The 114,338-nt window shown below is 74.0% G+C and carries 100 protein-coding genes and 1 tRNA gene (2 of these 101 only partly in view); 52 read left to right on the plus strand and 49 right to left on the minus strand.

Annotated features, from left to right (window positions below):
- The 10 genes from ACIBBF_RS00590 to ACIBBF_RS00635 form a co-directional block, all read right to left on the minus strand.
- Positions 1-463, minus strand: the 5' portion of a protein-coding gene (locus ACIBBF_RS00590; protein WP_397409407.1) for an FHA domain-containing protein. 482 nt of this gene lie to the left of the window's left edge; the window shows 463 of its 945 coding nt (coding positions 1-463); the start codon lies at positions 461-463; its stop codon lies off the left edge, out of view.
- Entirely contained in the window at positions 460-1,761 is a 1,302-nt protein-coding gene (locus tag ACIBBF_RS00595; protein WP_397409409.1) for a VWA domain-containing protein, read from the minus strand. The genes ACIBBF_RS00590 and ACIBBF_RS00595 overlap by 4 nt, the downstream gene beginning before the upstream one ends.
- Before the next feature lie 26 nt (positions 1,762-1,787).
- Complete coding sequence (locus tag ACIBBF_RS00600) at positions 1,788-2,906, minus strand: protein phosphatase 2C domain-containing protein (protein ID WP_397409411.1); 1,119 nt, start codon at positions 2,904-2,906, stop codon at positions 1,788-1,790.
- A gap of 79 nt (positions 2,907-2,985) precedes the next feature.
- Positions 2,986-5,268: a tetratricopeptide repeat protein gene (locus ACIBBF_RS00605; protein WP_397409413.1), complete on the minus strand. Its 2,283-nt coding sequence runs from the start codon at positions 5,266-5,268 to the stop codon at positions 2,986-2,988.
- A complete protein-coding gene (locus ACIBBF_RS00610) occupies positions 5,265-6,368 on the minus strand; it encodes a hypothetical protein (protein ID WP_397409415.1) in 1,104 nt (367 codons plus the stop codon). The genes ACIBBF_RS00605 and ACIBBF_RS00610 overlap by 4 nt, the downstream gene beginning before the upstream one ends.
- On the minus strand, positions 6,365-7,399 hold the full coding sequence (locus ACIBBF_RS00615; RefSeq protein WP_397409416.1) for a glutamate ABC transporter substrate-binding protein: 1,035 nt from the start codon (positions 7,397-7,399) through the stop codon (positions 6,365-6,367). The genes ACIBBF_RS00610 and ACIBBF_RS00615 overlap by 4 nt, the downstream gene beginning before the upstream one ends.
- Entirely contained in the window at positions 7,396-8,703 is a 1,308-nt protein-coding gene (locus tag ACIBBF_RS00620) for a hypothetical protein (RefSeq protein WP_397409418.1), read from the minus strand. The genes ACIBBF_RS00615 and ACIBBF_RS00620 overlap by 4 nt, the downstream gene beginning before the upstream one ends.
- Positions 8,700-10,148 (minus strand): AAA family ATPase, encoded by a 1,449-nt coding sequence (locus ACIBBF_RS00625; RefSeq protein WP_397409420.1) that lies wholly within the window; start codon positions 10,146-10,148, stop codon positions 8,700-8,702. Before ACIBBF_RS00625 ends, ACIBBF_RS00620 begins: the two co-directional genes overlap by 4 nt.
- On the minus strand, positions 10,145-10,717 hold the full coding sequence (locus ACIBBF_RS00630; RefSeq protein WP_397409422.1) for a hypothetical protein: 573 nt from the start codon (positions 10,715-10,717) through the stop codon (positions 10,145-10,147). The genes ACIBBF_RS00625 and ACIBBF_RS00630 overlap by 4 nt, the downstream gene beginning before the upstream one ends.
- A gap of 20 nt (positions 10,718-10,737) precedes the next feature.
- On the minus strand, positions 10,738-11,955 hold the full coding sequence (locus ACIBBF_RS00635; protein WP_397409424.1) for a toxic anion resistance protein: 1,218 nt from the start codon (positions 11,953-11,955) through the stop codon (positions 10,738-10,740).
- Positions 11,956-12,227: 272 nt separating this feature from the next.
- Here ACIBBF_RS00635 and ACIBBF_RS00640 point away from each other — a divergent pair, with 272 nt between their 5' ends.
- The 5 genes from ACIBBF_RS00640 (at position 12,228) to ACIBBF_RS00660 (ending at position 18,022) form a co-directional block, all read left to right on the plus strand.
- Complete coding sequence (locus ACIBBF_RS00640) at positions 12,228-13,892, plus strand: ABC transporter substrate-binding protein (RefSeq protein WP_397409426.1); 1,665 nt, start codon at positions 12,228-12,230, stop codon at positions 13,890-13,892.
- Positions 13,889-14,872 carry an ABC transporter permease gene (locus ACIBBF_RS00645; protein ID WP_397409428.1) on the plus strand — a complete coding sequence of 328 codons (984 nt, stop codon included), beginning with the start codon at positions 13,889-13,891 and terminating at the stop codon, positions 14,870-14,872. The genes ACIBBF_RS00640 and ACIBBF_RS00645 overlap by 4 nt, the downstream gene beginning before the upstream one ends.
- The gene (locus ACIBBF_RS00650; protein ID WP_397409430.1) at positions 14,869-15,696 is read left to right on the plus strand and encodes an ABC transporter permease; all 828 of its coding nucleotides are present in this window, start codon (positions 14,869-14,871) and stop codon (positions 15,694-15,696) included. The genes ACIBBF_RS00645 and ACIBBF_RS00650 overlap by 4 nt, the downstream gene beginning before the upstream one ends.
- Entirely contained in the window at positions 15,693-17,564 is a 1,872-nt protein-coding gene (locus ACIBBF_RS00655; RefSeq protein ID WP_397409432.1) for a dipeptide ABC transporter ATP-binding protein, read from the plus strand. Before ACIBBF_RS00650 ends, ACIBBF_RS00655 begins: the two co-directional genes overlap by 4 nt.
- 119 nt (positions 17,565-17,683) lie before the next feature.
- A complete protein-coding gene (locus ACIBBF_RS00660) occupies positions 17,684-18,022 on the plus strand; it encodes a YciI family protein (protein ID WP_397409434.1) in 339 nt (112 codons plus the stop codon).
- Positions 18,023-18,040: 18 nt separating this feature from the next.
- On the opposite strand, the gene ACIBBF_RS00665 is transcribed toward ACIBBF_RS00660, so the two are convergent.
- From ACIBBF_RS00665 to hisD, 7 genes are all read right to left on the minus strand, one after another.
- Positions 18,041-19,624, minus strand: coding sequence for an ATP-dependent DNA ligase (locus tag ACIBBF_RS00665; protein WP_397409436.1), 1,584 nt, complete (start codon positions 19,622-19,624; stop codon positions 18,041-18,043).
- A gap of 85 nt (positions 19,625-19,709) precedes the next feature.
- Positions 19,710-20,807, minus strand: a complete 1,098-nt coding sequence (locus ACIBBF_RS00670; RefSeq protein WP_397409438.1) for a winged helix DNA-binding domain-containing protein — start codon at positions 20,805-20,807, stop codon at positions 19,710-19,712.
- 41 nt (positions 20,808-20,848) lie between these two features.
- Positions 20,849-21,751 (minus strand): alpha/beta fold hydrolase, encoded by a 903-nt coding sequence (locus tag ACIBBF_RS00675; protein ID WP_397409440.1) that lies wholly within the window; start codon positions 21,749-21,751, stop codon positions 20,849-20,851.
- Positions 21,751-22,431 carry a TetR/AcrR family transcriptional regulator gene (locus ACIBBF_RS00680; protein ID WP_397409442.1) on the minus strand — a complete coding sequence of 227 codons (681 nt, stop codon included), beginning with the start codon at positions 22,429-22,431 and terminating at the stop codon, positions 21,751-21,753. The genes ACIBBF_RS00675 and ACIBBF_RS00680 overlap by 1 nt, the downstream gene beginning before the upstream one ends.
- Positions 22,432-22,496: 65 nt before the next feature.
- Complete coding sequence (locus ACIBBF_RS00685) at positions 22,497-23,351, minus strand: nitrilase-related carbon-nitrogen hydrolase (protein WP_397409444.1); 855 nt, start codon at positions 23,349-23,351, stop codon at positions 22,497-22,499.
- Positions 23,348-24,592, minus strand: coding sequence for an ester cyclase (locus tag ACIBBF_RS00690; protein ID WP_397409446.1), 1,245 nt, complete (start codon positions 24,590-24,592; stop codon positions 23,348-23,350). Before ACIBBF_RS00690 ends, ACIBBF_RS00685 begins: the two co-directional genes overlap by 4 nt.
- The gene (gene hisD / locus ACIBBF_RS00695) at positions 24,589-25,926 is read right to left on the minus strand and encodes a histidinol dehydrogenase (protein ID WP_397409448.1); all 1,338 of its coding nucleotides are present in this window, start codon (positions 25,924-25,926) and stop codon (positions 24,589-24,591) included. The genes ACIBBF_RS00690 and hisD overlap by 4 nt, the downstream gene beginning before the upstream one ends.
- 73 nt (positions 25,927-25,999) lie before the next feature.
- On the opposite strand from hisD, the gene ACIBBF_RS00700 reads away from it, so the two are divergent.
- The gene (locus ACIBBF_RS00700) at positions 26,000-26,911 is read left to right on the plus strand and encodes a LysR family transcriptional regulator (protein ID WP_397409450.1); all 912 of its coding nucleotides are present in this window, start codon (positions 26,000-26,002) and stop codon (positions 26,909-26,911) included.
- Between the two features lie 93 nt (positions 26,912-27,004).
- Here the strand turns inward: ACIBBF_RS00700 and ACIBBF_RS00705 are convergent, their stop codons facing one another.
- Positions 27,005-28,054: an ester cyclase gene (locus ACIBBF_RS00705; RefSeq protein WP_397409452.1), complete on the minus strand. Its 1,050-nt coding sequence runs from the start codon at positions 28,052-28,054 to the stop codon at positions 27,005-27,007.
- Positions 28,055-28,258: 204 nt separating this feature from the next.
- Here ACIBBF_RS00705 and ACIBBF_RS00710 point away from each other — a divergent pair, with 204 nt between their 5' ends.
- The 16 genes from ACIBBF_RS00710 (at position 28,259) to ACIBBF_RS00785 (ending at position 47,303) form a co-directional block, all read left to right on the plus strand.
- Positions 28,259-29,596: an ABC transporter substrate-binding protein gene (locus tag ACIBBF_RS00710; protein WP_397409454.1), complete on the plus strand. Its 1,338-nt coding sequence runs from the start codon at positions 28,259-28,261 to the stop codon at positions 29,594-29,596.
- A 97-nt stretch (positions 29,597-29,693) separates the two neighbouring features.
- On the plus strand, positions 29,694-30,557 hold the full coding sequence (locus tag ACIBBF_RS00715; protein WP_397409456.1) for a carbohydrate ABC transporter permease: 864 nt from the start codon (positions 29,694-29,696) through the stop codon (positions 30,555-30,557).
- Positions 30,554-31,516, plus strand: coding sequence for a carbohydrate ABC transporter permease (locus ACIBBF_RS00720; protein ID WP_397409458.1), 963 nt, complete (start codon positions 30,554-30,556; stop codon positions 31,514-31,516). Before ACIBBF_RS00715 ends, ACIBBF_RS00720 begins: the two co-directional genes overlap by 4 nt.
- Positions 31,513-32,514, plus strand: a complete 1,002-nt coding sequence (locus tag ACIBBF_RS00725; protein ID WP_397409460.1) for a LacI family DNA-binding transcriptional regulator — start codon at positions 31,513-31,515, stop codon at positions 32,512-32,514. The genes ACIBBF_RS00720 and ACIBBF_RS00725 overlap by 4 nt, the downstream gene beginning before the upstream one ends.
- The gene (locus ACIBBF_RS00730; RefSeq protein WP_397409462.1) at positions 32,501-33,934 is read left to right on the plus strand and encodes an MFS transporter; all 1,434 of its coding nucleotides are present in this window, start codon (positions 32,501-32,503) and stop codon (positions 33,932-33,934) included. Before ACIBBF_RS00725 ends, ACIBBF_RS00730 begins: the two co-directional genes overlap by 14 nt.
- A 146-nt stretch (positions 33,935-34,080) precedes the next feature.
- Positions 34,081-34,154, plus strand: a tRNA-Arg gene (locus ACIBBF_RS00735).
- A gap of 121 nt (positions 34,155-34,275) precedes the next feature.
- Positions 34,276-35,955 (plus strand): GTPase, encoded by a 1,680-nt coding sequence (locus tag ACIBBF_RS00740; RefSeq protein ID WP_397409464.1) that lies wholly within the window; start codon positions 34,276-34,278, stop codon positions 35,953-35,955.
- The gene (locus tag ACIBBF_RS00745; RefSeq protein WP_397409466.1) at positions 35,952-37,532 is read left to right on the plus strand and encodes a GTP-binding protein; all 1,581 of its coding nucleotides are present in this window, start codon (positions 35,952-35,954) and stop codon (positions 37,530-37,532) included. The genes ACIBBF_RS00740 and ACIBBF_RS00745 overlap by 4 nt, the downstream gene beginning before the upstream one ends.
- 53 nt (positions 37,533-37,585) lie before the next feature.
- Positions 37,586-38,122 (plus strand): single-stranded DNA-binding protein, encoded by a 537-nt coding sequence (locus ACIBBF_RS00750; RefSeq protein ID WP_397409468.1) that lies wholly within the window; start codon positions 37,586-37,588, stop codon positions 38,120-38,122.
- Between the two features lie 133 nt (positions 38,123-38,255).
- Positions 38,256-39,938 carry an energy-dependent translational throttle protein EttA gene (gene ettA / locus ACIBBF_RS00755; RefSeq protein ID WP_397409470.1) on the plus strand — a complete coding sequence of 561 codons (1,683 nt, stop codon included), beginning with the start codon at positions 38,256-38,258 and terminating at the stop codon, positions 39,936-39,938.
- A gap of 208 nt (positions 39,939-40,146) precedes the next feature.
- Positions 40,147-41,055, plus strand: a complete 909-nt coding sequence (locus ACIBBF_RS00760) for a phosphotransferase (protein ID WP_397409472.1) — start codon at positions 40,147-40,149, stop codon at positions 41,053-41,055.
- A 136-nt stretch (positions 41,056-41,191) separates the two neighbouring features.
- The gene (locus ACIBBF_RS00765) at positions 41,192-42,079 is read left to right on the plus strand and encodes a hypothetical protein (RefSeq protein ID WP_397409474.1); all 888 of its coding nucleotides are present in this window, start codon (positions 41,192-41,194) and stop codon (positions 42,077-42,079) included.
- Positions 42,080-42,131: 52 nt separating this feature from the next.
- A complete protein-coding gene (locus tag ACIBBF_RS00770; RefSeq protein WP_397409476.1) occupies positions 42,132-44,315 on the plus strand; it encodes an ABC transporter in 2,184 nt (727 codons plus the stop codon).
- The gene (locus tag ACIBBF_RS00775; RefSeq protein ID WP_397409478.1) at positions 44,312-46,000 is read left to right on the plus strand and encodes a GTPase; all 1,689 of its coding nucleotides are present in this window, start codon (positions 44,312-44,314) and stop codon (positions 45,998-46,000) included. Before ACIBBF_RS00770 ends, ACIBBF_RS00775 begins: the two co-directional genes overlap by 4 nt.
- 34 nt (positions 46,001-46,034) lie before the next feature.
- Complete coding sequence (locus ACIBBF_RS00780) at positions 46,035-46,535, plus strand: acyl-CoA thioesterase (RefSeq protein ID WP_397409480.1); 501 nt, start codon at positions 46,035-46,037, stop codon at positions 46,533-46,535.
- 117 nt (positions 46,536-46,652) lie between these two features.
- A complete protein-coding gene (locus ACIBBF_RS00785; protein ID WP_397409482.1) occupies positions 46,653-47,303 on the plus strand; it encodes a hypothetical protein in 651 nt (216 codons plus the stop codon).
- Positions 47,304-47,351: 48 nt separating this feature from the next.
- On the opposite strand, the gene ACIBBF_RS00790 is transcribed toward ACIBBF_RS00785, so the two are convergent.
- The gene (locus ACIBBF_RS00790) at positions 47,352-48,308 is read right to left on the minus strand and encodes an acyl-CoA thioesterase (protein ID WP_397409484.1); all 957 of its coding nucleotides are present in this window, start codon (positions 48,306-48,308) and stop codon (positions 47,352-47,354) included.
- Between the two features lie 35 nt (positions 48,309-48,343).
- Positions 48,344-48,727: a globin gene (locus ACIBBF_RS00795; protein ID WP_397409486.1), complete on the minus strand. Its 384-nt coding sequence runs from the start codon at positions 48,725-48,727 to the stop codon at positions 48,344-48,346.
- A 153-nt stretch (positions 48,728-48,880) separates the two neighbouring features.
- Between ACIBBF_RS00795 and ACIBBF_RS00800 the strand changes: the two genes are divergently transcribed.
- The 3 genes from ACIBBF_RS00800 (at position 48,881) to malQ (ending at position 52,567) form a co-directional block, all read left to right on the plus strand.
- Positions 48,881-49,114 (plus strand): PTS glucose/sucrose transporter subunit IIB, encoded by a 234-nt coding sequence (locus ACIBBF_RS00800; protein ID WP_119138544.1) that lies wholly within the window; start codon positions 48,881-48,883, stop codon positions 49,112-49,114.
- Between the two features lie 105 nt (positions 49,115-49,219).
- Positions 49,220-50,251, plus strand: coding sequence for a mechanosensitive ion channel family protein (locus ACIBBF_RS00805; RefSeq protein ID WP_397409489.1), 1,032 nt, complete (start codon positions 49,220-49,222; stop codon positions 50,249-50,251).
- Between the two features lie 90 nt (positions 50,252-50,341).
- A complete protein-coding gene (malQ, locus tag ACIBBF_RS00810; protein WP_397410655.1) occupies positions 50,342-52,567 on the plus strand; it encodes a 4-alpha-glucanotransferase in 2,226 nt (741 codons plus the stop codon).
- Between the two features lie 76 nt (positions 52,568-52,643).
- Here the strand turns inward: malQ and ACIBBF_RS00815 are convergent, their stop codons facing one another.
- Positions 52,644-53,690: a hypothetical protein gene (locus ACIBBF_RS00815; protein WP_397409491.1), complete on the minus strand. Its 1,047-nt coding sequence runs from the start codon at positions 53,688-53,690 to the stop codon at positions 52,644-52,646.
- 209 nt (positions 53,691-53,899) lie between these two features.
- Here ACIBBF_RS00815 and pepN point away from each other — a divergent pair, with 209 nt between their 5' ends.
- Positions 53,900-56,452 (plus strand): aminopeptidase N, encoded by a 2,553-nt coding sequence (gene pepN, locus ACIBBF_RS00820; RefSeq protein ID WP_397409493.1) that lies wholly within the window; start codon positions 53,900-53,902, stop codon positions 56,450-56,452.
- Between the two features lie 163 nt (positions 56,453-56,615).
- On the opposite strand, the gene ACIBBF_RS00825 is transcribed toward pepN, so the two are convergent.
- A complete protein-coding gene (locus ACIBBF_RS00825) occupies positions 56,616-58,637 on the minus strand; it encodes a M13 family metallopeptidase (protein WP_397409495.1) in 2,022 nt (673 codons plus the stop codon).
- A 49-nt stretch (positions 58,638-58,686) separates the two neighbouring features.
- Here ACIBBF_RS00825 and ACIBBF_RS00830 point away from each other — a divergent pair, with 49 nt between their 5' ends.
- Together ACIBBF_RS00830 and ACIBBF_RS00835 are read left to right on the plus strand one after the other, a co-directional pair.
- Positions 58,687-59,139 carry a ribose-5-phosphate isomerase gene (locus tag ACIBBF_RS00830; protein ID WP_397409497.1) on the plus strand — a complete coding sequence of 151 codons (453 nt, stop codon included), beginning with the start codon at positions 58,687-58,689 and terminating at the stop codon, positions 59,137-59,139.
- Positions 59,132-60,157: an Fpg/Nei family DNA glycosylase gene (locus ACIBBF_RS00835; RefSeq protein ID WP_397409499.1), complete on the plus strand. Its 1,026-nt coding sequence runs from the start codon at positions 59,132-59,134 to the stop codon at positions 60,155-60,157. The genes ACIBBF_RS00830 and ACIBBF_RS00835 overlap by 8 nt, the downstream gene beginning before the upstream one ends.
- Here ACIBBF_RS00835 and ACIBBF_RS00840 read toward each other — a convergent pair.
- Both ACIBBF_RS00840 and eis read right to left on the minus strand, forming a co-directional pair.
- Positions 60,148-61,128 carry a phosphotransferase gene (locus tag ACIBBF_RS00840; protein WP_397409501.1) on the minus strand — a complete coding sequence of 327 codons (981 nt, stop codon included), beginning with the start codon at positions 61,126-61,128 and terminating at the stop codon, positions 60,148-60,150. The genes ACIBBF_RS00835 and ACIBBF_RS00840 overlap by 10 nt on opposite strands.
- A complete protein-coding gene (eis, locus tag ACIBBF_RS00845; RefSeq protein WP_397409502.1) occupies positions 61,128-62,444 on the minus strand; it encodes an enhanced intracellular survival protein Eis in 1,317 nt (438 codons plus the stop codon). Before eis ends, ACIBBF_RS00840 begins: the two co-directional genes overlap by 1 nt.
- A gap of 75 nt (positions 62,445-62,519) precedes the next feature.
- Between eis and ACIBBF_RS00850 the strand changes: the two genes are divergently transcribed.
- On the plus strand, positions 62,520-62,927 hold the full coding sequence (locus ACIBBF_RS00850) for an MGMT family protein (protein ID WP_397409504.1): 408 nt from the start codon (positions 62,520-62,522) through the stop codon (positions 62,925-62,927).
- Between the two features lie 166 nt (positions 62,928-63,093).
- Positions 63,094-64,695, plus strand: coding sequence for a bifunctional metallophosphatase/5'-nucleotidase (locus ACIBBF_RS00855; protein WP_397409506.1), 1,602 nt, complete (start codon positions 63,094-63,096; stop codon positions 64,693-64,695).
- A 65-nt stretch (positions 64,696-64,760) separates the two neighbouring features.
- Here ACIBBF_RS00855 and ACIBBF_RS00860 read toward each other — a convergent pair whose 3' ends face one another.
- Complete coding sequence (locus tag ACIBBF_RS00860) at positions 64,761-65,873, minus strand: LLM class F420-dependent oxidoreductase (RefSeq protein ID WP_397409508.1); 1,113 nt, start codon at positions 65,871-65,873, stop codon at positions 64,761-64,763.
- 99 nt (positions 65,874-65,972) lie between these two features.
- Between ACIBBF_RS00860 and ACIBBF_RS00865 the strand changes: the two genes are divergently transcribed.
- Positions 65,973-66,365: an MmcQ/YjbR family DNA-binding protein gene (locus tag ACIBBF_RS00865; protein WP_397409510.1), complete on the plus strand. Its 393-nt coding sequence runs from the start codon at positions 65,973-65,975 to the stop codon at positions 66,363-66,365.
- Between the two features lie 50 nt (positions 66,366-66,415).
- On the opposite strand, the gene ACIBBF_RS00870 is transcribed toward ACIBBF_RS00865, so the two are convergent.
- From ACIBBF_RS00870 to cysK, 4 genes are all read right to left on the minus strand, one after another.
- Entirely contained in the window at positions 66,416-67,447 is a 1,032-nt protein-coding gene (locus ACIBBF_RS00870; protein ID WP_397409512.1) for a DUF1648 domain-containing protein, read from the minus strand.
- Positions 67,444-67,797, minus strand: a complete 354-nt coding sequence (locus tag ACIBBF_RS00875) for a GntR family transcriptional regulator (RefSeq protein WP_397409514.1) — start codon at positions 67,795-67,797, stop codon at positions 67,444-67,446. Before ACIBBF_RS00875 ends, ACIBBF_RS00870 begins: the two co-directional genes overlap by 4 nt.
- Positions 67,798-67,890: 93 nt before the next feature.
- A complete protein-coding gene (gene epsC, locus ACIBBF_RS00880) occupies positions 67,891-68,487 on the minus strand; it encodes a serine O-acetyltransferase EpsC (protein ID WP_397409516.1) in 597 nt (198 codons plus the stop codon).
- Positions 68,487-69,422 carry a cysteine synthase A gene (gene cysK, locus ACIBBF_RS00885; protein ID WP_397409518.1) on the minus strand — a complete coding sequence of 312 codons (936 nt, stop codon included), beginning with the start codon at positions 69,420-69,422 and terminating at the stop codon, positions 68,487-68,489. Before cysK ends, epsC begins: the two co-directional genes overlap by 1 nt.
- 495 nt (positions 69,423-69,917) lie before the next feature.
- Here cysK and ACIBBF_RS00890 point away from each other — a divergent pair, with 495 nt between their 5' ends.
- Together ACIBBF_RS00890 and ACIBBF_RS00895 are read left to right on the plus strand one after the other, a co-directional pair.
- Entirely contained in the window at positions 69,918-70,433 is a 516-nt protein-coding gene (locus ACIBBF_RS00890; protein WP_397409520.1) for a GNAT family N-acetyltransferase, read from the plus strand.
- Positions 70,434-70,562: 129 nt separating this feature from the next.
- A complete protein-coding gene (locus tag ACIBBF_RS00895; RefSeq protein WP_397409522.1) occupies positions 70,563-70,892 on the plus strand; it encodes a nuclear transport factor 2 family protein in 330 nt (109 codons plus the stop codon).
- A gap of 15 nt (positions 70,893-70,907) precedes the next feature.
- Here the strand turns inward: ACIBBF_RS00895 and ACIBBF_RS00900 are convergent, their stop codons facing one another.
- The 5 genes from ACIBBF_RS00900 to ACIBBF_RS00920 form a co-directional block, all read right to left on the minus strand.
- On the minus strand, positions 70,908-71,504 hold the full coding sequence (locus tag ACIBBF_RS00900; RefSeq protein ID WP_397409524.1) for a hypothetical protein: 597 nt from the start codon (positions 71,502-71,504) through the stop codon (positions 70,908-70,910).
- A 64-nt stretch (positions 71,505-71,568) separates the two neighbouring features.
- Positions 71,569-72,375 carry a 23S ribosomal RNA methyltransferase Erm gene (erm, locus tag ACIBBF_RS00905; RefSeq protein ID WP_397410657.1) on the minus strand — a complete coding sequence of 269 codons (807 nt, stop codon included), beginning with the start codon at positions 72,373-72,375 and terminating at the stop codon, positions 71,569-71,571.
- A gap of 382 nt (positions 72,376-72,757) precedes the next feature.
- Positions 72,758-73,435: a response regulator gene (locus ACIBBF_RS00910; RefSeq protein ID WP_397409526.1), complete on the minus strand. Its 678-nt coding sequence runs from the start codon at positions 73,433-73,435 to the stop codon at positions 72,758-72,760.
- Positions 73,432-74,655 carry a sensor histidine kinase gene (locus ACIBBF_RS00915; protein WP_397409528.1) on the minus strand — a complete coding sequence of 408 codons (1,224 nt, stop codon included), beginning with the start codon at positions 74,653-74,655 and terminating at the stop codon, positions 73,432-73,434. The genes ACIBBF_RS00910 and ACIBBF_RS00915 overlap by 4 nt, the downstream gene beginning before the upstream one ends.
- A gap of 5 nt (positions 74,656-74,660) precedes the next feature.
- Entirely contained in the window at positions 74,661-75,731 is a 1,071-nt protein-coding gene (locus ACIBBF_RS00920; RefSeq protein ID WP_397409530.1) for a DUF418 domain-containing protein, read from the minus strand.
- 171 nt (positions 75,732-75,902) lie between these two features.
- Here ACIBBF_RS00920 and ACIBBF_RS00925 point away from each other — a divergent pair, with 171 nt between their 5' ends.
- Together ACIBBF_RS00925 and ACIBBF_RS00930 are read left to right on the plus strand one after the other, a co-directional pair.
- The gene (locus tag ACIBBF_RS00925) at positions 75,903-77,495 is read left to right on the plus strand and encodes a peptide chain release factor 3 (RefSeq protein ID WP_397409532.1); all 1,593 of its coding nucleotides are present in this window, start codon (positions 75,903-75,905) and stop codon (positions 77,493-77,495) included.
- Positions 77,496-77,732: 237 nt separating this feature from the next.
- Positions 77,733-78,758, plus strand: a complete 1,026-nt coding sequence (locus ACIBBF_RS00930) for an AI-2E family transporter (protein ID WP_397409534.1) — start codon at positions 77,733-77,735, stop codon at positions 78,756-78,758.
- Positions 78,759-78,773: 15 nt separating this feature from the next.
- On the opposite strand, the gene ACIBBF_RS00935 is transcribed toward ACIBBF_RS00930, so the two are convergent.
- Positions 78,774-79,151: a MerR family DNA-binding transcriptional regulator gene (locus tag ACIBBF_RS00935; RefSeq protein WP_397409536.1), complete on the minus strand. Its 378-nt coding sequence runs from the start codon at positions 79,149-79,151 to the stop codon at positions 78,774-78,776.
- A 59-nt stretch (positions 79,152-79,210) separates the two neighbouring features.
- Between ACIBBF_RS00935 and ACIBBF_RS00940 the strand changes: the two genes are divergently transcribed.
- Both ACIBBF_RS00940 and ACIBBF_RS00945 read left to right on the plus strand, forming a co-directional pair.
- Positions 79,211-79,939: an SDR family oxidoreductase gene (locus tag ACIBBF_RS00940; RefSeq protein ID WP_397409538.1), complete on the plus strand. Its 729-nt coding sequence runs from the start codon at positions 79,211-79,213 to the stop codon at positions 79,937-79,939.
- A gap of 149 nt (positions 79,940-80,088) precedes the next feature.
- Positions 80,089-80,337: an SHOCT domain-containing protein gene (locus ACIBBF_RS00945; RefSeq protein ID WP_397409540.1), complete on the plus strand. Its 249-nt coding sequence runs from the start codon at positions 80,089-80,091 to the stop codon at positions 80,335-80,337.
- A gap of 53 nt (positions 80,338-80,390) precedes the next feature.
- Here ACIBBF_RS00945 and ACIBBF_RS00950 read toward each other — a convergent pair whose 3' ends face one another.
- The gene (locus ACIBBF_RS00950) at positions 80,391-81,020 is read right to left on the minus strand and encodes a class I SAM-dependent methyltransferase (protein WP_397409542.1); all 630 of its coding nucleotides are present in this window, start codon (positions 81,018-81,020) and stop codon (positions 80,391-80,393) included.
- Positions 81,021-81,194: 174 nt separating this feature from the next.
- Between ACIBBF_RS00950 and ACIBBF_RS00955 the strand changes: the two genes are divergently transcribed.
- Both ACIBBF_RS00955 and ACIBBF_RS00960 read left to right on the plus strand, forming a co-directional pair.
- On the plus strand, positions 81,195-82,082 hold the full coding sequence (locus ACIBBF_RS00955; protein ID WP_397409544.1) for an amidohydrolase family protein: 888 nt from the start codon (positions 81,195-81,197) through the stop codon (positions 82,080-82,082).
- Positions 82,079-83,089, plus strand: a complete 1,011-nt coding sequence (locus tag ACIBBF_RS00960; RefSeq protein WP_397409546.1) for an aldo/keto reductase — start codon at positions 82,079-82,081, stop codon at positions 83,087-83,089. The genes ACIBBF_RS00955 and ACIBBF_RS00960 overlap by 4 nt, the downstream gene beginning before the upstream one ends.
- A gap of 4 nt (positions 83,090-83,093) precedes the next feature.
- Here ACIBBF_RS00960 and ACIBBF_RS00965 read toward each other — a convergent pair whose 3' ends face one another.
- The 6 genes from ACIBBF_RS00965 to ACIBBF_RS00990 form a co-directional block, all read right to left on the minus strand.
- A complete protein-coding gene (locus tag ACIBBF_RS00965) occupies positions 83,094-83,798 on the minus strand; it encodes a FadR/GntR family transcriptional regulator (protein ID WP_397409547.1) in 705 nt (234 codons plus the stop codon).
- Positions 83,785-85,131, minus strand: coding sequence for an enolase C-terminal domain-like protein (locus ACIBBF_RS00970; protein WP_397409549.1), 1,347 nt, complete (start codon positions 85,129-85,131; stop codon positions 83,785-83,787). The genes ACIBBF_RS00965 and ACIBBF_RS00970 overlap by 14 nt, the downstream gene beginning before the upstream one ends.
- A 111-nt stretch (positions 85,132-85,242) precedes the next feature.
- Entirely contained in the window at positions 85,243-86,010 is a 768-nt protein-coding gene (locus tag ACIBBF_RS00975; protein WP_397409551.1) for an alpha/beta fold hydrolase, read from the minus strand.
- A 74-nt stretch (positions 86,011-86,084) separates the two neighbouring features.
- A complete protein-coding gene (locus ACIBBF_RS00980) occupies positions 86,085-87,299 on the minus strand; it encodes an amidohydrolase (RefSeq protein ID WP_397409553.1) in 1,215 nt (404 codons plus the stop codon).
- A complete protein-coding gene (locus tag ACIBBF_RS00985) occupies positions 87,296-88,024 on the minus strand; it encodes a hypothetical protein (RefSeq protein WP_397409554.1) in 729 nt (242 codons plus the stop codon). The genes ACIBBF_RS00980 and ACIBBF_RS00985 overlap by 4 nt, the downstream gene beginning before the upstream one ends.
- Positions 87,964-88,749 carry a hypothetical protein gene (locus tag ACIBBF_RS00990; RefSeq protein ID WP_397409555.1) on the minus strand — a complete coding sequence of 262 codons (786 nt, stop codon included), beginning with the start codon at positions 88,747-88,749 and terminating at the stop codon, positions 87,964-87,966. The genes ACIBBF_RS00985 and ACIBBF_RS00990 overlap by 61 nt, the downstream gene beginning before the upstream one ends.
- Positions 88,750-88,958: 209 nt before the next feature.
- Here ACIBBF_RS00990 and ACIBBF_RS00995 point away from each other — a divergent pair, with 209 nt between their 5' ends.
- Positions 88,959-89,615, plus strand: coding sequence for a GntR family transcriptional regulator (locus tag ACIBBF_RS00995; protein ID WP_397409557.1), 657 nt, complete (start codon positions 88,959-88,961; stop codon positions 89,613-89,615).
- A 483-nt stretch (positions 89,616-90,098) separates the two neighbouring features.
- On the opposite strand, the gene ACIBBF_RS01000 is transcribed toward ACIBBF_RS00995, so the two are convergent.
- Positions 90,099-91,094, minus strand: a complete 996-nt coding sequence (locus ACIBBF_RS01000) for a LacI family DNA-binding transcriptional regulator (RefSeq protein ID WP_397409559.1) — start codon at positions 91,092-91,094, stop codon at positions 90,099-90,101.
- A gap of 145 nt (positions 91,095-91,239) precedes the next feature.
- Between ACIBBF_RS01000 and ACIBBF_RS01005 the strand changes: the two genes are divergently transcribed.
- From ACIBBF_RS01005 to ACIBBF_RS01020, 4 genes are read left to right on the plus strand one after another with little or no spacing between them, the layout of a single operon-like run.
- A complete protein-coding gene (locus ACIBBF_RS01005; protein WP_397409561.1) occupies positions 91,240-92,664 on the plus strand; it encodes an ABC transporter substrate-binding protein in 1,425 nt (474 codons plus the stop codon).
- A complete protein-coding gene (locus ACIBBF_RS01010) occupies positions 92,661-93,572 on the plus strand; it encodes a carbohydrate ABC transporter permease (RefSeq protein WP_397409563.1) in 912 nt (303 codons plus the stop codon). Before ACIBBF_RS01005 ends, ACIBBF_RS01010 begins: the two co-directional genes overlap by 4 nt.
- A 1-nt stretch (position 93,573) precedes the next feature.
- Entirely contained in the window at positions 93,574-94,506 is a 933-nt protein-coding gene (locus ACIBBF_RS01015; protein ID WP_397409566.1) for a carbohydrate ABC transporter permease, read from the plus strand.
- 28 nt (positions 94,507-94,534) lie between these two features.
- Positions 94,535-96,721, plus strand: a complete 2,187-nt coding sequence (locus ACIBBF_RS01020) for a glycoside hydrolase family 2 protein (protein WP_397409568.1) — start codon at positions 94,535-94,537, stop codon at positions 96,719-96,721.
- A 64-nt stretch (positions 96,722-96,785) separates the two neighbouring features.
- Here ACIBBF_RS01020 and ACIBBF_RS01025 read toward each other — a convergent pair whose 3' ends face one another.
- Positions 96,786-97,442, minus strand: coding sequence for a TetR/AcrR family transcriptional regulator (locus tag ACIBBF_RS01025; protein ID WP_397409570.1), 657 nt, complete (start codon positions 97,440-97,442; stop codon positions 96,786-96,788).
- Positions 97,443-97,496: 54 nt separating this feature from the next.
- On the opposite strand from ACIBBF_RS01025, the gene ACIBBF_RS01030 reads away from it, so the two are divergent.
- Entirely contained in the window at positions 97,497-98,513 is a 1,017-nt protein-coding gene (locus ACIBBF_RS01030; protein WP_397409572.1) for an SDR family oxidoreductase, read from the plus strand.
- A 33-nt stretch (positions 98,514-98,546) separates the two neighbouring features.
- On the opposite strand, the gene ACIBBF_RS01035 is transcribed toward ACIBBF_RS01030, so the two are convergent.
- Together ACIBBF_RS01035 and ACIBBF_RS01040 are read right to left on the minus strand one after the other, a co-directional pair.
- Positions 98,547-100,103 (minus strand): MFS transporter, encoded by a 1,557-nt coding sequence (locus ACIBBF_RS01035; protein ID WP_397409574.1) that lies wholly within the window; start codon positions 100,101-100,103, stop codon positions 98,547-98,549.
- Complete coding sequence (locus ACIBBF_RS01040; RefSeq protein ID WP_397409576.1) at positions 100,100-101,077, minus strand: NAD(P)/FAD-dependent oxidoreductase; 978 nt, start codon at positions 101,075-101,077, stop codon at positions 100,100-100,102. Before ACIBBF_RS01040 ends, ACIBBF_RS01035 begins: the two co-directional genes overlap by 4 nt.
- An 88-nt stretch (positions 101,078-101,165) precedes the next feature.
- Between ACIBBF_RS01040 and ACIBBF_RS01045 the strand changes: the two genes are divergently transcribed.
- From ACIBBF_RS01045 to ACIBBF_RS01065, 5 genes are all read left to right on the plus strand, one after another.
- The gene (locus ACIBBF_RS01045; protein WP_397409578.1) at positions 101,166-101,768 is read left to right on the plus strand and encodes a helix-turn-helix domain-containing protein; all 603 of its coding nucleotides are present in this window, start codon (positions 101,166-101,168) and stop codon (positions 101,766-101,768) included.
- Between the two features lie 142 nt (positions 101,769-101,910).
- Positions 101,911-103,572: a PHP domain-containing protein gene (locus tag ACIBBF_RS01050; protein ID WP_397409580.1), complete on the plus strand. Its 1,662-nt coding sequence runs from the start codon at positions 101,911-101,913 to the stop codon at positions 103,570-103,572.
- A gap of 167 nt (positions 103,573-103,739) precedes the next feature.
- A complete protein-coding gene (locus tag ACIBBF_RS01055) occupies positions 103,740-104,558 on the plus strand; it encodes a hypothetical protein (protein WP_397409582.1) in 819 nt (272 codons plus the stop codon).
- Between the two features lie 90 nt (positions 104,559-104,648).
- On the plus strand, positions 104,649-105,188 hold the full coding sequence (locus tag ACIBBF_RS01060) for a hypothetical protein (RefSeq protein WP_397409584.1): 540 nt from the start codon (positions 104,649-104,651) through the stop codon (positions 105,186-105,188).
- Positions 105,189-105,259: 71 nt separating this feature from the next.
- Complete coding sequence (locus ACIBBF_RS01065) at positions 105,260-106,540, plus strand: MFS transporter (RefSeq protein WP_397409586.1); 1,281 nt, start codon at positions 105,260-105,262, stop codon at positions 106,538-106,540.
- 599 nt (positions 106,541-107,139) lie between these two features.
- On the opposite strand, the gene ACIBBF_RS01070 is transcribed toward ACIBBF_RS01065, so the two are convergent.
- Complete coding sequence (locus ACIBBF_RS01070; RefSeq protein WP_397409588.1) at positions 107,140-110,940, minus strand: S8 family serine peptidase; 3,801 nt, start codon at positions 110,938-110,940, stop codon at positions 107,140-107,142.
- Between the two features lie 115 nt (positions 110,941-111,055).
- Here ACIBBF_RS01070 and ACIBBF_RS01075 point away from each other — a divergent pair, with 115 nt between their 5' ends.
- Positions 111,056-112,246 (plus strand): helix-turn-helix domain-containing protein, encoded by a 1,191-nt coding sequence (locus ACIBBF_RS01075; protein ID WP_397409590.1) that lies wholly within the window; start codon positions 111,056-111,058, stop codon positions 112,244-112,246.
- Between the two features lie 13 nt (positions 112,247-112,259).
- On the opposite strand, the gene ACIBBF_RS01080 is transcribed toward ACIBBF_RS01075, so the two are convergent.
- Together ACIBBF_RS01080 and ACIBBF_RS01085 are read right to left on the minus strand one after the other, a co-directional pair.
- Entirely contained in the window at positions 112,260-113,105 is an 846-nt protein-coding gene (locus tag ACIBBF_RS01080; RefSeq protein ID WP_397409592.1) for an NAD-dependent epimerase/dehydratase family protein, read from the minus strand.
- Position 113,106: 1 nt separating this feature from the next.
- Positions 113,107-113,541: a nitroreductase/quinone reductase family protein gene (locus ACIBBF_RS01085; protein WP_397409594.1), complete on the minus strand. Its 435-nt coding sequence runs from the start codon at positions 113,539-113,541 to the stop codon at positions 113,107-113,109.
- Between the two features lie 150 nt (positions 113,542-113,691).
- On the opposite strand from ACIBBF_RS01085, the gene ACIBBF_RS01090 reads away from it, so the two are divergent.
- Positions 113,692-114,338: the beginning of a S8 family serine peptidase gene (locus ACIBBF_RS01090; protein WP_397409596.1), read on the plus strand. The gene runs 3,412 nt beyond the window's last position; the window shows 647 of its 4,059 coding nt (coding positions 1-647); the start codon lies at positions 113,692-113,694; the stop codon falls past the right edge of the window.

Consider the following 114,338-nt stretch of genomic DNA (forward strand, 5'->3'; position numbering starts at 1 on the left):
GTCGCCCGGCCTGCGTGTCCGGCGCACCCGCCGCGGTCCCGGCCGGCGTACCTCCCGACGGCGCGCCCGCGGCCCCAGCGCCCCGAGGACCGTCGTGGCCCGGTCCGGGCGCCCCGGCCGACCCAGCTTCCGCCGACCCGGCTCCCGCCGACCCGGCTCCCGCCGCCCCGCCAGGAGCCGACGCGCTCGACCCGCCAAGATCCAGCCCCGACACCGGCGGAGGCGGCGGTGCCGTGGTGCCGGTCGTGAAGTCGTACCCGCAGTTCTCGCAGAACAGGGAGCCCGCGGGGGAGACCTCGCCGCAGTTCGGGCAGGTCACGGGCTCGCCCTCCGGGGCGGCCGGGGCCGGGGACGCCGCGGGCGTGCCGGACGAGGCGGTGCCGGCGGCCGGGATCGGCGTGCCGCACACGTCGCAGTAGTCCGTGGCCTGGCTGACGTGGCCCTCCGGGCAGGTCACGGTCATGCGCGCCGGACCCGGGTCGTCTTGGTGGACGCGGTGTCGAGTGCCATCTCGTCGAGCTTCGCGGTGTTCTGCCTGAGCCGCACGGTGCCCTCCTCCTCGTTCTCCACGTCCACGATCTTGCGCAGGCGGGAGGTGGCCTCGTCGTTGCCGGTCTCGGCGGCGAGCTGCACGGCGCGGCCGAGCTTGACGGTCGCGGTGGCCTCGTCGCCCGCGGCCTTGGCCGCCAGGCCCTCCTGGATGGCCGAGGCGAGCTCCGCCTGGCCGGTGTAGTGCGCCACCTCAGGGCTGATCCGGGCGGTCAGCGTGGAGTCGTCCGACCACTTGGCCTTGACCAGGCCGGAGGCCACCACCTCGTCGTCGACCGCCACCTGGACGCGGGCCGCGAGCTGTTCCGAGCCCACGGGCTTGGCCGGCACCCGGACCGCCACGTGGTACTCCCGGGTCTCGTCGGCCCATGCACCCGTCGGGTACGCGCTGGTCAGCGGGTTCACCTCGGTGCGGCGGCCGCCGAGGTCGTCCACCTCGGGGGCCACCTGCCGGACGAACAGGACCTGCGACCCCTGCGGCGCCCACACGCGCAGGTCCACGGCGGCGACGCCGCGGGCCATCGACTTGCGGACGAGGGCCGCGAAGTCGTCCGCGATGTCCTCCGGCCGCGCGATGAGGTCCACGGTGCCGAGCAGCGCCGTCGAGATCTTGCGCAGCTCCTCGACCACCCACCGGTCCCCGACGCCGCGGGCGTCGCACTGGAAGTGCCCGGTGACGTTCGCGATCACCTGGTCCAGGTGCATGGACGGCTCGGACTCGTTCTTGCCGTCGGTCAGCAGGATCAGGTGCTTCTGGGCCACGGGCGCGGTGGCGAACAGCTCGTCGGCCAGCCGCAGCCAGGTCGAGATCGCGGTGCCGCCGCTGGCCGACATGGTCGCGATGGCGCGCTTGGCCTCGGCCCGCGCGCCCGGCTCCATGGCCACCATGGGCACCCGCGCGTTCGGGTACGGGAAGACGCGGGTGGCCACGTGCGAGCCGCCGATGATCGCGAACAGCGTGCCGTCCGGGATCTGGTCCACGGCCACGGCGGCCGCGTGCTTCGCGGCCTCCATGTTGCGGCCCTGCATCGACCCGGAGGTGTCGACGGCGACGATCTCGGCGACGCCGCCCGCTGCGGACGGCACGCCGATGCCCGCGGCACCGGCGGTGGCCCCCGCGCCGGTGCAGGTCACGGACACCACGGCGTGCACGTCGGTGGAGCCGTCGGACAGGAACTCGTTCTGGAAGACCTCGGCGGAGAACTGGGCCACGGTGGCTCCTCTCGGGTAACGGCAGGCTATCGCTGCCCGGTGACAGTGGGGGAGACGCGGGCGAGCGCCGCGGTGATGTTGTCGCGCCCGCCCTGCGCGTTGGCCCAGCGGACCAGGGCGGCGGCCGTGGACCGGGGGTCGTCGGAGGTGGCGTACCGTCGCACCAGCTCGCCCATCTCGTGCGCGCCGGAGCAGTAGTTCCACAGCCCGTCCGAGCACACCAGGAGCCAGCCGGGGCCGGCCGGCACGGTGGCCGCGCAGCGGGCGTCGGTGTCCGGCGCGTCGGGGCCGAGCCACCGGGTGATGGCGTGCGCCTGGGGCGACGTCTCGGCCTGGCCGCGTGGCACGCCGGCCGCGATCATCTCCTGCGCCCAGGAGTCGTCCACGCTGAGCTGCTCCGCCGGGCCGGCGTCGGGCAGCCAGTACACCCGGGAGTCGCCCAGCCACCCGGCCACGATCAGGTCGCCGTCCACGACGGCGGCCACGAAGGTGCACGACGGCGGGTCGTCCGCCACGTCCTTCCCCTTGGTCGCGGCGAGCTGCTCGGCGGCGCCGCGGACGGCCTGCCCGGCGGCGCGCGACGCGGCCACCATGGCGTCGGTCCAGCCCGTGATGCGCCGGCTCGTCGCCCCCTGCACCGTGCTCGGCCCCTGCGGCCCGTACGCCACGAGCACGTCCCGGGCGGCGCGGCTGGCGGCGAGCGAGGCGACGTCGGAGTCGGGCGCGCTGGAGACGCCGTCGCAGACCACGAGGGCCGCGAAGGAACCTCCGGCGGCCAGCGCCATCGCGTCCTCGTTGCGGGAGTGGCGCACCCCGCGGTCGCAGACGCCGGCCACCCAGCCGGCGGGACGCTCCTCGAAGTGGTCGCGCTCGGACTGCCCGGGGGCGCCGCAGTCCGCGCAGTACCCGTCCGGGGCGATGGTGCCGCCGCAGGCGGCGCACGAGCGGTGCGCGGACGCCTCCCCGGTGGCCGGGTCGAGGTCCAGCACCGTGGGCGCCAGCTCCAGGGTGACCTCCGAGGGCGCCGCGGGGTCCGGGCCGGGAGCACCCAGCGGGGTGCCGCAGTTCTCGCAGAACCGGGCGCCGTGCGCCGCGTTCTCCCCGCAGCGGGGGCATCGGACGATGCTGCTCTCGTCGGCACTCATGTGTGGGTAGTTCTCCTTGCGTTCGTCAGGGCGCACACCCCGCGACTGTCTCTCGGTGGCCACCGGCCCGGCGGACCGGTCAGCGCAACGTCCACCGCCGTACGGAGTTTGCCCGGTCGACGAGCGCCACGCGCTCCGAGCGGTCGTCCGTCAGGCGGGCCAGGTCGCGCAGGGCGAGCTCCAGCCGGTCCCGCAGTGCCGGCTCGGTGGCCTCGGCGCCGGCGACGTGCACGCCCGGGTCGGGTCCACCGCGGGTGACCAGGCCGAGCGCGCCGGCCAGCGCGTCGACGGTGACCTCCGCCTTCGGCCGGTCCGGCACGTGCGCTCCGTCCAGCCCCGCCACGGCGTCGGACAGGTCGGTCAGGGAGCGGCGGGCGGAGACCAGCAGGCGGGCTCGCTGCAGGCGGGCGTCGGGGAAGGAGCCGCGCGTGGGGCCGACCAGGTCGAGGGCGCCGAGTGCGCCGTCGAGCGCCCCGGCACCGGACCGGACACGGGCAAGGCCGAACGCCGCGGCGCCGGTGTAGTTGGAGTCCGCGCGGGCGATGGTCGTGTAGAGCTGCTCGGCGACGCCGGGCTCGCCGGAGACCTCGCAGGCGGTGGCGAGCGCGAGCTTCGGCGCGGGCTCGCCGGGCACCTGCCCGTACACGGCGTTGAACGACGCGCGGGCGGAGGCCGGGTCGCCCGCCGAGAGGTGGCCGAGCCCTTCCATCCAGGCGGCCCGCCACTCCCACGGGTCCTCCTGGAGGATCTGCGCCACGGTGGCCCGCAGGCGGGCACCGTCGCCGATCTCGATGGCGGCGCGCGCCAGGGCGAGACGCACCTCCACGGTGGCCTCGGGCGCGCCGCCCAGGGCCACGATGCGCTCGGCGGGATCGGCCACGTTCACGCCGGCCAGCCAGGACGCCATGGGGTCGCCGGAGTCGACCTTCAGCAGCGGGAGCTGGTGCCAGCCCAGGGCGGCGTCGGCGCCGTCGAGCGGCGGCACGCCGAACAGGAGGGACTCGGCCGACGTCGTGGCCGTGTACCCCGGGCCCTTGTCGGTCGCGACGACCTCGCGGAGCACCCCGAGGAGCTGCACCCGGGCCTCGTCGACCGTGGCGAAGCGGTCGGCCGGCGCGGGCGCGCAGGCCTTGGCGAGCCACCGGTAGAACGAGTCGTACCGCTGGAACACGGGCGTCTCGGCCACCGGCGGGAAGGACGCCTGGTACACCGTGGTGTTGCCGCGGAAGTCGAGCACGAGGGACGCGAGCGTGCGACCGAGCGTGAAGATGTCGGACGCGACGGACGGCCCGATCTCCGGCACCTCCGGCGCCTGGTAGCCGACGGTGCCGTAGATGGCGGACGTCATGTCGTCGGCCCGGCGGACGCCGCCCATGTCGATCAGCTTGACGCCGTCGCCCTGGGCGATGATGTTGTCCGGCTTGAAGTCGCAGTACAGCAGGTCGTGGTCGTGCAGGTAGCTGAAGGCGGGCAGCACCTCGAGGATGTAGGCGATGGCCTGGTCCACGGGCAGCGGCCGGGCCTGCCCGCCGCTCTGGTCGCGGCGCTCCTTGAGCACGTCCTTGAGCGACTTGCCGCCCACGAACTCCATGACGGTGTAGCCGAGGCCCTCGTGCAGCACGAAGTTGAAGATCTCGACGATCAGCGGGTGCTCCACCTCGGCGAGGAACTGGCGCTCCGCGACCGCGGCCTCGTAGGCCTCCTTGTCGCCCGAGTTGAGCAGGCCCTTGAGCACCACCCAGCGGCCGCTGACGTTCCGGTCGCGCGCCAGGTAGATCCAGCCGAGGCCGCCGTGGGCGAGGCAGCCGACCACCTCGTACTGGCCGCCCACCAGGTCGCCGGCCTTGAGCGCGGGCGCGAAGTCGTACCGCGCGCCGCAGTGCCCGCAGAACCCGGCGATGCGGCCGGGCACGCCCTCCCGCGAGCGGCCCACCGGCTGCCCGCACGTGGGGCAGTACCGCTTGCTCTCCGCGAGCTCCGGCGTGGCCATGACGGCCTGCAGCGGGTCGGCCACCGGGGTGTGCGGCACGGTGGTCAGGCCCGCGCCGAGGCGGTGGCCGCGCAGCCGGGTCGACCCCGTGCCGATCCGCCGGGTCTGGTAGGAGCCGGGCGCCACGCGCGCCGAACCGAGCGCGGTGGACGCGAGGCGGGACGAGCTGGTGCGGCCGGTGGCCGGCTGCGCCATCTCCCCGGGCGGGCCGCTCGTGGCCGGCGGCGCGGCGGCGGACGCGCCCCAGGACGCCGCGACCGCGGCGAGCGCGCCCCCGGTGGGGTTGCCGCCGGCGGGCGCCCCGCACACGTCGCAGTAGCCGTCCTGGATGGTGCCGGGGCAGCCCGGCTCCGCGCAGGCCTGTGTGGTCATCGGTGTCCCTCCGGGAGATCGCGCACGAGCGTCTCGAGCTGCTCGGTGAAGTGCCGGGCCAGGACCAGGTCGCAGGGCGTGGCGTCCAGCGCCTCGCGCACCTCGTCCTCGCCGGCCTTGACGGTGGACGACGCCGCCCGCCCGTTGCCCTGGGCCTTCGTCATCAGGTTCTTGACGCGGTAGCGCAGCTCGGCACGCTCCCGCAAGGGTGCCGTGTAGGCGTCCTCGGCACGCTCCATGGCCCGCTCGACGGCGCCGAGCCGCTGGACGTAGGTCGTCAGCCGGTCGGGCTCGTCCGGTACGTCCCCGAGCCGGGTGACGTCCGGGACCGCGAGCCGGGGCGGGTCGACGATCTCGCGGCGGCAGCGCTCCGCGACCTGGTGCAGCACGGGTGCCCGCTCGGCCAGGGCGGTGCGCAGCGCCACGGCGCGCTCCCGGTCCCGCGCCAGCGACCGGCTCCGGGCCGTCGCCACGATGAGGTCGCGCTCGGCGCGTGCGACGTCGTCCTCCAGCGCGCCGAGCGGGCCCGTGACGTCCCCGCCGCGCGCGGCGTCGGCCTTGAGGCGGGCCAGCCGGTCGCGGAGGCGGGCGACGGCGGCGTCGTCCTCCGTGTCGGCCGTCCCGCGTGCCGCGTCCTCCGCGCGGACGATGCCCGCGGCCAGCGCCCGGAACCGTGCCGTGACGTCGGCGGCGTGCGGGTCGAAGGACAGGCGGGTGGCGAGCTGGTCGGCCTGCGCGTCGCACAGGCGCGCGGCGTCGACCAGGGAGAGCAGCGACGTGGCGGGGTCGCCGCCCAGGCGCCCCCAGATGAGCTGCGACATGCGCTCGCGTGCCACGGCGTCGGCCCGGCCCGAGTCCCAGACGGCGACCAGCTCGTCGGTGCGCGTGCGGACGGCCTGCCAGAGCGTCAGCGCGAGGACGACGTCGGCCGTGACGCCGTCGGTCCCCGACTGCCGAGCCGTCGTGTCGAGCCGGTCCAGGTCGGCACGGCGCGTGTCGAGCCACGACCGGAGGTCCGTCAGGTAGGTCAGGAGCGCGGCGGGCTCCGCCGCCACGCCGAGGGCGCCGGGCGGCGCGGGAGCACGCTGGGTCCGGCTCACGGCGTCCGTCCGTAGACCGGCTGCGGCGCGGCCGGGGCGGGGCCCAGGGCGTCGCCGAGCCAGCGGTCGTAGGACTTCGCCCACTGCCCGCCGGAGACCATGTCCTCCAGCACGCCGTTGACGAACCGCACCATGTCCGGCTGGTCGGCGGGGATGCCCACGCCGTACGGCTCGTCGCTCACCGCGTCGCCGACCACCTTGGCGTACGGGTCCTGCGCGGCGAAGCCGGCCAGGACGGTGTCGTCGCCCGTGATGGCGTCCACGGCGCCCTGCTGGAACAGCACCAGGCAGGTCGTGTGGGTCGCGGCGGGCACCGCCTCGACGCCCTCCCAGGCCTGCAGCCGCTCCAGCGTGGTGGTGCCGTCGGGCGCGCAGACACGCTGCCCGTCGAGGTCGTCGACCCCGGTGACCTGCGAGGTGGACGGCACCAGCAGCTTCTGGCCCGCGTGGTAGTACTCGGCGGAGAACGCGATGTTCTCCCAGCGCTCGCAGTTGATGGTGAACGCGCGCACCACGATGTCGACCTCGTGCTCGGCCAGGACGGTCTCGCGGTCGCCCGACGTGATCACGCGGAACCGGACCTTGCCGGGGTCGCCCAGGATCGCCGCGGCCACCTGGCGGGCCACGTCGATGTCGAAGCCCTCGATCGTGCCCGAGAACGGGTTGCGCGACCCCATGAGCAGCGTGTCGGCCGAGACGCCGACGACGAGCGTGCCGCGTTCCCGGATGGCCGCCATGGTCGAGCCGGGCGTCACCTGCGGGCTGCCGCCCGGTGCCGCCGACGCCACGGCGGGCAGCCCGTCGGCGCACTCCGCCGGCGCGGCCGTGGTGTCCGACGCCGCCGGACCCTGCGCCTGCGGTGCTGATTCCTGGGCCGAGCCCTGCACCGACTCCTGCGTCGTCGCGCCGACCCCCGCGGCGCCCGTGAGCAGGTGCGTGGCCGGCTCGGGGGCGCAGGCCGCCGTCGTGCCGACGAGGGCCAGCGCGACCAGGGCGGTCAGGAGCAGTCGGCGGGCGGCGCGGGTTCTCATCGGTACTCCTTCAGACGGACGTTCATCCCGGCGGCCGCGGCGACGGCGCCCGCGACCCCGAGCACGAGGGCGACCCAGGCCGCGACCTGGGCGGTGGTCGCCGCGGAGCCGAGCCGGTCGACGGCGGCCGTGCTCGTCGCCTCGACGTCCGCGTGCGCCGCGTCGGTGAACGCCGTGAAGGCGGCACCCGCCGAGTCGTCGGCCGTGGAGGTCGCGGCAGCGACGGCGCCGTCCCAGTCGTTGCCGTCGTCCAGCGCGCGGATCTCGGCGTGCCGGGTGTCCCACTCCTCCAGGAGGGCCAGCGGGTCGGACCCGGTGTCCGTGGCCTCGGCCGCGCTGGTCAGCAGGTTCTTCGCCTCGGCCAGCGACTCCTGGTAGGACTCCTCGAAGTCCGCGCCGGAGCCCCGCTTGATCAGCGTGAACGACTCCATCGACTTGGCGTCGGTGGCCAGCGCGAGCGCCTGCGACGTCGCGACGGTCGCCGCGTACGGGCCGCCGGCGACGGAGCGGGCCACGCCGTTGCCGCCCAGCACGGCGGCCGCCGCCACGATCCCGCCCACCAGGAGGGCGACGCTCGCCGCGGCCAGTCCGGTGTTCAGCACGCGGTGCGTGCGCCGGGCCAGCCAGAGCTGCACGGCGGCCAGTGCCACGAGGGCGAGCAGCACGAACAGCAGCAGCGCTTGGGCCAGCGACACCGATCCCATGTCGTCGTCGACCCGTTCGGACGTCGAGACGGCCACGCCGTCCAGCGTGGGCAGCACCTCGTCGCGCAGCGCGGCCGAGGCCTGGTCCAGGTACGCCGCACCGACGGGGAAGCCCTGGCGGTTGTTGGCCCGGGCCGACTCGACGAGGCCCGCGTACCGCTGCACCGAGTCGGACACCGTGGCGAGGTCCGCGGCCTCGCCCTCGCCGCGGGCCGTGGCGGCCAGCGCCGGGACGGCCTCGGCGGCCTCGGACAGGCTGGCCTCGTACCGGGCACGCGCCTCGGCCGGCTCCAGCCCGCCCACCAGGAACGCGTTCGTCGCGGTCGCGTCCGCGGACACGAGGTCGTTGCGCAGCTCCTGGGTGCCGACGAGCTGGGCGGCGTCGCGCTGCGCGTCGTGCAGGGCGGCCGACTGGCCGGTGCCCGCGAGGAACCCGGTGACCGCGAGCAGCAGGCAGGCGGCGACGGCGATGGTCGTGGCCAGCGCGAGCCGGCCCGGCGTGGTCGCCAGGCCCGCCGAGAAGCGGCCGCCGGGGGTGGCTGCCGGGGCGTCCGCCGGCCGTGCCACCTGCGCGGGGCTCGTCGTCAGGGGCGCGGTCACGTGGTGGCCCCTGTGCCAGTTCCGGGGTCTGTCCCGATGTCCACGACATCCTCCAGGTCTTCCGGGACCAGCGTGCGCAGCTGGTCCAGCGTCGGTCGGTCAACGTCTCGCAGGCGCCAGGCGTGCCGGGCGATCGCGGAGTCCAGCACGTTGCGGGCCCACCGCCCGTTGCCGAACCCCTCGCCGCGCACCTGCTCGGCCGCGAGCCGGTCGAACCGCTCCAGCGTGGCCGGTCGCGGCGCGAAGTCGGATCCCCGGGCCATGCTCTCGAAGATCTGCCGGAGCTCGGCGCCGGAGTAGTCGTCGAACGTGATGGTCCGGGAGAACCGGCTCTCCAGGCCCGGGTTGGTGGCCACGAACCGGGCCATCGGGCCCGGGTAGCCCGCCACGATCACCACGAGGTCGTCGCGGTGGTCCTCCATGTCCTTGACCAGGGTGTCGACCGCCTCGCGGCCGTACTGGTCCTCGGCCAGGGCGTAGGCCTCGTCGATGAACAGCACGCCGCCCAGGGCGCGCTGCACCACCGCCGTCGTCTTCTCGGCCGTCTGGCCCAGGTAGCCCGCCACCAGCTCGGACCGGTCCACCTCCACCAGGTGGCCCTTGTCCAGCAGACCGAGCGCGCGGTAGATCCCGGCCACCAGCCGGCCCACCGTCGTCTTGCCCGTGCCTGGGTTGCCCACGAACACCAGGTGCCGGGTCAGCGTGGGGGAGGTGAGCCCGGCCTCGGCGCGCAGGCGCTCGATGCGCAGCAGCTCGGTCTGGCGGTGGATCTCGTCCTTGACGCGGTCCAGGCCGATGAGCTCGTCGAGCTCGGCGAGGAGCTCCTCCAGGGTCCTGGCGGGAGGTTCCGGGGATGCGTCCGGGGCCGGTCCGGGGGCGGTGGCCTCGGCCGGGGCGGCCGGGCCCGCGCCGGGCCGGCCGGAGCCTGCCGACGGGTCGGGCGCGGGCCGGCGGGAGCCGGTGGGCTGCGCGGAGCCGGTCGGCAGCCCGGTGGGCAGGGCTCCGGAGGGCAGGGTGCCGGGCGGAACGGCGCCCCGGTCGCGGCCCGACACGGCACCGCGGTGCACCGCCTTGGTGCCCTCCGCGGCGGCGATGGCGCTGATGCTGGGGTCGCCCAGGGCTGCCGCGGCGTCGACGACGGCGGCCAGCGCCTCCGCGTACGGCAGGGCGTGGGGCGAGCCACCGGCGACGAGGCCGGCGAGCAGGTCGGTGGGGGCGGAGCGCCAGCGGCGGGCGCTCACGGCGGCGTCGAAGAACGGTTGCAGGCCGCCTGCGGCCGGGCGTGCGGTCGCCGTCAGCCAGTCGGCCGGGGCGCCGGGGGACGACTCGGCGACGGCGGCGGCCAGGCGCTCGCCCTCGGCGCGCGCGGCGGAGCCGCCCAGACCGGCCGCCGAGCCCGCCGCGGCGAGGGCGTCGAGGGCTGCGCCGAGGGCGGTGGCGGTCACGGAGCCTCCAGGGGAGCGGGCCCCGTCGTCGGGCCGCCGGACGAAGCCGGTCCGGGCGGGGCGCCCGGACCGGCACCGGGCAGCGTGAGGCCCGACGAGGTGCCGAACTTCTCCTCCAGGAAGCGACCGTGCGCGACGAGGGCGACGGCGTCCGCGCGGGACACGGCGTCGGAGATCTTCTCGATCGTGGCGCCCAGCAGGTCGAGCTGGTCGCACAGGATCATGAGCGACGTCTTGCCACGGTCCACGACGCGGCGGTCGGCGAAGTCCCGCGGCAGGCGCAGGTAGGCGTCGACGGCCTCGGGCAGGTAGCTCGTCGCGGTCGCGACCACGGTGTGCGCCTGCTGCGAGCCCGCGCCGAGCCGGTCCAGGCGGGGCACCATCTCGTGCACCGTCTCGGCGACCCGCTGCACCCGGGCGGTCACGGCGGCCGGCGCGTTCCCGGAGGCGCGAGCGAGCACGGCGTCGACCGACGTCACGATCTGCTCGCTCGTGGGCGGGGCCGGGATCGCGAGGGGCTCTTCCTCGGCGGTGCGGCCCCCGCCGAAGATCCGCTGCCACCAGCCCATACCTGCCTCCGAGCGTGCCGTCACAGGGTGTTGAGGTCGAGAGAGCCGCTCGCCACGCCGTCGGTGTTGGTGCGGCGCGCCCGCTCGACGTACTCGGACGCCTTGGCCGTCTCGGTCTGCAGCACGCCGATCGTCTGGGACATCGAGTCGAGCGCCCGGGTCTTGAAGTCGCTGATGGAGTCCATCGTGGCGTAGATGTTCGCGAACGCGGCCTGGAGCTGCTCGATGCCGACGGTCGAGCTGGCGGCCTGCTCCTGGATGGTCGCCGACTGGTCGGCGAGCATCTTGGACGTCGAGGCGATCATGTTCGACGTCGTCGTGTTCAAGGCGCCGATCTGGTCCAGCACGAGCTTCTGGTTGGCCAGCGCCTGCGCCACGATGACGGCCGTGCGCAGCGCGGAGACCGTCGTGGTGGTGGCGCGGTCCACGCCCTTGGTGAGCTCGATGTTGTTCTTGATGATGATGTCGATCGCGAGATAGCCCTGGATCGACACCGCGAGCTGGGTGAGCAGGTCCTGGTGCTTCTGGCGCACGTAGAACAGCACGTCCTCGGACAGCGCCTTGGCGCGCTCGGGCTCGGCGACCTGCAGCTCGGCGATCTTCGCGGAGAGCTGCGCGTCAAGGCGCTCGGCCACGTAGATGTACTGGTTGAGCCGCGTCATGGTGTCCCAGAGGTTCTGCTTCTCCAGGTTGAGGGCGGCGTTGTCCTTGCGGAGCTCGTCCTGGCCGTTGTAGAGGGCCTGGATGATGGCGTTGAGCTGGCCCTGGGCGGACTCGTAGCGGCGGAAGTAGTCCTGCAGCCTGTCGCCGAACGGGATGATGCCGAGGATCTTGCGCCCGACGCTCGCCTCCGACGGGTCCAGGTCCTCGACGGTGCGGCGCAGCTCCAGCAGGGTCTGGCCCACCTTGGAGCCGTCGGCGAGGCCGCCCTCCTTGAGTGCCCGGACGGGCGTGGCCAGCAGGCGGTTGCTGGAGTCGGCGGCCTGGCGGATGTCCTGGTCGCCCATGGTGCGCACGTCGTCGGCCTTGGCGGCGAACTCGGGGCTGCGGGTGTCGGTGCCCAGCAGACCGTCCAGGTAGGTGGCCACCTTCGCGTCGAGCGCGGGGGCCACCGCGGGGTCCACCTTGGGCGCCATCGCGGGCGCCTGCGTCGCGGCGACGGGCTGGACCGGGTCGGGCGCGCTGAGCACGAGGGGCTCCGCGGGGGCGGGCGGTTGAAGCGGCGTCGGCTCGGTCATCGGTGCTCCTTGCGATAGGGCGTCCGAACCCGGCGAGTATATGCGTGGGGTGGCTCCCGCCGGGAGGAAAACGCCTGGGTGCGGGGTGAGAACGTGGGGGCGGCGGGCGGAGTTCCCGGCGGCCCCAGCTGGCCCGGTGCACGGTCCGGGTCAGGAGGCTGTGGTGCGTCCCACATCGCCCGCCTGCACGGAATAGGCCCGCCACGAGGGCCGGTTGGGGGACCATGAACGGAGTCGTTCGGACACCCTCCAGACAGGACGTACACGAAGCCATGCCCTCGCGCCGGTTCCTCCGCCCGCAGGCCGCCGCCGTCGTCGCGGCCGCCGCACTCTTCCTCGCCGCCTGCACCCCCGGGGGCGGGACGTCGCCCGGCCAGGAGTCGGCGGAACCGGTCAGCGGCGGCACCCTGACCTACGCCTCCGGCGACGCCGAGCCGTCGTGCCTCGACCCGCACGTGGGCGGCAACTACCCGCAGGCCCTGATCGCCACCCAGTACCTGGAGTCGCTCGTCTCGCTGGACGAGGACGGCGAGGTCATCCCCTGGCTCGCCACGGAGTGGAGCGAGAGCGACGACGGCATGGCGTGGGAGTTCCGGCTGCGTGACGACGTGACCTTCACGGACGGCACCCCGTTCGACGCCGAGGCCGTCGCCGCGAACATCGCGCACGTGCAGGACCCGGCCACGGCGTCGTCGACCGGCTACCTCGCGCTCGCGAAGATCGAGGAGGTCGTGCCCGTCGAGGAGCACCTGGTCCGCCTGGAGCTGAGCGCGCCCGACAGCGCGCTGCTGGAGTCGCTGTCGCAGGTGTGGGTGGCCATGGAGTCGCCCAAGGCCCTGGAGCGCAGCCAGGAGGAGAACTGCGCCGCGCCCGTGGGCACCGGCCCGTTCGTCGTCGACCAGTGGGAGCGGCAGGAGTCGGTGACGCTGGTGCGCAACGACGACTACGTGTCGCCGCCCGCCGACGTCGAGGTGCCCGAGGGCACCGGCCTGCCGTACCTGGACTCGATCGTGTGGCGGTTCATCCCCGACTCCGCGAGCCGGTACGCCGCGCTCCAGTCGGGCGAGGTGCAGGTCATCGACAACGCACAGCCCGACACCATCGTCTCGGCGGCCGACGACCCGGCGATCGAGGAGCTGGACGCCCCGCGCCCCGGTGCGTCCAACCGCATCGAGCTCAACTCCGGCAAGGCCCCGTTCGACGACGAGCGTGTGCGGGAGGCGTTCATCCGGTCGGTCGACGTCGAGGCGGGCGTCGAGAGCCTGTTCTTCGGCACCGCGCAGCGGTCGTACTCGCCGCTGTCCAGCGTGGAGCCGCTCGGCCTGAGCCTGCCCGACCTGTTCGCCGTCGACACCGACGCGGCGACCGACCTCCTGGACGACGCCGGCTGGAGCGAGCGCGACGCCGACGGCTACCGCGTCAAGGACGGCGAGCGCCTCACGCTCGACTTCCCGGTGAGCACCAACCAGTCGATCCCGGCCGAGCAGTCCCTGTTCGAGCAGATCCAGGCGGACGCGAAGACCGCGGGCTTCGAGGTGCGGCTGCACCCGCTGGACCTGTCCAGCTGGTACGGCGCCCTGGCCGAGAACGACTACGACCTGGTGAGCGCCCCGTACACCAAGGTGGGGCCGGACGTGCTACGCATCCTGTACCACTCCGACTCGATCACGCCGGCGCCGAGCGGCTACTTCGCCAACCTCGCGCAGGTGGACGACCCGGGGCTGGACGACCTGCTCACCCGTGCCGCGGCCACGAGCCGCGACGACGAGCGGGCCAGCCTCTACGAGCAGGCGCAGCGGACCATCCTCGAGGGCTACTACATCCTGCCGCTGTACGACCAGCAGAACCACTTCCTGTACTCGTCGTCCGTGCACGGTCTGCGTGCGATGCCCACCGTGTCGACGCCGACCTTCGCCGGGGCCTGGCTGACGTCTTGACGCTCCCCGTCCCCACCACCGGGGCTCGCAGGCGGCCGGTGCCGGGCACCCGGCGCTGGCTGCTGCTGCGCGCGGGCGGGGTCGTGTTCGTGCTCTGGGCGGCCGCGACCGTCACGTTCTTCGCGCTGCGCCTGGTGCCCGGGGACCCGGCCGAGGCGATCCTCGGCGGCCCCGGGTCCCAGGCCGGGCCGGAGGCCCTGGAGCAGGTGCGCCGGGAGTACGGCCTCGACCAGCCGCTCGTGGTGCAGTACCTCACCTACCTCGGGCGGCTGCTGGCCGGCGACCTCGGCCAGTCGTACTCGCTGCACAAGCCCGTGGCGACGGCGATCGGCGAGCAGCTCGGCGCCACCCTGACGCTCGCGCTGTGCTCGCTGGTGCTGGCCTGGGTGCTCGCGTGCGGGCTGGCGGCCTGGAGCGTGCGGGGCGGCCGGGTCGCGTGGGCGATCGGTTCGGGCCTGGAGCTCGTCGCGGCGGCCGTGCCGCACTTCTGGCTCGCGACGGTGCTGATCCTGTTCTTCAGCACCACGCTGGGCATCCTGCCGCCGGTCAGCGTGCCGGGGCCGCTCGGCGTCGTGCTGCCCGCGCTGACCATGGCGATCCCGCTCGCCGGGTTCCTGGGCCAGGTGATGCGTGAGTCGCTGCTGACCGCGATGGAGTCCCCGTTCGTGACCACGGCGCGGGCCCGTGGTGAGAGCGAGGCACGGATCTTCTGGCGGCACACGCTGCGGCACGCGGCGATCCCCGCCGTCGGGCTGTCCGGGTGGGCGTTCGGGTCCCTGATCAGCGGGGCGGTGGTGGTCGAGTCCGTGTTCGCGCGGCAGGGCCTGGGCCGCAGCCTGCTGTCGGCGGTCCAGCTCCGCGACGTGACGCTGGTGACCGGGATCGTGCTCGTGGTGGCGCTCGCGTACACGGTGATGACGCTGGTCACCGACCTTGCCGACCGGGTGATCGACCCGCGTACGCGGGTGGTGGCGCAGTGAGTGCGCCGGGGCGTGGCGTCTTCCGGCCGACCGTCGCCGAGGCGTCGGCCGCGCTGGTGCTGGTGCTGCTGCTCGTCGCCGCTCTCTGGCCCGGCCTGCTGGCGCCGGGCGACCCGCTCGCCGTCTCCCGCACCGAGGCGTTCCAGCCGCCGTCGCTCACGCACCTGTTCGGCACGGACGAGTCCGGCCGCGACATCTACACCCGCGTGGTCCACGGCGCGGCGGAGTCGCTGCGGATCGGGGTGCTGGCCACGGCGATCGGCATCGGCCTCGCGACCGTGCTCGGCCTCGTCGCGGGCCTCGGGCCGCGCTGGCTCGACTTCGGCACCACCCGGGTGGTCGAGGTGCTGTTCGCGTTCCCCGGACTGCTGCTCGCGCTGCTGTTCATCGTGGTCACGGGACCGGGCGTGCTGAGCTCGACCATCGCCGTCGGCCTGGCCACGGCGCCCGGCTACGCGCGGATCATCAGGTCCCAGGTGCGGCGGACGGCGTCCGCCGAGTTCGTCGAGGCCGCCCGGGTGCTGGGCCGGGGCCGGCTCTGGATCGTCGCCCGGCACATCCTGCCGAACGTGACCGCGGCACTGTTCGTGCTCGCGACGCTCGGGCTCGGGCAGGCCGTCATCTGGGTGTCCTCGCTGAGCTACCTCGGCCTGGGTGCGGTGCCGCCCGCCGCCGAGTGGGGCGCGATGCTGGCGGCCGGGCGCACGTACATCGCCAACTTCTGGTGGATGACGTTCTTCCCCGGGCTCGCGATCGTCGCCAGCGCGGCGGCTGCGACCGTGCTGGGCCGGGGCATCCAGAAGCGGAACAGGAGCGCGGGATGAGCGGGACGGTGCCGGGCGGGGCCGGGTCGAACGGGGCCGGGCCAGGCCAGATTGGGCCGGGCCAGGTCGGGCCGGGCCAGGTCGGGCCTGGCGACGCGGGGCCGGGCCACGCAGCCCCGGTGCTGCGCATCCGTGACCTGGTGGTCACCTTCCCCGCCGGGCGCGGCGGCGGCGCTCCGCGGCGTGTCGTCGACGGCGTCAGCTTCGACGTCGCGGCGGGCGAGTGCGTGGCCGTCGTCGGCGAGTCGGGTTCGGGCAAGAGCGTGACGGCGCGGAGCGTCGTCGGTCTCGCGGGTGACGGCGCGCGGGTGACCGCCGCGGAGCTGAGCGTCGCGGGCCAGGACGTGCGCTCGTCGTCCGTGCGGGCCCTGCGGCGCCTGCGCGGCGGCACCGTGGGGCTCATCGCGCAGGACGCGCTCGTCTCGCTCGACCCGCTGCGACCCGTCGGCCGCGAGATCGGTGACACGCTCGCCCTGCACACCCGGCTCGACGCGGCCGCACGGCGGGCACGCACCGTCGAGCTGCTGCGCCGCGTCGGGCTGGACGACCCCGAGCTGCGCGCCCGTCAGCGCCCCGGACAGCTCTCCGGTGGTCAGCGGCAGCGCGCCCTCATCGCCGCGGGCATCGCGGGCGAGCCCGCCCTGGTCATCGCGGACGAACCCACCACCGCGCTCGACCAGCCCGTCCAGGCCGGCGTGCTGCGCCTCCTGGGCCGGCTGCGCGACGAGGGCACCGCCGTGCTGCTCATCAGCCACGACCTGTCCGTCGTCCGGGGCATCGCCGACCGGGTGCTGGTGATGACCGACGGCACCGTGGTCGAGGAGGGCACGCCCGCGGAGGTGTTCGAGCGCCCCCGGCACCCGTACACCCGCGCGCTGGTCGCGGCGGTCCCGACCGACCGCCCCCGCGGCACGCGCCTCTCGGCGCCGGCTGCCGCTACCGCGCGGGACCGCCGACCCGCGGCTGGCGCCGGTGCCGATACCGCGGCAGTCGAACGCGGGGTTGGTGGCGGTACGGCTGCCCGGAACGCAACCAACCCCGCGCTCGACCGTGCGGCGGTCGGTGGGCTCGCGGGCGTTGCGGCGGCCGGGGAGGGTCAGCGCGCGGGGGCCGGGCTCATGGAGGCGCGGGGAGTGTCGCGGGTGTTCCACGTCGGCGGGCGGGAGATCGTGGCCGCCGACGACGTCTCGCTCACCCTGCGGTCCGGTCGCACCCTCGGGCTGGTGGGCGAGTCGGGCTCCGGCAAGTCGACCACCGCGCGCATCCTGCTCGGCCTGGAGCAGCCCGACGCCGGAGACGTCACCCTGCTCGGCGAACCCTGGAGCCCGCTCCCCGAGGCGCGACGGCGGCCCCGTCGTCCGCTCGTCGGCGCGGTCTTCCAGGATGCCCTGAGTTCCTTCGACCCGCGCTGGACCGTCGGCACCGTGCTCGCCGACGCCGTGACCCGCGGCCGGTCGCACCGGCCCGGCCGCGTGCAGGCCGAGATCGCGGACCTCCTGGACACCGTGGGCCTCGGCCCGGACATGGCCGCGCGCCGTCCCCTGCACCTGTCGGGCGGACAGCGCCAGCGCGTGTCCATCGCACGGGCGCTCGCGGCGGACCCGCGCGTGCTGATCCTCGACGAACCGGTTTCCGCGCTCGACGTCTCCGTGCAGGCCCAGGTGCTCGACCTGCTGGACCGGCTCCAGCGCGAGCGCGGACTGGCCTACCTGCTCATCACGCACGACCTCGGTGTGGCGCTGCACATGAGCGACGAGCTCGCCGTCATGCAGCAGGGGCGGATCGTCGAGTCGGGCCCGGCGGCGGCCGTGCTGGACGCGCCGCGCCACCCGTACGCGCGGCGCCTGCGGGACGCCGTCCGGCTGTAGGAGGCGGCAGGGGGCCGCCTGTGGTGCTGCCCGCGTGACCTGCCGATGACTTTCCGGTGGCGGGTCGGTCAACGTGACTGGAGTCGGCCCGCACGGGCCGCCGGACACGGAGGACTGGCATGCCGCGTTACCTGATCTCGTTCGACGACGGAGCGATGACGTTCCCCGAGGAGGACCTGCCGGCCGTGGCCGAGGCCTCGCACGCGGTGGTACGGGCGGCCAAGGACGCCGGCGTATGGATCTTCGGCGCGGGGCTGGAGCGGCAGCAGGCGAGCATCGTGGCCACCGACGGCACGGTGTCCGACGGCCCCTTCCCGGAGACGAAGGCAGTGATCGGCGGGTTCTCGGTCATCGAGGTGCCCACGCGTGCGGAGGCGCTGGAGTGGGCCGCCCGCATCGCCGAGGGCTGCCGGTGTGCCCAGGAGGTCCGGGAGCTCATGTACGACCCGGAGTCCTGACGGCCTGGCCCTGAGGTGTCAGCCGGCGAGCGAGCGCACCGTCTCGATCGTGTCCGCCTCCGCCGCGGACTTGTCGTCGCGGTAGCGCAGCACCCGTGCGAAGCGCAGGGCGAGGCCGCCGGGGTAGCGGGTCGAGCGCTGCAGGCCGTCGAACGCGATCTCGACGACCTGCTCCGGCCGGACCGTGACCACCCACCCGTCGTCGGAGACCTCCAGCTCCCGGAAGCGCTCCGTCTGCCACCTCAGGGTCTCGTCGGTCATGCCCTTGAACGTCTTGCCCAGCATCACGAACCCACCCTCCGGGTCCCGCGCCCCCAGGTGGATGTTGGACAGCCAGCCCTGCCGGCGCCCCGACCCGCGCTCGACAGCCAGCACCACGAGGTCGAGGGTCTGTCGGGGCTTGACCTTGACCCAGCCCGCGCCCCGGCGTCCGGCGGCGTAGGGGGCGTCGAGGGTCTTGACCACCACGCCCTCCTGCCCCTCGCGGAGTGCACCCGCGAAGAACTCGCCGGCCGCCTCCACGTCGGAGGTCACCAGGCGACGCACGGTGTGCGGGGCGGCGACCTCGTCGAGCACCGCAAGGCGCTCGCGCAGCGGGGCGTCCACCAGGTCGCGCCCGCCCGAGTGCAGCACGTCGAAGAAGAACGGCGTGAGCTCCAGCCGGGACGCCAGGTCGGCCTCCGCGGTCTCGTGGGTCGCGGAGCGGGCCGCCGTCTCCTGGAACGGGCGCGGCACGCCGTCCGCGCCGACGGCGAGCGCCTCGCCGTCGAGCACCAGGCGGTCGGCCGGCAGGGCGCGGACCACGCTGACGATCTCGGGGACGCGTTCGGTGATGTCGTCCAGCGAACGGGTCACCACGAGCACGTCGTCGCCGCGCTTGTGCGCCTGGATGCGGATGCCGTCGAGCTTGACGTCCACGCACAGCTCGGCGGCTCCCGGGGACGCCCCGAGCTTCTCGAAGGCCGCGGCGATGTCCGGTGCCGACTGGGCGAGCATGGGTCGCACCGGCCGCCCGACCTCCAGTGTGAAGGACGCCAGCGCGGCGCCAGGGTCGTCGGCGAGCAGGGCGGCGCTCGCCACCGGTCCGGTGGCGCCGCGCATCATGACGGCGCGGCGCACGGCGTCGGCCGGGACCCCGGCGGCCTCGGCAACGGCGTCGACCACCACCGAGTCGAGTGCGCCCTGTCGCAGCTCGCCCGCGACCAGGCCGCGCAGGAACGACTGCTCGCGCTCGGTCGCGGCGCCGAAGAGTGCCGTGGCCGCGGTCGCGCGTGCCTGGGCGGAGCCGGGTCCCTCCAGCTCGGCCATCTCGGCGAACGCCGCGTCGACGGCGCGCACCGTGAGGGTCGCCTCGGCCGACGGCGGCGGGAGGGCGCGCAGCGCGGCCCAGCCCAGGCCGGTGCGGCGCTGGCGCAGGGAGCCCGCGAGGTAGGCGACGACGATCTCGACGTCGGCGGCGACGTCAGTCGCGTCCGGTCCGGGTGCGCCCTCCGCGCCGGCCGCCGTGCGGCGCAGCAGGTCGGCGATGGCCGCACGCTTGGCCAGGCGGGAGCGGGTGGCGGCGACGGCGTCCGACGTGGCGGCGACCTCGGCGAGCAGCATGCTCCATCGTGACGCACCTCGAACCGGCCCGCCCTGGGGGCGGGTCACCGTGCCGCTCCCGGCCCGGGCCGGACGGCACCGGGCCTCAGCCGTGCGGCCATGCCGCCACCGCCTTCTCGATGGCCCGGCGGCTCCGCGCCGGGACGCCGGGTACGAGCTCGACCGGCTCCTCGCCCCGCTTCGGTGCGCGTCGCCAGGTGCCCACCAGACGCCCGTCCAGCAGGACCGCCGGGCGGAAGATCCCGTTGGTGAACGGGACGACGGTGCGCATGGCCTCGGCGTCGGCGACCAGCTCGCGGTCCTGGTAGCCCAGCACGATCTCGTCGAACCCGGGCACCAGCACGACACCGGGCCCCGCGGGGAGGTCGTCCGTCGCGCCGAGCACGCCCTGTCCGGCGAGCATGGGCCGGCCGTCCACCGTGACCTCGACGAGTGCGTCCGGCTGTTCCTTGCGAAGGGCCGCCACCGCGGCGCGCACCGGCACCTTGGGCAGGCCGAGCCACCACGCGAGGTCCTCGGGCGTGGCCGGTCCGCGGCTGGTGACGTAGGACAGCGCGATGCGTCGCAGGACGGCGTCGGGCTCCTCCGGGGTGGTGGGCGGGGGAGTTGCGACCATGAGCTGCTGCGCGCCGGCGAACGGGCCCCAGTGCAGCACGCCCTGCAGCGCCAGCGCGACGATCAGGTGGTAGCCGCGCTGGCCCTCGACGGGTACGCCGGCCGCTCGCCAGAGGTCGAGCAGGGCGGCGCGCGAGACTCCCGGCCCCGCGGCGGAGAGCGCCTCGCGGGCCACCGATCGCGCGCGCGACACGACGGCGTCGTCCAGGCCCTCGGCGGCCTGGGTGCGCGCGCCCGCCCGTGCCATGCGTTCGGCCGTCAGCGAGACGAGGGCGGCCAGGTCGCCCGGTGTCGTGGCGAAGAGGGTGCCGCGCTGGGTCCAGCCACGCACGAGCTCGCCCGCGTCGAACCTCGCGCGCACGTCCTCGACCGTGGTGCCGGGCGCCGACCGGACGGCGATCGCCCGCAGCACGGCCGGCAGGTCCTGGCCCTGGAGGGCGACCATCCGGCGCACGACGTCGACCGGTGAGCGGTCCGCGCCGTCGTCCCCGCCCGGGGTGAGACCCTGCGCGTGCAGGCGCAGCCGGCGCGCGGCCGGGGCGGGGATCATGAGCGGTCCGGAGGTCATGCGGGAAGGCTACGGGCAGCCTCTGACGCCGGCCGGGCGTACTACCGGCCCGGGACGGCGGACGGGTGGGAGCCCGGGGCCGCCGTCAGGAACTCGCGGACCAGCCGGGTGAGCTCCTCGGGCTGGTCGTAGGGCACGATGTGCCCGGCGTCCGCGACCGTGACCAGGCGTGAGCCGGGTGCTGCCGCGGCCGCCGCGGACAGTTCGGCGGCCCCGACGAGCGGGTCCTGGTCGCCCCGGACCCAGAGGGTCGGGACGGTCAGCCGGTGCAGGCCGGGCAGGAGGTCGAGCCGCATCGAGAACGGGCCGTAGGCGCGGACCTGCCAGTCGTCCAGGGCGGGTTCCCCGTGCCGGTCCTTCGCCCGGGCCTCCTCGACGGCCAGGTGGACGATGCTCTCGAGGTCACGGGTGTCCTCGCCGGCCGTGAGGCTCGTGACCATGGACCTGCGGACCACCTCGGGACGGCGGGCGAGGTACCGGGTGGTCAGTCGCAGTGCTCCTGGCGTGCGCAGGAACAGCCAGGTGAGGAGCTGGGCGCGGCGGCGGGCACCGATCCCGCCGGGGCCGACGGCGATCAGGGAGCTGACCCGCTCCGGCCGGTCCAGGGCGTATCCCGCGGCGACGCCGCCGCCCATCGACAGCCCCACGATCGCGACCCGGGGGAGGTCGAGCTCGTCGAGCAGGTCGTCGAGGAAGCGGCGGAAGAACGCGTCGTCGAGCACGCCGCGCCACGGGCGGCTGCCGCCGTGTCGGGGCAGGTCCACGAGATGCACGCGGTGGTCGGCCGCCAGCGCCGGGGCGACGTCCCGCCACACACCGCGTGCGGTGTCCAGCATGGCGCCGTGCAGCAGGAGCACGGGCGGCCCCACGTCGCCCGCCCGGTACAGCCGGACGGGGCCGCCGGAGACGGACAGGTCGGTGGGCGAGGCGAAGAGGTCGGTCATCAGGGCTCCTTCAGCAGGTCGAGCTGGGTGTCGAGGTGCGCGAGCAGGTCGAGCTGGGCCGCGCGGGCGGCCTCCGGATCGACCGGACCGTCGGTGGCCAGGCCCCGGCCGACCAGCCCGGCGAACAGCTCGACCGTGGCCGACAGGTCCTCGGCCCGGGTGGCTCCGAGCACGCCGGGCGCGTGGGCCAGGCCCAGGGTGAACACGCCGAGCACCCGGACGACCGTGCCGGCGGGGACCGCCGGGTCGAGCACGCCGGCGCGCTGGAGGGCGGTGACGTAGTCGGCGAGCCAGTCCATCCGCTGCGTGTAGCGGTCGTCGGCGACGTCGCGGACGTGCCGGCCCAGCACCGCCTCGTCGCCCAGGTAGAGGGCGCGCATCAACGGGTCGCCCAGCAGCGCGTCCACCGCGAACCGGTACACCGCGGGCAGGTCCACGAGGCCGGGCGCGGCGAGCACCCGCGCGTGCACCTCGGCCGTGAGGTCCCGGGTCGAACGGGTCAGGACCGCCGAGAGGATCGCCGCCTTGTCGGGGAACTCCAGGTAGACGGCGCCCTTGCCGATGCCCGCGCGAGCGGCGACGTCCGCGACGGTGACGTCGGCCCAGCCCGTGGCCAGGATCAGGTCGCGCGCCGCCGTGAGGATGCGTCCACGCCGGTCGGGAACACGGGGACGGGGCATGGGCACCTCGTAGTGACTGGATCTTAGGTTCTGGTCACTACGACGGTACCACTCGCTCGTGCCGGCTAGCGGGCCGCTGCTCCACGGGTCAGGGACCGGTACAGCTCGGGTCGGCGGTCGGCGAGCAGGTCGTTGCGCGCCCCGATGCGCTTGTCCCGGGACCGGTCCGGGTCGACGACGGCGGTCACCAGCTCCGCCGTCTGTCCGTGCGCGAGGATCCACCCGTCTGCTCCGATGACGGCGCTGCCGCCCGTCCACTCGACGCCGCGCTCGGTGCCGACCCGGTCGGCGATCACGACGGGCAGTCGCGAGGCCCGGGCGGCGGCCATCGCCAGCACGGTCTCCGGCGGGTGCTCGCCCGCGGGACGGGGCACCAGCGGCCAGTTCACGGGCAGCGCCAGGAGGTCGGCCCCGGCCAGCGCCAGTCCGCGGGGAACCTCGGGGAACTCGGCGTCGTAGCAGACGGCCACCCCGATCCGGCCGACGGGTGTGTCCACCACGGGCGGCGGCCGGTCCCCGGGCGCGAAGAAGTCCGCCTCGTCGCCCCACAGGTGCGTCTTGCGGTAGACGGCGAGCACCCCGCCGTGCCCGACGACGGCCGCGCTGGAGTACAGCCGGTCGGCCGCACGCTCGGCGAAGCCGACCACCAGCACGCCGTCGGGCGGGAGCGCCGCGGCCAGCGCGCGCAGGCGCGGGTCGTCGGCGGTGATCGCGCTGTCCCGGCACTCGTCGCGCGAGCCGAAGACGTAGCCGCTCGTGGCCAGCTCCGGCAGCACGACCACCCGGGCGCCGTCCGCCACCGCCGCGCGCGTGACGTCCGCGATCCGCGCGAGGTTCCCGCCGACGTCGCCCAGCCGGACGTCCACGGGGCCGGTGGCGACGGCCACCGGCCCCGCGGACCGCGGCAGACCGACCGTCACAGGCGGACGGGCGCCGCGGGTCCGGCCAGCACCTGCGCGAGCACGTCGAACTCGTTGAACAGGGACCAGTCCTCGACGATGCGGCCGCCCTGGACGTAGAGCTGCGAGATGCCCCAGAGGAACACCCGGCGGCCGGTCGGGGCGCCGTACAGCCCGAGACCGCGGTGCGTCCCGGCCGCCGACCAGCGCACCGACACGCTGTAGCCCTCCTGGTCGTTGCCCATCCAGTAGACCTCGTCGACCGTCAGCCCCAGGTCGGGGAAGGTCGCGAGCAGGTTGCGCGCCATGCCCTTGACCACGCTCCGGCCGCGGCCCTCCCGGTTGGAGGTCCCGTGCCAGCGCACGTTCTGCGCGTACGCACGGTCCACGGCGCTGAAGTCGCGCCGGTTGTGGAGGTCGTGGAACAGCGCCCGCACGGAGTGCTCGACGTCGAACGAGTCGCCCCCGGGCAGCTCGTAGCGGCGCGGGTGCCGGCCGGCCAGCAGCCGGTCGATCTCGCTCTGCTGGTGGTCGTCCAGCGTGAGCGGGTATGACGCCGCGTACTCTCGCGCGGCCTGCGGCACGTCGATGCCGAGCTGGAGCAGGCGGGCCGCCGTGTTGTAGAGCACCCACTCCTCGTAGAAGAGGTTCTCCCGCGAGACACAGTTCGCGATGACCCAGATCCGCACCGGCTTGTGCGTCGGCGTCGGCGCGTACCGCCACGGTCCCGTCTGGTGGCCCACGTTGATGGCGCGGTGCGAGGTCACGAAGCCCTGGTCCTCGTCGCCCGCCCAGATCACGTCGTCGGCGTAGTGGCGGGAGTCCGGGAACGCGTTCAGCGTGGCGATCGTGCCCTCGACCACGCCCTCGACCCCGAACTTCCAGCCCCGGTCGTCGTGCAGGCGCACTCCCGGTGCGTACGTGTCGTAGATGTAGCCGACGTCCTGGTCCTCCCAGATCCGGTCGGTCACGCGCACGCAGTAGTCGACGATGTCGGTGTACTGCTCCTCGTAGCCGCGCATCGGCTGGCGCCGTCCGTCCTGCGGCTTGGGCTGCCCCGTGCCCGGCGTGATGGCGATGCTGAAGTCGCGCGGCATCGTCCGCGGCGGCGGTACGGCGGAGCCGCCGGGCGCCGTCGGGCCGGGTGCCGCACTGCTCCACACCGGCGCCGACTCCTGGACGAAGGTCGGCACCGGATCGGGCAGGCGCTCCCCGGCGGGGCGGGCGTACTGGTCGTCCGGGGCGTCGTCGGTCAGGGTCATGCGCTCGCCTCCACGGTGGTCTCGAGCCGGTCGAGTCTCATTGTCGCCGTCGCGCTGTGCGCGGCCATGCCCTCCGAGTCGGAGATCACCTGGACCGCGTGCGCCAGGGCCGGCGTCGCCTCCTTCGCGATCCGCTGGTACGTGAGCGGCTTGACGAACCGCGACGCCGACAGCCCGGCGCTGTGCTTGGCCCCGCCGGCCGTCGGGAGCACGTGGTTGGTCCCCGCCATGCCCTTGTCGGAGTACGCCACCGTGCTCCACGGGCCGATGAACACCGAGCCGTAGTTGCGCAGCCGCGCGTGGTACCAGTCGTCGTCCGCGGTGATGAGCTCCAGGTGCTCCGGGGCGAGGTCGTCCATCAGCGCGACGGCCGTCTCCCGGCTGTCCGCGACCGTGATGCTGCCGTAGTCGCGCCACGCCGGACCGGCGATCGCGCTGGTCGCGAGTGTCCGCAGCTGGCGCTCCACGGCGCTCTCGACCGCCGCCGCGAGCTCCGGGGAGGTGGTGACGAGCGCGGCCGGGGAGTTCGGTCCGTGCTCGGCCTGGCCCAGCAGGTCGGCCGCCACGATCTCGGGGTCCGCGCTCTCGTCCGCGATGACCGCGACCTCGCTCGGCCCCGCGAGCAGGTCGATCGCCGTCCGCCCGAAGAGCTGACGCTTCGCCTCGGCGACGAACGCGTTCCCGGCGCCCACCAGCATGTCCACGGGCAGCTCACCCAGCAGGCCGAACGCCATCGCCGCCAGCGCCTGGACCCCGCCGACCACGAAGAACCGGTCCACGCCGCTGACGTACGCCGTGTACAGCACGGCCTGGTTGGCGCCGCCGTCCGGCTGCGGCGGGCTGCAGGCGACGACCGTGTCCACGCCCGCCGCCTTCGCCACGCCGACCGTCATGAACGCGCTCGCCGTGAGCGGGAACCGGCCCGCCGGCAGGTAGGCGCCAACCCGGGAGACCGGCACGTACTTCACGCCGGTGACCAGGCCCGGGACCGGCTCCGTCTCGAAGTCGACCAGCCGGTCACGCTGGGCGCGGGCGAAGGCCTGCGTGCGCTCGGCCCCCAGGTCGATCGCGTCGCGCAGGTCGGCCGGGATCCGGTCGGCGCTCGCGGCGATCGCCGCGGCGTCGAGCTCGAAGTCACCGCCCTCCCAGCGGTCCAGGGTCCGGGCGTACTCGCGCACGGCGTCCAGCCCGCGCTGCTCGATGTCGAGCAGCATGCGGGTGACCGTCTCCGCGATGGCCGGGTCCTGCTGGGCCGCCGGAGCCGCGACGCCGGGGGCCTTGGTGATCGTGTAGCGGTGCTCGAGCGAGGCGAGCACGGCGTCGGTGTAGAGCATGGGCGTGAATCTACGAACGGCGCCGCGTCAAGGACAACGGCCAGGTTTCTTGTGCGACCTATAGGTTGACCTTGTGGAATCCGCGTTCTCCCTCGCCCAGCTGCGTGCCTTCGCCGTCGCGGCCGACACGGGCTCGTTCACCGCCGCGGCCCAGGAGCTGAAGATCAGCCAGCCCGCGGCGTCGGAGCTGGTGCGCCGGGTGGAGGCCGCCTACCGCCTGCCGCTGTTCGTGCGGGCCGGACGGCGGCTGCGCCTGACGCCCGCCGGCGACGAGCTGCTCGTCTGGGCGCGCCACATCCTGGCCGCCGTCGACGGCGCCGACCAGGCCCTGCGCGAGCTCCGGGGCCTGGAGCGCGGGCGGGCGTCGTTCGGCGTGCTCAAGAACGCGTCGTACTACCTGCTCTCCGACCTCGCCGAGCGGTTCCACCGCGAGCACCCGGGAGTCCAGGTGCGGCTGGTGGGGCAGAACTCCGCCGAGGTGGCCGACGCCGTACGCAGCGGCGAGCTCGAGGCCGGCCTGGCCGTGCTGCCCGTGTCGCTGGAGGGCATCTCGGCGACCCGCCTCCTCGACGACGAGGTGGTGTGGGTCAGCGCCGACCCCGCCCGCACCGCCCGTCCGGTGACCATGCAGGACGTGGCGCGCATCCCGCTCGTGCTGTACGACGCGCACTACGCCTGGCGCGACCCGACGCGGAGCCAGCTCGCCGACCGCGCGGCCGACGCCGGCGTCGACCTCGACGTCGTCATCGAGGTCGAGACCGTCGAGGCCGCGCTGGAGCTGGTGGCCCGGGGCGTGGGCGACACGATGGTCTCGCGCGCGGTGGCGTCGTCGGACACGATGCCCCCGGGGCTGGGCACCGTGGGGTTCGCGCAGCCGATGTACGACACCATCGCGCTGCTGACCCGGGACGACACGGTGCTGTCCCCGGGGACGCGGCGGCTCGTGGACATGGCGACGGAGATGATGTTCCACCGCCGGGCCTGACGAGGGCGCGCGCCGCCGCCGGCACGAGGGCGCGCGCCGCCACCGGCACGACGGCACGCGGGCCGCCGGCACGACGGCGCGCGGCCGTGACGACTACGCGGGCTGTCCGGCGGCTGCCGGCTGCTCGGCGGGCGTCCGGGTCCGGCGCCGGCCTGCCTCGATCTGGGCGAGCACCGCGAGCTCGTCGAAGACGCGGTACTCCCGCCGCACCCGGCCGCCCTCCAGCTCGTACTGCGAGACGCCCATCACCTCGACCGCCTCGCCGCCCGCCGGCCCGTACAGCGGCATGCCGCCGTAGGTGCCGGCGAGCCGCCACAGCACCGAGGCGCGCGTGCCGCGGTCGGGGGAGGCGTGCACGGCGATGTCCCGCACCTCGACGCGCGCGTCGGGGAACGGCGCGAGGAACCCGAGCAGGTCGGCCCGTACGCCGTCCTGCCGTGTGACCGTGCGGTTGCGGGAGGTGTGCAGGATCGTGTCGCGCGCGTAGAAGTCGGCGACGAGGTCGAACCGGCGGCGCTCGATCATGTCCCGCCAGAGCGCCAGCACGTGCGTCGCCTCGGCGGCGTGGGCGGCCGGCCGCCGCCCGCTGTCGCCCTCGGACGTCGGGTCGTCCGGCGCCGGGCGGCCGAACAGCCCTGCCTCGCCGAGCCCGGTGAGATCGGCGGGCTGCCCCACGGCGATCGCGGCGGGATCGTGGCCGAGCCCCTCCGCGACGGCCCACTCGTCGCGCACCACCCACTCCTCGGTGACCATCGCGTCCTGCACCAGGCAGACGGGCAGGTTCCGGGAGACGGCGGGGACGCCGCGGGGCGGGCCGTAGCTCCACGGACCGTCCTGTCCGCCGGTGTGCAGCACGCGGTGGTGGCTCACGAACGACGACGGGCCGCGCTCCTCCCAGATCACGTCCTCGCCCACGCCGATGCGGTGCACGAACGCCGCCTTCTTGGCCAGCGAGCCACGCACCACGGGCTCCACGCCCACGCCGACGCCGGTGGCCGTGCGCACCACGATGTCGGGGGCGTACATGCCGGGGATGTCGCCGATCGCACCGTCGGCCCAGATGCGGTCGGTCCAGTCGAGGATGTACTCCTCGACCGTCGGGTAGGGGGCGTAGGCGCGCGGGTCAAGGCTCTCGGTGGGCACAACGGTCTCCTCGTCTCGGGGTGGTGTCCGAACCGATGTATACGGTTGCACGAGGGCGTGTCGCAACCAGCTGTTGATTTCACACGCCAGAAACAAGGCTGTTGCACACGGTTGTGCGGAACTGGGTATACGTATAACTTGCACCATCACCGCGAGACCTGTTCCACCAGCACCCCCGCATCTCGACCTCGAAGGAGCTTCTCCATGGCCCTCTCCCATGGCAGGACCCGCCGCCGCGCCCGCATCGCGAGCGTCGGCGCCCTGGCAGCCACGGCGCTCGCCCTCGCGGGCTGCGGCGCCGGCGCCGACATCGGCGGCGCGGGCATCGCCTGCGACATCGACCAGCCCGACAGTCCCACCACCGTGAACGTGCTCTCGTACACGAGCCCGTCGTCCGACCCGTTCGCCGACGCGATCGTGAACGGGTGCACCGGGGAGAACCTCACCGTGGAGGCTCCGGAGACCGACTTCGCCGGCCAGGACCAGCGCGCCGTGCAGTCCATGTCCAGCTCCCGGCCCAGCTACGACATCGTCGAGGTCTACGGGACGGTCTACCCGTTGTACTCGGACCGCGGCTGGATCACGCCGCTCGACGACTACGTGGCCGACCAGGGTGACGAGCTCGGGCTCGACGACATCGACCCGGCGCTCCTGGAGTCGCTGTCCTACGACGGGCAGCAGATGGCGCTGCCCACCTTCTGGGGCACCGTCGTCTTCGTCTACCGCGCGGACATCTTCGAGGACCTCGGGCTCGAGGTGCCCACCACCTTCGAGGAGATGTTCGACGCCGCCGAGACGATCACGCAGGAAACCGGGATGGAGCACCCGCTCGCGCTCCCGATCGCCTCGGCCGGCGACGTCTCCAGCGTCTACAACCAGATCCTGGGCTCGCTCGGCGGCCAGTGGTTCGACGGCGACCAGCCGGTGCCGACGCTCGACTCGCCCGAGTCGGTCGAGGCGCTCGACACGCTGCGCACCACCTACGAGAACATGAGCCCGCAGTCCACGTCGTGGGCGTCTCCGGAGGTGATCTCGCAGCTCCAGACCGGCCAGGCCGCGATGTCCTTCCTGTTCGCCGGCCGCGTCTCGGCGCTGCTCGACGAGGAGCAGACGGAGCACGCCGGCTCGTTCGGGTTCGACGTGCCCCCGGCCGTGCAGGAGGGCGGCACGCCGGCGACGAGCCTGTCGGTCGACGGCCTCGCGATCGCCGAGAACTCCGAGGTGGACAAGGACCTGCTGTTCGACCTGATCGGCGTCGCCACCGGCCCCGAGGCGGCCGCGGAGGCCGCGGGCGCGACCATCCCCGCCCGGACCACCGAGGCGCAGGCGGCGGACCTGCCGTTCGAGCCGGCCGCCCGTGCGGTGCTGGAGGGCGAGCGCCCCAACGCGCTGCCGCTGGTCCCGTGGATGTCCGACGTGTTCGCGGTCGCCGCGCCCGTGCTGAACGAGGTGGTCAGCGGCGACCTGAGCAGCGAGGAGGGCGCCGCCCAGCTGCAGCAGGCCGCCGAGAAGGCGATCGACGACGCGGGCTACGGCTCCTGACCAGCCCCACCAGCCCGGCCGGTGCGACCGGCCGGGCCGGCGGGGCGGGCCCGCGACGGCCCGCCCCGCCCCACCACCGACCTCGAAAGGAGCGGCTGTGCGACTGAGACAGTTCGCCCTCTTCTCCGGCCCCGCCATCGTGCTGATGGCCGGCCTGCTCATCGTCCCGCTGGTCATGACCGTCGTCTGGAGCTTCCAGAACGTGCCCATCGGCCAGCCCGGCACGTTCAACGGGCTCGACAACTACCGCGAGCTCTTCTCCAGCCCCCGGTTCGGCGACGCGGCGCTGTTCACCGTCGTCTTCACGCTGGTCCTCACCACGGTGAAGGTGATCGTCGGCTACGGCATCGCGCTGCTGCTGAACCGGGTCCGGCGCGGCCGCATGGTGATCCTCGCGCTGCTCATGGCCACGTACGTGGTGCCCACCGTCGTGGGCGCCATGAACTTCTCGTGGCTGTTCAACGACATCTTCGGCGGCGTCGTCAACCAGATCCTGGGCGTCTTCGGCGTGAGCGTGAACTGGCTGACCGAGACCGGTCCCGCCCGGCTCCTGGTGGGCCTGCACGCGCTGTGGCACGAGACGCCGTTCGTGATCCTCGTGCTGCTGGCCGGGCTGCAGACCCTGCCGCAGGAGCCGCTCGAGGCCGCGCAGATCGACGGCGCCAACTGGTGGCAGAAGCAGCGCTACATGATCATCCCGCTGCTGCGCCCGCTGTTCTCCTTCGTCATCCTCATCACGATCATGGACAGCCTCAAGATCTTCGACTCGATCCAGATCATCACGCCCGCGTCCACCAGCATCGGCACCGAGTCGCTGATGACGTTCGTGTACCAGGTCGCGCTCTCGGAGTCCTACCGGCTGGGCGTGGCCAGCGCCGTCAACGTGCTCACCATCCTCATCACGATCGTCCTGCTCGTCCCGTTCCTGCGCCAGACCTGGAAGGAGTCCCGAGCAGCATGACCAGCACCGAGATCAACGCAGAGACCAGCCCGGCGACCGGCCCGGCAACTCCCACGGCGTCCGGCCCGGCCGGGCGCGCCGTCAGCACCGCCCACCTCGTGGCGGCCCGGCGGGCCGCCCGCAAGAAGCACGACCAGCGCGAACGCCTGATCTCGGCCGGGGCGACCTCGGCGCTCGTCGTGATCGTCGTGGTGGCGCTCAGCCCGTTCCTCTGGGCGCTCCTGACCTCCGTCAAGCCGTTCCGTGCCGCCTTCACCAACCCGCCGACCTGGGTCTTCACCCCGGAGCTCAGCTCGTTCTCCGACCTGTGGCGCGGCACGATCTTCGCGTTCGTGCTCGGCAACACCCTGCTCATCGCCGTCGTGACGGTGCTCGTCGCCCTGGCGATCGGCGCCCCCGCCGCGTACGCCTTTGCGCGGTACTCGGGCATCGTCGGACCGATCCTGCTGCTCCTGGCGGTGGTGCTGCGCACCATCCCGCGGTTCGCCGTGGTGCTGCCGTTCTACGAGATCTCCCAGGCGCTGGGCATCTTCGACACCCGCTTCGCCCTCATCGCCGCGCTGGTGGCGCTGAACATGCCGTTCACGCTGCTGCTCCTCATCGGGTTCTTCCGGGACATCCCGGTCGAGCTCGACGAGGCAGCGATGATCGACGGGTGCAGCCGGTTCACGGCCTTCACGCGCGTTATCCTGCCCGTCATGGGTCCGGGCCTGGTCACCGCCGGTGTCTTCACCTTTCTCATCGCGTTCCAGGAGTACCTCGTGGCGCTGACGCTCACCCGTACGGACGCGATCACCATCCCGGTGTTCCTCGCGGCGCAGAAGGGCGCGGACGACGTGTCGACCTACCAGACGCTCGCCGCCGCGAGCGTGCTGCTGGTGATCCCCGTGATCCTCATCGCCGTCTTCGCCCGCAAGTACCTGGTCGCCGGCCTCGGTGGCGGTGCGGTCAAGGGATGAGCCAGCGGATCACGAGCCACGACGTCGCCCGGGCGGCGCAGGTCTCGCAGGCGACGGTGTCCCGCGCGCTGCGCGGCGACCCCAAGATCAGCGAGAGCACCGTGCGGCGGGTGCGGGAGGCGGCCGACCGGCTCGGCTACGTGCCGAGCAACCTCGGCCGCAGCCTCAGCCGCAAGGCGACGGGCAACATCGCCGTCGTCGCCGAGCTCGGCAACCTCACCTACCCCGACACGTTGCCGGCCATGCACGACGAGCTCGACCGGCACGGCTACCGCCTGCTGCTCGTCTCGGAGACGCCCGACAAGGAGCTGGACCACTCGCTCCTGTTCGACGGGTCGGTGGACGGCGTGATCCTCACGACCAGCCGCCTGGACTCCCCGCTCCCCGCGCGGCTGCAGGAACGGCGCGTCCCCTTCGTCTTCCTCAACCGCGTGACCCGCGGCGTCGAGGCGGACACGGTGGTGGCCGACAACGCGGGCGGCGGCCGGCTGGCGGCCCGCCTGCTGCTCGGCGACGGGCACACACGCGTGGCGATGCTCGCCGGCCCGAGCGACATGAGCAGCGCCTCCGCGCGCGAGCGCGCGTTCACGGCGGAGCTGCGCGAGGCCGGGATCGACGCGAAGGACCGCCCGGTCATCCGCAGCGGGCTCACCCACGACGCCGGTCACCGGGGCTGGGGCCAGCTCATGGGCCTCAGGCAGCGTCCGACGGCGGTCTTCTGCACCACCGACGCCGTGGCCGTGGGCCTGCTCAACGCCTGGCACGAGCAGGGCGACGGCCCCCGCCCGGCCGTCGTGGGCTTCGACAACAGCCCCGTCGCGAGCTGGCCGACGTTCGACCTGACCACCATCGACACGCACCTGTCGCAGATGGCCCGCACGGCGAGCTCCGTGCTCGTGGAGCGGCTGACGGCACTGCACGCCGGGCAGGACCCGGCGGCACGCCGCGTCGTCGTCCCGACGGAGCTCGTCGTGCGGCGTTCCCATGTCGTCGCCTGACCCAGGAGCCCACGACGACGGCAGGACCAGGAGCAGGCGGCGCGACCTGCTGCTGCTGTGCTCCGTCGTCGTGCTGCTCATGTCCGCCGTGTCGGTGGCCAACCTGTCCGTCCCGGTGCTGGCGGTCAGCGACCTCGCACCGGACACTTCCCAGCAGACGTGGTTCGTCGACGCCTTCGTCATCGCGTTCGCGTGCCTGCTGCTGCCCGCCGAGATGCTGGGGGCGCGGTTCGGCGAGGAGCGTGTGCTGCTGCTCGGCCTCGTCCTGTTCGCCCTGGCGAGCCTGCTCGCGCTCGTGGCGTCGGACATGACGCTGCTGATCGCGTCCCGGGCCGTGGCCGGCGTCGGCGCAGGCATGGCGCTGCCCCAGTCGCTCTCGGTGCTGCTGCACCGGTCGGCCAGGGCGGGACACCCGCGCATCGTGGCCACCTGGACGGCGTCGACGAGCGTGGCCGGCATGGTCGGCAACGGTCTGGGCGGCCTGCTGGTCTCCTTCGGCGGATGGCGCAGCGCGTTCGCCGTGACCCTGCCGCTGACCGTGCTCACCGTGGTGCTCGTCGCGGCGGTGGTGGGCGTGCGGCGTCGGCCCGACCGCTCCGCGGTGCTCGACCTGCCGGGAACCGCGTACTTCGTCGTCGGTGCCATGGCCGCCCTGGTGACCCTGATCGAGGCGCCCAACCTCCTGGACCAGCCGTGGCTGCTCGCGGTCCCGGCCGTCGTCGCCGTCGTCGCGGCCGTCGCGTTCTGGCGCACCGAGCGGCACCGCACGCAGCCCCTGCTGCACTTCGCCGTCTTCCGGTACCCCGCCGTGCGGGCCGCCGCACTGGGCATCGTGGTCACGTTCGCGAGCCTCTTCGTGCTCTTCTCCCTCAACGCGCACCTGGTGCAGACGGTGCGCGGGATGACGCCGGCCGTGGCCGGGCTCGCGCTCGTGCCGGTCTCCGTGGCGATGTTCCTCGTCACCTACCTCAGCGTCCCCCTCGTGCGCCGGCTCGGCCTGAACCGCGTCGTCCTGGGTGGCCTGACGCTGTCCGCGGTGGGTTTCGTGCTGCTCGCCACCGGGCTCGAGGGTTCCTTCGCCGGCTACGAGGCGGCGCTCGTCGTGGTCGGCGTCGGCGCCGGCCTGTGCTCCTCACCCCTGTCCACGCGGCTGACCATGGCCTACGCGCAGGGCGGGGCGTCCGGCCGTGCCGGTGCCGGCGTCAACAGCACCCTGCGGGAGCTCGCCTCGGCGGCCGGTGTCGGCGCCGCCGGCGTGGCGCTCGCCGTCGCGGCCCCCGTGTCGCCGACGGCGCCGGCATCCGCGCAGGCCGTCCTGGACGCGGCATCGGCGCTCTTCCTCGGCGTCGCCGCGCTGCTGCTGGTCTGCGGCGCCGTGCTGCTGGTGAGCTCCCGCCCGGGACGGCGGCCGGCCGGCTGAGCCGCGGGCACCGGTGACGTCGTTCCAGGGTGTGCCGTGCGTTTTGTCCCGTCAGACTGCTGGACGGGTCTTTCATTGCTTGGTGTGCCGCACGCCTCTTTGGCATGGTCAAGACCCGCTCGGCCTAGGCTAAACTCGGCTCGCTTGCCTCCGTAGCTCAGCTGGATAGAGCGGGTCACTTCTAATGACTAGGTCGCGGGTTCGAATCCTGCCGGGGGCACTGGTCCGCTGTCGTCGGGCGTCGGGTGCTCATGCCGACAGCCTGCACAAATACGCTGTTTGTGCGTATCTACCAGCCGCTACGGCTTGGCAGAACGATCTTGACCTATCAGGATGAAGCCGTGACTCCAGGAACACGCTCCGCAGTGCTCGGTCGTCGGGGTGGTGTGGACCCGAACGTTGCGGAGCAGCTCGGCTTCACGGTGCACGACGTCGTGCAGGACCTGCGCCGCGACGTCGCCTCGGCGACGCTGCCCCTGCCCATCGACGGTGCCGACGAGGCCGAGGCGTCCCGCGAGCGTCTGCTGGCGCAGCTCGACGAGCACCTGCTGCCGCGCCTGGCCGAGCTGTCCAGCCCCGCCGTCGTCGTGCTCGCGGGGTCGACAGGGGCCGGCAAGTCCACCCTCTTCAACAGCCTGCTGCGCGAGGAGGTGTCCGAGGCGGGTGTACTGCGGCCCACGACCCGCGAGCCCGTGGTGGGGGTGCACCCGCGCGACGTCGACACGCTCACGCCCGGGCCCGTGACGGAGCTCGCCCGGCTGGTCAAGCACGAGGGCGTACCGCGCGGGACCGCGCTCATGGACGCGCCCGACCTCGACTCCTTCCTCTCGGAGAACCGGTCCACGGCGCACCAGCTCCTGGAGGCGGCCGACCTCTGGCTGTTCGTCACGACGGCCGCCCGCTACGGGGACGCGCTGCCGTGGCAGGCGCTGGACCGCGCGCGGGAGCGCGGTGCGAGCGTCGCGATGGTGCTCAACCGGGTGCCGAAGGAGAACCTGGCGACCATCCGCGGTGACCTCAACACGCGGATGAAGGAGCGCGGCATGAAGGACGTGCCGCTGTTCATCGTGCCCGACGTCGGGCCGCACGAGGGACTGCTCGACCACAAGCTGGTGGAGCCGATCCAGCGCTGGCTCGGCCTGATGGCCGGTCCGGAGCGGTCGCGCACCATCATCCTGCGCACGCTCAAGGGTGCCCTGGGTGCCCTGCCGGAGTGGGTCACGGGCCTGGCCACCGCGGTGGAGCAGCAGGGCACCGCCGCCTTCGACCTGCGCAACGCCGTGGAGTCGGTGGTGCCCGACGCCCAGCTCTCCGCCCGGACCGCCGTCCTGTCGGGGGCCGCGGGCGAGGGCACCGTCGCGGCCCGCTTCGCGGAGCTGGCCAGCATGCACAACATCGCGCGGGTCACGGTGCGGGACGGCGTCGCCCGGACCACCAAGCGGGCCGGCAAGGCCCGCGAGGCCGCGCTGGAGCAGCTGCGCGAGGAGATCGAGGCCACCGCGGCCCGTGCGTTCGTGGCCGCCGGCGTCCGCACCGAGGAGAGCCTGCGGGCCACCCTCGCGGGACCTGGTGCCCCGCCGGCCGGCGAGCTGCTCCTCCCGTCCGGCTCCGGCCGCGCCGACGCGCGGCTCGCCCGGGGCGAGGAGGCCGCGGCCGGCTGGACGCGGCTCGCGGACGACCTCGTGGGCGGGCTGGACGCCGCGGCCGCCGAGAGCGCCGAACCCGACGCCGGGGCGCGGGTCACCGGTGCGCGCAAGGCGTTCGGCGACCGCGGTCTGGCCACGCTGCTGCTCGGGACGGCACTCGGCAACGAGGACTGTGCCCGGCTGGTCGACCGCGTGCTCGGCGAGGTCACCGTCGACCAGATCGAGCGGCTCCAGGACGAACTTGCCGACAAGGTGGCCCTAGCGGTTGCGGAAGAGGCCCGTTCTGTCCAGAGTGCCCTTGACGTCCCCGCCTTAGCCGATGACGCGGCCGCTCCGCTCCGCGTGCGGCTGGCCGAGCTCAGGAGGCTGACATGACGAGCCAGGATGCGACGCTCAGCGCGCGCACCGAAGACCTCGGCCGCGCGCTGCAGATCGCGGGATCGCGGCTCGACGACACGGTCTTCGGCAAGGTCGCGAGCTCCGTGGCCGGGGTGCGCGAACGGCTCGCCCTCGGCGTGGACCACACCGTCGTGGCGCTGGCGGGCGGCACCGGGTCGGGCAAGTCCAGCACGTTCAACAAGATCTCCCGGCTCACCTTCGCCGACGTCGGCGTCAAGCGGCCCACCACCGCCAAGGTCACCGCGTGCTCGTGGAGCGACGACGCCACGGCCCTGCTCGACTGGCTCGGGGTGGAGCGCGAACGCCGCATCACGCGGTCGGGCGAGCTGGACGCGGCCGACGAGGCGGGCCTGGCCGGGCTGGTGCTGCTGGACCTGCCCGACCACGACTCGGTGGCCCCGGGCCACCGCGACGTCGTGGACAAGGTGCTGCCGCTGGTGGACCTGCTCGTGTGGGTCGTGGACCCGCAGAAGTACGCGGACGATGCACTGCACACGGGGTACCTGCGCGACTCCTCGGGCATGCAGGCGTCCACGGTCGTGGTGCTCAACCAGATCGACACCGTGCCCATGGGACAGCGCGACAACCTGGTCAACGACGTCAAGCGCCTGCTGCGTGACGACGGGCTGGACGAGGTACCCGTGGTCGCGGCGTCGACCAAGACGGACATCGGCATCGCGGACCTGCGCGGGCTGCTGGAGCAGACCGTGGCGCGCCGGTCGGTCTCGGCCGGCCGCGCGGCCGGGGAGCTGGACGCCGCGGCGGCGCTGCTGCTCGGGCAGACCCCGGCCGAGGTGCCGTGGCACATCGACACGGTGCTCGAGCGCGAGGTGGACGCCCTGTCCCGGGCGGCTGGCCTGGAGTCGGTCGCGGCCCAGGTGGGCGCCGCCGTGCGCAACGGCTACGGCTCGCCGGAGTTCCGGGCGCCCGACGCGGACGCGACGGCCCTGTCGCGCTCCCGCTGGCTCATCGGCTCGGGGGAGGCCCTCAAGCCCGGCTGGCAGCGCTCGCTCGCCGCGAGCGTGGCGAGCGCCCAGGACCTCGCGAGCGCGGTGTCGACGGCGCTCCAGGGCATCACCCTGGACACCCGCGGCCCGACGACGCAGCGCCTGACCCGGCGCCTCGCGCTCGGGTCCGTGCTGGTCGCGGTGCTGCTCGGGATCGCGACGGTGCTGGCGTCGACGGGCTTCCTGCCGGTGGGGGAGACCACGACGACGGTGCTCGGGGTGCTGGCCGTGGCGGCGGCCGTGGCCGCGCTGGTGGTGTTCCTCGTGGCGATGCAGATCCGTCGCGCCCTGGCGGCACGGCGGGAGCAGGGGGTCATCGCGTCGGGCCGCGCCGCGCTGGAACGCGTGCTGCGGCAGACGCTCGGCGAGCCCACCCAGAAGCTGCTCGACGAGCACCGTGCGGTGCGCGAGCTCGCACAGAGTGCGCGCGACGAGGGTCCCTCCGCACCGCTGCGACTGGCTCAGAGCGCGACCACAGGCGGCCGTCCGGGGGCTTCGTCCCCAGGGACCGTCCGGCTGACCGACCTGGGTCCCGTGCGCGCCTGATGCTGGGTACGGACCGGCCGCTGGGGCCGGTCCGGGACACCCAGGAGGACCCCATGAAGGACGTCATGGTGACCGTGTCGGGCTTCGTCGGCAACAACCCGGCGCTGCACGTGAACCCGGTCAAGGAGCGGGAGTGGACCTCGTTCCGCGTGGCCAGCACCCGCCGCTACGTGAACGAGGACGGGGACTGGACCGACGGCAAGACCCTGTGGTTCACGGTCAAGGCGTGGCGGGCGGCCGCGGCGAGCGTGGCCCGCTCGGTGCACAAGGGCGACCCGGTGGTCGTCACCGGACGGCTCGAGGTCGACGAGTGGACCGGCCCGGAGGGTCAGGAGCGCATGTCGCTCGTGATCGTCGCGTCGGCGATCGGTCTGGACGCCACCCGCGGCAAGGTCGAGTTCACGCGCGAGGTGCACCACGTGCCCGCCGGTGAGGCGGACCCGTTCGCGGTCCAGGCACCGGCGCCGGCCGGCGGCGGCGTCCCCGACGACGCCCGGGAGCTGGAGGGAGAGGGCGGGGCGCCCGCGCCGGGCTCAGGTGCCACGGCGAGCGCCGACGGCGAGGGGCAGCGGGAGCTGGTGAACGCGTAGGCTTGGGGCAGCCGTGCTCCGCGGCCGGCGGGTGCTGGGATGTCCGAGCGCACGCCCCGGCACCCGCTCCGCGTGAGCGCACCCGTCCCGAGCACGTTTCTCATGTACCTACCCGAACGGTGGAACACAGGCAGTGGCTGAGTACATCTACTCCATGTATAAGGCGCGTAAGGCGCACGGTGACAAGGTCATCCTCGATGACGTGTCGCTGAACTTCCTGCCCGGCGCGAAGATCGGCGTCGTCGGCCCGAACGGTGCCGGTAAGTCGACGATCCTCAAGATCATGGCGGGTCTGGACACGCCGTCCAACGGTGAGGCGCGCCTGTCGCCCGGCTACACCGTGGGCATCCTGCAGCAGGAGCCGCCGCTGAACGAGGAGAAGACGGTCCTCGGGAACGTCCAGGAGGCGGTCGGCGACATCCTCGCCAAGAAGCAGCGGTTCGACGAGATCTCCGCGCTCATGGCCGAGCCCGATGCCGACTTCGACGCGCTGCTGGCCGAGATGGGCACGCTGCAGGAGGAGATCGACGCGGCCGACGCGTGGGACCTCGACTCCCAGCTCGAGCAGGCGATGGACGCCCTGCGCTGCCCGCCGCCGGACGCCGACGTGTCGGTGCTCTCCGGTGGTGAGCGCCGTCGCGTGGCGCTGTGCAAGCTGCTCCTGGAGAAGCCCGACCTGCTGCTCCTGGACGAGCCGACCAACCACCTGGACGCCGAGTCGGTGCTCTGGCTCGAGCAGCACCTCGCCTCCTACCCGGGCGCCGTGCTCGCCGTGACGCACGACCGGTACTTCCTCGACCACGTCGCGGAGTGGATCTGCGAGGTCGACCGCGGCCGGCTCTACCCGTACGAGGGCAACTACTCGACCTACCTCGAGAAGAAGCAGGCCCGCCTGGAGGTCCAGGGCAAGAAGGACGCCAAGCTCGCCAAGCGCCTCAAGGACGAGCTGGACTGGGTGCGGTCCAACGCCAAGGGCCGGCAGACCAAGTCGAAGGCCCGTCTGGCCCGGTACGAGGAGATGGCGGCCGAGGCGGAGCGCACCAGGAAGCTCGACTTCGAGGAGATCCAGATCCCCGCGGGCCCGCGCATGGGTTCGCTGGTGCTGGAGGCCACCGACCTCAAGAAGGGCTTCGACGACCGCGTGCTGATCGACGGCCTGTCGTTCACGCTGCCGCGCAACGGCATCGTCGGCGTCATCGGCCCGAACGGTGTCGGTAAGACCACCCTGTTCAAGACGATCGTCGGCCTGGAGCCGCTCGACGGCGGCGAGCTGAAGGTCGGCGAGACCGTCTCGATCTCGTACGTCGACCAGTCGCGTGGTGGCATCGACCCGAAGAAGACGCTGTGGGAGGTCGTCTCGGACGGCCTCGACTTCATCAAGGTCGGCAACGTCGAGATCCCGTCGCGGGCGTACGTGGCCTCCTTCGGGTTCAAGGGCCCGGACCAGCAGAAGCCCGCGGGCGTGCTGTCCGGTGGTGAGCGCAACCGCCTCAACCTGGCGCTGACGCTCAAGCAGGGCGGCAACCTGCTGCTCCTGGACGAGCCGACCAACGACCTCGACGTCGAGACCCTCGGCTCGCTGGAGAACGCCCTGCTGGAGTTCCCCGGCTGCGCCGTCGTGGTCTCCCACGACCGGTGGTTCCTCGACCGGGTGGCCACGCACATCCTGGCCTACGAGGGCACCGAGGAGAACCCGGCGAACTGGTACTGGTTCGAGGGCAACTTCGAGGCCTACGAGGCCAACAAGGTCGAGCGCCTCGGTGCCGACGCGGCGCGCCCGCACCGGGTCACGTACCGCAAGCTGACCCGCGACTGAGTCGTCCCGGACCGCCGCACCGGAGCGCCCGTCCTGGCGTCTCTCCTACAACGTCGGAGAGGTGTCGGGGCGGGCGCTCTAGCGTGCAGATTCATCCCGGCAAAATGGATGATTACGACATATTATCCTTGCCGGACCGTGACATCTCCGACAAGATGCCGCAGTGAACCCCATGCGACGGTCGGGTTGGAACGACCTTCCACCTGCGTTGAGATCGCGGATCAACCACCTGCTCGGTGCGCGCGTGATCGCGGCGAGCGTCCCCGGCGACTCGGGGATCCTGCCGGGTGCGCAGATCCAGGTGCAGACCAGTCAGGGGAACGCGTTCATCAAGGCGCTCGGCACCGAGAACGCCGGGCACCTGGACCTGCTGCGGCAGGAGATCACCCTCAGTCCGCTGCTGCCCGCGGGCGCGCACCGGCCCGAGCTGCTCTGGTCGATCGACGAGGAGCTGCCCGGCCTGGGCGTCTGGGTGGCCGTCGGGTACCGGATGCGCTCCACGGTGCGGCCGATCGACCTGTCCTGGCCCGAGGGGGACGTCGAGGCGCTCGTCCGGGCGGTGCGCTCGATCGGCGAGATCGACGCGCCCGACGACCCGATGTTCGTGCCGGAGGAGAAGACGTTCCCGGTGGGTGCGTGGGAGGCACTGGCGGACCGGCGACCGGCCGGGCTGGCCAGGCACTCGCCCTGGCTGGCCGGCCGGCTCGAGGGTCTCGCGGAGATCGCCTCGCACGCCCCGGAGGCGATCGCCGGCACGAGCCTGCAGCACGGCAACCTGCGGGTGCAGAACGTGCTGCTGCCGATGGCGCGGGACGAGGCTCCCCTGATCACCGACTGGGTCCGCGGCGGCGCGGGGGCCCCGTTCCTCGACCTGGTCTCGATGCTCCTGCACGTGCGGGTGGGCGGTGGGCCGCCGCCCGAGGCCACCCTGCGCCGGTACGGGCTGCCGCCCGGTATCGACCCGGACGCCGTGACCTGCTGGATCGCCGTGCTGGCCGGGCACTACGTGCGGTCGTCGATGGAACCGCCGCCCCCGGACCGGCCGCAGCTGCGCTCCGCCGAGCACCTGCTCGCCCTGGCCGCCGTGGCCTGGCTGCAGACCCGTCTCGGGTTCTGAGCCGCCGCCCGGGCCACGACGGCGTCTCGCATGCGGTTTGTGGTTTGCGGGTGAAAGCCGAGTTGGGCACACTCCGGCCATGAGCGCAGTCCGGCGACCGGCCTGGTCCGATCTTCCCCCATCTGTCCGTTCCCGCGTGAGCGAGACCATGGGCGGACGGGTGATCGGTTCAGCCCCGCTGACCGGCACGGAGGCGTCCGGCGAGCTCGAGGTGCTGCAGACGGCCACCGGCCGGTCGATCGTCCGGGCCGTCGGCCCGGAGGCCCCGCTGACGCAGGACCGCCTGGCCGCCGAGGCCGCGTCGCTGGCCATGCTGCCGGACGACCTGCCGACCCTGGCGCGCGAGTGGTTCGTCGACGAGGTGCTTCCCGGGGCGGGCCGCTGGGTCGTGGTCGGCTACCGGAACGAGCCCGTCCGCCCGCCGCACGACCCCTGGGACGAGGCCGACCTCGCCGCCGCCGTCGAGCTCGCGATCCAGATCGGCACGACGGAGGCGCCGCCGGGACTGCCCGACGCGCTCGACGTGATCGACGTCGACGCGTGGGCCACCCTCGCCGACACGCGGCCCGCCGGGCTGGCGGCCTTCACCCCCTGGCTGGCCGACAAGGTCGAGCACCTCGCCGACATCGCCCGCTACGCCGGCGAGGCGATGTCGGGCAAGAACCTGGTGCACGGCGCGCTGCGCCGCGAGTCGATCATGATCACCGACCACGGCTGGGACGCCACCAGCGCCCACGCGGTCGACTGGTTCACGCCGTCCCACGGTGCGCCGTTCCTCGACGTCGTGCTCCTGCTGCCGTACCTGCGGGTCGACGGCGCCCCGCCGCCGGAGGTGGTCCTGGACCGGCACCCGCTGGCCGACGTCGATCCCGAGGCCCTGACCTGCGCCGTGACCGCGACGGCGGGGGCGCTCGTGCTGGAGTCGATGCGGCCGCCGGAGCCGGGCATGCCGCACGGCCGGGCCGTGCAGCGCGAGGTGGCGCACGCCGCGCTGGAGTGGCTGCGCACCCGCCTCGGCAACTGAGCCACGCCGTACGCCCGCGCCTGACCTGGGTCTCTGCGGCAGACTGTGCGCCATGACCGATCAGCCCGACGCCGCTGCGCCCGGCGCCCCGGACCAGGAGTCCGGGGCGGACCACGGACCTGGCCCGGACCCGGCGCCGACGTCGGTCCCGGGGGCCGGCTCCGGGGCGTCCGGCTGGACCCGGGCGGCCGACCGGTACCGTGCCCCGGGCCCGGAAGCGCCCGGCCTGGCCGCGCCCGTCCCGGACGCATCTGGTCCGGACGCATCTGGTCCGGACGCATCTGGTCCGGACGCATCTGGTCCGGACGCATCTGGTCCGGACGCATCTCGCCCCGACGCACCCGGCCCGACACCGCCCACCCCGGAGGGCGACGGTCTCACGGCCGCGCTGGAGGTGCTCCGTGCCCGCCTCGGTGCGCTGCGCCTGCCGCTGGAGACCTCCGGCGCCGCCACGGCCCGCACCGAGCTGCGGCGTGCGACGGACCAGCTCGACGACTACCTGCTGCCGCGCCTGCGCGCGCAGAAGGCTCCGTTGCTCGTCGTGGTCGGCGGCTCCACGGGTGCGGGCAAGTCGACCCTCGTGAACTCGATCCTGGGTGAGCAGGTGACCCAGCCCGGCGTGCTGCGGCCCACCACGAAGGCCCCCGTGCTGGTGCACCACCCGCTGGACGCGCGCTGGTTCTCCACCGACCGGGTGCTGCCCGGCCTGGCCCGGGTCACGGGGAGCGCCCCGGAACCCGGCCGGACGCTCCGGCTGGTGGCCAGCGACGCGCTGCCCAAGGGCCTGGCCCTGCTGGACGCCCCCGACATCGACTCCGTCGACGCGGCGAACCGCGAGCTCGCCGCGCAGCTCCTCGGGGCGGCGGACCTGTGGCTGTTCGTCACCACGTCGGCCCGGTACGCGGACGCTGTGCCCTGGGAGCTGCTGCAGCAGGCCTCGGCCCGCAAGGCCCAGGTGGCGATGGTGCTGGACCGGGTGGACCCGGGCGCCGAGGCCACGGCCGGCGACCTGCGCGACATGATGGCGGAGCAGGGGCTGGCCGACAGCCCGCTGTTCGTGGTGCCCGAGGCCGGACTGACTGACGGGCTCCTGCCCGAGGAGAGCGTGGGCGAGGTGTCCCGCTGGCTCACCGGCCTGGGTGGGGACGCGGACGCACGCCGTCGCGTCATCTCCGCCACCCGCGACGGCGTGGTCGACTCCCTCGTGGGGCGCGTCGGCGAGCTGGCCGACGCCGCGGACGAGCAGCGCACCGCCGATGCCCGGCTGCGCCACGTCGTGGACCGCGCGTACGCGGACGCGGTGTCCCAGGTGACGGCGGCGACGTCGGACGGGGCGCTGCTGCGCGGCGAGGTGCTGGCGCGCTGGCAGGACTTCGTGGGCACCGGTGAGTTCTTCCGCGCGGTCGAGGAGGGCATCGGCCGGTTCCGGGACGCGGTGGCCGGGTTCTTCCGCGGCAAGCCCAAGCAGGCACCGCAGGTCGAGCAGGCGATCGCGCACGGCCTGGAGTCCGTGGTGCTGGATGCCGCGGAGGAGGCCGCCGAACGGTCGTACCAGGCGTGGCGGGGCGACGCCGCGGGTGCCGCCCTGCTGGAGGGTCTGGAGCTGTCCCGGACGCCGTCCGCGCTGCGTGCCGAGGTGGGCGAGCAGATCCGCGCCTGGCAGGGGGACGTGCTGGGGCTCGTGCGCGAGCAGGGCGAGTCCAAGCGGGGCCGGGCGCGCGCGCTGTCGTTCGGCGTGAACGGCCTCGGCGTGGCACTGATGATCTTCGTGTTCGCCTCCACGGGCGGGCTCACGGGTATCGAGGTCGGTATCGCCGGCGGTTCCGCCGTGCTCGCCCAGCGCCTGCTGGAGGCCGTGTTCGGCGAGGACGCCGTCCGGGGGCTGGCCGTGCAGGCGCGCGACCGGTTGCGCGAGCGCATCGAGGCCGTGATGGCCGGGCAGGCGGCGCGGTACACGGCACAGCTCGACGCGCTGGGCTCGGCGGAGTCGACCGGTGCGGGGCTGCGCTCGGCGGCGGAGGCCGTGGCCGCGGCGGCGGCCGCGGAACGGCGTGCCCGGGCGCTGGACGCCGGGCCCGCGGCCCCGTCGGTGCCGGACCTCGCCGAGAGCCGTGGTCTGCGTGGCGTCGACGCGCGCCCGCCAGGCGACGGGCTCGCACCGGGCCGCTCCGACGCGCCCGGGGAACCCTCCCGGAAGGGCTTCTGGCGGCGGCTGTTCGGGGAGGGCGACCGGTGAGCCGGCTCGACCTCGCGGGGCGTACGGCCGCCCTCGACGACGCGGTCGACGCCGCGGACGGGCGCATCGACGACGCGCTGCTCGACGAGGCGCGCGCCGTCGTGACCCGCGCCCGGGAGCGGGGCGGGCTGTCCGCGGAGCACACCGTGGTGGCCCTGGCGGGGGCGACGGGCTCGGGCAAGTCGTCGGTGCTGAACGCCGTGGCGGGAGTGGATGTCGCCCAGCCCGGCGTGCGCCGTCCGACCACGTCGCACGCCATGGCCGCGGTCTGGGGCGAGGGCGCCGACCCGCTCCTGGACTGGCTGGAGGTCGGCCGCCGGCACCAGATGGGCCCGGCCGAGGGCGGCGGTGCGACCGGCCTGGTGCTGCTGGACCTGCCCGACCACGACTCGGTGGTGACCGAGCACCGCGTGCGCGCCGAGCGGCTGGTGGCGCGCGCCGACCTGCTCGTCTGGGTCGTCGACCCGCAGAAGTACGCGGACGCGGCCCTGCACGACGGCTTCCTGCGCCCGCTCGCGGGTCGCGCGGAGGTGGTGGTCGTGGCACTCAACCAGGCCGACCGGCTGACCCCGCAGGAGACGTCGGCGATGGTCGCCGACCTGAAGCGGCTCGTGTCCCAGGACGGCCTGGACGGGGCCCGGGTGCTCGCGGTGTCCGCCCGGACCGGGCAGGGCATGGACGACCTGCGCGGCCTGCTCGCCAAGGCCGCGGCGCGGCGCGAGGCCGCGACGGCCCGGCTGGCGGCGGACGAGCGGGCGGTGGCCCGCCGGATCGTCGGCGAGTGCGGTACGCCCCCGCCGTCGCGGCAGGGCAGCCAGGCCCGGGGCGACCTCGTCGCGGCCCTGGAGGCGGCGGCCGGGGTGCCGACGGTGGTCGACGCCGTCCGGGTGTCCGCGAGCCGGGACGCGCGTGCCGCGACCGGCTGGCCGCTGACCCGCTGGATCGGCCGGCTGCGGAAGGACCCGCTGCGGCGGCTCGGGCTGCGGTCGGCCGACCGCGAGCACCGGGCGCCGTCGGGCCGGGAGGACCTCGTGCGCACGTCGCTGCCGACCGCACAGCCGGCGGTGCGCTCGGCCGCGGCGTCGGCGGTGCGGCGCTACGTCGAGGAGGTGACTCGCGGCGCCGCGGACCCGTGGGTCCTGGCCGCACGGTCGCGCGGGCAGGCGGGCATCGACCAGCTGCCCGACGCGCTCGACCAGGCGGTGGCCGCCACGCGCGTCGAGGCGTCGCGGCGCCCGCTGTGGTGGTCGGTGGTCAACGTGCTGCAGTGGGCGCTGCTGACCGTGCTGGCCGCGGGCCTGCTGTGGCTGCTGGTGCTGTTCGGGTTCTCCTACCTGCAGCTCCCGGCGCCGCCGACGCCCGTGTTCACGCTGCCCACCTGGTCGGGCGACGGCGGCGTGGTCTTCCCCGGGGCGCCCGAGCCCGGCGAGGGTCTCGACGTCGACCCGTTCCGGATCCCGTGGCCCACCCTCATGGTGCTCGGCGGGCTGGCGCTGGGTGTGCTGCTGGCCCTGGTCTGCCGCCTGTTCGCGGCCCTGGGCGCGCGGCGGCGGGCGATGGTGGCCCGCCGGCGCCTGCGGCAGTCGGTGGGCGGCGTGGCGGACCGTCTGGTGCGGACGCCGGTGGGCGAGGAGCTGGACCGGCTCGCGCGGTGCCGTACCGCGGCGACGGTCGCGGCGAGCTGAACCGGGCCGTCCGCAGGCGGGGGAAGATGGGGGCATGACACGCCTGCACGTCCCCGTCACGCTGCGCTGGTCCGACCTGGACGCCTACGCGCACGTCAACAACGTCGCCATGTTCCGCCTGCTGGAAGACGCCCGGATCACCGCCTTCTGGCAGCACCCCGAGGCGCCGGAGGGCGAGGCCTGGCCGACGGCGGTGGTGCCCACCGGGCCCGGCGCGGACTCCCACACCCTGGTGGCCGGCCAGCGCATCGAGTACCTGCGCCCGCTGCTGTTCACCCGTACGCCGGTCCGCGTCGAGATGTGGCTCGGCCGCATCGGCGGGGCCAGCGCCGAGGTCTGCTACGAGGTGCACGACGGCGCGGCGAGCATGCCCCGGACCGGCCCCACCTCGGGCGGGGCACCGTACGCCCGCGCCACCACCACGCTCGTCTTCGTCGACGCCGCCACCAACCACCCGCGGCGGCTGACGGAGGCGGAGCGCCTGGCTTGGAAGGAGTTCGAGGAGGACCCGATCACGTTCCGCCACCGCGGCTGACCGTGTCGCACGCCGTAGGTCACCCGGGTGACCTACGGCGTCCGGCATACGGCCGAGTGGCCCTCAGGGTGTCCGAATTGGTAGTTTCATCCGCCTTGGTTCGGACACGGAGGAATGGTGGAACTGCCCCCGCACTACGTCGACCCGGTCACGCTGCACGAGGTGCTCGACGACGTCCCGGCCGCCCGGGCGTACCTCGCCGACCTCGCGGCCGGAGCAGCGAGCGACGAGCCCACGGTGCTCGCCGTCCGGGTGCCGCTGCTGCGGGTGCTCGCCCCCGAGGCCGACGACCCGGACGCCCAGCTCGCCGAGGCGGAACGCCTGGGCTGGCTCGCCGTCGGCCTGGCCGGCGGCCCCGCCGACGACGCGGCCGCCGCGCACGCGCCCGCCCACGAGGTGCCGCTGGGCGCCGTGGCGCCCCTGCTGCGGCTGGCCCACGTGCTGCAGTGGCGCCACCGGTTCTCGGAGGCGGACCTGCTGTTCGGCCTGGCCCTGGAGGCCACGCGCTACCACGGGGAGCACGCCGCGAGCGTCGAGCACGCGCGCCGCCTCGAGTGCCGCACCCTGTACCACTGGGGTCGCTGCCGGTACGAGCAGGCGCTGGAGGTGCACGTGGAGCAGGCCCGCCCCTACCTCGGCGAGGCACTGGCCCTGTTCGTCCGCGCCCTCGAGCTCCGGGTCGACGTCGCCGCGTCCCCCGAGGAGGTCGCCACCGTGCGGCAGGCGATCCAGGCCGCCCGGGACCGCCTGGCCGAGCTCGGCGCCTGAGACCGGCCGGGGCTGTCCGGGATCGGCGGGACCCGCCGGGGGCAGGTCTCAGGCCGGCAGGCGGATCATGCCCTCCTGGCCCGCGGTGGCGACCAGGGCGCCGTCCTGCGTGTAGACCGCGGCGGTGCCCAGGGCGCGGCCGCCCTGGGCGGTGGGGGAGGTCTGCACGAACAGCATCCACTCGTCCACCTGGACATCGCGGTGCCACCACATGCCGTGGTCGAGGCTGGCCATGGGCACCGAGGCGCCGACCTCCTGCCAGGACTTCCCGGCGGCGCGCAACGCCGGTTCGAGCATGAGCTGGTCGCACGCGAACGCCAGCAGGGCGCGGTGCATGGACTGCTCCTTGATGCCCAGCGGCCGGCGCGTGCGCATCCAGACCATCTGGGTGGCGGGCGGCCGCCCGCCCTCGGCCACCGCGACGTCCGGGTGCAGGTACAGCGAGCCGCCCACGTGCCGCAGCTCGAAGGCCGAGTCCGCCCAGAACTGGGCCCGGACGTCGGCGCCCGGGGGCAGCACGGCGAGCTCGTCGAACGCCGAGCCGACCTCCTCGGGCGGGGGCACGTCGCGCGGCATCGGCATGGCGTGCTCGTAGCCGGGCTGGTCCTCCTGGAAGGAGGCGATCATCGACAGGATCGGCTTGCCGAACTGGATGGCGTGCGTGCGCCGCGCGCTGAACGAGCGGCCGTCACGCAGCCGCTCCACCGCGAAGTCGATCGGCTCCTCGACGCGGCCCTCGCGCAGGAAGTAGCCGTGCAGCGAGTGGATCAGCCGGCCCTCGGGCACCGTGCGGTCCGCCGCCAGGATGGCCTGCGCGAGCACCTGCCCGCCGTACGCGCGGTTGGCCGGGCCGGGCACGCTGGTGCCCCGCAGCACGTCCTCCTCGCCGCGAGGGCCCCAGCCCTCCAGGTGGCGCAGCTCCAGCACCTGGAGCAGGCGGTCGAGCGCGTCGGGCTCACGGTCCGGCGAGGGGCCGCCGCTGGTCGGGTCGGGGGTGGCGTCCACGGAGGGCGTCTCCTTCAGTGCTGTGGTCTGACTGCTCAGTCTTCGAACGTGTTGATCATGCTGAACGCGGCGCGCTCCAGGTAGTCCCAGAGCTGGGACTCGTGGATCGGCGCGAGGTCCAGCGTGTCCACGGCCGCGCGCATGTGGGCGAGCCAGCGGTCGCGCGCGTCCGGGTTCACCTTGAACGGCGCGTGCCGCATCCGCAGCCGCGGGTGCCCGCGCTGCTGGGAGTACGTGGTGGGACCGCCCCAGTACTGCTCCAGGAACAGCGTGAGCCGCTCCCTGGCCGGGCCCAGGTCCTCCTCGGGGTACATGGGGCGCAGCACCGGGTCGTCCGCGACGCCGTCGTAGAACGCGTCGACCAGGCGCACGAACGTGTCGTGGCCACCGACCGCGTCGTAGAAGGATTCCTCTGTCACGTCCGTCATCCTGCCACCCGCCGGTGACAGGTCCATGACGGCCCCGTGAAACGGGGTCTCGTGTGAGCAACTCGACACCAGCGGGGGCGTAAGGCTTGCCTGCCCCGATAGGCTGGTCACAGACCTGCAGCGACGCACGGTGGGAGTTGAGACATGTCCAAGGCTGACCAGATCCTCGCGGCCCTCGGGGGGACCGCGAACGTCGTCGAGCTGGAGCCCTGCATCACCAGGCTCCGGGTAGAGGTGAGCGATCCCGCCCTCGTGGACGAGCCGGGGTTGAAGTCGTCCGGCGCCTTCGGCGTGGTCCGGTCCGGCCGGGTGGTGCAGGTGATCGTCGGTCCGGAGGCGGACAACCTCGCGGCGGAGCTCGACACGCTCCGCGTCTGAGGGCCGCGACCGCGAGGCGAACGGCCTGTGAAGGTCGCGCGGGAGTCGCTCGTACCTCGCAGGACGTGTCCTGCGTGAGGTGCTGATCCGAGTAGGTTGGGGGCCGTGTTCGAGTCTCTTGCTGCCTCCCTCTTCGACGGTGCCGAGGACTTCTGGTCCTGGTTCCTGGACAAGCCGCTGACGATCATCCTGATCCTGCTCTTCGGCACCATCGCGATCGGCGTGCTGCGGCGCGTCGTCACCGCGCTGGCCGAGGGCATCGCCAACGGCCAGAAGCCGCGCGTCGTGGAGCGGCGCACCCCGGACCCCGTGGGCACGACCACGGGCGGTGCACCCGCGCCCGGGCAGAAGCGCCGGAACAAGAACGTGCTGATGTCGCCGCAGGCCCTGGCCGACGCGCTGGTCGCGGCGAACCCGCGCGCCGCCGAGCGGCGGGCCCAGCGAGCGCGGACGGTCGGCTCGGTGCTGAACTCGACGATCAACATCGTGGTGGGCACCATCATGGTGCTCTGGATCCTGCAGGTGCTGAAGGTCGACATCGCACCGCTGCTCGCCACCGCCGGGGTGGCGGGCGTGGCCATCGGCTTCGGCGCGCAGACGCTCGTCAAGGACTTCATCTCGGGCATCTTCCTGCTCATCGAGGACCAGTTCGGCGTGGGCGACAACGTCGACCTCGGCGCCGGTGTCATCGGCACCGTCGAGGCCATGGGCCTGCGCCTCACCCAGGTGCGCGCCTTCGACGGCACGCTCTGGTACGTCCGCAACGGCGAGATCCTGCGCGCGGGCAACCGCACCCAGGAGTGGAGCCGGGCCGTGGCCGAGGTGCAGGTGCCGCTCGGCACCGACGTCGACGCCGTCCGTGCCGCGCTGGGCCGGGCCGCCGACCGGGTGAAGGAAGACCCCGAGCTGGCCGACAGCCTCCTGGAGACCCCGTCGGTGCGCGGTGTCGACGCCGTCGACGGGGCGGGGCTGACCTTCACGCTGCACGCCCAGGTGCGCCCCGCGCAGCAGTGGGCCGTCGCCCGGTCGCTGCGTGTGGCGGCTCACGCGGAGCTGCTGAACGCGGGGATCGTGGCCCGCTCCGCTCCCGTGTCCCTCGACGGGAACGTCACGGGAGACACCCCCGGGGTGAGCTGAGGATCGACCTGTCAATTCGCCGGACACGCCCGCGTTACGCCCGGTGGGCGCCGGTTGATGGCAGGATCTTTCCTTGTGACCGACGAACCGATGAACGAGCCCGCCCCGGAGGGCTCCACCGTGCCGCCGGAGCTCGCCGAGCTGGCGGCCGCACACGGCGTCCAGTGCGAGTACACGGACCATGACGGGCGCGTCCAGCAGGTCAGCGCCTCGACGATCGTCGCCGTGCTGGAGGCGCTCGACGTCCCCGCGTCGACGCCCGCCGCCGTCGTCGCGAGCCTGGAGCGCAGCCGCGACGACGAGTGGCGCAGCATGCTGCCCCCGGCCGTCGTGCTGCGTGAGGGCACCGAGGTGACGGTACCGGTGCACGTGCCCGACGGCGCCGAGGCGACCGTATGGGTCGAGCTGGAGCTGTCGGAGACGCCGGTCATGCCCGCCAGCGCCACGCCCTGGCGGGTGGCAGCCCCGCAGCAGGGCACGGCGACCGGCTCCTTCGCGACCGTCAAGGGCGCGAAGATCCCGCTGCGCCAGGCGGACGTCTACACGGAGCCGCGCACGGTCGACAGCCGCAAGGTGGGCCGGGCGACGTTCGTGGTCCCCGGCGACCTGCCGCTCGGCTGGCACACCCTGCACGCCGAGTCCGGCGGGCAGACGGCGCAGGCCCAGCTCGTCGTGACGCCGCAGCGCCTGGAACTGCGCAAGAAGGTCGCCCGCAAGCAGGCCTGGGGCTTCATGGTCCAGCTCTACTCGGTGCGTTCCCGGGACTCCTGGGGCATGGGCGACCTCGCCGACCTGGGCGACCTCGCGTGGCAGACGGCGCACAACGGCGGCGCCGACTTCGTGGGCGTCAACCCGCTGCACGCCACCGAGCCCGTCACACCGATCACCCCGAGCCCGTACCTGCCGACCTCGCGCCGGTTCATGTCGCCGCTGTACATCCGCGTCGAGGACATCCGCGAGACGGCGTACCTCTCGGCCGCGGACCGCTCGCTCGTCGAGTGGGCCGCCGAGCCCGTGCGCGAGCTGTCCGAGGACGCCGGCCCCATCGACCGGGACGCCGTCTGGGAGGCCAAGAAGGCCGCCCTGGAGGTCGTGTACACGGCCCCCCGCTCCGCGGCCCGGCAGACGGCGTTCGACGAGTACGTGCTGGCCCAGGGCAAGGGCCTCATCGACTTCGCGACCTGGTGCGCCATCACGGAGCATCTGGACGGCCGGGACTGGCCGCCGGAGCTCGCCGACCCCGGCGCGCCGGGCGTCACCACGCTGCGCAACGCCCGCTCCGACCGCGTGCAGTTCTACTGCTGGCTGCAGTGGGTCGCGGACGAGCAGCTTCGCGCCGCGCACCGCGCCGGCACCGACGCCGGGATGCGGCTGGGCGTGCTCAAGGACCTCGCCGTCGGGTCCTCGCCGGACGGCGCCGACGCCTGGGCCGACGCCGCCGTCCTGGCCCGGGGCGTGTCCGTGGGCGCCCCGCCGGACATGTACAACCAGCAGGGCCAGAACTGGTCCCCGCGGCCGTGGCACCCGCGGGCGCTCGCGAGGGCCGGCTACGCGCCCTACCGCGACCTGCTGCGCACCGCGCTGCGGCACTGCGGCGCGCTGCGCATCGACCACGTGCTCGGCCTGTTCCGGCTGTGGTGGATCCCGGGCGGGGCACGTGCCTCGGCGGGGACGTACGTGACCTACGACCACGAGGCGCTGGTCGGCATCCTCTGCCTGGAGGCGCACCGCGCCGGGGTGGCGATCGTCGGGGAGGATCTCGGCACGTTCGAGCCGTGGATCCGCGACTACCTCGCCGAGCGCGGCATCCTGGGCACGTCGGTGCTGCTGTTCGAGCGGGACGCCGCCGGGGCGCCGCTCGCGCCGGAGGACTACCGCAGCGCCGCGCTGGCCACCGTGACGACCCACGACCTGCCGCCCACCGCGGGGTACCTCGCGGGCGAGCACGTGGACCTGCGCGAGCGGCTCGGCCTGCTCACCGAGGAGGCGACGGTGCTGCGGGGGCGGGCGCGCGCCGAGCGCGAGTCCCTGGTCGAGGCGCTGTCCCGGCGCGGGCTGACGACGTTCGACCCCTCCGAGCGGGAGCTCGTCGAGGGCCTGCACCGCTACCTGCGCGACACGCCGTCCGCGCTGGTCGGTGTCTACCTCACGGACGCCGTGGGGGAGCGTCGCGCCCAGAACCAGCCGGGCACGGACACGGAGTACCCGAACTGGAAGGTTCCGCTGGCGGACTCGGCGGGCGCCGTCGTGCTGCTGGAGGACCTGTTCAGCAACGCGCGCCTGCGCTCCCTGGTCTCGGTCCTCAACGAGGAGTAGCTGAGTGCTGGATGTTCGCCCTCTCCCGTGTGCCGGGAGGGCGAACATCCAGCACTCAACGGCTGGGCGGGGTGGGTCAGGCCTGGCCGATGCCTGCCCGGGCGATCGTGAAGCCCGTCTGGGTCGAGTCCGAGACGCAGGTCATGCCCGTCTCGGCGCTGCTGCACGTGAAACCGTGCGCCTTCTTGGACTGTCCGTACTTGAGGATCGCCGTGTTACCCGGCGCCTCTTTGGGCTGGTCCTTCTTGCCCACGCACGGCTGGGTCACGTTGCCGCTCGGGTCGACCTTCGCCACGTAGCCGGACGCGCCGCCGCACGAGGCGTCGGGAGCAGGCTTCTGGTCGAGCTGCGCGATGCCGCACGTGGCGGCGTCCGCGGAGATCGTGCACATGATGTTGAGCGACGGCGCGGCGAACGTCTCGACGCCGGCACCGCCGCCGGTCTCCAGGCCACCGTCGGCGGACGGCTCGGCCGACTGCTCCGCGGTGGTGGACGCCCCGCCGGACGGGTCCTCGTCGGACGAGCTGAACAGGCTGACGGCGAACACGATCGCGGCGACCACGAGCACCACGTCCAGGGCGATGAAGGCGATCCAGCCCGGGCTGAGCCGACGGCGCTCCTTCTGCTGCTCCGGGGCGGGCGCGTAGCCGCCCTGGTGCGCATATACCGGCTGACCGTACTGGTCGTAGCCCTGCGGCGGCGGGTAGCCCTGCGGCGGGTACTGGCCGCCCTGCGAGGCCTGCTGCGCGTACTGCTGCTGGGCGTACCCCTGCGACGCCTGCTGGGCGTAGGCCTGGGGCTGCTGCGCGTAGGCCTGCGGGTACTGCTGCTGGGCCTGGGCGGGGTAGTACTGCTGCGTCATCCCGGCGTCCGCCCCGCCGTTGTGCACGGACTGGACCACGGGGGCGCCCGGGGCGGCGGGGGCCGGGGTCACGGCCTGGGAGAACTGGTTCGCGGGCGAGATGGCCGGCGGCATGCGGTTCGACGCGGAGACGCGCTGGACCGGCCCCTGCTGGGCAGGGGTGGGCGCGGTGGGCGGGTGCTCCTGGTGGGACGGCGCACCCGGCTCCTCGTCGGGACCCTCGCCGGGCGGCGGGGGCGGCGGCGGCACGGTGCCGGACATCGGGTAACTCCCTCAGGTCAAATCGGTCGGTCTGGGCGACCGCGGTCGATCGTACACAAACGCGTTACTCGCTGTTACTCCTGCGTGGCATGATCGACGGGTCGTCGCAGGTAGTTCACAGACCGGACGACACACCAACCGAAAAGGCGCGTCTTTCGGACGCGCGGGGCGCCGACCGGCGCCCACGAGAAGACAGACGTGGAGGGCCTGTGCCCGGAGAGAACCTGACCCGCGCCGAGGCGGTCGAGCGCGCCGGCGTCGTAGCGGTCGAGTCGTACGAGATCGCGCTGGACCTGACCACCGGTCCCGAGACCTTCGCGTCCGCCACGACTGTGCGCTTCACCGCGACCGAGGGTGCGTCCACCTTCGTCGACCTGGTCGCGCCGGCGGTGCGGTCCGTGGTGCTGAACGGCCGCGAGCTGGACCCGGCGGTCGTGTTCGCGGACTCCCGCATCGCGCTGGACGGGCTGGCGGCCGACAACGAGCTCGTGGTGGTGGCCGACTGCGGCTACACCAACACGGGCGAGGGCCTGCACCGCTTCGTGGACCCCGTGGACGGCGAGGTGTACCTCTACACCCAGTTCGAGGTGCCCGACGCGCGCCGCGTGTTCGCCTGCTTCGAGCAGCCCGACCTCAAGGCCACGTTCCAGTTCACCGTGACCGCGCCCGCCGCGTGGGAGGTCGTGAGCAACGAGCCGACGCCGGAGCCGGTCGCTGCGGGCCCCGACAGCGACGTCGCCACCTGGACGTTCGAGCCCACCGGCCGCATCTCCACCTACATCACGGCGCTCGTGGCGGGCCCGTACGCAGTGGTCCGCTCGTCGCTGACGTCGTCGGACGGCCGTGAGATCCCGCTGGGCGCGTTCTGCCGCAAGTCGCTGTCGGAGCACTTCGACGCCGAGTACATCTTCGAGAAGACGCGCCAGGGCTTCGAGTTCTACGAGTCCACGTTCGGCGTGCCGTACCCGTTCACCAAGTACGACCAGCTCTTCGTGCCCGAGTACAACATGGGCGCCATGGAGAACGCGGGCTGCGTCACGTTCACGGAGTCGTACGTGTTCCGCTCGAAGGTGACCGACGCCGTGCGCGAGCGCCGCGTGGTGACGATCCTGCACGAGCTGGCGCACATGTGGTTCGGCGACCTGGTCACCATGAAGTGGTGGAACGACCTCTGGCTGAACGAGTCGTTCGCCGAGTACGCCTCCACGCTCGCCACCGCCGAGGCCACGGAGTTCGAGGCGGCCTGGACCACGTTCTCCGCGATGGAGAAGTCGTGGGCGTACAAGCAGGACCAGCTCCCCTCCACGCACCCGATCGTCGCCGAGATCAAGGACCTGGAGGACGTCCAGGTCAACTTCGACGGCATCACGTACGCCAAGGGCGCCTCGGTGCTCAAGCAGCTCGTGGCCTGGGTGGGCCGGGACGCGTTCATCGCGGGCGTGTCCGCCTACTTCGGCAAGCACGCGTGGGGCAACACCGAGCTGCCCGACCTGCTCACCGAGCTCGAGGCCACCAGCGGTCGTGACCTCAAGGCCTGGTCCAAGCTCTGGCTCGAGACGGCCGGCGTCAACACGCTGCGCCCGGTCATCGAGACGGACAGCCACGGCCGCATCATGTCGTTCGTCGTGGAGCAGACGGCGCCCGCCGAGTGGCCCACCCTCCGCCCGCACCGTCTCGGCATCGGCTTCTACAGCCTGTCCGACGCCGGCGAGCTGGTGCGCACCCGCTTCGTCGAGGTCGACGTCGACGGGCCGCGCACGGACGTGAAGGAGCTCGTCGAGCTCGACCGCCCGGCGCTGGTGCTGCTCAACGACGAGGACCTCGCGTACGCGAAGATCCGCCTCGACGCCGACTCGCTGGGTGTCGCGCTGGACCACCTGGCCGACATCGCCGACCCGCTGGCGCGCTCCCTGGTGTGGGGCTCGGTCTGGGACGCGGTGCGCGACGGCGAGGTCCCGGCCTCCCGGTACGTGCGCCTCGTGCTCGGGGGCATCGCCCGCGAGACCGAGTCGACCACGCTGCGCACCACGCTCAACCAGATGGTGCTGGCGGCCAAGCAGTACGTGGCGCCGTCGGCGCGTTCGGCCACCATCGCCGTGGTGGGCGACACGCTCTGGTCCCTGGTGGGCGACGCCGCGGCCGGCTCGGACACGCAGTTCCAGCTCGTGAAGTTCTTCGCGCACGTGGCTTCGACCCCGGCGCACGTGGCCACGCTGTCCGGGCTGCTGGACGGCTCCGTGACGCTCGACGGCCTGACCCTCGACACCGACCTGCGCTGGGAGCTCCTGGAGGGCCTGGTGCTCAACGGAGCCGCGGGCGACCAGGAGATCGACGACATGCTCGCGGCCGACAACACCGCGACGGGCCGCCAGGCGGCCGCCCGCACGCGCGCGGCCAAGCCGACGGTCGAGGGCAAGCTGGCCGCGCTGTCCTCGGTGGTGGACGCCGCCGACGTGCCGAACGCCATCATCCGGAACACCGGGCTCGGCTTCGTGCACGTCAACGACCCGGCCACGCTGGCCGACGTCGTGCGGCCGTACCTGGACGCCGTGCTGAAGGTGTGGGACGAGCGCAGCTACCACATCGCCGAGGAGATCATCGAGGGCTTCTACCCGGCACCGCTGGCGTCGGCGGAGCTCCGCGACGCGACGGCGGCCTGGCTCGAGACCAACGCGGACGCCGCCCCGGCGCTGCGCCGCCTGGTCGTGGAGGCCCTGGCGGGCACGGAACGCGCGCTGACGGCCCAGGCTGCGGACGCCTGACCCGGCGCACGGCCGCGACGGACCTTCTGCTCGGTGAGCGAGCGCCCCTCCGGGAAGGTGGTCTCGCGCAGGTGGGTTGCTCCAGGTAGACAATGTCTACTCGGAGCAACCCACCTGTGCGAGGCACCCGCTCACTCGGCCGACCGCGTTCCTGCGGCGTCGGTCACCAGATGCGGACGCGGTCCTCCGGAGCCAGGTAGAGGGCGTCGCCCGGGGTCACGTCGTACGTCGCGTAGAACTCGTCGACGTTGCGCACCACGCCGTTGCAGCGGAACTCGTTGGGGGAGTGCGGGTCCGTCGCGAGGCGGCGGAGCACCTCCTCGTCGCGGCCCTTGGACTGCCAGACCTGCGCCCAGCCGAGGAAGATCCGCTCCAGGGCGGACAGCCCGTCCACGACCGGGGCCTCGTCCAGCGGCTTGCCGAGCGCGATCCGGTAGGCCTTGATCGCGATCGAGAGCCCGCCGAGGTCGCCGATGTTCTCACCGATCGTCAGGCTGCCGTTGACGTGCGCGTCGACCGCGCCCTCCGCACCCTCCGCGTCGTCCTGCCCGGCGGCGGACGCCGCGAGCTGAGCGGGCCGGAACTGGTCGTACTGGGCGATGAGCGCGCTCGTGCGCTTCTCGAACTCGGTGCGGTCGGTGTCCGTCCACCAGTCCTCCAGGCGGCCGTCGCCGTCGTACTTGGAGCCCTGGTCGTCGAACCCGTGGCCGATCTCGTGCCCGATGACACCGCCGATGCCGCCGAAGTTCACCGCGTCGTCGGCGTCGGGGTCGAAGAACGGCGGCTGCAGGATCGCCGCCGGGAACACGATCTCGTTCATGCCCGGGTTGTAGTAGGCGTTGACCGTCTGCGGCGTCATGAACCACTCGTCACGGTCCAGCGGCCGGCCGATCTTGGCGAGCTCGTAGTCCTGGTCGAACGCGTTGGACCGGCGCACGTTGCCCACGAGGTCGGCCGCGTCCACCTCGAGGCCCGAGTAGTCGCGCCACTTCACGGGGTAGCCCACCTTGGGCGTGAACTTCTCCAGCTTGGCCAGGGCCTTCGCCTTGGTCTCGTCGGTCATCCAGTCGAGGCCCTCGATGGACTCGCGGTAGGCGGCCACCAGGGCCTCCACCAGGCGGTCCATCCGCGCCTTGTGCGACGGCGGGAAGTGCCGCGCCACGTACTCCTCGCCCACGACCTCGCCGAGCGCACCCTCCACGAGGGCCACGCCACGCTTCCAGCGCTCGCGCACCTCCTGCGCGCCCGTGAGCGTGCGGCCGTAGAAGTCGAAGTTGGCCTCGACGATCTCGTCGGTGAGGTACGGGGCGCGGGCGCTGATCACGTGGTACGTCATCCAGAGCTGCCAGTCGAGCGTCGACATCTCCTGCCACAGGGCGGCGAACCCGGTCGCGTAGCTCGGCTCCCGCACCACGAGGTGGTCGAACGCGCCCGCCGGGACGCCCATCGCGTCGGCCCAGGCCGCCCAGTCGAAACCGGGGGCCGAGGCGGCGAGGTCGGCGAGCGTCGTCGGGTTGTAGGTGAGGGTCGCGTCGCGGTCGCGCACCACGTCCCAGTGGTGGGCGGCGAGCCGCTTCTCCAGGTCGACGACCCGCGCCGCGGCGTCGTCGGGCGTGATGCCCCACGTCTGCTCGACGTCGCCGAACCGGAGCATCCGGGCCACGTGCGGCAGGTACTTCGCGCGGATCGGGGCGTACTGCTCCTCGCGGTAGTACGCCTCGTCGGGCAGGCCGAGGCCGGACTGCCGCAGGTAGACGACGTACTTCTCGGGGTCGGTGGCGTCGTTGTCGACCCAGAAGCGCACGCCCGCCGTGCCACCCGTGCGCTGGAGCGTGCCGAGCGCCGTGGTCAGGGCGGCGGTGTCACGCGCCGCCCGGATCAGGGCGAGGTCCTCGTCCAGCGGCGTGGTGCCGAGCTCGGCGATGCGGCCGGTGTCCATGAAGCTCGCGTACAGGTCCCCGATCAGGGAACCGGCGGGAGCGTCCTGGATGATCTCCCGGACGTGCACCTCCGCCTGGTCGTAGAGGGCCCGGAACGCGCCGTCCATGGCGCGGTCGGCGGGGATCTCGTGCGAGTCGATCCACCGCCCGTTGACGTGGCGGTACAGGTCGTCCTGCGGTCGGGTGTCGGGGTCGAGCGCGTCGAGGTCGATGCCCGACGTGAGGCCCGTGGCGTCGGTGGTCATTGCGCCAGCGTACGCAACACCCACGCCCGGGATGGGGGAAGATAGGCGCATGCGCCTGCACATCGCCGCCGACCACGCCGGGTACGACCTCAAGCAGCACCTGGTGCAGCACCTCACCACCGCCGGCCACGAGGTGGTCGACCACGGGGCACACGAGCTCGACCCCCAGGACGACTACCCCTCCTTCTGCATCTCGGCCGGTGAGGCCGTCGTCGCCGAGCCGGGTTCGCTCGGCATCGTGATCGGCGGTTCGGGCAACGGGGAGCAGATCGCGGCCAACAAGGTCACCGGTGTCCGGGCGGTGCTCGCCTGGTCGTTGGAGACCGCGAAGCTGGGCCGGCAGCACAACGACGCGAACGTGATCGCCGTGGGCGGCCGCATGCACACCGTGGAGGAGGCGACGTCGTTCGTCGAGGCCTTCGTGGCCGAGCCGTTCAGCGGCGACGCGCGGCACCAGCGCCGCATCGACCAGCTCGCCGACTACGAGAGCAAGCGTGCCTGAGGGACACACCGTCCACCGCCTCGCGCGGACGTTCACGTCGCTGTTCGCCGGGCAGGTCCTGCACGTGAGCAGTCCGCAGGGCCGGTTCGCCGACGGCGCAGCCGTGCTCGACGGTCGTCGCCTGGTGGCGAGCGAGGCCTGGGGCAAGCAGCTCTTCCTGGGCTTCGTGCCCGCCGGCGCGCCGGACGTCCAGGTCACCGGGGTGGCTCCGGGGCCCGACACGGTGTGGCTGCGCACGCATCTCGGGCTGTACGGCGCGTGGACGTTCGCCGGTGCCCCGGACGCGCCGGAGGTGGCGCACGCGATCGGCGCTCCCCGGCGCCGCATCGGCGAACGGGACTCGCTCCCGGCCGCCGGCAGCTCGGACCCGCAGGCCGCCGGGGCGCTCCGCCCGTCGGACACGTGGGCGGTGCCCGAGCCGCGGGGACAGGTGCGCGTGCGCCTGCTCGGCTGGCACGCCGTCGCCGACCTCACGGGCCCGACGGCGTGCGAGGTGATCACCGCCGAGGAGAAGCGGGCGGTCGAGGCACGGCTGGGCCCGGACCCGATCCGGGACGACGGCGACGCCGAGGCCTTCGTCGCCGCCGTGGGCCGGTCCCGGGTGACGATCGGCCAGCAGCTCATGGACCAGGCGGTGGTCGCCGGCGTGGGCAACATCTACCGCGCCGAGGCGCTGTTCCGCGCCGGTGTCGACCCGCTGCGCCCCGGCCGCGACGTCCCCGCGGCGTCGGTCCGGGCCATCTGGGACGACCTGGTGGTGCTCATGCGTGACGGCGCCGACCACGGCGCCATCGTCACCACACGGCCGGAGGACCGGGGGCTCCCGGAACCCTCCGACGGCGGACGACCCGCCCGGACCCGCCAGAACACCGACGGGGCACCCGGCGCGGTCCCCTCCGACCAGGCGTTCTACGTCTACCACCGCGACGGCCTGCCCTGCCGGGTCTGCGGGTCGCCGGTGCTGGTCAAGGAGCTGGCGGGGCGCAACCTGTTCTGGTGCGGCACCTGTCAGACCTGACCTGGCGCCACCTCGTCGAGCACCCGGGCGAGGTGGCGTGCGGGGGCCTCGCCCCAGTCGTCCCACTCGGCGTCGGACGCCTCGTCGAGAGCGTCCCACCAGGACGACGACCGGTTGACCGCGTGGGTCACCGCGGCCGCCCGCAGCATCTCGTCGAGCGCGCCGTCGTCGGTCGGCACGTCCCACTCCGCCAGGTACGCGGCCTGGAGGGTCGCCCACGGCACCCGGCCGCCGTGCTCCACCACTGCGCGCGGCACCATGAGGGCCTCGAGCGGGTGGGCCCACTGGGCGTCGCCGAAGTCGAAGACGCGGAGCGTCCCGTCGACCGCGAAGACGTTGCCGGGGTGCAGGTCGCCGTGCTGCAGCGTCGTCGGGAACGGACCCGCGGCCAGAGTATGGGCGGCCCGTTCCACGATAGGTCGTGCATCGTGCAGGTCCTTCGCGACCTCGTCCGCGAGCCGGGCGGGGTGGCCGGGCGGGAGGGTGGTGAGGCGGTCCAGCATCGCGTCGAACCGGTCCACCGTGCCCTGTGGCGAGCGGTCAGGCAGGCCGGTGTCCCGCATCTCGTCGCCGCGATCCGCGACGGCCCGCTGGAGCCGGGCCCAGGTCCGCAGCACCGAGGCCCAGTCGTCCGGGCGGGGTTCGTGCGTGTCGGCGAGGGTGGTGCCGCGGTCGGCGGTGAGCATCCAGCCCCGCTCCTGCACGACGGCGACCGGCGCGTCCACCTCCTGTGGCACCACGCGTGCCAGGAGCGACAGGAGCCCGGGCTCGAACCGCATGGCCGCGCAGCCCGCCTTGAACCAGAGCCGGCCGCCGGTGGTCTCCACGACGAGCTGTGTCGACCACGGCCGGACGCGCGGCTGCGCGACCGACGTGACCTCGTACCCCAGCCCCGCCACCATGTCGGTCAGCCATGCGCGGGCCTCGGCGTGCCAGACCTCACCGGTGACCACGGTGGAGAACGCAGGCATCAGAAGACCCACGACGAACCCGGGGCGACCGGCCAGCCGAAGGCCGCGCTCGCCCGCGCCAGCACGCCCGGCCTCTGCCCGGGGCGCGGGTGCACGGTGACCAGCCCGGCAGCGGCCAGCGTCGCGAGCGACGTGCCGCCCAGGTAGGCGGCACCGAGCTCCCGCACGTCCAGCGACAGCTCGGGCGTCTCGAACTCCGGGTCCACGCGCTCCACCGACGCCGGGCCGAACGCCTCCGCCCGCAGCCGGTACACCCCGGCGTTCGCGGGCAGGCGGGCGTCGGTGACGGCGAGCGTGACGTCGACGTCGGCGGCGTACCGTCGTCCCGCCAGGGCTGCCGGGACGTCGACCAGCCGGACCCACAGGTTGTCCGGCGTGCGCGGAGCAGCCGCCCGCAGGTTGACCAGGAGCTGTGTCACCACGTCGTCGACCGGCAGCACGAACGGGCTCACCTCGTTCGTCAGGTCGAGGTCGAGCAGAGCACCCCACAGGGCACGGGCCGACGCCGCGTCGAGGGCCACCACCTCGCCGGTGCTGACCTGACCGCGCGGGCCGGTGGGCTCCCAGGTGAGGGTGCGGCGGAACGTCACGTAGCCGCGCGGCTCGTCGTCGAGCTCGACGACCATGATGCGACGGGACTCCCGGCCACCGCGGTGCACGGGGGCGTCGTCCCAGAGGACAGCCTGCAGCTCCTCGGTCTCGCGCGTGACCCAGCCGGGCCGGTTGAGCCCTGGTTCGCCCGCGGGTGCGGCGCCCGCCGCGCGGTGCAGACGGTCGACGAGCGCACCGTGCCGCTCGCGGGACGCCACCTCGACCCGGACCGTGTGCCGCTCCGCACCGGGCACGTCACGCAGGGCGGCCCCGCGCGGGATGTCGAGGCGGAGGTCGTCGGCCGCGTGGCCGTAGCCGAACCGGCCGTAGATCGGGGCCTCGGCGGCGAACAGGGCGCTGACCGCCTCGCCGCGTTCGGCGCAGCGCGCCAGGTGCAGGTCGATCATCGCGGTCAGCAGGCCACGGCGCCGGTGCTGCGGATGCACGCCCACCCAGGTGAGGCCTGCCGTGGGCAGCTCCGCACCGGGTACGGGGAACTGCGCGAACGGGTACGACGCGTGCATCGCGACGAGGCCGTCGCTTCCCTCCGCCTCGATCGCGACGGCCCGCTCCCAGGTCAGCGGGGACGGTGCCGCGTCGATGTCGTCGTGGGCGTGGCCCGTCGGGAAGGCCCAGGTGTCCAGCTCGGTCACGAGCCGCTGGTCGTCGGGGGTCAGCGTGCGCCAGCGGTACCCCGCGGGCAGGGCGGTCCGGGGAAGTGCCATGACCCGATCGTCGCACCCGCGGGCAAGCGGAAATCCGGCCGGACGGTGTCGGTGTGCGCGTCTACGATCGCCTCCGTGACCGCATCCCAGCTCACCGACGTCGAGGAGTACGCCGCCGCGGTGCTCGACGTCGTCCGCCGCATCCCGTCCGGCCGCGCGATGACCTACGGGCTGATCGCCGAGATCGTCGGCGAGCGGCTCGGCCGGGGCGGTCCGCGCCAGGTCGGCAGCGTCATGGCCGGTTCGGGGGACCGGTACGCGCACCTGGTGCCGGACGGTCCCGAGGAGGACGACGGCGACCGTGTGCCCTGGTGGCGGGTCGTCAACGCCGCGGGCTCGCCGCCGCAGCACCACCTGACCGACGCGCTGGACGCGCTCCGGGCGGAGGGCTGCCCGCTGTCCAAGGACGGCCGCCGCGTGAACCTCCGGCGAGCGGTCTGGTTCCCCGAGGACGACGCGCCGGCGGGCGAGGGCGCCTCGTAGGCCTGGCGGCGCGGCCGGGCCTGGCGACGTCGCCGTGCGGCGCGGTGCCCGGCACCCGCTGGGCGTGGGACACCCGCAGTTCACACCCGGGCGCCGCGCCGTTCATGGCCGCGGGCTAGCGTGCCGAGCCGAACGTGTCCGCTCGATCGCCGTCGGAGGTACCACCATGCATCGCTCCCTCGCAGGTGCAGCAGGGCTCGTCAGCGCGCTGGCCCTCACGGCGGGGCTGGTGGGCCCGGGGCTCACCGCCGCCGGCGCGCCCACACCGCCGTCGTCCGCTCCGCCGTCGTCCGCTCCGGCGGTGCCCACGGAGCGTGCCGCCGGGCCCACCCGGCCCGCCGCGACCCTCCTCTACTTCCACGACGCGCACGAGATCGGCCCGGTGCTGACCGGGGGCCAGGACCGCGGCGGCGTCGCCCGTCTGGCCACGGCCGTGCGCACGGTCGAGGAGCGGAACCGGGCCACGGCCGTCGTCTTCGGGGGAGACCTGGCCGGGGGCACGCTGTTCGGCGGCCTCTACCAGGGCGTACCCATGGTGGAGGCGCTCAACGAGGTGGGCGTGGACCTGGCGAACTTCGGCCAGCACGACTTCGACTTCGGCGTGGACCACGCGCGCGACCTGGTCGCGGCGTCCGACTTCCCCTGGATCACGTCCAACCTGACGACCACCGACGGCACCCCCTTCGTGGAGCACGGCACGTGGGCGGTGCAGCGGGTGGGCGCCGTCCGTGTCGGCTTCATCGGGCTCACCGACGCCATCGAGACGACGACGGCCGCCGCCGATCTCGTGGAGAGGGACCCGGTCGAGGCCGCCCGGGCCGCCGTCGCCGACCTGCGGGCGCACGCCCGGGCCGACGTGATCGCGGCGGTCACGCAGTACCCGATGGACGAGAACCGCGAGCTGGTGCGGGCCGTGCCCGCGCTGGACGCCGTGTTCGGCGAGGAGATGGCCGAGTACGACTCGGTGATCGAGTACGAGGGCGACGTGCCGCTCATGGCGTCCGAGGGCAACATCGGGTCGCTCGTGCGGCTCGACATCAGGCGGGAACACGGCACGGACCGCCGGCCGGGCTACCAGGTGCGGCCGTCGGTGATCGAGGTGGACCACACGGTCACACCGGACCCCGCGCTGCGCGAGGTCGAGGAGCGGTACGCGGCCGAGATGGACGAGCGGCTCTCGGAGGTCCTGGCGGAGGTCCGTACCCCGCTCCTGGACCCCGAGCAGAAGAGCCGGTCGCAGGAGACGGCGCTCGGTGACTTCGTCGCGGACGGGTTCCGCGCGCAGCACGGCGCGGACATCGGCTGGGTCAACGGCGGCGGCCTGCGCGCCGAGGCACCGGGCCCGGACTTCACGCTGCGGGACGCGTACTCGATCGCGCCGTTCGCCAACCGGGTCATGCACGTGCGGGTCACGGGGGCGGGCCTGCTGCGCTCGCTGGAGGACGCGGTGTCCCGGGTGCAGGACGCGGGCGGCGGCTTCCCGCAGGTCTCCGGCATGGCGTACGCGTACTCCCCGAGCGCACCGGCAGGCTCCCGGGTGAGCGACGTCCGGGTGGGCGGCGCCCCGCTGGACGAGACGGCCACCTACACGGTCGCGGCGACCAACTACGTGGTCGGCGGCGGTGACGGCGTCACGGGCTTCGCAGACGCCGAGATCCTGGTCCCTCTCGCGGACGCCCCGGTGGACGCGGAGACGATCGCCGCCCACGCGCGCACCCTGAGCACGATCGACATCGAGCCGGAAGGCCGCATCACCGTGCTCCCGTAGCCGTTGAGTGCTGCATATCCGCCCTTCTGGCACACGGAAGAGGGCGAATATCCAGCACTCGACGATCAGGCTTTCGAGGGGGCGAGGCGGGCCAGGACCGTGCCTGCCGTCGAGCGGGCGCGGCCCGCGAGCGAGCGGTCCTGGGCGGCGGCCAGCAGGGCCAGCATCGAGGCCGGGTCGCCCTGCACGAGCAGGGTCGTGATCGCGGTCGACTCCCATGTCGGCAGCTCGCGGCGGATCTTGTCGATCGGCCCGACCAGCGCGATCTCCTCCACGAGCTGCGTCGGCACGGCCGCGGCGGCCTCCTCCTTGCGCCCGGCCAGGTACAGCTCCTGCACCTTGTCCAGCGGCTCGGCGTACCCGAGCCGGTCGAGCGACTGCTTGTGGAAGTTCGCCTCCTTGGCGCCCATGCCGCCCGCGTACAGGGCGATGTGGGGGCGGATGACGTCGGCGGCCGCCTCGACGTCGTCCCGCACCACGACCGGCACCGTGGCACAGACCTCGAACCGGTCCGACGGCGAACGTTCGGCCGAGCGGGCGTCGAAGCCCTCCGCGAGCAGCGCCCGGAACTCGGCGTCCATGCGGGGTGCGTAGAAGCCGGCCATCCAGCCGTCGGCGATCTCGGCGGCCAGGGCCACGTTCTTGGGGCCCTGGGCGGCCAGCACGATCGGGATCTCGGGCCGGAACGGGTGGACGGTGGGCTTGAGTGCCTTGCCCAGCCCGGTCGCGCCCGGTGCCTCGGCGGACAGCGGAAGCTGGTAGAACGCGCCGTCGTGCGTCACGGGTGCCTCGCGCCGCATGACCTGCCGCACGATGTCGACGTACTCCCGCGTGCGGGCCAGCGGCCGCTTGTAGGGCTGCCCGTACCAGCCCTCGACGACCTGCGGACCGGAGGCGCCGAGCCCGAGCACGAACCGGCCCTTGGACAGGTGGTCCATCGTGAGCGCCTGCATGGCGGTGGCCGTCGGCGTCCGGGCCGAGAGCTGGGCGATGCCCGTGCCCAGCCGCACGTTCCGGGTGCGCGCGCCCCACCAGGCCAGCGGCGAGAAGGCGTCGGACCCGTAGGCCTCAGCGGTCCAGACGGAGTCGAGGCCGAGCTTGTCGGCGGCCACGATGAACTGCTGAATACCCTTCGGGGGCCTGCGGGACCAGTAACCGGTCTGGAATCCGATGCGCATGGGGTTCACCTCGTCGTGGGAACGGCTTACCCGGGACGGCGCGTCCCAGGTACTGCCCACACCCTACCGGTCCCGCACGCCCGTGGTTACGGTGGTCGGGTGACCACCTACGACGACGTCGCCCGGCTCGCCCTCGCGCTGCCCGAGACCGTCGAGGGACTGAGCTACCGCCACCGCGTCTGGTCCGTCGGGCGCAAGGCGTTCGCGTGGGAACGCCCCTTCAGCCAGGCCGACCTCAGGCGGTTCGGCGACGACCCCGTACCCGAGGGGCCGATCCTCGGTGTGCGGGTCGAGGACCTGGGCGAGAAGGAGGCGATCCTCGGCGAGGAGCGGCCGGGCTTCTTCACGATCCAGCACTTCGACGGCTTCGCGGGCCTGCTGATCCAGCTCGACCTCGTCGGCGAGGCCGCGCTGCGCGAGGCCCTGGTCGACGCATGGCTCGCGACGGCCCCGCCGGCGCTCGCGGAACGCCACGCCGAGCGGCTGCGCTGACGGGGTCGACGCGGCCGGGTCGACGCGGTCGGGTCGACCCGGCCGGGCGCCTAGCGGCCGTCGTCCGGGCCGGTGCCCCGCTCCGCCCGTGCCCGCTCCGCCATCGTGTTCAGCAGCGCGGCCGCCTGGGCGGCGCCGTCCACCGTGACGACGAACCCGCGCCCGGCGGTCCGGTCCACCTGCAGGGCCTCGCCGCGGCGCAGCACCACCCCGGTGCGACCCGAGCCGTCGAGCGCGACGCGCCAGCCCCAGCCGCCGTAGTCGCGCATCGGGCTGACGGTCGTCGCCGAGGCGAGCACGACCTCGTTCGCCGGGATCCGGGTACGTGGCCAGCCGAGGGTCGAGCGCACGGTCAGGCCTGCGCCGTCGACCCGCACGGTGAACGAGAGCATCGCCAGCACGAGCAGGGTGAGCAGCAGCGGCACCACCAGCATCGCCCAGAGCTGCGTCAGCACGGCGGCGGCCGTGGCGGCCAGGGCGATGCCGATCTCGACCGCCAGGGCGCCCCTGGGTGTCGTGGCCCGGCCGATCCAGGCGGCGCGTTCACCGGGGCCGAGGGGCGTCCGCGCGGCCCCGCCGTCGACCGGTCCGGTTGCCGGGGCGGGCGGGTCGCCCGGCACGAGCATCGCCGCGATCACGGCGAGCACGGTGGGCCCGAGCGCCGCGGCTGCGACGAGCCAGCCCGGGCTCCATGCCTCCGCCGCGTCGGACAGACCACGCTGCACCCACAGGCTGCCCACCAGGATGGTGCCGATGAACCCGCCGATCCACACGTTCATCGCCGCGGACAGGCGCCGGGTGCTCTCGCCTCGTCCCCAGAAGACCCCCATCGCCGAGAACAGGGCCACGCACACCGCGCCCGCCGCGACGAGCACCCCGACGAAGCTGCCGACCGGCATGAAGCCGTCCGGCCCGTCGCCGGACGACCAGTGGGTCGCGACCGGGTCGGGGAGGCTGTCCCGCCAGGACAGGGCCAGGCCCGCCGCCACGCCGAGCAGGGACAGCCCGCACAGCGCGCTGATCGCGACCTGGCCGCGTCGGCTGTGCCCGAACCGCTGGTGCAGCAGGATTCCGGTGGTCATCTCATCGCCTCCTTGACGAGGGTGGCCGTGGCATCGGGGGAGAGGTGCGCCGCCCGGGCGGCGCGGATCAGCTCGGCCATGGCGCGCTCGACCGCCGACAGGTCGGCCTGCGCGCGACCTGTCACGACGGCACCCCGGCCGCGGCGCAGGTCGATCAGGCCCTCGTCACGCAGCACCTGGTAGGCCTTCAGGACCGTGTGCACGTTGATGTCGAGCGCCTGCGCGAGCTCACGTGCCGCCGGGAGGCGCTCGCCGTGCACGAGGTCTCCCTTGGCGACACCGACCCGCACCTGGGCGACGAGCTGCTCGAAGAGCGGCTCGTCGCTCGCGGGATCGATGCGGAACATCATGGGGGATACTCTACTTGATCTACGGCAACTAGAACAAGGGCCGAGAACAAGAGGGCCGGCGACAGCCGGCCCTCCACCCGGTGCGACCCGGGCTCAGATGATGTACTCGATCAGCTCCGACGGGTCCTCGTTGCGCGACCGCTCCGCGACCGGCGCCTCCGGCACCCGGATCCGGGCGGGGATCCCGACGGCGACCGCGCCCGCGGGCACGTCCTTCACCACGACCGCGTTGGCGCCGATCTGCGCGTCGTCCCCGACCCAGACCGGGCCCAGCACCTTGGCGCCGGCGCCCACGGTCACGCGGTCACCGAGGGTCGGGTGGCGCTTGCCCCGGTTGAGCGACCGGCCGCCCAGCGTCACGCCGTGGTACAGCATGACGTCGTCGCCCACGACCGTGGTCTCGCCGATGACGACGCCCATGCCGTGGTCGATGAACAGCCGGCGGCCGATCCGTGCGGCGGGATGGATCTCCACGCCGGTGAGCGCCCGCGCGAGCTGCGAGAGCAGCCGCGCGGGCAGGCGGAGCGCCGGTGCCTGCCACAGCCGGTGCGCCGCCCGGTGCGCCCAGAGGGCGTGCACGCCGGGGTAGGCGAGGGCCACCTCCAGGCGGGACCGGGCGGCCGGGTCGTGGGCGCGCGCGGCGTCCAGGTCCTCGGCGAGAACCTGGAACAGCCCGCGTGCCCCCGTCATCAGTCGACCAGACCCTCGAACAGCGGGGTGGACAGGTAGCGCTCGCCGAAGTCGGGGACGATGACGACGATCGTCTTGCCCGCGTTCTCCGGACGCTTCGCGACCTCCAGCGCCGCGGACAGCGCGGCGCCCGACGAGATGCCGACCAGCAGGCCCTCCTCCTGGGCAGCCCGGCGGGCGAACTCGATGGCCGTGCCGACGTTCACGTCGATGACCTCGTCGTACACCGTGGTGTCGAGGATCTCGGGCACGAAGTTGGCGCCGATGCCCTGGATCTTGTGCGGGCCCGGGGCGCCTCCGTTCAGGATCGGCGACTCCTCGGGCTCGACCGCGACGACCTTGACCTCGGGCTTCTTCTCCTTGAGCACCTGGCCGACGCCGGTGATGGTGCCGCCGGTACCGATGCCGGACACCACGATGTCGACAGCGCCGTCGGTGTCCGCCCAGATCTCCTCGGCGGTGGTCTCGCGGTGGATCTTCGGGTTGGCCTCGTTGGCGAACTGGCGGGCCAGCACGGCGCCGGGGCGCTCCTGCGCAATCTTCTCGGCCGCCGCCACGGCGCCCTTCATGCCCTCCGAGCCCGGCGTGAGCACCAGCTCGGCGCCGTACGCCCGCAGCAGCGCGCGGCGCTCCTTGGACATGGTCTCCGGCATGGCCAGGACCACCTTGTAGCCGCGGGCCGCGCCCACCCAGGCCAGGGCGATGCCCGTGTTGCCCGAGGTGCCCTCGACGATGGTGCCGCCCTCCTTGAGCTCGCCCGAGGCCTCGGCCGCGTCGATGATCGAGACGCCGATGCGGTCCTTCACCGAGTTGGCCGGGTTGTAGAACTCGAGCTTGGCGAGAACCGTCGCCTCGAGGCCGTCGGTGAGGCGGTTGAGCTTGACGAGGGGCGTGCTGCCGATGAGCTTGGTCGCGTCGTCGTAGATGCGGGCCATTGTTCTTCCTTCGCTGTGTGGCGGGTGGGGCTGGCTTGGGATCGTGCGCCGTCGGCGTCCGGGTCGTGCAGGTGCGTGCCTCGGGGCCGGCGTGGTGCGTCTGGAGCGGGGTGCGGGGCCGGAGCGTCACGCGCGGGACCGGGTCCGCGGCCGAACAGGCCGGGGACGGTCGCGCGGACGCTCTACAGACAGCCTCGGGGGCAGCGGCCGGTCTCGCACGCCCGGCCGGCGGCCGGGGCGACGGTGGGGGCGGCGGTGGGGAGTGCGGAGCGCACGGTGCTCAAGACGTCCTCCCTGCGTGTGGCGGCCCGCTGGCCGCTCGGCTGCATGATCCATGGCGGGCGCCGGGCTCGCCTGAAGCAGGTTACGTGGGCCAGGACTCTGAGACAAGATCTGTCTCAGGTATCGATCATCTCGATATTTCACGCCGCGGCGTAGCCTCGGTCCCGGCGATGCCTCGCACGGCGCGGACGGCGTCGGGAGAGGGAGGTGCGGGTGAGCCGGCCCAGGGTCCGTGAGGCGTCCGCCGTCGACGACGGCGTGGTGCTCGACCTCATGACCGAGTACATGACGGAGGCGCTCGCCGGGTTCGAGCGGGCGTACGGCTTCGCGATGGGCCGCGGTGCGGAGCACTCCGCCGACGCCCTGGAGAAGTTCCGCCGGCCGTCGGGCCTCCTCCTGCTGGCCGAGGTCGACGACGTGCCCGCCGGGGTCGCGGCGCTGCGCGTGCAGGACGACGGCGCGACCGAGATCAAGCGGATGTACGTGCGCCCCGCCCAGCGCGGTACCGGGCTGGGCTCGGAGCTGCTCGACCGGCTGCTGGAGCTGTCCCGGGACGACCTGCACGCGCCCGTGGTCCGGCTGGACAGCAACCGGTTCATGCGCGAGGCCCACCGGCTCTACGAGTCGCGCGGCTTCGTCGAGCGCCCGCCCTACGCCGGGTCGGAGATCCCGGCGGAGCTCCAGCACCTCTGGCGGTTCTACGAGCTGGTGCTCGGGCCGACGTCGTAGGTGCGCGCCACCCTCCCGGGCGAGGGAGGGATCGCCGGTGCCTGGCTGGCCCGCCGGGGGTCTGCCTATGGTCGTACCGACCGAGCGCCCGCCCACGGGTGCCCGCGACCGAGCACACGGAGGTCTCTCATGGCTGTGATCGATCTGCCCGCCGTCGTCCAGGAGTTCGTCGACGCCACCAATGCCGGCGACACCGAGCGGTTCGTCGCGACGTTCACGGACGACGCGTACCTCAATGACTGGGGCCGCGAGTTCCATGGACCGGACGGCGTCCGGAGCTGGAACGAGACCGACAACATCGGCATGAAGAGTCAGTTCGAGCCCGTCGCGGTGGAACCCGGGGCGGAGCCCGGGGACTACACCGTCACGATCACCGTGCAGAGCAACCGGTTCAACGGGACGGGGCCGTTCAAGTTCACGCTGCGCGACGGGAAGATCGCGAGCCTGGTCCTGAGCTGACGCACCCGGAGCGGCTCACCACATCGCCACCTCTGCCGCGAGCTCCAGCCCGTGCTCGGTGGCCCGCGCCGACGAGATCGCCAGCTGGTTCCCGTCCTCCGGGAAAGCGACACCCTCGACGAGCCGGTCGAGCTCGGCGCTGCCGAGCTGCTCGGCGACGGCGGCCACGGGCAGGCTGAGCCCGGCGAACCGGACGGTGTCCGCGCGGACCACCGCCTGACCGCCCTCGGCGGACACGTCGAGCAGGAGGTCCACGGTCCGTGTGGTGCCCGAGATCGGCAGCGGCACCTGCGCCACCAGCGCCCCGGACTCGGCCGCGACCCGGAGCTCCGGCAGCTCGGTGGCCGACCGTGCCATGTCCGTGAGGGCCTCGGGCGCGACGTCGACCAGCAGGGTGGCCTGCCCGGTCGCGACCTGCCAGAGGGCGGGGGTGTCGTCCCGCGTCACCGTGACACCCTCCGGCAGGTCGGCGGTCGAGGCCGCGATCCGGTCGTCGATCGTGGCGCGCAGCGCCAGCTCGCCCACGACGCCGAGCACCGCCAGCACGCCCACCACCGAGACGGTGACGATGATCCAGCGACGGTGGGGACGGGCGGGCGCGCTCTGTGTCATGGCCCCTATTCGACCCCATCGATCCGTCGGACACATGACGAATCGCGGGTCATCCCGTGACGGCTCATCGCGCGGACCGGTTGCCGGACCGTCGTGGGGACGGGCGACGGGAGGTCAGGGCGTAGGCCGCCACCCAGGCCGGAGCGCCGAGATCCCGCGGCAGCGCACCCGGCGCGACGCGGTGCTGCCGGGCCCAGTGCCGCACCTCCTCGCGGCCGAGCCCCTGCCGGACGAGGATCTCGTGCACGCCGCGGCCGGGCCCGTTGAACACGGCCGCGGCGAACCGCTGGTAGTCGCGCTGCCGGGAGGGCGGCAGCAGGGGGTCGGTGCGGCGGTCGAGCACGAGCAGGCCGGCGTCCACGCCCGGCCGGGGACGGAACGCGCCGGCGGGGACACGCTGGTCGAGCCGGGGTGCGAACCACGGCCACCACTGGACGGTCAGGAGCGTGGCGCCGCCCACGGCGGCGCGCTTGCGGGCCACCTCCCACTGCGTGATCAGCACGGCGCGCTGCCAGCCGGTCAGGGTGAACAGGCGCCGGAGCACCGGGGTGGTCAGGTGGAACGGCACGTTGCAGACGAGGTCGTAGGGCTCCGACGGCGGGGCGTGCCGCAGGATGTCGTCCCGCGTCACGGTGACGTTGCCGGGCACGACCCGGGCCAGGCGCGCGGCCGAGCGCGGGTCGATCTCGACCGCCTCGACCGGGCGGCCCAGCCGGGCCAGGGGCAGCGTCATCGCGCCGCGGCCGGCGGCCCACTCGACGACCGGCCGGTCCGCGTCGGGGACGAGGTCGACCACGCGGTCGATGACCCGCGTGTCGATCAGCAGGTTCTGGCCGAGCTCGTGGGCCCCGCCGACCGGCCCCGTCGGCACGGTCGGCACGGCGGGCCCCGCCGGCCCGGTGGGTTCCGCGGTCCGCGGGGGCTCCGGCGGCCGGGCGGCCCGCGGTGCACCGTGGTCGGGAGTACCGCGGTGGGGTGCCCCGCGGGAGGTCGTCCGGGCAGTGGGACGGAAAGGACGCTTGCGCGACATGGTGTGCTCCTGGATTCGTCGGCTGACAGGAATCCGGGCAGCACAGGACGCGCCGCCCGGCGGATGCCGGCGGCGCGGAGCACGCGCTGGGTGTGGTGTGCGTTCCGCGCCGCTAGCGGGCGGAACGCTGCCTGATCATGGCGTTCATATCGGGGCCGACCCTAGGAGCAGGGCCGGTCCGGGTGCCAGGTTTTTTCCGTCCGGGTGGCCGCCCCGGGGGCCGTCACCCGCCGACGACCCGGTGCTCCCAGGCCCAGGCCGCGATCTCCACGCGGTTGCGCAGCCCGAGCTTGGCCTGGATCGCGGCGACGTGGCCCTTGACCGTGCTGAGGGAGATGAACATCTCCGCGCCGATCTCCAGGTTGGTGCGCCCCCGCGCGATGGCGCGCGCCACCTCGGTCTCGCGGTCCGAGAGCGGCCGGGCGGACGGACTGCCGCCCGGCGTCCCGCGCCTGACGGCGACGCCGCCGTCCGCCGCGGTCAGGTGCCGCAGCAGCCGCACGGTGACCGACGGCGAGACCAGTGCGTCGCCGGCGTGCGCGGCCCGGACCGCCTCGACCAGGAGCGCGGGCCCGGCGTCCTTGAGGACGAACCCCACCGCACCGCCGCGCAGCGCACCGTAGACGTACTCGTCGACGTCGAACGTGGTGACCACGACCACCCGGAGCGGGTCGGCGACGTCCGGGCCGGCCAGGGTGCGGGTCACCTCGATGCCGTCCAGCAGCGGCATCCGGATGTCGACGAGGCAGACGTCCGGGCGCAGGTCGCGGGCCAGCGCGACGGCCGCGACGCCGTCGGCGGCCTCGGCCACCACCTCGATGTCCGGCTGGTCCTCGAGGATGAGCCGCAGGCCGCCGCGGACCATCGGCTGGTCGTCGGCGAGGAGCACCCGGATCGTCACGGCTCCTCCTGACCGGTCGCCCGGACCGGACGCGCCGGTCGTGGTCCGGTCGGCAGGGTGGCCACCACGGACCAGCCGCCGTCCGGGCGGGGGCCGGCCGCCAGCGTGCCGTCGAGCGCCTCGACACGCTCCCGCATGCCGACGAGCCCGTACCCCTGACCGGTCCCGGGTCGGTGCCCCCGGTCGGGGTCGGCGCGGCCCCGGGCAGGGGCGTCGTCGGACACCTCGACCCGGACGCCGTCCGCCACCCGCTCCACGGTGACGCTCACCGCACGGGCGTGCGGGGCGTGCCGGGTGACGTTCGTGAGCGACTCCTGCACCACCCGGTAGACGGTCGTGGTGACCTCGGGCGGCCAGCCCGTCGCGTCGTCGGGCAGTCGCAGGTCCACGCGTGGGCCGCGGGTCTCGAACCGGTCGACCAGCACGGTGAGCTCCTCGGGACCAGGTGCCACGGGTGACGCGTCGTCCGCGTCACGCAGCAGCCCGACGACGCGGCGCAGCGAGGTGAGGGCCTCCGCCCCGGCGGACTCGATGCCCGCGACGGCGTCGGCCACCGGCTGGGCCGGTGAGCCCGGCGGCGTGCCGCCCCGGGCGAGCAGGAGCTGTGCGGCCTGGGCCTGGACCACGATGCCGGTGATGTGGTGGGCGACGACGTCGTGCAGCTCGCGCGCCACGGCCAGCCGCTCGTCCCGGCGGACCCGGTCGACCGCCGCCTCCCGCCGGGCCACCAGCAGCCGGCCCAGCAGGCCCGCCGCGAGGGCGCAGAGCCAGGCCGCGGTGACCACCGTCGGCACCACCGACACGTCGGACGTGAACGGCGCCGCGGCGAGCCACGACCCCACCACGACGACGAGCCCACCGCCGGCCACCGTGGTCGCCTGCCCGGCCGGCAGCACGCGCACGGCCGAGGCGACCAGCACGGCCAGGGCGAACGCCGTCGCAGGCGAGGGTTCCCCGGGCAGCCCGGCGAGCCGTGCCACGACGACCGCCACGGCCGCCACGCCGAGCCCCGCCAGTGCGGTGCCGAAGCGGTGCCGGCGGCGCAGCAGGGCCAGGGCGCCCACCACGGTGCCGGTGCACAGACCGAGCAGCCAGGAGGAGCCGCCCCAGCTCGCGGCCAGCGCGGTGGCGGTGAGCAGGAGCGTGCCGGCCAGGACGAGCCCGAGCGCGACGTCGCCGGAGAGCTGGGCCGCGGCCGCGCCGCGTCCGGTGATGTGCACGTCGCTCAGGCTACGAGGGTCGACGGCGCGCGTCGCGCGTCCGCCTCGCCGGCCACCCGCAGCGGCGGGCGGCGCAGCCAGGTTGCCCATCGCCACGCCCACTCCAGGGGCCCGTACCGGAAGTGGCGCAGCCACAGCGCCGAGCACAGCCACTGCGCGGTGAGCACCGCCCCGGCGATGCCGAGCACCGTGGCCGAGGACCAGCGCCCCGGCTCCCCGTCGACGTGCGCCACCACGAGCACCAGCACGGTGGCGCTGAGGTAGTTGGTCAGCGCCATCCGGCCCAGGGGCGCGAACGCGGCCCGCAGCACCGGGCGCGCCGGGGTGCGCAGCAGCACCAGCACGAGGCAGACGTACACGCCGGCGACCAGCAGCCCGGCCACCGGGAAGGCGATGCGGAAGCCCGTGGTGTCGACCTCTCCCGTCCGTTCGAAGGACGCCTGCGCGGCGAGCACGGGCACGGCGGCGGCCGCCAGGAGCAGGGCCAGGAGCGCGGGCACGCGGGTGGAGTCCTCGATCCGCCGCGTGACGCCGTAGCGGGTCAGGGCCGAGCCCAGCAGGAACAGGCCGGGCACCAGGGCGTACTGCCCGCCGAGCAGCCCGATCGCCGCCACCAGGCAGACGGCGGCCAGACCCGCGACGGCCCATCGTGGCAGCCACGTCGACGGCAGCAGGACGAGCAGCCCCACCACCGCGTAGACGGTCAGGATGTCGCCCGGCCAGAGCAGGAGGAGGTGCGCGAGCCCGAGCGCGAGGAGCACGAGCAGCCGGCGCAGCAGCACGAGCCGCGGCCGGCCGGCCCGGGCGGCCGCGGACTCCACCAGGAGCGAGAAGCCGATGCCGAACAGCAGGGAGAAGATCGGGAAGAAGCGCTGGTCCACCAGCAGGTGCAGCCAGTCCGTGCCCCCGGACCCGGGTGCGCTCAGGGCGGAGGTCACCGGCGCCTCGGACGCGACCGTGGCGCTGATCGGGATCACGTTGGCGACGAGGATCCCGCACAGCGCCACGCCGCGGACGACGTCGAGCGCGACGAGGCGGGACCGGGCAGGGGGCGGTGCTGACGAGTCGAGAGGCATGTCCTCATGCTGGGGCGGCGCGTCGCCGGCCGGTACCGGCCGGAAGTACCGTTCCTCGCCCGGCGTCGTGCCCACGACGCGGTGCCCGTGCCCGTGCCCGTGCCCGTGCCCGTGCCCGTGCCTGTGTCCGTGTCCGGGCACCGCCGTCGCCGGACGGTAGACTGGTCGGTCGTGACCGTCCTGACCTCTGACGCCCGGCCGGTCGCGGCCGAGGCGGCCCGGCGCCGCAGCATCGCCGTCATCTCGCACCCCGACGCCGGTAAGTCGACCCTGACCGAGGCGCTGGCGCTGCACGCCCACGCCATCGAGGAGGCCGGGGCGGTGCACGGCAAGGGCAACCGTGCCGGCGTGGTGTCGGACTGGCTGGAGATGGAGCAGAAGCGCGGCATCTCGATCACGTCCGCGGCGCTCCAGTTCGCGTACGGCGACGTGGTGATCAACCTCCTGGACACGCCCGGCCACGCCGACTTCTCCGAGGACACCTACCGCGTCCTGACCGCCGTGGACGCCGCCGTCATGCTGCTCGACTCCGCCAAGGGCCTGGAGCCGCAGACGCTCAAGCTGTTCGAGGTCTGCCGTCGGCGCGGCGTGCCGGTCATCACGTTCGTCAACAAGTGGGACCGGCCCGGCCGCGAGGCGCTGGAGCTGTGCGACGAGCTGGAGGAGCGCATCAACCTGCGCCCCACGCCGCTGACCTGGCCGGTCGGCGAGGCCGGTCGGTTCCTCGGCCTGCTGGACCGGGCCTCCGGCGAGGTCCGCACGTACCGCCGGGCGCCGGGCGGCGCGTCGATCGCGGAGGAGAGCGTGCTCAGCCCGCAGGCCGCCGCCGAGACGCTGGGCGACGACCACACCGAGGCCGTCGAGAGCGTGCAGCTCCTCGACCCGGTGGACCGCGCCTCGTTCCTCGCCGGCACCACGTCGCCGATGCTGTTCGGCGCGGCGCTGGCCAACATCGGCGTGCGCCAGCTCCTGGACGCCGTGGTCGAGCTGGCGCCCGCACCCGGCGCACGGGCCGACGTCGACGGCGCGGCCCGTGCGGTGGACCAGCCGTTCAGCGGGTTCGTGTTCAAGATGCAGGCCGGCATGGACCCGAACCACCGTGACCACGTCGCGTTCATCCGCGTGTGCTCGGGGCGGTTCGAGCGCGGCATGGTCGTCACGCACGAGCGCACCGGACGGCCGTTCGCGACCAAGTACGCCCTGTCGGTGTTCGGCCGCGAGCGCTCGACGGTCGAGGACGCCTATCCGGGCGACGTGGTGGGCCTGGTCAACGCGAGCACGCTCGCCGTGGGCGACACGGTGTTCGACTCCGCGGGACCGAAGGTCGCCTTCCCGCCGATGCCGGTGTTCGCGCCCGAGCACTTCGCGGCCGCGCGCGTGGCCGACCCGGGCCGCTCCAAGCAGTTCCGCAAGGGCATCGCGCAGCTGGAGCAGGAGGGCGTGGTCCAGGTGCTCGTGTCCGAGGTGCGCGGTGACGGCAACCCGATCCTCGCCGCCGTGGGGCCGCTGCAGTTCGAGGTGGCGACCTTCCGCATGGAGCACGAGTTCTCGGCGCCGATCCGGATGGAGACGCTCGGGCTCTCGCTCGCCCGCGAGGTCGCGCCCGCCGACCTCGACACCGTGGCCGCCTACCCGGGCGTCGAGGTGGTGCGGCGCGGCGACGGCACGCCGCTGGTGCTGCTGCGCGACATCTGGCACGCGCGGGCGTTCGAGCGCGCGCACCCGGGCGTGCCGCTGATCCCGCTGGTCGCCAGCGGGGTCTGACGCTCCCGGGGTGGCCTTCGGGATCACGGAGACCGCAGGGGCTACGGTCTGGGCATGACGTCGCCCAGCTCGTCAGCGGCCGCTGAATCCGGACAGTCCGGCCCTGGAGGGTCCGAGCCCGGACAGGCCGGCTCTGCCGGGCCCGACTCCGGACGACCCGAGACGGACCAATCCGGACCGCCTCCTGGCGCCCCCGACTCGCCGCGTCCGCCACGGTGGCTGCCGCGCGCGCTGTTCATGGCCGTGGCCGCGGTGTTCCTCGGCATCTTCACGTGGAACGCCATGGGGGCCCTGGAGGGCCTCTTCGTCAACGTGCTGATCGCCGTCTTCATCGCGCTCGCCCTGGAGCCCGGCACGGTCTGGCTGGTGCGGCGCGGATGGCGCCGCGGTCTGGCGGCCGCGACCACGCTCATCGGGTCGCTCGTGGTCGTGATCGTGCTGCTGACGCTGTTCGGCAACCTGTTCGTGCAGCAGCTCGTCGCCCTGGCGCAGTCCGTGCCCCGCCTCTACACGGGCCTGCGGGCGTTCGTCTCCGACCGGTTCGACATCGTCGTCCCCGACTCCGACAACCTGCTGCGGCAGGCCCTGGACGAGTTCGGCGACGACGTCGCGTCCGGGGCGCTGCTCGTGGGCACCACGCTCGTCGGCGGGCTGCTGGCGACCCTGACCATCCTGCTCGTCGCGTACTACCTGCTGGCCGCGGGGCCGAGGTTCCGGGCCGCGGTCTGCGGGTGGCTGACGCCCGCGCGGCAGCAGGAGATGCTGCACCTGTGGGAGGTCACGCAGGGCAAGGTGTCCGACTACATCGGCTCCCGCGTGGTGCTGGCCGCCGTGTCCACGGTGGTCACGTTCGTCTTCCTCGCGATCCTGCAGACGCCGTACGCGGTGCCGCTCGCCGTCTTCGTGGGTGTGGTGTCGCAGTTCGTGCCGACCATCGGTGCCTATCTCGGTGGCGCGCTGCCCACGATGGTGGCGCTGACCGCGCAGGGGTGGCCGCAGGCGGTGGGCGTGCTCGCGTTCGTCATCGCCTACCAGCAGTTCGAGAACCTGTACCTGGCCCCGAAGGTGTCGGCGCGGGCGCTGGAGATGAACGCCGCGGTGAGCCTCCTGGTGGTGCTCGCGTTCGGCGCGGTCTTCGGGGTGCTCGGCGCGTTCCTGGCCCTGCCCGTGGCCGCGACGATCCAGGCGGTCGCGACCACGTACTTCCGGCGGCACGAGCTGGTGGAGTCGCACATGCTCCGGGACCCGGACTCGGTGAGCTGACCCCGGCTCCCGGGCCTACGGGTGGCTCGCCGTGACCTCGATGACCTCGTCGAGCCGGTCCAGGGCCGCCTGCAGGTCGTCGAGCTTGCGTTGGATGCGGTCACGCTCGGCGCGCAGCATGGCGCGCTGCTCGGCGTCGGTGTGCCCGGACTCCATGCACGGCAGCAGGTCCGCGATGTTCCGGCTGGTCAGGCCGGCGGCGTACATCTGCTGGAAGAAGCGCACGTACGTCACGCTGCTCGACCGGTAGAGACGCTGGCCGGACGGGCTGCGCTCCGGGGTGAGGAGGCCCTGCTGCTCGTAGTAGCGCACCGCGCGCACCGAGACACCTGCGCCGCGGGCGACCTCGCCGATGCGGATCAGCGGCTCGGCCGCAGTCTCTGTGACCGTCATGACACTCCTCGGTTCGATGCTTGACCCTGACGTCAACGTCAGGTTTTAGCGTACCCGGCATGGACATCGAGAACTCAGTAGCACTCGTCACCGGCGCCAACCGCGGGCTCGGCCGTGCCTTCGCCCAGCGCCTCCTCGACCGGGGTGCCCGCAAGGTCTACGCGACGGCCCGCCGTCCCGAGACGATCGATCTGCCCGGCGTGGAGGCGCTCGCCCTCGACGTCACCGACCCGGCAGCCGTGCGGGACGTCGCCCGGGCGGCGTCCGACGTCACCCTGCTCGTCAACAACGCGGGCATCACGACCGGCGCCGACCTGGTCACCGGCTCGCTCGACGCCGTACGTCACGAGCTGGAGACCAACCTGTTCGGCAGCCTCGCGACGATCCGGGAGCTCGCACCGGCGCTCGCGGCCAACGGCGGGGGAGCCATCGTCAACGTGCTGTCGGCCATGTCATGGTTCGGTGTCAAGGGAGCGAACGCGTACCACCTCTCCAAGGCCGCCGGGTGGGCCATGACGAACGGCGTGCGCCTGGAGCTCGCCGAGCAGGGCACCCTGGTGACGGCCGTGCACCTGGGCCTTGCCGACACCGACATGTCCGCGGGCTGGGCGGTCGACAAGATCTCGCCGACCGCCCTGGCCGACGCCGCACTTGACGGTGTCGAGGCCGGTTCCACCGAGGTGCTGGCCGACCAGTGGAGCCGGGACATCAAGTCCTGGGTCCAGCTCCTGCCGGAGGAACGGGACGCGCAGGTCGTCCGCGGCCTGGCGGCGATGACCGGCGCCTGAGAGGCCGGGCGGGCGGCGGGCCCGCGCGAGGAGTCCGGTGTCCCGGGAGTCCAGGACCAAGGTCCCGGGACACCGCGCCCGCCCGCTCGTAGCGTGGTGGGAGCGGGGCTCTCCCGGCACGGGACGCCCACGGCGCGGGAGGTACGGCCATGATGTGGAACTGGGGTGGGTACGGCTGGATCGCCGGCCTGATCATGATGGCGTCCATGGTGCTGTTCTGGGGCGCCGTCGTCGTGGGCCTGGTGTTCCTCGTGCGGGGCTCCGTGAACCAGCGTCCGCACGACGACCGGGCGGACGCCGAGCAGCTCCTCGCCGGACGCTTCGCGGGCGGGGAGATCGACGAGAACGAGTACCGGGCCCGGCTCGCGGTGCTGCGGTCGGCGCGGTACCAGCACTGAGGCGCCCTGCTCGTCGCGCGGCGTGCGCCGGTGCTGCGCCCGGTCGTCCGGGCTCAGACGGACGCCGGCTTGCGGGCCGCGAGACGTTCCACGGTCCCGCGGGAGAACCGGTCGTGCCGTTCGACCTCCAGCCCGGCGGCCTGCACGTGCACGAGCGGGCGCCGTCGGAAGTGCTCGTTCTCGGCGGGCACGGTGTAGAGCTCGGCCAGGGCCTGGAGCACGCGGATCGGCGCGGAGGTGCTCACCACGTGGTCGGCCAGCAGGAGCAGGCCGCCCGGCCGTAGCACACGCACCATCTCGTCGACGGCGCCGCGATCGTCGGGCACGGAGCACAGGCCGAACGTGCACACGACCGTGTCGAACGAGGCGTCGGCGAACTCCAGCCGCTGGGCGTCGCCCACCGACAGGTCCACGTCCCGGCCCAGCTCGTCCGCCCGCCGGCGCGCCAGCTCCAGCATGGCCGGGCTCAGGTCCATGCCCGCCAGGGTGGCGGAGGCGGGGTACAGCCCGAGGTTCAGCCCCGTCCCGACGGCGACCTCCAGAACCCGGCCCGTGGCCTGCCCGCACACCCAGGCCCGGGTGTCGCCGAGCAGCCGGTCGGCGCGGCTCATCCTCGCGTCGTAGCCCGCCGCCTGCCGGTCCCAGTGCCTGCGCAGCCGGTCCGGTCGCGATGCTCTCGCCATGGTGCCCCGATCACAGGTCGACGACGTGGATGCCGCCACCGTAACGGCGGACGACGGACGGCGCCGTCATCCCGGGGGCGCGCGGACACCGGACGGCGAGAGGCGGAGTCACGGGTGGCGCCCCGCGTGCTATACATCAGATGTTTCCGGCGAGGACGCCAGAGAGGAGCACCGGTGCCGCACGACGTCGTAGACGCGCACCATCACCTGTGGGTGCGGTCGCGCACCCCGCAGGACTGGATCGACCCCGGCACGATGGCGGCCATCGACGCCGACTTCACCCCAGCGGACCTGCCGGCGGCGGAGCATGGCATGAGTGCCACCGTCGTGGTCCAGTCCGCGAGCCGGTGGGCCGAGACCGACGAGCTGCTCGCCATCGCGGCCTCCGGCGAGGGACGTGCCGCGCGGATCGCGGGCGTGGTGGGCTGGGCCGACCTGTCCGACCCGGCGGTCGGCGACCGGGTCGCCGCGCTGCGCGCCGGGCCCGGCGGGGGCGCGCTCGTCGGTGTCCGCACGCAGGTGCAGGCCGAGCAGGATCCCGGCTACCTGGACCGCGACGACGTGCGCCGCGGCATCGCCGCGGTCTGCGGGCCCGGCACCGGCAGCCCCGGTCTCGTGTTCGACCTGGTGCTGCGCCAGGACCAGGTCGCGGCGGCCGCCCGGCTCGCGGACGCCCTGCCCGACGTCGCGTTCACGCTCGACCACCTCGGCAAGCCCCGGCTCGACCGCACCAGCGACCTCGTGGAGTGGAAGCGGGACCTGACGGCGCTCGCCGCCCGCCCGAACGTGACGGCCAAGGTGTCGGGCCTGGTCACGGAAGCCCGCTGGGACGACTGGCAGATCGGCGACCTGCGGCCCGCCGTCGACCACGCGCTGGAGACGTTCGGGCCGGATCGGCTCATGTTCGGCTCCGACTGGCCGGTGTGCCTGCTCGCCGGCGGTTACGACGCGTGGCTGGAGGCCGCCCGCGCCCTGCTCGGCGGGCTGGGCCCGCACGACGCCGAGGCCGTGTGGGGTGGCACGGCGCGTCGCGTCTACCGGCTGGGAGGTGGCCCCGCATGACCACGACCGAGGTGCGCGCCACCGGCGTGCGGCTGACAGGGCTGGGCCTGGGTGCCGCACCCGCGGGCAACCTCTACCAGGCCGTCACGGACGAGGAGGCGCACGCGACCTTCGAGGCGGCGTGGGACGCCGGCATCCGGTACTTCGACACCGCGCCGCACTACGGGCTCGGGCTGTCCGAACGCCGCCTCGGGGCCTACCTGCGCACCCGGCCCCGGGACGAGCTCGTCGTGTCCACCAAGGTGGGGCGCCTGCTCGTGCCGACGCCGGAGACCGCGGACCGCCGCGACCCCGACATGTTCGACGTGCCGGCCACCGCCCGCCGGGTGTGGGACTTCTCCCGCGACGGCGTGCTCCGGTCGCTCGAGTCGAGCCTGGAGCGCACGGGGCTGGACCGGATCGACGTCGTCTACCTGCACGACCCGGACGACCACTGGGAGCAGGCGGCGCACGAGGCGCTGCCCGCGCTCGCGGAGCTGCGGGACCAGGGCGTGATCGGCGCGATCGGTGCCGGGATGAACCAGTCGGCGATGCTCGCCCGGTTCGTGCGCGAGACCGACGTCGACGTCGTCATGTGCGCCGGGCGGTTCACGCTCCTGGAGCAGCCCGCGCTGACCGACCTGCTGCCCGCGGCCGTCGAGCGCGGCGTGGCCGTGGTGGCGGCCGCCGTCTACAACTCGGGCATCCTCGCGCGCGACGAGCCACCGGAGAGCGCGACCTACGACTACGGCCCCGCGTCCGCCGACCTGCTCGACCGTGCCCGGCGGATCGCCGCCGTCTGCGCGGAGCACGGCGTCACGCTGCCCCAGGCGGCGCTCGCCTACGTGCGCACCCACCCGGCGGTGGTCTCCGCCGTCGTCGGGCTGGCGACGCCCGAGCAGGCGCGGCAGACCGAGGAGCGCGCGTCCGCGCACGTGCCGGCCGGGTTGTGGCGGGCGCTCGCGGACGCCGGGCTCCTCGCCGAGGCGGCGGTGCCGCGCGCCTGGCCGTCCACCGGGAGGGACTGACGGGTCAGGCGTCCTCGTCGAGGTTCTCCGGCTTCGGGAGCCAGTCCTCGACGCCCAGGAGGTGGCTCGCCATCCGGATCCGGGCCGCCTCGGGATCACGCGCGGCGAGCGCGCGCCAGATGGCCTCGTGCTCGCCGTGCGTGCGCGCCGCGATGCCCTCGGCGTGCAGCACGCGCCACAGGCGTGCGCGCACCGTGCGGCCCGCGAACGACTCGACGAGCGCCTCCAGCACTGGGTTGCCGGAGTGCGCCGCGATCAGGCGGTGGAACGCGATGTCCACCTCGATGAACCGGTCGTGGTCCAGCTCGGCGCCGTCCGCCACCCCGGCCACCTGGTCCAGGACCGCCCGCGCCTCGGCGAGGGCCTCGTCGGTCATCCGGGTCGCGGCCAGGCCGGCGGCCTCCGTCTCCAGCAGGCGGCGCACGCTGTGGAAGGCGGGCAGGGCGTCGTCGTCCTGGAGGTCCAGGACGAGGGCCATGGGGGAGAGCAGGCGGCCCGGGTCGAGGCTGGTCACGTAGGTGCCGTCGCCCTGCCGCGTGTGCAGCACGCCGAGGATCGACAGCGCCCGCACCCCCTCCCGGAGGGAGCCGCGGGAGACCTGGAGCTCGTCGGCCAGGTCCTTCTCGACCGGCAGGCGGTCGCCGGGACGCAGCCTGCCGTCGAGGATCATCCTGCGGATGCCGTCGACGACCTCGTCAGTGCGGGACATGATCCGCAGTATCGCGTACCCAGTACGTCCCGTGCGGGAACCGGAACCGGTCCAGGGACTCCTCGTGCATCTGGGTGGAGTAGCCCGGCCGCGACGGCAGCACGTACGCGGTGCCCGCACCCCGGTCGGCGACGACGCACGGGTCGGTGAAGTGCTCGTGCAGGTGGTCCACGTACTCGGTCACGCGGCCGGTCAGGTCGCCGCCGATGGCCACGTAGTCCAGCACGGAGACGTGCTGCACCATCTCGCACAGCCCGACGCCGCCCGCGTGCGGGCACACCGGCACGCCGAACTTCGCCGCGAGCAGCAGCACGGCGACGATCTCGTTGATGCTGGCCAGCCGCCCGGTGTCGAGCTGGCAGTAGTCGATCGCCCCGGCCTGCATGAGCTGCTTGAACATCACCCGGTTGTGGCAGTGCTCGCCGGTGGCCACGCCGATGGGCGCGACGGCGCGGCGCACCGCGGCGTGCCCCAGGATGTCGTCGGGCGAGGTGGGCTCCTCGATCCACAGCGGGTCGAAGGGCGCCAGGGCCGTCATCCACTCGATGGCCTGCGGCACGTCCCACACCTGGTTGGCGTCGATCATAAGGTTGCGGTCGGGGCCCAGCACCTCGCGCGCGATGGTCAGCCGGCGCACGTCCTCGGCCAGGTTCGCGCCGACCTTGAGCTTGACGTGCTGGTACCCGGCGTCGACGGCCTCCTGGCACAGGCGGCGCAGCTTGTCGTCGCTGTAGCCGAGCCAGCCGGCCGACGTCGTGTACACGGGGTAGCCGGTGCGCTCCAGGTGGTCCAGGCGCTCCTGCCGGGTGCTCGCGCGCTCCCGCAGGATCGTCAGTGCCTCGTCACGGGTCAGGGCGTCCGAGAGGTAGCGCAGGTCGGCGACGTCGACCAGCTCCTCCGGCGTCATGTCCACGAGCAGGCGCCACAGCGGCTTGCCCGCGCGGCGCGCCACCAGGTCCCAGGCCGCGTTGAGCACCGCGGCCAGCGACAGGTGCACCACGCCCTTCTCCGGTCCGAGCCAGCGGAGCTGGCTGTCGGCGGTCAGGTCGCGGTAGACGGCGCCCATGTCCGCGGCGAGCGCGTCGACGTCCCGCCCCACGAGGCCCGCGGCCTGCTGCCGGGCCGCCTCAGCCACGATGTCGTTGCCCCGGCCGATGGTGAACGTCAGCCCGTACCCGCCCAGCGGGGCGCCGTCGGCGTCCCGGGCGTCGGTCTCCAGCACGACGTAGGCCGCCGAGTAGTCGGCGTCCTTGTTCATCGCGTCGGATCCGTCGGCCGTGGCCGACGTCGGGAACCTGACGTCCTCGACGCGGACTCCGGTGATCGTGGCCATGCCTGCCCCTTCGCAAACATCAGATGAAATGCCAGCAATCTACGGATCGCAGCGCGCAGGGTCAAGCCAGCGAAGGTGGAATGTGGGAATTGATTCGACCTATCGGGTGCGTCAGCGAGGAACACCGGGTTCGCGTGCGAGCCAGCCGAGCAGCCGCTCCGTGAACCACCCGGGGCGCTGGAGGGGCAGGCCGTGCCCGGCACCGGGCACGATCTCCAGCTCGGCGGAGGGGAGCGCCTGGTGCAGCGCCTGCATGCCCCGCACGAGCGCGCGCGGCTCCCGGTCGCCCGCCAGCAGCAGCGCCGGCCCGGGGTAGTCGGACCAGGCCGCGGGGATGCGGAACGCCCCGTTGGCCGAGAGCAGCGCCACCAGGTCCGCGGTGGACACGGACCGCACGGTGCGCAGGTAGTCGTCGAACAGGTCGTCCGGCACGAACATCGACCGGGCCTGCAGCCGCGCGAACCAGCGGTGCCCGCCGAGCGGCGCCGTGAGCCGGACCAGCCCGAGGCTCGGGCCGGTGAGCGGCATCGGCTCGGTGAGCGCGCTGACGACGACCACGCGCGACACGAGGCCGGGATGCCTCGCTGCCAGCGAGACCGCGAGCTGCGCGCCGAACGAGAACCCGACCACCGTGATCTCCCGACCGTCGGCGACCGGCCGCAGCAGGCCGGCGAGCGCGGCCACGGCGTCGTCCGCGGAGGTGAACGGGACGTCCGCGCCGTGGTCGTGACCCGGCAGGTCGGGCGTGATCACCAGGTACCGGTCGCGGAGAGCGGCGACCTGGTCGCGCCACATCCAGGCGCCCACGCCCCCGCCGTGCACGAGGAGGACGACGGGTGCGTCGTGCGGGCCCGTCCGGGTCGACCAGAGCGCCGTCACGTGCCGCCTCCGCGGGTTCGTCGGATGATTCCCGCGTCGAGCCTAGTGCAGCACGCGGGCCGGGCCGGTGCCGCTCAGACCAGCACCTCGCCGTCGCGGGCGACGACCCGGCCGGCCGCCACGACGAGCGCCCGGCGCGGGGCGCGGACCACGGCGTCGGGCACGTTCTCGGCGTCGACGAGCACGACGTCGGCGGGTGCGCCGGCGACGAGGTCGTGGGCGGTGCGGCCCACGAAGCGGGCGGCGTCCGACGAGGCGATCCGGGCCGCGGTGGTCAGGTCGGCGTCGTACCTGAAGCCCGACAGCCGCGCGAGCTGCGTGGTCAGCGCGAGCAGGTCGCCCGTGCCGTACGGCGACCACAGGTCACGGATCCCGTCCGTGCCCAGGCCGACGGCCACCCCGGCGGCGCGCAGCGCGTGCAGCGGCAGGGGCGCGGCGCCGATCGGGGCGACCGTGGTCATCGTGATCCCGGCCTCGCCCATCGCGGAGACCAGGTCGGCCTGGCATGCCGCGGCAAGCTGTCCGACGGCGAAGCCGTGCGCCACGTTGACCTTTCCCTGCAGGCCGGTGCGCAGGGTGCGGTCGATCATCAGCTCGATCTGGAACGCACCCAGCTCGCCCCCGTCGTGCAGGTGCACGTCGATGCCCACGCCGTGCCGTTCCGCGATCGCGAACAGGCCGTCGAGCTGGCCCACCGGGTCGCGGTCGATCGAGGCCGGGTCCAGGCCGCCGATGTGCTCGGCGCCCGCGGCCGCCGCCTCGTCGAGCAGGTCCAGCACGCCCGGGCGGCGCAGCACGCCGTCCTGCGGGAACGCGACGATCTCGGCGTGCACCGCGCCGCCCAGTGCCGCCACGGCCTCGCGCACCACCTCGATGCCGCGCAGGCCGACGCCCAGGTCGACGTCCACGTGCGTGCGGACGGCGGTGGTGCCCGTGCGGACCGACTCCCGCAGCACGGCGAGCGTCACGTCCACGCCGGGGATGCCGAGCTCGTCACGGTGCGCGCGCTCGTGCGCGATCCGGCCCTGCGTGCCCGGCTCGCCGCCGTAGCTCACCCACGGCTTGCCCCACCACGACTTGTCGACGTGCGCGTGCGCGTTGACGAGGCCGGGGAGGGCGAGCAGGCCGTGGCCGTCGACGACGTGCGCGGGGTCGGTGCCCGCCTCGGGGGCGCCGGCCGGGTCGTGCGGGACGACGGCGGTGATCACGCCGTCGGCGACGTGCAGGTCGGACCGGGCGCCGCCCCAGGGGCGGACGTCGCGCAGGATGGTGACGGGGGAGGTGCTCATGGGGTTCCTTCCGAGGTCGATGGCGAGGTTGAGGTCGAGGTCGAGGGCGGTGGCGATGGCGATGTTGATGGCGCGGGCAGCGTGACCGGGACGATCGCCTGCGGGCGTCCCGGGACCTCGACCTCGTACGACTCGTGGGTACCGTCGAGGGCGGCCGCGAGCGGCAGCACGGTCAGCCCGTCCCAGGCGCCGTCCTGGGTGTAGCCGCCGGCCAGCACGCCGGAGGCAGCGTCGCCGTCCTGCCAGACGGCCACCGTCTCGTGGCGGCGGTCCGTGCGCAGCACGACCGAGCGGCCGTCGGGGGCGACGACCTCGATGCTCGCGCCGCTCGCCGCGTTGCCGAACGGTCCGTTCCCGGCGATGACGAGCGTGCCGTCGTCGGCGCGGGCCACGCCGTGCTGGTGGGTGTCCGCCTGGAGGGCGGTGGTCGTGACCCGGCCCGAGGCGGGGTCGACGCGGGCCAGCGCCCGGCCCTGGTACGGCAGGAGCAGGTCGCCGTCCGGGGTGAGCGCCGCGTAGTGGGGCTTCTCGAACGACGCGAGCCCGCCCTCGGTGCCGAACGGCGCCACCTCGACCGAGCGCGTCGCGGACGTCGCGGTGTCCACCACGGTGACGGTGAACCCGTCGTGGTCGATCGTGTAGACCTCGCTGCCGTCGTCGCTGATCAGCACGTCGAACGGCCGTCGTCCCACCGGCGTCGAGCGCTCGACCGTGCCGCTGTCCACGTCGATCGTCTCCAGGAACGCCGCGTCCCCGGTGCTGACGGCGACGTACACGGTCTTGCCGTCGGCGGAGACCGCCAGGCCGAGCCCGCCCGGACGGTACTCGCCCCAGCCACGCGGTCGGGACGATGCCGGTAGGCGAGCAGGTGGGTCCGTTCGTGCGTCGCGAGGTCGACGACGGCGACACCCTCCGCCGTCGACACGAACGCGCGCCCGGACCCGGGGTGCACCGCGACGTCCCACGGCGCGGCGCCGACGGTGATCTCGTCGACGACGGCGGAACCGTCCCGGTCGCGCGGGTCGACGAGGGCGATCGAGTCGCCGTCGGCCTGGGTGGCCAGCAGGAGGTGCTGCTCGGGGGTGGGCGTCGTGGCGTCGGTGGCGGATGCGGGCTCGCAGGGGGTGCCGGCGGAGTCGGAGGTCTTGTCCTGGGCGTCGGTCGAGGGGGCGGCGTCCGTGGTGGCGGTCGGGGGGCCGGGCATGGTGTCGGGCATGGTGTCGCAGCGGGGTGTGGCCTGCTGGGTTCCGGGCCCGTCGACAGGGGTGTTCGCCGGGTCGGCGCCGGGGGAGGTCGTGGCGCACCCCGCCAGGAGGGCGCCGGCCAGTGCCCACGCCGTGACCATCGCGTGGCGGGTGGACCGCCGGGCTGCTCGGGGGTGCGCGGCCCGCGGCCCGGTGGTTCGGGCACGCACCGGAGGTGTGGCACGGCGGGTGGGGGTGGCGGGCATCCCAAAATGGTATCCCATTTGCTTGCCTTGCTGAACGGGCGGCCGGTGGTAGGCGTGGCGCCCCGGGTGGGTGGCCGGTGGCGGGTGTGGCGCCTCGGTCGCCCCGGGTGGGTGGCGGTGGCGGGCGCGGTGCCTCGGTCGCTGGTGACCGGACGCGGCGGTGGCGTCCGGCACCGGTACGGCGGTGCGCGGGTGGCAGGATGGCGGGCATGAGCGGGGGAGGAGTGGCGGCCGGGGCGGGGGAGTTCGAGCCCGAGTCGGTGCGGGTCGCGCAGGTGGTCCGGGAGCAGATCGTCGACGGGACGCGCGCGCCCGGCAGTCGGCTCGTCGAGCGTGACCTCGCCGCCGAGCTGGGTGTGAGCCGGATCCCCGTGCGGGACGCCCTGCGTGCGCTCGCCGCGGAGGGACTCGTGACGCCGCGTCCGCGGAGCTGGGCGGTGGTGCGGGAGTTCAGCGACGCCGACGTCGCGCACCTGCAGGAGGTGCGTGAGGCCACCGACCCGCTGCACTTCCGGCTGGCCGCCCTGCGGCGCACGCCCGAGCAGCTCGCCGCGCTGACCGAGGCCTGGCAGCGGGAGTCTGCCGCGGCCGGCCGGGGGGACGCCGTGGCGGCCCGGCGTGCCGGGGCGGACTTCCACGAGGCGGTGGTGCGCGCCGCGGGCAACCCGGTGCTCGCCGAGCTGCACGCCGTCACCGCGAGCCGGGTGCGGTGGCTGCTGGCCCAGCACACCGACCTCACGCGCATGGCGGACGAGCACCGGGCGCTCCTGGACGCCGTCCGCGACGGCGACGCCGAGGCGGCTGCCCGGCTCGCCGGAGAGCACCTGCGCACGAGCCGCGCGGAGGCGGCCGGGCGGGGTGGGTGAGCGGGGTGGCTGGGCGGGCTGGCTGGGCGGGCTGGTGAGCGGAGTGGCTGGGTGGCGCGGGTGAGCGGCGTGGGAACGCGGGGCGGCGGCCCGGTGGCCCGTGTCCGCCTCGGGATTGCTCGATCGGTGCGTGTACGGCCGCCGAGTCGGCCGGATCGGCGCGTGGCGTCGCAAAGTCACGCTCTACCCAGTCATCAGGCCCAGAACTAGCGTGGATTTTGGGCTTGATGACTGGGTAGAGCGTGACTTTCGGGCCTGACCCCGCCCGCGTCGTCCCCGCCCGCGTCGTCCCCGCTCGGCCCGCGCCGACCCGGTTCCGGTCCGCATCGACCCGGTCCGCATCGACCCGGTCCGCGTCGTCCCCGCCCCGCCCGACCCGGCCCGGTCCCGCCCGGCCCCGACCCGCCCGACCCGACTCGGTCCCGGTCCGCACCGACCCCGCGCGCCCCGGGCCGGCCCGGCGCGAGCCCGGTCCGCACCGGCTCAGAGTGTTCGCGGCGTGCTCTCCCGGACCACCAGCGCGTGCGGGGCCGTGACCTCGACCGCCGGCGTGTCCGGGTCCTCGATGCGAGCGGCGATCCGCCCCACCGCCTGCCGGGCGATGAACGGTGTGTCGAGCGAGACCGTGGACAGGCTCGGATGTGTGTACTTGCCCTCCTCGATGTCGTCGATGCCGATCACGGCGACGTCGTCGGGCACGCTGCGGCCGGCGTCGAACACGGCGCGCATCGCGCCCATGGCGAGCAGGTCGGAGTAGCAGAAGATGGCGTCGGGCGGTTCGGGGAGGGTGAGCAGCGCGGTGGCGGCGTCGTACCCGTCGGCCCGGCGGTAGTGCGCCGCGGGGCGCAGCAGCGCGCGGTCCGGTGCGATACCGGCCTCGGCCAGCGCCCGTTCGTAGCCCAGCGTGCGCTGCCGCGGGGTGGTGTAGTCCTCGTCCGGCTGGACGCCGATCGCGGCGATGCGGGTGCGGCCGGTCGCGATCAGGTGGGCCGTCGCGTCGTGGGCTGCCTGCACGTTGTCGATGGCCACGTGGTCGTAGCGACCGTCGAAGTCGTGCTCCCCCAGCAGTACGAGGGGCATCGACCGGCTGGGTTCCATCTGGGCCAGCTCGCCGGGTGTGACCAGGGGGCTGAACAGGACGCCGTCGAACAGCATGGTGCGGTCGGCGCCCGTGAGCAGCTCGCGCTCGCGCTCGTGGTCGTGACCCGTCTGGTCCACCATGACGCGGTAGCCCAGCGCCGCGGCGGCATCGATCACCTCGCGGGCGAGCTCCGCGAAGTAGGGGACGTCGATCTCGGGGACCACGAGCGCCAGCACGCCGGTGCGGCCCGTGCGCAGGGTGCGGGCTACCGGGTTGGGCCGGTAGTCCAGTTCCTCGATGGCGGCCTGCACGCGCTGCCGGGTGCGTTCGCTCACGTGCGTGTACCCGGCGACGACGTTCGACACCGTCCGCACCGAGACCTGGGCTTTCTCTGCCACGTCGCGCAGTGTGATCGGCACCGCGGTCCCCTTTCGTCCTGGTGGTCCAAGGATAGGCCTTGCAACGTGTGCAAAGCAGCAGTAGTTTGCACACGTTGAAAACGACGCGGGGCCCCACGCACCGCGCAGGCACGAGGGAGTGCTCATGCACCCGAACCGCAAGACCCCCAGGGCGGTGGGCCGCCGCACCGCCGCAGCCCACCCCGTCCGTACCCGGCGCGGCGCCGCCACGGCCGCCGGCGCCGTCGCCCTCGGGCTCGCGCTCGCCGCGTGCGGCCCGTCCATCACCAGCGGCGACGCCGACGCCGCCGGCACGGCACCGGCGGCCGACCGCCTCCAGGCCCCCGGTGAGGAGTCACCCCAGGGCGAGATCACCATCTGGGACCGCTCCGGCGACCTGTTCGCCGTGTTCGAGGCCGTGATCGACGACTTCAACGAGGTGTACCCGGACATCACCGTGCACCACGAGGCCGTCGACATCGACGCCAAGCTCCAGAACACGCTGATCACCGGCGCCGACGTACCCGACGGAGTGTTCCTCGACGACGCCAAGGTGGCCGGATTCTCCGACCACCTCTGGGACCTCACCGACGTGCTGGCGCCCTACTCCGACGACATCGCGCCCCAGAAGATCGACGTCAACTCGGCCGGCGGCGCCATCTACGGCGTGCCGTTCGACCTCGACCCCGGCCTGCTCTTCTACAACGAGAAGGCGCTGACCGACGCCGGGATCGACGCCACCGAGATCGAGACCTACGACGACCTGCTGGCGGCGGCCCGCGAGTACCAGGAGGCAGTGCCCGGGTCGAAGCCGATCCATCTGGAGCAGAGCCCGTTCCTGGGCCAGCTCCAGCTCGAGATGTACGCGAGCCAGCTCGGCACGGCGCTGGCCGACGAGAACGGCGAGCTACGGATCGACTCCGACGAGTACCGGCAGGTGCTCGGCTGGCTCGACACCGTCAACCAGGAGGGCCTCGGCACACGGGCGGAGTACCTGTCGCCCACGGACGTCGGCGCCCTGGAGTCCGGCGACCAGGTGTTCTACCCCTGGGCGATCTGGTTCAGCTTCGCCCCCGAGCAGCAGCTCACGAAGACCAGCGGCGACTGGCGCGCCATGCCGCTGCCCGCGTGGGAGGACGGCGGGGCGCGCTCCGGTGCCATGGGCGGATCGTCGTTCGTGCTGCCGAAGGACGGCGAGAACTCGGACCTGGCCTGGCTGTTCTACGAGTTCCTCATGTTCCACGAGGACGGCTACAGCGCCGTCTGGGGCGAGAACGACACCTACCCGAACGGCCTGGCGACGTCGATCCCGGCGTACGCCCCGGCGGCCGACCCCGCGAAGCCGCTGTTCGGCCCCGTCGAAGGACTCGGCGGGCAGGATCTGTGGACCACCGCGGTCGAGGCCGGCGCGCAGATCCCCGGCGGGGCACCCGCGCCCACCTGGTGGACCGGCGCCGTCGACTACCTCGGCACCAACATCCAGCGGATGTACGACGGCGACATGACCCCCGACGAGGTCATCGAGCAGTCCACCGCGGACATCCAGACGAACCTCGTCGACCGGCAGTGAGCACGCTCGTCGCTCCCGGGCGCAGCCAGGGCCGGCCGCTGCTGCGGCCCTGGCTGCCCCGCAAGATCGCGCCGTACGTCTTCGTCCTTCCCTTCGTCGCCGTCTTCGTCGCCTTCAGCGTCTACCCGATGCTGTTCACGCTGCGTCTGAGCTTCACCGACTGGCGCGGCTCGGGTGCGGCGACGTGGGTCGGCTGGGACAACTACGCCTACCTGCTCGGCAACGACATGTTCTGGGGCTCGCTCGGCAGCTCGGCGGTGCTCTGGCTGATGATCGTGCCGGTACAGGTGGTGCTCGGACTGCTGGTCGCGGTGCTGCTGAACAACGCGAAGGTCCGGATGCGCTCCTTCTACCGGATCGCGTTCCTCGTGCCGTTCGTGACGCCGCTCGTGGCCGTCGCCCAGATCTGGGTGGTGGTCTTCGACCAGGAGTTCGGGGCGGTCAACGGGCTGCTCAACCTGTTCGGCCTGCCCGACGTCGGCTGGCTCACCACCAGCGAGTGGGCCAAGCCCACCCTTGCGCTGCTGTTCCTGTGGAAGACCACGGGCTTCATCGTGATCATCCTGCTCTCCGGCCTGCAGTCGATCGACGCGAGCGTCTACGAGGCCGCCTCGATCGACGGCGCCTCCCGCACGCGCCGGCTCTGGAGCATCACCGTGCCGCTCGTGCGGCGCACCCTGATGTTCTCCGTGGTGCTCCAGACGCTGGCCGTGTTCCAGATGTTCGCCGAACCGTTCGTCGTGACCGACGGCGGGCCGTACAACTCGACGACCACCGCGGGCCTGCACCTGTACGAGCACATCACCCGCGGCGACCTCGGCACCGGAGCGGCCAACTCGTTCCTGCTGGTGATCGTCGTGATGGGCCTCTCGCTGCTGTTCGTCCGGTTCCTGCGGACGGAGGACTGACATGACCACCACGCACGCCCCCGGCCCGGCCGGGACCCGGCCGGCCCGGACCCGCGCGACGGCGCCCCGCCCACCCCGGACGAGCCCTCGCGGGCTGCCCGGCGCCGTCGGCTCCCAGGCCTTCCTGCTGCTGCTCGCCCTGGCCTTCCTGGCCCCGGTCGCCTGGGCGCTGGTCTCGGCGTTCAAGCCGGCCACGCAGATCATCAGCGACCCCCTGGGCCTCGACCTGACGGGGCTCACCCTGGACAACTACCGCCGGATGTTCGCTGACGTGCCGATCGGCCAGGGCTTCCTCAACACGGCCGTCGTGCTGGTCACCAAGGGCGCCATCACGCTGTTCTGCGCGCCCCTGGCCGCCTACGCGTTCGCCAAGTACCGGTTCCCCGGACGCGACCTGCTGTTCGGCACCGTGCTCATCACGCTCATGCTGCCCACCATCGTGCTGATCATCCCGCTGCTGCTGGAGATGAAGGCCCTGGGCTGGGTGAACACCTACCAGGCCCTGATCCTGCCGGGCGCGGTCGACGCCTTCGCCATCTTCTGGATGCGGCAGGTGATCGCCGACGTCCCGGACGAGCTGCTCGACGCCGCCCGCGTCGACGGCGCGGGCGAGCTCGGCATCTTCACCCGGATCGTGCTGCCCGTGATCCGGCCCGCGCTGGCGGGCCTGGCGGTGCTCACCGTCATGAACATCTACAACGACTTCGTCTGGCCCGTGGTGGCCGCGAGCTCGGAGCGGATGGCCACCCTGCAGGTGGTCCTCTCCACCCTCGCGCAGAACATCACCGGCAACCGCGTCGGCGCCGACTACGCCACCGTGACCGGCGAGCTGCTGGCCGCCGCGTCGATCGCCCTCGTCCCCCTCCTCGTCGTCTTCATCGCGCTCCAGCGGCACTTCATCAACGGCATCCTCGCCGGAAGCGTCAAGGGCTGACCGCGCACTCCAGAAAGGCACACCCCACATGACCTCGGCTCCTCCGCGGCCCGACGCCGTCCGCGCCGCGCTCTCCGCCGCTCCGCAGGCAGCGCCCGCATACCCCCGCCCCGACCTCGACCGGTCCCACCGCTGGACCAGCCTGGACGGCGTGTGGGAGCTCGACGTGCCCGGCGGCGCGGCACCGAGCACCGTGCCGATCACCGTCCCGTTCGCCTGGGAGACAGTGGCGTCCGGTGTCGGCCGTACATGGCTGGAGCACGCGACCTACCGGCGCCGCATCGCGGTCCCTGCCGAGTGGGCCGGGGCACGCACCGTGCTCTGCTTCGGCGCCGTGCACCATCACGCCGTCGTACGGGTCGACGGTGCGGTCCTGGCCGAGCACGTGGGCGGCTCGACGCCGTTCGAGGTCGACCTCGACGGTGTGCTGGCCCCCGGTGCCGAGGGCGTCCTGGAGGTGGAGGTGCACGCGCCCGCCGACAAGCGCGCCATCCCGCACGGCAAGCAGCGTTCCATCCCGCGCGACGACTACGACGGTGTCTCGTTCACCCCGACCTCCGGCATCTGGCAGCCTGTCTGGCTGGAGGCGCGCGGTCGCACCTACGCGGCGCGGGTCACGGTGCGAGGCGAGTCGCTGACCGGGTTCGACGTGACGGTCGACGTCGCGGGGGACGCCCCGGCGGGTGCGCTGGTCACGGTCGAGGTTGCCGCACGCGCCGGCTCCGACCCGGGCGCAGGTCCCGGCGCGGGCCGGGCCGCGGGCACCACGACGGGCGCCGCCGAGAGCATCGAGCTCGTCGCCGACGGCACCGGGACGGCGTCGGGCCGGGTCGAGATCGCGGAGCCCCGGCTCTGGAGCCCGGCCGGTCCGCACCTCTACGTCCTGACGGTGACGACGGTGTCCGCGGCCGGCGGCGAGCCCGACCGGGTCGCCGTCACCGGCGGGCTGCGGCGCATCGAGCGGCGCGGCGAGCACCTGTACCTCAACGACGAGCGGATCTACCTGCGCGGTGTGCTCGACCAGGGCTACTGGCCGGAGTCCGGTCTCACCGCCCCCGACGTCGGCACCCTGGTCGCCGACCTGGAGCACGCCCGCGACCTCGGCTACAACCTGGTCCGCAAGCACATCAAGCTGGAGGACCCGCGCTGGCTGCACCACGCCGACCGCACGGGCATGCTCGTCTGGGCCGAGCCGCCCGCGCCCAGCCGGTTCGGCACCGAGGCGGCGCAGGCCTTCGAGGCGCAGATCGCGCCCATGGTGGAACGGGACGGCAACCACCCGAGCATCGTCGTCTGGGGTCTGTACAACGAGGAATGGGGCCTCGACTGGGACATCCCCGGCAGCCCCGACCGGGCCGACGCCGCGCTGCGGGCCTACGAGACGCTCCATGCCCTGGACAACACCCGCCCGATCGTCGAGAACTCCGGCTGGGCCCACGTCCGCACCGACCTCGTGGACTGGCACTACTACGACGAGGACCCGGCGGCCTGGGCCGCGAACGTCGCGGCGCTCGCGGCGGGCACCCGCGACGACTTCCCCGTGCGGCTGGCCCCGGACTTCCTCGCGAAGAAGTCCCTGTACGGGTCGGCGGACCACCCGCGGTCGGGTCTGCCGATCCTGAACAGCGAGTACGGGGCCGGGTTCACCAGCCTCGAACGGGCCTGGCACCTGCGCTGGCAGACCCAGGAGCTGCGCCGGCACGACCGGTTCGCCGGGTACGTGTACACCGAGCTGACCGACGTCGAGCACGAGATGGCCGGCCTGCTCGACGTCGACCGCCGGCCCAAGGACCGCGGTGGCCTGGACCCGCGCGACGTCAACGCCGAGACGGTGCTCGTCGTCGACCTGGTGCCTGTCCACGCGGGAGCCGATCTCGCCGTCCCGGAGGCCGACCTCGTTCTCGGCGTGCACGTGTCGCACCACGGACCCGGAGTGGTGCGCGGGCAGGTCCGCGCGGCGTGGGTCCCCGCGGGCACGCCGTTCGGCGAGGGCGGCGTCGGCGAGCCGCTCGGCACGGGATCCGAGACCGTCGAGGCCAAGCCGTTCGAGCTCAGCCCCGCCGTCACGGTCACCGTGCCGCCGCCCGGGCCGGTGACCGCCGCCCGTCTCCACCTCTGGCTCGTGGACGACGGCGGCGCCGTGCGGGCGCGGACGTTCGTCGACGCGGCCCCGATCGAGGAACCCAACCGGCGCGGCCTGCGCTGGGACGGCTGACGGGCGGTCGGCGCCGGAGCGGCGGCCGGGCCCCGGACGACTGGCACGGCCGCTGTCGGCGCGATCAGCCGCCGTCGCTGTTCGCCGCCTGCGAGGCCGGGCTCGGCCGGACGTCCAGGGTCTGCCCGATCTGCCGGACGGCGCGCTCGAGCAGGTCGTCCTGGTCGGTGTCCCACATGACAGCCTTCTGTGTCAGCACCCCGTCGAGCGTCAGTGCCGCGAGGCCGTGCCCGAGTGCCCAGAGCGTGATGCCGAGGGCGTGCGGGTCGCGCACGCCGAGCCGGTCGACGAGGTCGGTCAGGACCTTGAGTGCGGCATCGCCCGCCTCCTGCACCGCCGGGTGCTTCTCCGGCTCGGACAGCTCCGGGCGGAACATGACCTGGAAGTGGGCGGGCCGGCGCCGGGCGAACGCGACGTAGGCGGCCACGGCGCGTCCGACGTCGTCGGGCCCCGCCGCGGCCGTGGAGGGGCCGACGGCGACCGCGAGCTCCTGCGTGAGCAGCTCGAAGCCGCGGGCCGAGATGGCGGACAGCAGCGCCGCCCGGTCGGGGAAGTGGTGGTAGGGCGCGCCCGGGCTGACCCCGGCCTCGCGTGCGACGCGCCGCAGGCTCACCGCGCCGATCCCCTCGGCCTCGATGAGCCGCACGCACGCGTCGACCAGCTCCTCGCGGAGCGAACCGTGGTGGTACGTCTCCCGCTTGCGTGACCCGTTGACTGTCATGCCGGCAATCTATACGGTGCTCATAATCTGAACACCGCTTAGACTGGAGATGCGATGTCGAGGGTTCTTGTCACCGGCGCCACGGGATACATCGCCGGCCACACGATCGAGGAGCTGCTCACGGCCGGTCACGAGGTGCGCGGCACGGTGCGCTCCCTGCGGGATCCCGAGCGGGTGGCGCACCTGCGCCGGCTCGCGGAGTCCGCCGGCGGCCGGCTGGAGCTGGTCGAGGCGGACCTGTCCGCCGACGCCGGGTGGGACGACGCCGTGGCCGGGCAGGACTACGTGCTGCACACCGCCTCGCCCTTCCCGTCCGTGCCGCCGCGCGACGAGGCCGAGCTGGTGCGGCCCGCCGTCGACGGCACGCTGCGGGTGCTGGGGGCGAGCGCGCGGGCCGGGGTGCGGCGGGTCGTCATGACGTCGTCGCTCGCCGCCGTGAGTGCCGCGGGCGGGCGCGACGACCGGCGGTACACCGAGGAGGACTGGACGGACCTGGACAAGGCCGCGCCCTACGCCCGGAGCAAGACGCTGGCCGAGCGTGCCGCCTGGGACTTCGTGGCGGACCACCCCGACCTCGAGCTGGTGACCGTTCAGCCGGGGCTCGTGCTCGGCCCGGTGCAGCACGCGGCGGCCCGGACCTCCGTCTCGCTGGTGCGGCGGCTGCTGGCCCGCGAGATCCCGGCCGTGCCGCAGCTCGGGTTCGCGCCGGTCGACGTGCGTGACGTCGCCCGGGCGCACCGGCTGGCCATGGAGCTGCCGGCCGCGGCGGGCAACCGGTACATCTGCGCGGGCGACAACCTGTGGTTCGGCGACATCGCGCGGATCCTGGCCGACGAGTTCGGGCCCCAGGGGTATCGCGTCCCGACCCGGCGCATGCCGGTGTGGGCGCTGTGGGTGATCGGGCGGTTCGACCGCGAGGTGCGGCTCGGCCTCGACTTCGTCGGCAAGGCCGAGCAGGTCAGCGCCGAGAAGGCGCGGCGTGAGCTCGGCTGGGAGATGCGGCCGGTGCGGGAGACCGTCGTCGACACCGGCCGCAGCCTCGTGGGGCTCGGGGTGGTGCGGGCGCGGTGATCCGGCGCGGGGGGCAGGCCCCCCGCGCCGGGCTCACGCGGTGGCGTCGACCAGGTCGGTGTCGTTCGCCGGTGCCGGTCCCGGCGGGGGCACCGGGCGCCGAGGCCCGAGCACCAGCACCGCGACGAACAGCACGGTCATGACGGCGACACCGGCCCACATGGCGCCCTGCCAGCCCTCGACGAACGCCTCCCGCGCGGCGCGGACCAGCTCCTGCGCCGCCGGTCCGGCGTCGTCCGCCGCGCCGAGCGCGTTCGCGACGCCTTGACGGGCGGCGTCGGCGGCCTCCGGTGGGACGCCGTCGAGCCGGGACTCGACGGCGCCGCGGTAGCCCGCGGTCAGCACTGCGCCGAGAAGGGCGACGCCGAGGGCCGTGCCGAGCTCGCGGGTGACGTCGTTGAGCGCGGACGCGACGCCCTGCCGTTCCTGGGGGAGCGTGCTGGTGATGGCCTCGGTGGAGGGCGTCATCGACAGCCCCATCCCGACGCCCATCGCGAGCATGCCCGGCAGGACGGACGGGTAGCCGCCGTCGACCGAGACGAGGAGGGCCATGAGCGCGAGCCCGGCGCCGGCCAGGAGGGTGCCCGTCGCCATGGTCGCGCGGGGGCCGACGCGTACGGACAGCCGCGGGGCCAGTGCGGAGGCGAGCATCATCAGCACGGCCATCGGCATGAACGCCAGCGTGGACAGCAGTCCTGACCAGCCCAGCACGGCCTGGAAGAACGGGAACAGGACCACGAAGATGCCCGCCTGCACCCCGAAGACCACCAGCAGCGTGACCGAGCCGGCGGCCAGCGGCCGCCTGCCGAAGAGCCGCACGTCGAGCAGCGCGGCGTCCCGGCGGCGTGCCTCCAGGATCACGAAGCCGACGGCGGCGGCGACCCCGGTGGCCAGCGCGGCGAGGGTCGGCGGGGCGGTCCAGCCGCGCTCGGGCCCCTCCTGGAGCGCGAACACGAGGCCGAAGACGGCGACCACGGACGTGAGCGCCCCGGCGGTGTCGAACGGGTGCCGGGTGGTCTCGCGCGAGTCGGGCACCGAGCGCAGCGTCATGACCAGCGCGGCGAGCGCGAGCGTGACCGGCAGCGCGAACAGCCAGCGCCAGCTCACGAGGTCGACGAGGACCGCCGAGAGGAACATGCCGAGGATGCCACCGCCGCCGGCGACACCGGTCCACACACCGATCGCCTGCCCGCGCTCCTCCTCGGGGAAGGTCGAGGTGATGACGGCGAGCGTGACGGGCATGATCATCGCGGCGCCGACCCCGCTCAGCAGGCGGGCAGCCACCATGACCTCGGCCGACGGCGCGAACGCCGCGACCACGCCCGCGAGGCCGAACACCACCAGCCCGGCCACGAGCACGGGCTTGCGGCCCAGCCGGTCGCCGGCCGCCCCGAGGGGCAGCAGGAGCGCGGCAAGGGTGAGCGTGTAGGCGTTGATCATCCACAGCACCGTGCCCTGGGAGACCCCGAAGGTGACCGCGAGGTCGGGTTGGGCGACGTTGAGCCCCGACACCGACGCGATGACGGCCATGAGCGCCGTGCAGACGGTGACGAGGACGGCGCGACGCCGGCGCGCGTCCGGCCCGGTCACGCGAGGGCCGCCTCGGTGTCGGCCGTGACCAGGTCGGCGTTGATGTGCGCGCCGGCCATGGCTCCGGCCGCCGCCGATGCCCCCACCTGGGCGGACGGGTCGCCGACGTTGCCGGCAACCCACACGCCCGGCACCTCGGTGGTGCCGGCCGGGCCGGTGACGACGTGGCGTCCCATGCCGTTCGGCAGGTCCTGCACCGGCAGCCCGAGGCCTTCCAGACCCTCGGTCCGCGGCAGCATCGTGGTCGCGACGGCGAGCACGCGCCGGGCGACGACCTGCCCGTCGGCGAGGCGCACCCCGGCGATGCCGCCGCCGTCGTCCGCCACCACCTCCTCGACGGCGGGCTCGACCACACGGATGCCGCGCGCGACCAGGCGCGCCCGGGCGTCGTCGTCGAGCCCGGTGCCCCGCGCGAAGTACACCAGGTCGTCGGTGAGCTGCCGGAACAGCAGTGCCTGGTGCACGGACGCGGGACCGGCCGCGATGATGCCGATCGGCTCGTCGCGCACCTCCCAGCCGTGGCAGTACGGGCAGTGCACCACGCCGTGGCCCCAGTGCCGGGCCAGGCCGGGGACGTCGGGCAGGACGTCCCGCAGGCCGGTGGCGACCAGGAGGCGGCGGGCGTGCAGGGTGTCGCCGTCGGCGAGGTCGACGGTGAAGCGGAGGTCGCCGCCGTCGGCCGGCGTGGCCTTGACGACCTCCCCGGTCCGCACCGTGCCGCCGTAGCGACGCACCTCCGCGCGGCCCCGTTCCAGCAGCTCCGCCGGGGGAGTGCCGTCCAGGGCGAGCAGCCCGTGCACGCCGTCGGCGGGGGCGTTGCGCGGCGTGCCGCTGTCGACGACGACCACCGAGCGGCGGGAGCGGGCCAGCATCAGCGCGCCGTTCAGTCCGGCGGCGCCGCCGCCGATCACCACGACGTCGACCGTGTCGGCCGGCGCGGCGCCGGTCGCCGGGGTGGTAGGAGTGCCAGGCATGTCTGTCCTCTCTGTCGCGGCCCCCGGGTCGGGGCCGGACGGTGACGAACGTAGCCCGGCCTTGCGGCAAAGACATACACTCTTGCGTATGGCGCAAGAAGATGGCGAGCTGGACAGCCTCGTACGCAAGCGCATCCGGGCGCTCCGGGTGGCGCAGGGCTGGTCGCTGGAAGACCTTGCCACCCGAGCCCGGGTCAGCCAGTCCACGCTCAGCCGCATCGAGAACGGCCGGCAGCGCCTCGCCCTGGACCAGCTCGTCACCCTGGCGCGCGCCCTCGACACGTCGCTGGACCAGCTCGTCGAGACGGCCACGGACGACGTGGTCATCAACCCTGCCATCGACGTCGCGCACGGCTGGAAGCGCTGGCCCATCAGGGCGGAGCCCGGGATGAGCGTCGTCCGGCAGCGCCTGACCGACCCCGCGCCGGACAACCCGTCGCGCCTGCGCGCCCACCCCGGCCGCGAGTGGCTCGTCGTCATCTCGGGCACGGTGACCCTGCTCCTGGGCAACCGGCGGTTCCGCCTCGAGACCGACCAGGCCGCCGAGTTCCCCACCATGCTCCCGCACGCCGTCGGCGCGGAGGGCGGGCCGAGCGAGGTGATCGGCATCTTCGACCGGGACGCGCGGCGGGGGCACCAGCGGGGTGAGAGTGCCGGAGACCAGACGGCACGGCCCGGCACTCGCCGGTAGGACGGCCGGGCGACCGGCGCCGTTCACACCCGGGCCACGCCTGGTTCGCCTGACCGTCCCTCGCGGTTCAGCCGCGCCCACGACGCTGCCCGCAGACCCGTGGGCGCACCTTCCACGGGCGTGAGGCACCAGGAGAACCTTCATGACCGAGACAGGTACGAGCCGGCGCGGGTTCCTCCGCGGAGCGGGAGTGGCGTCGGCGGGCATCGTCGGGTCGCTCGCGGCGTCGGCCGCCCCGGCCGAGGCGGCCGGCACGGCGAGCGCCCCGGGCGCCCGGGGCCGGGAGAAGAAGCGCGGCTACCACTGGCTGGCGGGCGACCACCACCTGCACACCCTGTACAGCAACGACGCCATGTTCCGGGTCGACGACCAGGCCCGCCGCGCCCTGGCCGGCGGGCTGGACTGGATCGTGCTGACCGACCACGGCAACGCGCCCTACCGCGACCACGGCCTCGACCGCGCCCACGCGGACGTCACCGCCGCCCAGCGGAGGTACGCCGACGACCTCCTCGTGTTCTGGGGCCTGGAGTGGAACATCCCCGGCGGCGAGCACACCACGTTCATGCTCGCCCCCGGTGCCGACGACCGCGAGGTCATGCGCCGGCTGGTGTCGCAGTACGACGCCACCGTCGTCGGCGCCCGCGACGGCACCCCCGAGAACGAGGCGCTCGCGGGCGAGGCGCTGCGCTTCCTGGCCGAAGCCGTCCGGCGGCGCCGGGTCCGCGACGCGCTCGTGCTGCCCAACCACCCCGCGCGCAAGGGCATCGACTCGCCCCACGAGCTGCGCGACTGGCAGGACGCCGCCCCCGGCATCGTGATCGGCTTCGAGGGGTCGCCGGGACACCAGGCGGCCGGCCTGCCGGCCCCCGGCATGGCCCGCGGTCGTGGTCTCTACGACGGCGGCGCCGGCACCTGGTCGCACCCGGACTACCCCGAGGAGTCCTACCGCACGTGGGGCGGGTTCGACTGGATGACGGCGACCGTGGGCGGGGTGTGGGACAGCCTGCTGGCCGAGGGCCGCCGGTGGTGGATCACCACCACCTCCGACGGGCACCAGGGCTGCGGCGACTGGGTGAAGAACCCGGTGGACCCGCTCGACCAGACCGGGTACGACACCATCCCCTACAACGAGGCGGGTGACACGTTCGCGAGCACGGGCCAGTACCCGCCGCCGGTGAACGCGGGCCGGCCCGTCACCGAGTACAGCGCCCTGCCCCCGGGGCACTACAACAAGACATGGGTGGGCGCCGAGGACCGCAGCTACACCGGCGTCATGGAGGCGATGCGCGCCGGGCGCATGTGGGTCTGCTTCGGTGACCTCGTCGCGGGCCTCGACGTGCAGGTCCGGCCCCGGGGCAGGACGCGCTCCGGCGTCACGCTCGGTGACACGCTGTCCGTCCGGCGCGGGAGCGAGGTCGAGGTCGTGGTCACGATCGACCTGGCCGACCAGGTCAACGCCGCGGGCCTGCTGCCCGAGCTCGCCCGCGTGGACCTGATCCTCGGCGCGGTGACCGGGCCCGTCGCCGACCGCGACACGATCGTGGCCCCCGACACCCGCGTCGTGCAGTCCTGGGACACGACCGGCCGTGCGGGGACGATCGAGCTCGTCTACCGGTTCACGGCGGACCGGGCGTCGTACGTGCGGCTGCGGGGCACCGACGGGAAGCGGAGCCAGGTGGGCTACCTGGGGGCCGACGTGGACCCGGCGGGTCCCGCCATCGACGTGCTCGGCGCGGCGGACCCGTGGGAGGACCTCTGGTTCTACACGAACCCGGTCTTCGTGGAGGTCACTGACCGGGGGTGAGGCACCGGTCCGCTGCGGGCAGGCAGTTGCGCATGGATTCGGCGCCGAACCCGTGCGCAACCACCTGCGCGAGGCGGACATCCGGTCGCCGCCCCGCTCGGTGCCGTCGTGCAGAGCTGCGGTATTGCCGTTGGTGGCTGCTCGGCGCGTGAGTAGGGTCACGGCTCGTGATCGTGACCGAGGTGGACGGGCTGCCCGTACGGCTGCGGGCGCCGCACGACCTGTCCTTCGTGGCCCGCTGGGGCACCGTGTTCGCCGTGCTCGACCAGCAGGACTCGGGCAACCTCTGCCTCGGCGTCGAGGGTCCGGGCGGCCGGGTCTTCGTCAAGTACGCGGGTGCGCCCACCGCACGGTACGACGGCGCGCTCACCGACGCCGTCGACCGCGCCCGCCAGGCCGGTGCGGTGTACCGGTCGCTCGCGCACCCGTCGCTGGTCCGGCTGCGCGAGGCGGTCGACGTCGGCGCCGGCCACGCGCTGGTGTTCGACTGGACCGACGCGACGCCGGTGGGCCGGCAGTACGAGCGCTCCCACGTCGTGCGCTCGCTCCCGCTGCCCGCCCGGGTGGACGCCGTCCGGCAGATCTACGACTTCCACGTGCATGCGGCGGCGCGCGGCTGGGTCGCCGTCGACCTGTACGACGGCTCGGTGATGCTCGACCCGGCGACGGGCCGCGTCACCCTGTGCGACCTGGACCTCTACGAACGCGCGCCGGTGGTCAACCGCATGGGGCGCATGTGGGGCTCGACCCGGTTCATGTCCCCGGAGGAGCACGAGCTCGGGGCGGTGATCGACGAGGTGACGAACGTCGTGGCGCTGGGCGCCCTCGCGCACACCTTCCTGGGCGACGACGAGACGAAGTCCCGGGCCGCCTGGGCGGGCTCGGACGCGCTGTTCGACGTCGCCGCGCGGGCTCTGCGCCCCGAACGCGGCGCGCGCTGGCCGTCGGTCGCGGCGCTCGCGGAGGCGTGGCGGGAAGCGGCGTGAGGTGCGCGCTGCAGCGGCAGAGGCCGTGACGTGCGGCGGCTCGCGGTGCGGTGCAGGCTCCAGCGCCCTTGCCCCCGCCAGAATGGGCCCATGAGCACGCGCCGCCGGCCCCCGCACCAGGACCCCTCCACGATGAGCGACGACGAGCGGGAAGACCTGGCCGAACGCCTCCGCGAGCGCGTCTACGTGACGTTCGCGTCGCTCGCCGTCATCCTCACGCTGCTCGCGCACGCGCACGGGCTCACCGCCGGGACCGCGGCGGCGTCGCTGACCATCACCGCCGTCGGCACCGTGGCCGCCGCCTGGCTCGCGGAGCTCATCGCCCACCTCGCGGCGCACGGCGGGTTCCCCGACCGCACGCACCTCGCGGCCATGACCCGGACCAGCGGCGGCGCGCTCCTCACGCTCGTGGTCCCGCTCCTGGCCCTCGCGGCGGCGGGCCTCGGCTGGTGGGAGGTGACGACGGCGCTGCGCGTCGGCGTCGTCGTGCTCATCGCCACCCTGGTGCTCATCGCCTGGCTCGGCGTGCGGCGCACGAAGCTCCCGTGGCTCGCGCGGGTGCTCGCGCTCGGGGTGCTGGCGGCGCTGGCGGTCGGGGTGGTGGGGTTGAAGCTGCTGGCGCACGGGTGAGGCGCGGAGATCACACGGCCCCGGCCGATATCCGCTAGCAGCCACGCCCCGCCGCGAGCGAGGATCGAGGCGTGACATCCTCCCCCCGCTCCGGCGCCCTCGCCTTCTGGTCGGACCTGCCGAACGACGGCCGCTGGCTCCTGTCCACCGTTGTCGTGCAGTTCTTCGGCCGTGGCCTGACGCTTCCCTTCACCATCATCTACCTGCACGAGGTGCGCGGGTTCTCGCTCGGCCTGTCGGGCACGCTCATGGGCCTGATCGCCGTGGTCGGGCTGCTGGTCACCGGCCCCGCCGGCGCCATGGTCGACCGGTACGGCGCCCGGCGCGTGATGCTCACCGGCCTCGTGTTCGCCGTCGCCGGATACTCGGTGCTGGCGCTGGCCACCACGCCCGTGGTCGCGGCAGTCGGCCTCGCCCTGTTCGGTGTGCAGCTCGGTGTCGGCTGGCCGTCGGTCAACGCGCTCGTGGCCACCGTGGTCGACGGCGACCTGCGCCAGCGGTACTACGGCGTCAACTTCGCGCTGCTCAACCTGGGCGTCGGCGTGGGCGGCGTGGTCGGCGGCCTCGTGGTCGACGTCGAGCGGCCCGGCACGTTCGTCGCCGCCTTCCTCGTGAACGCCGCGACCTTCCTCGCGCCGATCGTCGTGCTGCTCGGACCGCTGCGTCACCTGCACGGGCGCGCCGAGCGGCCCGACGACGCCGGCGCGGCCGAGGGCTACCTCAGCATCCTGCGCCGGCCCGAGGTGCTCTGGCTCTCGGGGCTCGGGCTGCTCGCCGCCTTCGTGGGCTACGGCCAGATGGAGGGCGGGTTCCCGGCGTTCGCCCGGCAGGTCGCGGAGGTCTCGACGCGGACCATCGGCTTCGCCTTCGTGGTCAACACCGTCGCGATCGTGGCGCTGCAGTTCTGGGTCATGAACCGCGTCAGCGGACGACGCCGCACGCGCGTGCTCGCCCTCATGGCCGGGGTGTGGGCCCTCGCGTGGCTGCTGCTCGGCGTCACCGGCATCTTTCCCGGCGGGACCACCGCCGTCGTCATCGTGCTGGCGTTCCACGGGGTGTTCGGGCTGGGGGAGACGCTGATGCAGTCCACCCTGCCCGCGCTGACCAACGAGATGGCGCCCGCGCACCTGCGCGGCCGGTACAACGCGCTGGGCTCCGGCGCGTTCCAGGCGGGCACGATCGCGGGCCCGGTCGCGGCCGGATTCCTGCTGGAGCACGGCCTGGCGGGCGCGTTCATCGCCGTGTTGGTGGTCGGGTGCGTGGGCATCGCCGGGATGGCGTTCGCGGTCGGACGGCGGGTCAGCCCCGAGGTGAACGGGGTACGACCGGAGCCGTCGACGACGTCGGCCTGAGGCCTGGCGGACGGCCCGTGGCGCTGGATCCGTGGTGCTGGGTCTGGGGTGCTGGATCCGCGGTGCTGGGTCTGGGGTGCTGGGCCCGCGGAGGGAACCCGGCCACTGCCCGGCCGGGCGGGTTGCTCCCGCGGAGGTCGGTCACTCCGTGTAGACATTGTCTACTCTCCGCAACCCGTCTCCGCGAGGGTGGCTCGCTCCCTGCCGACACGCCGGGAAGCAGAACACGCCCGGGCGCGCCGACCCGCTGGTGCGCCGACCCGCTGGTGCGTCGGCCCGCTGGGCGTGCCGGACCCGCCAGGCGCACCGGCCCGCTGGGCGTGCGGGACCCGCCCGGCGCACCCGGCCCGCTGGGCGTGCCGGCCCGCCCGGCGCACCGGCCCGTTGGGCGTGCCGGCCCGCCGGGCGCACCGGCGCGTCATGGCCCCGACCCGGCGAGGCGCCGTCCCCCAAGGGCGCGACCGTCCGCACAACCCGCCCCGCCCCGGGACCACAAAGGTGCGCTTCTACCCAGTCATTGGGCCCACAATCAGCGCGATAGCTGGGCGTGATGACTGGGTAGAAGCGCACTTACCGTGCGCCCGCGGCGGGCAGCGGGACTACCGGCGGCCGGCGATGCCGAACGCCGACGTGATCTCCTGCGTCACGGCGTTGCCCGCGTCGTCCGCGGCCGTCGCACGCAGCGAGACCAGCGAAGCACCGCGGGACGGGATGCGCAGGCGCGCCTCCCAGCGACCGTCGTCCTCGCGGAGGCGGGCGGCGGACCAGGTGGCGCCGCCGTCGTAGCTGACCTCCAGCGTCGCGTCCGTGACCGTGCCGGCGCGGGGCGCGCCCGGCACGGTGTACGGCTCGACCGCGAACGGGACGACGGCGCCCGCGCGGACCGTGCCGTCCAGGGCCGTGTCCACGTCGTAGTCGAGCTGGACCAGCGGCAGCGGGGTGCCGTTCTCGCCGGGGACGGCCTCGTCGGCCTGGTCGGCCACGAACGTCCACGAGGTGCGGGTGCTGGTCGAGTAGCGGTGGGCGTCGTCCGCGGCGTCGGTGTCGATCTCGAACCGGTAGGTCTGCGGGCCCTCGGACGCCGGGACCACGGTCTGGACCGCCTGGCCGATGCCCTCGTCCACCAGGGTCTCGCCCTGGTAGAGGCGCGAGGTCACCGGCGTCTCACCCCACGGGAAGCCGCCCGTGATGCCGTCCTGGCCGCTCGCCGGGGCGACGTTGACGGCGAACCAGTCGCCGCCGTGCCACGGGCCCCAGTAACCGTCGCCGGTCCGGGGCGCCGTCACGGGAGCCCACCAGTCGCGCACCGTGGTGGTCCGCGGTGCGTACGCCTGCCGCACGCCGCGCTGCTCCCACGTGCTCTCGTGCTGCACGTTCTCGTACCAGGTGACGTCGTCGTAGGTGGAGACGTAGTCCGTCCGCTCGGCGGCCGTGGGCTGCAGCACCCGGACGCTCAGGCACGGCGGCCACTGGTAGTCGCGGCAGTCGGCGCGGTCGTCGACGGCCAGCCGCTCCTCCGTGTCGTTGTAGCGGCTCTCCACCGTGGCGAGCTGGCGCGCCGAGGGAGCCAGCGCCAGGTCGGCGGGGATCTCGCCGGGCCAGCTCTTCGAGACGTCGTACAGGTACGACGGGAACTCGACGGCCTGGCCCGTCAGCGTGAGCAGCCCCTTCCTGGCGGAGGCGAGCAGCTTGCGACCCTGCGCGGCCGGCACCGAGACGACGGGCAGGTCGTCGCGCGTGACCTGCTCGACCAGGGTGCCCGGGCGGTCGTTCACGACCACGAGCAGAGCGGCACCGGCCGCCTGCGCGGCGGCCTCCCGCTCCTGCGCGGACACGGCGTCGTCGCGGGTGACGAGCACGGCGCGACCCTTCGCGCGGACACCGTCGTACTCGTCCGCCGTGCCGGTGCCGGCCGTGACGGCCCGCAGCGCGACCCGGCCGTCGAGGCGTGCGGACCCGGCCTGGTAGACCGGGTCGAACGCGGCCGGCAGCGGCGTCCAGGCCCGGACGTCGAGCGCCGGCTCGGAGGCGCGCCACCGCACCGCGAAGTCGAAGTCCGCGCTGTCCACCGAGCCGGTGGGCGCGGCGTAGAACGAGTCGACGTCCACGGGAACCTCGTACGTGGCGGCGAACGCCGCGTACAGGCCGCCGATGCCGGAGTCGTTGTAGAACTGGAAGCGCCGGTAGTCCACGGTGCTGTCCCGCGGCGTGTCGAGCGTCAGCTCGGTGGCCTCCCGCGCGTCGAGCACGAGCGAGCGGTCCGCGTCCGAGATCACGACCTGCGGGTCGCCGACCAGCGCGACGCCCGTCGAACCGGGCCCGCCCGACCCTTCGACGTCGAGGAAGGCCGTGGCCGAGTAGATGCCGGGCTCCAGCCGCTGGGTCGGCACCTCGCCCGTGGCCGGGTCGATCGGCAGGCTGCTGACGAACTGGTCGCCGTAGCGGTAGAAGTCGACGTACCCGGTGGCGGGCTCGCCGGACCGGTCCAGCGCAGTGATGTCGAGGCCGTACCGCTCCTCCTCCTTGACCAGGGCGACGGCGGTCCGGACGGTCACCTCGCCCGAGGCGTCCGTCCCGACGACGGCGCCGCTGTACTTGCCGGCGAGGCCCGCGTCGTCGGCGTCGGCGGTGACCGTGACGTCGGCCGTGCCGCCGGCCGGGACCACCACCTCGGAGGCGGAAAGGGCCATCAGGTCGCTGTCCGCGCCGTCGGGCCCCGTGACGTCGGTGCTCAGCGCGAGCGTGACGTCGGCGTCCGTGGTGTTGGTGAACGTGACGGTGCTGGTCGCGGGCTCGTCGCCCTCGTGCGGCCAGCCGTAGAAGCCGAGGAAACCGTCGCCGGAGGCGTCCACGCCGTCGAGCGACGCCGGGACGTCCAGACGGCCGGTGCCCACCTCGTACGCCGGGGCGTCGATGTCGGCCGCCGAGGAGACGAGCGTCGTCTTGAGCTGCTCACCGGTCAGCTCCGGGTGCGCGCCCTTGAGGATCGCCGCCGCGCCCGCGACGTGCGGGGTGGCCATCGACGTGCCGTCCATCGACACGTACCAGCCCTCGCCGCCCGACTGCTGCGAGCGAGCCGCGACGATGCCGACGCCGGGCGCCGTCAGGTCCGGCTTGATGGCGTGGTCGCCTCGGCGCGGGCCGTAGCTGGAGAACTCGGCGCGCACGTCGCCGTCGTCCACCGCGCCGACCGTGAGGGCTGCGTCCGCGGTGCCGGGGCTGCCGAGGGAACCCTCCGTGTAGCTGTTGCCCGCCGCGACGACGAACAGCGCGCCCGTCTCCTCGCTGATCGCGTTGAGCGCCTGTGCCATGGGGTCCGTGCCGTCGTTGAGGCTGGAGTCGCCCAGGCTCATCGAGACGATGTCCGCGTTCGCGGCGCCCCACTCCATGCCGGCGATGATCCAGGAGTCCTGGCCGTAGCCGTCGTTGCCGAGCACCTTGCCGACCAGGAGGTCCGCGCCCGGGGCCACGCCCCGGTACCGGCCGTCGGCGGCCGCACCCGTGCCCAGCACCGTGGAGGCGACGTGCGTGCCGTGGCCCTGCACGTCGTTCGTGACCTCCTCGCCGGGCACGAACGACCGCGCGTCGTCGATCTGGTCGGCGAGGTCGGGGTGCGTCGCGTCGATGCCGGTGTCGAGCACCGCGACCGTGGCGCCCGCGCCGTCGAACCCGGCGGCCCACGCCTCGGGGGCGCCGATCTGCGCGGTGCTGTGGTCCAGGGTGGCCTCGGCCTTGCCGTCGAGCCAGATCTTCTCGACGCCGCCGCGGAAGGTACCGGCGCCCGTAGCGCTCGATCGGGTCCCCGCAGCGTCCGCCGCGGACGGCGTGGCCACGGCCGACCAGAACTCCGTCGCCTTCTCCTTGTCCGCGGACACCGCGGACGCGTCGATGCTGGCCAGGTCCAGGGTCTGGGTGGCTCCCGGCAGCGCGGCCGCCCGCGACCGGGCGGCGGTGCGCTCCAGGATCAGCGGGGTCGCGTCCACGGTCTCGTCGTCGTACTGCATCTCCAGGAGCGCGGTGACGTCGAACAGGCGCCGGTCGAGCGTCCCGGCGGCCAGGTACGGCAGCGCCGCGTCAGGGATCACGTGCACGTGGCCGCCCACCTGCTGGGTGCGCACGGCACCACCGCCGGCCGGTTCGACGCCGAGGCTCAGCACGCCGTCGTCGGTGGTCGTGACGTCGACGACGTCGCCCGTCACCAGGGTGACCGTGGTCCGGCCGTCGGCCAGTGCCGGGGTCTGGGGTGCGGTCACCGCCGGGGTGCCGGCGCCGGCAGATCCGGACAGGGCGCCGGGGGTGGAGGCGGAGGGGTCGGTCGCGGCGTGCGCGGTGGTGGCCATCGCCGCGACCAGGACGGCCGGCAGGATGGCCGGCACGGTGCGCCGGAGTCTGGGTCTCATGGACGTGGACACTCCCAGCGAGCGCGACACGTCACAAGATCCGGCACGTGGCGGCTTTACGGCATGGCGTGACTCCGCCAGAGTAGGGCCGCGACCGACCTGACGGAGGAGTGCCATGCTCGGCGACGTGCTCGGACTGACCCCTGACGAGACCATCGCGTACAGCGAGCTCGTCGCCATGCCGTCGGCCACCGTCGCGGACCTGGCGGCCGCGCTCAGCTCCTACGGGACGTCGCTGAGCGACACGCACCGGCTGCTGCGCCGGCTGGAGGACCACGGGCTGGCCGCCCGGATCACCGGTGACGAGCGCCGGTTCGCCGCCGCCCCGCCGGCGATCGCGCTCGGCGCCCTGCTCGCCCGGCGGCAGGACGAGGTACGGCACGCCGAGGTCGAGCTCAACCGGCTCGAGGAGGTCTACCGGGTGGCCGCCGCCGGCCGGGGACCCACCGACGTGATCGACGTGGTGCGCGGCGAGGACGCGGTACGCCACCGGTTCGAACAGCTTCAGCTCGGGGCGCGCGAGACCGTCGACGCCTTCGTCCGGCCGCCGGTCATCGTCACCTCCAGCCAGGAGAACTCCGCCGAGGACCAGGCGGTCGCCCGGGGCGTGCAGTACCGCGTCGTCGTCGAGCGGGGGATGCTCGAGACCCAGGACGTGACGGTCGAGGAGACCGTGGAGGCCACGGACGCGGGGGAGGAGGTCCGGTTCGCGCCGAGCGTGCCGCTCAAGCTCATCGTCGTGGACCGGGAGCTCGCGCTCATGCCGCTCACGTCGTCCGGCGACGTCGTGGGGGCGCTGCTGGTCCGGGAGAGCACGCTGCTGGACGCGCTGATGGCGCTCTTCGAGATCGTGTGGGAGCAGGCCACTCCGCTGCTGCTGGGCACGTCCGGCCTGGCCGGCGACCTGGCCCACCAGGTGGACGACGACGACGCGCGCATCCTGGGGCTGATGCTCTCCGGCCTCACCGACCAGGCCGTGGCCAAGCAGCTCGGCACGTCGCTGCGCACGGTCCAGCGACGCGTGCGGGCGCTGATGGACCTCGCCGAGGTGGAGACGCGCGTGCAGCTCGGCTGGCACGCCGCGGTGCACGGCTGGGTCCGGGCCGGGGCCCGGCCGGGCGCGCCGACGCCGAGCGCGCCGACGCCGGGCGCGCCGACGCCGGGCGCGCCGACGCCGGGCGTGCCGACGCCGGGCGTGCCGACGCCGGGCGTGCCGACGTCGGGCGTGCCGACGGCGGGCGCACCGGTGGAGACGCGACCGGAGGAGCCCGCGGCCGACGTCCCGCCGGTGGCGGCGGGCGTGTAGCCGCGGGGCTCGCTCAGGCGGTGCCGACGACCAGGTGCCGGGCCTGGAACCCGAGCACCTGCTCGGCGGCCGTGAGGTCGTACGGCACGACGCGGCCCTCCAGCGGGCGGCGCAGCGGGACGCCGGGGTGGTACCGGCGCAGCAGGTCCGCCGTCGGCTGGGGCACCAGGGTCTCGGGCGCGGCCACGTGCACCACCGTGGCGCCCTCGCCGGGGCAGCCGAGCGCCAGCCAGGCGGCTTCCGCCGCGTCGCGGGTCTCCAGGTAGGCCCACAGGCTGCGCGCGCCGAGCGCCGGGTCCCGCGCGAGGGAGTCTGCGTGCTCGACCAGCCGGTCGTCCAGGCCACCGATGAACGGGTAGCGCAGCGCGACCACCGTCATCCCGTACCGGCGCGCCACCATGTCGGCGGTGAGCTCGTCCGTCCGCTTCGACAGGGCGTACGGGTCGGCGGCCTGGTCGGGTGTGTTCTCGTCGACCGGCAGGTAGGCGGGGTGCAGCTCCTGCGGCGCGAAGGCGGTGCCGGAGGCGGCCTGGCTGCTCGCGATCACCGCCCGGCGCACGCCGGCCCGCCCCGCGGCGTCGAGCACGGTGAACGTGGACAGGGTGTTGGTGCCGAAGACGACCTCCGGCGGGTCGGCGAGCGGGGTCGGGATGGCCGCGAGGTGCACCACGCCGTCGACGCCGTCGACGGCGCGTGCCACGACCTCGGGCGAGCGGGCGTCGCCCACGACCACGCGGTCGGCGGCGAGGTCGCCCGGATCGTCCAGGACCAGCGCGGTCGCGGCCACCGACTCGCGCCCGAGGACGTCGAGGACGGCGCGGCCGATGCGTCCGGCCGCGCCGGTCACCAGGACGCGCACGTCAGGCCGACAGGCGGAAGATCGGGAAGACCCGGCCCTCGGCGGTCTTCTCGTACTCGACGAAACCGCTGGAGAGCTGCTTGAAGCGCTCCCACATCTCGTCGCGCTCGGTGCCGGTCAGCTCCTCGACCTTGGCCTGCACGGTCTCGACGGGGTCGCCGGGCACCTCGATGTCGACCTGCTCGGTGCGGCGCAGGCCGTAGACCCACGCCGGGTTCCGGGGCGAGCCGCCGGCCGAGCCCACGACGTGCCACGCGCCGTCGTCCTGGATCGCCGCGAGGGGTGCGATCCGGATCGAGCCGTCCTTGCGCGGTACGTGCACGAGCACGAGGCCCTTGCCGAAGGGGGCGGGGTCGTTGACCTCTCCGCCGTTGGCCCGGAAGGTGTCGATGATCTGCTGGTTGAAGTCCATGCCGGGGGCAACGCCGCACGTCACGTGGCGCATTCCACCGGACGGCCGCCGGCGGACTTTCGTTGCCCTTTTCGCCCGCTCTCTCCCAGAGTGTGACCGGGCGCACGCTCGTGGGCCCGTGGCTGCGCCTCCTCGCGGAGGCGCTTGCACCCCGGAGGCAAGATGCACAGTCGCATGTCAGCCAGACGTGCGCCGGTCGCCCTCGCGGCGATCGGTGCTCTCGTGGCGACGACCGTGGGCGTGGCGCCCGCGTTCGCCGCCCCGCCGACGCCGGCCGCACCACGGCCGGTCCCCTCCGCCGACGTCCCGCGGCATGCCGCGGACAAGATCACGCCGGCCGTCCAGCAGCGGTTCGAGACCAAGGACTCCGCGGACTTCTGGATCAGGTTCGCCGACGCCCCGGATCTCGCGCCGGCACAGGACATCGCGGACTGGGACGCGCGCGGCCAGTTCGTCTACGACGCCCTGACCAGCACCGCGAAGGCGGCGCAGGCCGGCGTGGTCGCCGAGCTGGAGGCGGCGGGCGTCGACTACGAGTCGTACTGGATCAGCAACGCGATCCTGGTCGAGGACGGCACCGCGGAGCTGGCCGAGCAGGTGGCCGGCAGCCGGGAGGTGAAGCAGGTCCACGAGCGGTTCGCGGCCCAGCAGATCGAGCCGGTCGAGCGGAAGGCACCGACGGCGAGCGCGCCGCTGGCCACCGAGTGGGGCCTGGACGCCATCAACGCCCCGGACGTCTGGGCGCAGGGATTCACGGGTGAGGGCATCACCGTGGCCAACATCGACTCCGGCGTCGACGTCGAGCACCCGGCGCTGCTGGA

Origin of the sequence: Promicromonospora sp. NPDC050880, from assembly GCF_044456525.1 — a bacterium.
Classification (GTDB): Bacteria; Actinomycetota; Actinomycetes; order Actinomycetales; family Cellulomonadaceae; genus Promicromonospora.

What these genes read in the sequence shown, in the direction of transcription:
- ACIBBF_RS00600 (WP_397409411.1), bottom strand. Translation starts at nt 2,906, where the DNA reads ATGAGTGCCGACGAGAGCAGCATCGTCCGATGCCCCCGCTGCGGGGAG.
- ACIBBF_RS00605 (WP_397409413.1), bottom strand. Translation starts at nt 5,268, where the DNA reads ATGACCACACAGGCCTGCGCGGAGCCGGGCTGCCCCGGCACCATCCAG.
- ACIBBF_RS00615 (WP_397409416.1), bottom strand. Translation starts at nt 7,399, where the DNA reads ATGAGAACCCGCGCCGCCCGCCGACTGCTCCTGACCGCCCTGGTCGCG.
- ACIBBF_RS00630 (WP_397409422.1), bottom strand. Translation starts at nt 10,717, where the DNA reads ATGGGCTGGTGGCAGCGGATCTTCGGCGGGGGCCGCACCGCCGAGGAA.
- ACIBBF_RS00635 (WP_397409424.1), bottom strand. Translation starts at nt 11,955, where the DNA reads ATGACCGAGCCGACGCCGCTTCAACCGCCCGCCCCCGCGGAGCCCCTC.
- ACIBBF_RS00640 (WP_397409426.1), top strand. Translation starts at nt 12,228, where the DNA reads ATGCCCTCGCGCCGGTTCCTCCGCCCGCAGGCCGCCGCCGTCGTCGCG.
- ACIBBF_RS00655 (WP_397409432.1), top strand. Translation starts at nt 15,693, where the DNA reads ATGAGCGGGACGGTGCCGGGCGGGGCCGGGTCGAACGGGGCCGGGCCA.
- ACIBBF_RS00660 (WP_397409434.1), top strand. Translation starts at nt 17,684, where the DNA reads ATGCCGCGTTACCTGATCTCGTTCGACGACGGAGCGATGACGTTCCCC.
- ACIBBF_RS00665 (WP_397409436.1), bottom strand. Translation starts at nt 19,624, where the DNA reads ATGCTGCTCGCCGAGGTCGCCGCCACGTCGGACGCCGTCGCCGCCACC.
- ACIBBF_RS00670 (WP_397409438.1), bottom strand. Translation starts at nt 20,807, where the DNA reads ATGACCTCCGGACCGCTCATGATCCCCGCCCCGGCCGCGCGCCGGCTG.
- ACIBBF_RS00675 (WP_397409440.1), bottom strand. Translation starts at nt 21,751, where the DNA reads ATGACCGACCTCTTCGCCTCGCCCACCGACCTGTCCGTCTCCGGCGGC.
- ACIBBF_RS00680 (WP_397409442.1), bottom strand. Translation starts at nt 22,431, where the DNA reads ATGCCCCGTCCCCGTGTTCCCGACCGGCGTGGACGCATCCTCACGGCG.
- ACIBBF_RS00690 (WP_397409446.1), bottom strand. Translation starts at nt 24,592, where the DNA reads ATGACCCTGACCGACGACGCCCCGGACGACCAGTACGCCCGCCCCGCC.
- hisD (WP_397409448.1), bottom strand. Translation starts at nt 25,926, where the DNA reads ATGCTCTACACCGACGCCGTGCTCGCCTCGCTCGAGCACCGCTACACG.
- ACIBBF_RS00710 (WP_397409454.1), top strand. Translation starts at nt 28,259, where the DNA reads ATGGCCCTCTCCCATGGCAGGACCCGCCGCCGCGCCCGCATCGCGAGC.
- ACIBBF_RS00720 (WP_397409458.1), top strand. Translation starts at nt 30,554, where the DNA reads ATGACCAGCACCGAGATCAACGCAGAGACCAGCCCGGCGACCGGCCCG.
- ACIBBF_RS00725 (WP_397409460.1), top strand. Translation starts at nt 31,513, where the DNA reads ATGAGCCAGCGGATCACGAGCCACGACGTCGCCCGGGCGGCGCAGGTC.
- ACIBBF_RS00730 (WP_397409462.1), top strand. Translation starts at nt 32,501, where the DNA reads ATGTCGTCGCCTGACCCAGGAGCCCACGACGACGGCAGGACCAGGAGC.
- ACIBBF_RS00745 (WP_397409466.1), top strand. Translation starts at nt 35,952, where the DNA reads ATGACGAGCCAGGATGCGACGCTCAGCGCGCGCACCGAAGACCTCGGC.
- ACIBBF_RS00750 (WP_397409468.1), top strand. Translation starts at nt 37,586, where the DNA reads ATGAAGGACGTCATGGTGACCGTGTCGGGCTTCGTCGGCAACAACCCG.
- ACIBBF_RS00770 (WP_397409476.1), top strand. Translation starts at nt 42,132, where the DNA reads ATGACCGATCAGCCCGACGCCGCTGCGCCCGGCGCCCCGGACCAGGAG.
- ACIBBF_RS00780 (WP_397409480.1), top strand. Translation starts at nt 46,035, where the DNA reads ATGACACGCCTGCACGTCCCCGTCACGCTGCGCTGGTCCGACCTGGAC.
- ACIBBF_RS00800 (WP_119138544.1), top strand. Translation starts at nt 48,881, where the DNA reads ATGTCCAAGGCTGACCAGATCCTCGCGGCCCTCGGGGGGACCGCGAAC.
- malQ (WP_397410655.1), top strand. Translation starts at nt 50,342, where the DNA reads ATGAACGAGCCCGCCCCGGAGGGCTCCACCGTGCCGCCGGAGCTCGCC.
- ACIBBF_RS00815 (WP_397409491.1), bottom strand. Translation starts at nt 53,690, where the DNA reads ATGTCCGGCACCGTGCCGCCGCCGCCCCCGCCGCCCGGCGAGGGTCCC.
- ACIBBF_RS00825 (WP_397409495.1), bottom strand. Translation starts at nt 58,637, where the DNA reads ATGACCACCGACGCCACGGGCCTCACGTCGGGCATCGACCTCGACGCG.
- ACIBBF_RS00830 (WP_397409497.1), top strand. Translation starts at nt 58,687, where the DNA reads ATGCGCCTGCACATCGCCGCCGACCACGCCGGGTACGACCTCAAGCAG.
- ACIBBF_RS00840 (WP_397409501.1), bottom strand. Translation starts at nt 61,128, where the DNA reads ATGCCTGCGTTCTCCACCGTGGTCACCGGTGAGGTCTGGCACGCCGAG.
- eis (WP_397409502.1), bottom strand. Translation starts at nt 62,444, where the DNA reads ATGGCACTTCCCCGGACCGCCCTGCCCGCGGGGTACCGCTGGCGCACG.
- ACIBBF_RS00855 (WP_397409506.1), top strand. Translation starts at nt 63,094, where the DNA reads ATGCATCGCTCCCTCGCAGGTGCAGCAGGGCTCGTCAGCGCGCTGGCC.
- ACIBBF_RS00860 (WP_397409508.1), bottom strand. Translation starts at nt 65,873, where the DNA reads ATGCGCATCGGATTCCAGACCGGTTACTGGTCCCGCAGGCCCCCGAAG.
- ACIBBF_RS00870 (WP_397409512.1), bottom strand. Translation starts at nt 67,447, where the DNA reads ATGACCACCGGAATCCTGCTGCACCAGCGGTTCGGGCACAGCCGACGC.
- ACIBBF_RS00875 (WP_397409514.1), bottom strand. Translation starts at nt 67,797, where the DNA reads ATGATGTTCCGCATCGATCCCGCGAGCGACGAGCCGCTCTTCGAGCAG.
- epsC (WP_397409516.1), bottom strand. Translation starts at nt 68,487, where the DNA reads ATGACGGGGGCACGCGGGCTGTTCCAGGTTCTCGCCGAGGACCTGGAC.
- cysK (WP_397409518.1), bottom strand. Translation starts at nt 69,422, where the DNA reads ATGGCCCGCATCTACGACGACGCGACCAAGCTCATCGGCAGCACGCCC.
- ACIBBF_RS00895 (WP_397409522.1), top strand. Translation starts at nt 70,563, where the DNA reads ATGGCTGTGATCGATCTGCCCGCCGTCGTCCAGGAGTTCGTCGACGCC.
- ACIBBF_RS00900 (WP_397409524.1), bottom strand. Translation starts at nt 71,504, where the DNA reads ATGACACAGAGCGCGCCCGCCCGTCCCCACCGTCGCTGGATCATCGTC.
- ACIBBF_RS00920 (WP_397409530.1), bottom strand. Translation starts at nt 75,731, where the DNA reads ATGCCTCTCGACTCGTCAGCACCGCCCCCTGCCCGGTCCCGCCTCGTC.
- ACIBBF_RS00930 (WP_397409534.1), top strand. Translation starts at nt 77,733, where the DNA reads ATGGCCGTGGCCGCGGTGTTCCTCGGCATCTTCACGTGGAACGCCATG.
- ACIBBF_RS00935 (WP_397409536.1), bottom strand. Translation starts at nt 79,151, where the DNA reads ATGACGGTCACAGAGACTGCGGCCGAGCCGCTGATCCGCATCGGCGAG.
- ACIBBF_RS00940 (WP_397409538.1), top strand. Translation starts at nt 79,211, where the DNA reads ATGGACATCGAGAACTCAGTAGCACTCGTCACCGGCGCCAACCGCGGG.
- ACIBBF_RS00945 (WP_397409540.1), top strand. Translation starts at nt 80,089, where the DNA reads ATGATGTGGAACTGGGGTGGGTACGGCTGGATCGCCGGCCTGATCATG.
- ACIBBF_RS00950 (WP_397409542.1), bottom strand. Translation starts at nt 81,020, where the DNA reads ATGGCGAGAGCATCGCGACCGGACCGGCTGCGCAGGCACTGGGACCGG.
- ACIBBF_RS00960 (WP_397409546.1), top strand. Translation starts at nt 82,079, where the DNA reads ATGACCACGACCGAGGTGCGCGCCACCGGCGTGCGGCTGACAGGGCTG.
- ACIBBF_RS00965 (WP_397409547.1), bottom strand. Translation starts at nt 83,798, where the DNA reads ATGTCCCGCACTGACGAGGTCGTCGACGGCATCCGCAGGATGATCCTC.
- ACIBBF_RS00970 (WP_397409549.1), bottom strand. Translation starts at nt 85,131, where the DNA reads ATGGCCACGATCACCGGAGTCCGCGTCGAGGACGTCAGGTTCCCGACG.
- ACIBBF_RS00980 (WP_397409553.1), bottom strand. Translation starts at nt 87,299, where the DNA reads ATGAGCACCTCCCCCGTCACCATCCTGCGCGACGTCCGCCCCTGGGGC.
- ACIBBF_RS00990 (WP_397409555.1), bottom strand. Translation starts at nt 88,749, where the DNA reads ATGCCCGCCACCCCCACCCGCCGTGCCACACCTCCGGTGCGTGCCCGA.
- ACIBBF_RS00995 (WP_397409557.1), top strand. Translation starts at nt 88,959, where the DNA reads ATGAGCGGGGGAGGAGTGGCGGCCGGGGCGGGGGAGTTCGAGCCCGAG.
- ACIBBF_RS01005 (WP_397409561.1), top strand. Translation starts at nt 91,240, where the DNA reads ATGCACCCGAACCGCAAGACCCCCAGGGCGGTGGGCCGCCGCACCGCC.
- ACIBBF_RS01015 (WP_397409566.1), top strand. Translation starts at nt 93,574, where the DNA reads ATGACCACCACGCACGCCCCCGGCCCGGCCGGGACCCGGCCGGCCCGG.
- ACIBBF_RS01020 (WP_397409568.1), top strand. Translation starts at nt 94,535, where the DNA reads ATGACCTCGGCTCCTCCGCGGCCCGACGCCGTCCGCGCCGCGCTCTCC.
- ACIBBF_RS01025 (WP_397409570.1), bottom strand. Translation starts at nt 97,442, where the DNA reads ATGACAGTCAACGGGTCACGCAAGCGGGAGACGTACCACCACGGTTCG.
- ACIBBF_RS01030 (WP_397409572.1), top strand. Translation starts at nt 97,497, where the DNA reads ATGTCGAGGGTTCTTGTCACCGGCGCCACGGGATACATCGCCGGCCAC.
- ACIBBF_RS01040 (WP_397409576.1), bottom strand. Translation starts at nt 101,077, where the DNA reads ATGCCTGGCACTCCTACCACCCCGGCGACCGGCGCCGCGCCGGCCGAC.
- ACIBBF_RS01045 (WP_397409578.1), top strand. Translation starts at nt 101,166, where the DNA reads ATGGCGCAAGAAGATGGCGAGCTGGACAGCCTCGTACGCAAGCGCATC.
- ACIBBF_RS01050 (WP_397409580.1), top strand. Translation starts at nt 101,911, where the DNA reads ATGACCGAGACAGGTACGAGCCGGCGCGGGTTCCTCCGCGGAGCGGGA.
- ACIBBF_RS01060 (WP_397409584.1), top strand. Translation starts at nt 104,649, where the DNA reads ATGAGCACGCGCCGCCGGCCCCCGCACCAGGACCCCTCCACGATGAGC.
- ACIBBF_RS01070 (WP_397409588.1), bottom strand. Translation starts at nt 110,940, where the DNA reads ATGAGACCCAGACTCCGGCGCACCGTGCCGGCCATCCTGCCGGCCGTC.
- ACIBBF_RS01075 (WP_397409590.1), top strand. Translation starts at nt 111,056, where the DNA reads ATGCTCGGCGACGTGCTCGGACTGACCCCTGACGAGACCATCGCGTAC.